We start from the raw sequence: 111,748 nt of genomic DNA on the forward strand, positions 1-111,748 counted from the left end.
GTCGGGCGACAAGGCCTTCGTGGTCGATGGCCACACTGCCGATTTGCTGATCGTCGCCGCGCGCACGGGCGGTAGCGCCGGTGACAAGAATGGGCTGACGCTGTTCCTGGTCGATCCCAGGGCGAAGGGGCTCGCGGTCGAGCGCACCGCGATGGTCGATTCGCACAATGCGGCGCGCATCGTGTTCGACAACGTCGAGGTTAACGCCGACGGTGTGCTCGGCGAGGTCGATCAGGGTTTTGCGCTGCTCGAGGGCGTGCTCAATATCGGCCGCGGCGCGGTTGCGTCCGAAATGGTCGGCCTTTCGGATGAAGTGTTCGGCCGCACCGTCACTTACCTGAAGGAGCGCAAGCAATTCGGCAAGGCGATCGGCGAATTCCAGGCGCTGCAGCACCGCGCCGCACAGCTCTACATCGATATCGAGATTACCCGCGCCGCGGTTTTGAAGGCGTTGCAGGCGCTCGATGCCGATCTCGGCAAGGCGGGCACCGCGGTCGCGGTGGCAAAAGCGCGCGCCGGCACCACGGCGACGCTGGCCGTGCAGGAGGGCGTGCAGATGCATGGCGGCATGGGCATGACCGACCAGTTCGATATCGGCTTCTTCATGAAGCGCGCCCGGGTCTGCCAGGAGCTGTTCGGCGACAGCAATTTCCACACCGACCAGCTGGCGAGCGGCAAGGGGTACTGAGGAGGGCGATGCAGCCGCGCTGTCGTCGCCACGCAACCAACTGTCATCGCCCGGCTCGACCGGGCGATCCAGTATTCCAGAGACGTCAGTGCTTGAGCCGAGATGCCGCGGCGTACTGGATCACCGCGGTCAAGCCGGGTGATGACAGTTGCGGATGGGGAAGCAGCGGCGGCCTCGCTACCCGCCGCTCAGCGGATCGGCGGCGCGTACTGCACGCCGCCGGCGTTCCAGAGCTGGTTCATGCCGCGCGGGATCTTCAGCTTGGAATCGGCGCCGACGTTGCGGTCGTAGACCTCGCCGTAATTGCCGACATGCTTGATGATGCGCACCGCCCAGTCCTTGGTCAGGCCGAGATCCTCGCCATAGGATCCCTCGGTGCCGACCAGCCGCATCACTTCGGGCTTCTTCGACTTCAGCGCCTCGTCGATGTTCTTCGAGGTGATGCCGAGCTCCTCGGCGTTGATCATGGCATAAAGCGTCCACTTCACGATCATCATCCAGTCGTCGTCGCGCTGCCGCACCACCGGGGCCAGCGGCTCCTTGGAGATGATGTCGGCCAGGATCATGTGGTCGCCCGGCTTGGAGAGGTTGAGCCGCAGCGCATAGAGCTGCGAGGCGTCGGAGGTCAGCGTGTCGCACTGCCCGGAATCATAGGCCTTCACGACATCGTCGAGCTTGTCGAACTTCATCTCCGTGTACTTCATGTTGTTGGCACGGAAATAGTCGGCGAGGTTGAGCTGCGTCGTGGTGTTGGCCTGCACGCAGACCTTGCTGCCGTTCAGATCGAGCGCGGAATCGATGTTGCGCGAGCGCGGGATCATGAAGCCTTGGCCGTCATAATAGGCGACCGCGGGGAAATAGAGATCGTAATTGACCTCGCGCGACATGCTCCAGGTGGAGTTGCGCGACAGGATATCGACCTTGCGGTTCTGCAGCTCCTTGAAGCGCTCGCTGGCGTCGAGCGGCACGAACTTCGCCTTGGTCGGGTCGTCGAAGATCGCCGAGGCCACCGCGCGGCAGAAGTCGACGTCGAATCCGGTCCAGTTGCCCTTGTCGTCCGGGATCGAGAAGCCCGGCAGGCCCTTGTTGACGCCGCACAGCACTTCGCCGCGGCGGACGGTGCGCTTCAGCGTGCGGGTGTCGTAGCGCTCATAGGTGATGGCGGCAGCCGCAACCAGCGCGGCGACCGCGAGCCCGATCGTCAGGCCGCCTCGAAATGTACGCATGGGTTCTCTCTCGCGAATGATCGGGGAAAATCAGGTCGGATATCGAAGGCGGGTAGGGAGCAGGGAGTGGAGATTATAGTTCGGGCTTCTGGCGGATGATCACCTTGGTGCCGACGGGGACGCGGTTGTAGAGATCGGCGACATCGGCATTGACCAGGCGGAAGCAGCCGGACGAGATCGCGGTGCCGATGGTGTCGGGCCGGTTGGTGCCGTGGATGCGATACTCCGTGGTGCCGAGATACATCGCGCGCGCGCCGAGCGGATTGCCCGGGCCGCCCGCCATGAACCGCGGCAGGTAGGGCTGGCGCGCGATCATTTCAGGCGGCGGGGTCCAGTCCGGCCACTCGGCCTTGCGCGTGATGGTGACCAGCCCCTGCCACTGGAAACCGTCGCGGCCGACGCCGATGCCGTAGCGCAGCGCGCGGCCATTGCCCTGCACGAGGTAGAGATGGCGTTCGGCGGTGGAGACGATGATGGTGCCCGGCGCCTCATTGGTCCGGTAATACACGACCTGCTTCTGCCATTCCGGGTCGAGCTCGTAATTGTCGTCGGCGATCAGGCCGGGCTCGTCGGCGTCCGGCCGGCTCTGGGCGAAGCCCTGCGACGTCGACAGCACGAGCGCGCCCGTGGCGATCGCCATCCAGACCAGGTGACGAAGTTTCGTCATTGCAAGCTCTCTCCTTGTTGGCGCGCAGCCAATGGTTGCTCCACCCAAATCACGCTCGGACGCATCAAATCTCAGCGGCAGCTTGATGGCAAGTTTAGGGCGAGCGTCACACTATATCACTGTAATGCTTCCGTTTTTTGTCATCGAAAGCCGAGGCGCGCCAAGCCTGACGCCTCATTTCGGCGCGATCCAGAGCCGCAGCATGAATGAGATCAAGGTCACCGTGCCGACGCCGCCGAGCCACAGCACGGCGAACCACAGCAGGCGCCGGCCGAGCGGCCGCTGACTAGGATGAGGCGGCATCAGTGGTACCCATGGCCGGGGCGGACCTTGCCGCGGAACACCCAATAGGCCCAGGCGGTGTAGCCGAGGATCAGCGGCACCAGGACCGCGACCCCGACCAGCATGAAGACCTGGCTGTTGGCCGGCGCCGCCGCCTGCCAGATCGTGATGCTCTGCGGTACGATGTAAGGATACATGCTGATGCCGAGCCCGGCATAGGACAGCGCGAACAGCGCCAGCGTCAGGAAGAACGGCTGATGGTCGTTCTTGTTGCCGAGCGCGCGCAGCAGCAGCGCGGTGACGGCGGCGACCGCGATCGGTACCGGCGCGGTGAGGATGATGTTGGGCCAGGCGAACCAGCGCTGGGTGTATTGCACGGCGAGGAACGGGGTTGCGATGCTGACGGCGCCGATCGCGCAGAGCATCGCGACCAGCAGGATCCAGCTCAGGTGATAGGCGCGGTCGCGCAGCCCGTCTTCGGTCTTCATCACCAGCCAGGTCGCGCCGAGCAGCGCATAGCCGATCACCAACGCAATGCCGGTCAGCACGCTGAACGGCGTCAGCCAGTCCCACCAGCCGCCGGCATAGTGACGGCCTTCCACATGGATGCCCTGCAGGATGGCGCCGAGCGCAATCCCCTGCGCCAGGGTCGCAACCAGCGAGCCGCCGGCAAAGGCGAGGTCCCATTTGTTGCGCGCCTTCTTGGTGCGCCAGCGGAATTCGAAGGCGACGCCGCGGAACACGAGGCCGAGCAGCATCGCGATCATCGGGGTGTAGAGCGCCGGCATCAGCACCGCATAGGCCAGCGGAAACGCCGCCATCATGCCGCCGCCGCCGAGCACCAGCCAGGTCTCGTTGCCGTCCCACACCGGCGCCACCGTGTTCATGATGATGTCGCGGTCGGCCTTTTGCGGAAACAGCGGAAACAGGATGCCGAGGCCGAGATCGAAGCCGTCCATCACGACATAGACGAACACGGCAAAGGCGATGATGAAGGCCCAAATCGTGGCGAGGTCGATTGCGATGCTCATCGCGCGCCCTCCGCGGCTGCGCCGGCCGCCGGCGTGATGCCGGCCGCGCGGGCCGGGATGTTCGTCGCCGGGCCCTGTTCGCCGGGGTGTGGCGGCTGCGCCATCAGCCGCAGGATGTAGATCACGCCCGCGGTGAACACGGCGAAATAGACGATGATGAAGGCGATCAGCGACGAGCCCACCGCCGGTGCCGCCAGCGGTGAGGCCGAATCGACCGTGCGCAGCAGCCCGTAGACGGTGAACGGTTGCCGTCCGGTCTCGGTGGTGATCCAGCCCGCCAGCACGGCGATGAAGCCGGCCGGGCCCATCGTCACCGCGAAGCGATGCAGCAGCGATGACTGGTACAGCATGCCGCGCCAGCGCATCAGCAGGCTGAACAGGCCGAGCCCCATGATCAGGAAGCCGAGTCCGACCATGATGCGGAACGCCCAGAAGGTGATCGGCACCGGCGGCCAGTTTTCACGCGGCACGGTGTCGAGGCCGGCGAGCGGCGCATTGAGCGAATGCTTCAGGATCAGCGACGACAGTTTCGGCACCTCGATCGCATACTTCACCTTCGCCTCACGCTGGTCGGGCCAGCCGAACAGGATCAGCGGTGCGCCGTCCTTGTGGCTCTGGAAGTGGCCTTCCATCGCCATCACCTTGGCCGGCTGGTGCTCCAGCGTGTTGAGGCCATGCTGGTCGCCGGCGAGGATTTGGATCGGCGCCACCAGGGTTGCCATCCACATCGCCATCGAGAACATCACGCGCGCCCCCGCCAGATGCTGGTCGCGCAGCAGGTGCCAGGCGCCGACCGCGCCGACCACCAGCGAGGTGGTGAGGTAGGCCGCCAGCACCATGTGCACCAGGCGGTAGGGGAACGACGGATTGAAGATCACCTTGAGCCAGTCGGCGGCGACGAACTGGCCGTCGGCATTGACGGCCTGGCCGGCCGGCGTCTGCATCCAGGAATTGGCCGACAGGATCCAGAACGCCGAGATCAGCGTGCCGATCGCGACCATCAACGTCGCCAGGAAGTGCAGCCTGGGACCGACGCGCTCGAGCCCGAACAGCATCACGCCGAGGAAGCCGGCCTCGAGGAAGAATGCGGTCAAGACCTCATAGGCCATCATCGGGCCGATCACCGGCCCGGTCTTGTCGGCAAATGACGACCAGTTGGTGCCGAACTGGTAGGACATCACGATGCCGGACACCACGCCCATGCCGAAAGCGACCGCGAAGATCTTCAGCCAGTAGTTGAACAGGTTGATGAAGACTTCGCGCCTGGTGATCAGCCACAGCGCCTCCAGCACCGCGAGATAGCTCGCAAGCCCGATCGAGAATGCGGGAAACACGATGTGGAACGACATCGTGAAAGCGAATTGCGCGCGGGCGAGTACGACCGCATCCCAGCCTTCGAACATGATCCACCACCTGTCGTCGACCTGACATGGAGCTTACCACGTCAGGTGTGACGACAAAGAGGGCGGATTGTCCGATCAGCTGTTGGCGCTGAGCAGCCGGGCGACGGTGCGGTCGATCTCCTCGTACTGGCCCTCGCCGGCGTGCTGGAATACGATCTTGCCGTTCTGGTCGATGATGTATTGCGCCGGCCAATACTGGTTGCCGTAGGCGTTCCAGGTCTGCGAATTGTTATCCTGCGCCACCGGATAGAGGATGCCGTGCCGCTTCAGCGCCGCCTGCACGTTGGTCGCCGAATGCTCGAACGGGAATTCCGGCGTGTGGACTCCGATCACGACGAGGCCGCGATCCCGGTACTTTGAATAAAGTTGGGTGACATGCGGCAGCGTGTTGACGCAGTTGACGCAGCCATAGGTCCAGAAATCCACCAGCACGACCTTGCCGCGCAGATCCGCGAGCTTCAGCGGCTTCGAATTGAACCAGGTGCTTATCCCGGTGAATTCGGGCGCGGTTTGGCTCTTTCCGGTGGTCATGGCGACGGCCCGCGGCACCGGCACGGCCGGCGCGTCGGACTCGGTGCAGAAACCTGGGATGACGGCGCCGCCGAGACCGAGGCCCGCGACCACAGCGGATACGGCAATCAAGCGCAGGGACATCGCATTCTCCTTTCAAGCTCACAGGCCGATCTGGCCGTTGGGATAGAATCGGGTCAGCCACGCCACGATCAGCGTGTCGTATTGCAGGTAGAACAAAGCGGCGAAGCCGATGATCACGACGCCGAAGCCTTGCTGCAGGCGCGGCGCGATCCGCGCCAGGCTGCGCACGCGTGTGGTGACCGCCTGCCCGCCATAGGCGATCGCCAGCATCGGGATCGCGGCGCCGATCGCGTAGGTGACGAGTTGCAGGCTCGCCCATGCGGTGTCCTTCGAGGTCGCGACGATGGTCAGGATCGAACCGAGCACCGGACCGGCGCAGGGCGTCCACACCAGGCCGAGCGTCGAGCCGAGCACGAAGCCGCCGAACAGGCTCGGCGACGGCGCGGCCTGGCCGAGATTGCCGGTGAGCCGGATCGCCAGCCATTCGAACGGCGCCGGCCAGATCATCAAGAGGCCGAAGCCCGCGAGCAGGATTGCTGCGCCGCTCCGCAGCAGGTTGGGATCGAAATCGAAGGCGCGCGTGATCGCGCTCAGCAGCAATGCCACCGCAGAGAATGACATCACGAAGCCGAGCGCGATCATCGCGGGCCGCGTCTTGCCGGTCTGGCCTATCGATGCCCCAAGCAGGATCGGCAGCATCGGCAGGGTGCAGGGCGCGGCGACGGTGGCGACACCGGCAAGCAGGGCCAAGGTAAGGGCAGGGGCAAGGCTGAGCATCGTCGTCCGTCCATCGGAAGTCCCGGCGCGCCGGAGGGCCGTGCCGGGGTCGTCTGATGATCTTCGCGAGGACGCTCGCGCCGTTACGGCGGGACGATTGTGGGCACCGTCACGTCTGTGTGAGACGAGGCGCGCTCGACCTCACAAACGCGCGCCAAAACAGAGCGACCCGGCTGGGGGGCATCCCGGCCGGGTCGTTGGAGGTTTACTTGGGAGGTTAGAACTAGGAAGCGTCGAAACTGGTCAGTGAATTGGGTTGGGGTTGCGTCGTTGGATATGGGTATAGAGATCGCGTTTTTCCGGGTGATGTCGTCGATTGTTTCAATTGTTTCGTCGCCGGACGTTTTCGGCTTCGTGGACAATTGCCCGGCCTCCGCCATCTCCTTTTAAGTAATTGATCTATTGTGGCTTTACGCCGCCACGCTGTCCACGCCGGCAACCCGGAGGAGATCGGCGAGCTGCTTGCGGGCATAGAACATGCGGGTCTTCACCGTGCTCTGCGGGATCCCGATGATCTGCCCGGCCTCCTCGACCGACTTCTCATGGTAGTAGACCAAGTTGATGATCTCGCGGTGCGCCGGCGACAGCTTGGCCACGCAGGCGCGCAGGATTTCGCTGGTGGTGGCGCGATCGAGCGAGGTTTCCGGCGTGTCGGCGCCATCCGGGATCTCCAGCACGTCGTCCTGGTCGATGTCCTCATGCTTGCGCTGGCGCAGCGCAGTCAGCGCCTTGAAGCGGGCGATCGACAGCAACCAGGTCGAGACCTGCGAGCGGCCCTCGAATTGCGCCGCGGTGCGCCAGACGTCCAGGAACACCTGGCTGACAAGGTCCTCGGCCATCGTGGTGTCGCGCACCATGCGGAGCACGAAGCGGTAAACCCGGACGTTGTGACGGGCGTAGAGCGTGTGCATCGAGGTGCGGTTATGCTTGGCGATACGCGCGAGCAGCATTTCATCCGAGGTCGCGCGGGCAGCTTCGATATGCTTCGTGGCTGCAGAGTTGATGGCGATGACGTTCGGCATGACAGGCTCCCAGTTCGCCGTTAGGCGGCGGTTCGTTGGGAGAAAGCTAGTTATCGCCCGTTTCCGGATGTCTGCGCGAAAAGCGGAAAATGGTTTCGTGACCCGGAGAATTGTTTCGTCGCTGTCCGGACGACGAAACATTCGGGACCGAAAGTCCAATCATTTCAACGGGTGGAAATTCCAGCAGGCCGGAATCGCACCTCTGGGAACGATTCCGGACCATGACTTTTGGCACTATTCGGCCGCTTGCAAAGCGGGCGCCGCCTTTTTTGGGGCAATCCAGAATGCGTTCGGCCGTTCGAACAGGAAATTGGCCCGAACCGCCAGCGCCAGCCGCCAGATCAGCAGCGAGCCGGCGACGCCGGCCGCGGTCACGATCAGCGAGATCAGGCCGATGTCGGGGATGACATCGAATCGAAGCAGCAGCGTGCGGGTCGCGGCCATCGGCAAGAAGAAGGCGAGATAGATCACGATCGAATGTTGGCCGCAGAAGCGCAGCAAGCCGAGCCAGTGTCCGCGCGCCAGCAGCGTGCCGGTGACGATGATCGCGCAGGCGCCGGCAAAGCCGAGCGCCAGCGAGACAACAGGCCATTCGCTGACATCGCATGCAACCAGGCCGCCATTGACGAGGGCCCACAGCCCGAGCCCGAGCAGGGCGAGCGCCGGCTGCGCCCGCGCGCGGTCCGACAGCGCGAACACGTAGTCTGCGAGGATATAGCCGGTGAAGAAATAGACGAAGCGGGCGCTGAATTCGTCGACCACAGTCGAGCCGGTTGCGACATGCGCCGACTCCAACGCTGCCGCGATCAGCCAGATCGCAAGCGGGTGGACGTTGCGGGTCAGCTTGGTGACGACGAAGAAGATCGGCAGCAGGTAGATGAACCACAGCGTGCCGAACGGCTGGATGAAGGCCTCGAGGTATTGCAGCCCAACCTGGGCCCAACCGATATCGGCGGCCAGCGGTGGCGCCTTGAAGCCGAACTGGATCGTTACCCACAGCACGTAGAAATAGGCAAAGTGCATCACCTTGCGGTCGAGATAGGTGCGCCAGTCGCGATCGATCACGACCGACAGGAACAGTCCCGAGATCAGGAAGAAGTCGGGCATCCGGAACGGTTTGGCGAACATCACGACATAATGCATGAAACCGGTCTGCTCGGCGGCCTTCTCGACCCCCAGCACCGAATGCATCATCACCACCATGATGATGCAGATGCCCTTGGCATAGTCGACCCAATCGACGCGCGCCCCCGCATTCCCGGCGGGGCGATCTGTCGCGACGATTGTGCCGTTTGTGGCCATCCTTGTCCCGTTTCGGCGTGATTGGGCCCATCATCGGCCCGATCGGTTGCTTTCTCCTTTATCAGTACAAGGGATGTGCCACCTTAAGCTCAGCCCTTTCCCCGGTTCCCTGGGCCAGGCGAATGGTCTAAGAGCCCGGAAATCTTGAGAAGAATCCGACGCCCGTTAACCACAGGACGCGGGGCGGCCGAACGCCGTGGCCTGCGATGAGACTCCTTGCCGCACCAATTCGATAGTCCGCTGCCGATCGACGCCGTGCTCGACGAGCTCGACCGCACGCTCGATCGCCACAACGCCGCCGTGCTGGTGGCGCCGCCGGGCGCCGGCAAGACCACGCGCGTGCCGCTGGCGCTGCTCGATGCGCCCTGGGCCAGGGGCAAGAGGATCATCGTGCTGGAGCCGCGCCGCATCGCCGCGCGCGCCAGCGCCGAGCGGATGGCGAAGACGCTTCGTGAGCGTCCCGGCGAGACCGTCGGCTATCGCGTCCGCTTCGGCTCGAAGGTGTCGCGCGCGACGCGGATCGAGGTCGTCACCGAAGGCATCTTCTCGCGGCAGATCCTCGACGATCCCGAGCTCAACGGCGTCGCCGCGGTGCTGTTCGACGAATTCCACGAGCGCTCGCTCGATGCCGATCTTGGCCTGGCGCTGGCGCGCGATGCGCAGACCGGCCTGCGCGAGGATCTGCGCATCCTGGTGATGTCGGCCACCCTCGACGGCGCGCGCGTCGCCAAACTGCTCGGCGATGCGCCGGTGGTCGAGAGCGAGGGCCGCGCCTTTCCGGTCGAGACCCGCTATGTCGGCCGCAAGGTCGAGGTGCCGGTGGAGCGGCAGATGGCCGAGACGATCGCGACTGCGCTGCGCGCCGATGCCGGCTCGGTGCTCGCGTTTCTGCCCGGCGCGGCCGAGATCCGCCGCACGCAAACCTTTCTCGCCGAGCGCGTGCACGACGCCTCGGTCGAGATCGTGCCGCTGTTCGGCGCGCTCGATGCCAGCGTGCAGGATCGTGCCATCGCGCCGGCGCCGAAAGGCATCCGCAAGGTGGTGCTGGCGACCTCGATTGCCGAGACCTCGCTGACCATCGAGGGCGTCCGCATCGTGGTCGATTGCGGCCTCGCGCGAGTGCCGCGCTACGAGCCGGACATGGCGCTGACGCGACTGGAGACCGTGCGGGCCTCGCGCGCCGCGGTCGATCAGCGCCGCGGCCGCGCCGGCCGTATTGAGCCTGGCGTCTGCTACCGGCTCTGGGACGAGCCGCAGACCGCGTCGCTGCCGGCCTATACCGCGCCCGAGATTCTTTCCGCCGATCTGTCGTCGCTGGTGCTCGACCTCGCGCAATGGGGCGTCAGCGATCCCGCAAGCCTTGCCTTCCTCGATCCGCCGCCGGGGCCGGCGCTGAAGGAAGCCAGATCGCTGCTGTCAGAACTCGGCGCGCTCGACGCTGACGGCCGCATCACCGAGGAAGGCCAGAGTCTGCGCGCGCTGGCGCTGCCGCCGCGGCTGGCGCGCATGATCGTGGATTCCGCCCGCTTCGGCATGGGCGAGGAGGCGGCCGAGATCGCCGCCGTGCTGACCGAGCGCGGGCTCGGCGGCGACAGTGTCGATCTCGACCACAGGCTCGACCAGTTCCGCCGCGACCGCTCACAGCGGGCCTCGAGCGCGCGCAGCACGGCCGCGCGCTGGGCCTCGCAGGTGGCGGCCAGCGAGGACGCTCTTACTTCTCCCTCCCCCCTTGCGGGGGAGGGTCGGGGAGAGGGAGCCACACGGGCAGTTTCTCCCGGGGCCGCTCCCTTCCCCAACCCCTCCCCGAAAGAGGGAGGGGAGCCCTACCGCTCTCGCGTTCCTAACGCAAACCTTTCGACCGGCGTCATGCTGGCATTCGCGTTCCCGGACCGGGTCGCGAAGAACCGCGGCAATGGCAGCTTCGTGCTGGCCAACGGCCGCGGCGCTGCCGTCGAGCAGACCGCGGCGCTGGCGCGGCTGCCCTATATTGCGGTCGCCGAACTGACCGGCACGGCCGCGAGCGGCCGCATCCTGCTGGCGGCGCCGATCACCCAGGAGGAGATCGAGCAGCGCTTCGCCGACCAGATCGAGACGATCGAGGAGGTGACGTTCGATCGCAGCGCGATGGCGCTGCGCGCGCGCCGCCGCCGTTCGCTGCACGCGATCACATTCTCGGAAGCGCCGATGCCGCTGACGCCATCGGCCGAGACCGCGCGCATCTTCGCCGACGGCCTGATCGCGGCGGGGCTCGACCGGTTGCCCTGGTCGAAGCAAGCGAAACAATGGCGCGACCGCGTCATGTTCCTGCGCAAGGCCGAGGACGACAGCTGGCCCGATCTGTCCGATGCCGCGCTTGCCGCGCGGGCCGACGACTGGCTGGTGGGGGCGCTCTACGACAAGACCGCGTTGAAGGATCTGTCGGCCGGCGACGTATCGGACGCGCTGATGACGTTGTTGCCATGGGAGCTACGCGCGCGGCTCGATCGCGAGGCGCCGACGCATTTCGAGGCGCCGACCGGAACGCAGCTTGCGATCGACTACGAGGCCGAGCAGGGCCCGACCATCGCGGTGCGGTTGCAGGAATTGTTCGGGCTCAACAGCCATCCGTCGATCGCCAAGGGCGCGGTGCCGCTGGTGCTGGAACTGCTGTCGCCGGCGCAGCGCCCGGTGCAGGTGACGCGGGACCTGCCGGGTTTCTGGCGCGGCAGTTACGCCGCGGTGCGTTCCGACCTGCGCGGCCGCTATCCGCGCCATCCCTGGCCGGAAGATCCCGCCAGCGCGATGCCGACCCGGCGCGTGAAGCCGCGCGGGACTTGACGGGTCGCGAATTTCATACATCGCCGTCATTGCGAGGAGCTCGCGGCAAAATTGCAAAGCAATTTTGCGCTGAAGCGACGAAGCAATCCGTCGATCCGGGCATGCCGCTCGATGGATTGCTTCGCGGAGCCTGTCATCCGGCGGCGCTTCGCGCCGACCGGGTGGCTCGCAATGACGGGCACAGATCCACACCGTCCGGGGGACGTAACGCTGGCAAGCACCGGCAAACGGTGATTAGATTTGTGCGTCGGGATCACGGGCTCGCACATTGGGGAGGCCGCCATGAACTTCCAGAACCTGGAGATCAAGAACGCATCGCCGTCGCTGTACAATGAAGACCTGGCGCCGGCCAAGGAACGCAACTGGGGCGCCTTCAGCATCTTCAATGTCTGGACCTCGGACGTGCACAGCCTGTGGGGCTATTACCTCGCCGCCAGCCTGTTCCTGCTCTGCGGCAGCTTCGTCAACTTCATCCTCGCGATCGGCGTCGGCTCGCTGGTGATCTTCGTGCTGATGAGCCTGATCGGCAATGCCGGGGTGCGGACCGGCGTGCCCTATCCGGTGCTGGCACGGGCCTCGTTCGGGGTCTGGGGCGCCAACATTCCGGCGCTGGTCCGCGCCATCGTCGCCTGCTTCTGGTACGGCGCGCAGACCGCGGCGGCTTCCGGCGCGATCGTCGCGCTGCTGACCCGCATGGACGGCTTCAAGGCGTTCCACCAGTCGAGCCACATGCTCGGCCATTCCACGCTCGAGGTGATCTGCTTCGTCGTGATCTGGGCGCTGCAACTCTTGATCATCCAGCGCGGCATGGAAACGGTGCGGCGCTTCCAGGACTGGGCGGGGCCCGCGGTGTGGCTGATGATGCTGATCCTCGCGATCTATCTCTGCATCGCGGCCGGCGGCATCTCGCTGACCGCGCCGATCCCGCAGGATGTGCTGCTGGAGAAGACCAAGGAGGCCGGCGTGCCCGGCGTGCCCGGCTCGTTCCCGGCGCTGTGCGCCGTCGCCGCGACCTGGATCACCTATTTCGCCGCGCTCTATCTCAACTTCTGCGACTTCTCACGCTATGCGCCTGACGTCAACGCGCTGCGCAAGGGCAATATCTGGGGCCTGCCGGTCAATCTGATCCTGTTCTCGCTGGTCGCCGGCGTCACCACCATCGCAGCCTTCAACGTCTATCACGAGGTGCTGCTGCATCCCGACCAGATCTCGGCCAAGTTCGACAGTTGGTTCCTGGCGCTGCTCGCCGCCGTCACCTTCGCTGTGGCGACGCTCGGCATCAACGTGGTCGCCAATTTCGTTTCGCCGGCGTTCGACTTCTCGAACGTGTTTCCGCGGCATATCGACTTCAAGAAGGGCGGCTACATCGCGGCACTGATCGCACTCGCGCTGTATCCCTTCGCGCCCTGGGAGGGCAGCGCCGCCTCGTTCGTCGGATTGATCGGCGCGACCATGGGGCCGATCTACGGGATCATGATGGTCGACTATTATCTGATCGCCAAAGGCCGAGTGAACGTGCCGGCGCTCTATCAGGAGGACGGCGAATATCGGTTCCAGAACGGCTGGAACGTCAGCGCGCTGATCGCCGCTGCCGTCGGTGCGCTGTTTTCGTCGGTGCTGCCGAACTTCACCTCGATCCTGCCGGCCTGGTGGGCGGTCTATGGCTGGTTCTTCGGGGTCGCGATCGCGGGCGCGGTCTATTACGCGCTGCGCGCTGCAATGCCGAGCCCGGTCGCCAGAACCGCCTGAGGACCGGCAAATTCCGGCTTTGGAGGGCGGCCGATCGCATTCGGCCGCCTCTCCGGGTTCGCATTAACTGTTCGCTCATCCTTTTCGCCAAAATGACAGGCTCGCGCTGCCGCGCTTGCTCGCGGCGCGGCGCGCGGCGTGGTGAAATTGCGTGTTCGGTTCTCCGAGTTGGTGTCATGCGTAACCTGATGATTTTCGCGGCCATCCTGATCGGGCTGGGCACCTTCATGGCCCAGATGGCCAGCAAGATGTCGCCCGCCGCCGCGACCACCACCAAGCAGACCATCTCCCCCGCCGTCACGGTGGCGCAGGCCAGCGCCCGCACGCTCAGCATCGCGCCCGATCCGCGCGGTCATTTCGCGACCGACGGCCGGATCGACGGCCAGCGCATCGATTTCATGGTCGACACCGGCGCCTCCGTGGTCGCCCTGAACGAGACCTCGGCCGCGCGCTTCGGCCTGCGTCCGGTGCCGGGCGACTACACCTCGCGCGTCACAACCGCCAACGGCACCATCAGGGCGGCGCGCACCCGCATCGCCATGGTCGAGATCGGCGGCATCACCGTGCGCGATGTCGACGCCCTGGTGCTGCCGGATGAGGCGCTGTCGGAAAACCTGCTCGGCCTGTCCTTCCTCTCGAAGCTGAAGCGCTTCGAATACGCCAACGGAAAATTGTTGCTGGAGCAGTAAGGCCGATTGGCTGAGGCGCTTTCGCAGAGTGTCGAGCCGGTCTCCCGGCGGACTCACTGTAAGTCCCTATTGTACTCCCTAATTTCGTGATCCTGATCGTCGACATTCGGATAGCGCTCTACCTGATAGCAGTAAATCCTGCCATCCAATTTGTATATCGAGCGTTTTACACGCTCGTCGTTGTCCGGCGATTTTCCAATAAGAGATATGCCCAGACCGCGATCGTCACCCTCCAGCGCCAGGCTATCCATCGCAAAAGAAAAACCGGATAGACACGCTGTCGGCACGTCAGTCCATTGCCCATCGTGTTCGATGCGCATCGAGCGTTCAAAGTTTGCTCCAAACCCTTCCTTTTCCGGGTTACGGTCGCAAACCGGTTTGAGGGAACGAAGCTCGATCCTTGCAAGATCTTGACCTTTGTAATCTTTGAAATTCAAGATCGCAACATCCGCCGCACACCAGTTACTAGAGTTCGCCTTACATAAGGTTGAACTGGCAAATAGAAGCAATAAAGCTCCAGCGAACGCGATCGCCTTCATCGACATGACTCAATATTTGTATCGATTCCAATCCGGCATCCGCCCCGCCGTTGGCTTGCCGTTATGCCAATACAATCTGCTCCCATATCGAGTTCCGACCCACGCTCTATAACCTGGAGTTTTCTGAGAATAAGCCTCCGCATTTCTTAGATCTCCATCACTTTCTCGCTGATCTTCCCAGTGCATATGCCCCCTTGCGACCGCGCCGGTATCGCCAAGCCCCACACCACCGCCAGCTCCGTCTTGGAATCCCCGCGCGATCTGATCGTAGTAATATAGTCCGCCGCGTTTATAGATTTCCACGCCCAGTTCCGGGATAAAGCCCCTGCTCTTGGTCTCTTCCGGGCCTTCCTTGCCTAGTGGCGCCCCTGCAAAAGCGCGGGCGTCTTGCGCCAGCGGGCAAGTATTCGCCGATGCCAAATCTGCCGTAATTATTGGCCACAAGCCGTCAATCTGCCTTCCGTTGCGGCGATGCATTCGCTAAAGCCAGCGGCACTGTTCCTCCGCATTTCCACGAGGCCGTTCCTGATGTTTCCCAAGCCGAAGCCCGCGCTGGTCCCGAACACCTATGCCTTCGAATCCGGGCCGATGGTGAAGCCGACCGGATTTCGCGAGTATGACGCGCGTTGGCTGTTCAACCAGGAAATCAACCTGATGGGCGTGCAGGCGCTGGGCATGGGGCTCGGCGCGCTGATCGCAGAGCTCGGCGTCCGCCAGGAGATCGTCACCGGGCACGACTTCCGCGGCTATTCCGCCTCGATCAAATACGCGCTGATCTCGGGCTTGATGGCGGCCGGCTGCAAGGTGCACGACATCGGGCTGGCGGTGACGCCGATGGCCTATTTCGCGCAGTTCGATCTCGACGTGCCCTGCGTCGCGATGGTCACCGCCTCGCACAACGACAATGGCTGGACCGGCGTCAAGATGGGCGCCAACCGCCCGCTCACCTTCGGCCCCGACGAGATGACGCGGCTGAAGCAGATCGTGCTCAACGCGGAGTTCAACAACAAGGCCGGCGGCTCCTACCAGTTTCACGAGAATTACCCGGCGCGCTATATCGCCGATCTCACCAACCGGCCGAAGCTGAAGCGCAAGCTGAAGGTGGTGGCGGCCTGCGGCAACGGCACCGCGGGCGCGTTCGCGCCGCAGGTGCTGGAGGCGATCGGCTGTGAGGTGATCCCGCTCGACACCGAGCTCGATCATACCTTCCCGAAATACAATCCCAATCCGGAAGACATGGAGATGCTGCACGCAATCCGCGATGCGGTGCTGGCGCACAAGGCCGATGTCGGCCTCGGCTTCGACGGCGACGGCGACCGCTGCGGCGTGGTCGACAACACCGGCGAGGAGATCTTCGCCGACAAGGTCGGCGTCATGCTGGCGCGCGACATGTCGGCGATCAACGCCAACGCGCAGTTCGTCGTCGATGTGAAGTCGACCGGGCTGTTCGTGACCGACCCCGTGTTGCAGAAGCAGGGTGCCAACACGATCTACTGGAAGACCGGCCATTCCTACATGAAGCGCCGCACCAATGAACTGGGCGCGCTCGCCGGCTTCGAGAAGTCAGGCCATTTCTTCTTCAACAAGCCGTTCGGCCGCGGCTATGACGACGGCCTTGTGTCGGCGATCGCGATCTGCGAGATGCTCGACCGCGCGCCGGGCAAGTCGATGGCCGATTTGAAGAACGCGCTGCCGAAGACATGGTCGTCGCCGACGATGTCGCCGCACTGCGCCGACGAGGCGAAATACGGCGTGGTCGATGCGGTCGTGAAGCACTTTGAGACGCTGCAGCAGAACGGCGAAAAGGTCGCGGGCCAGAACATCCGCGATCTCGTCACCGTCAACGGCGTGCGCGTCACCGTCGAGGACGGCAGCTGGGGCCTGGTGCGCGCCTCCTCCAACAAGCCGGAGCTCGTGGTCGTGGTCGAAAGCCCGGTCAGCGAGCAGCGCATGCGCGACATGTTCGAGGCGATGGATTCCGTGCTGCGCACCCATCCCGAGGTCGGCGAATACAATCAGAAGATTTGAGCCACGTGCTCTGCTGTCATCACCCGCGAAAGCGGGTGATCCAGTACGCCGCGGCCTCTCGATTGAAAATGACTGTCTCTGGAATACTGGATCGCCCGGTCAAGCCGGGCGACGACAGTGAGGTAGGTCAATCGAGTCGGGCGATGGCAGCTGGGAAGGTGGTGCTCACGCCGCCCGCAGCGAGGCCAGGAAGCGGTCGAGCTCGGTCTTCAGCCATTCCGATTGCGACGACAGGCCGTTGGCCGCATCGAGCAATTGTGCGGTCGCGCCGCCGGCCTGTTCGGAGGCACGGTTGACGTTGAGGATGCCCTTGTTGACGTCCCTTGTACGGTCGGCCGCCTGCTGCAGATTGCTGGAGATCTCGCGGGTCGCCGCGCCCTGCTGATCGACGGCGGCGGCGATCTCGCCGGAGACGTGATCGATTTCGGCGATGGTGGCGCCGATGGTCCCGATCGCGCTGACGGCCGCACCGGTCGCGTTCTGGATATCCTGGATCTGAACCGCAATCTCCTCGGTCGCCTTGGCGGTCTGGGTGGCCAGCGCCTTGACCTCGCTCGCGACCACCGCAAAGCCGCGGCCATGCTCGCCGGCGCGCGCCGCTTCGATGGTTGCGTTCAACGCGAGCAAATTGGTCTGGCTGGCGATGTTCTGGATCAGTGTCACCACCTCGCCGATCTTCTGCGTGCCCGCCGCAAGCCCTTGCACGACGCCGTTGGTGCGGCGCGCCTCGTCGGCGGCCTTGGCGGCGATCCGCGCCGAGCGCGTCACCTGCTCGGCGATGTTGTTGATCGACGCCGTCAGCTCCTCGGTCGCCGACGCCACGGTTTCCACGTTGCTCGACGCCAGCGTCGATGCGGAGGCCGCCGCATTGGCCTGGCGCATGGTTTCCGCGTTGCTGCCGTTCATCGTTGCCGACAGGCCCTGCATCGCATTCGCCGCCACCGCGACGGCCTCGACGACCTCGCCGATCTTGCGCTCGAAGCCCAGGGCCAGTTCGCGCCGCGCGGCATCGCGGTCGTGCTTGGCCCGTTCGGCCTCGATGCGCTCGGCATTGGCGCGCGCCTCGGCGGCACTGGCGACCTCGGCCTCGGCTGCCTTCTGCGCCGAGGTCTTGAACAGTTCGGCGAGCGTGTGCGCGAGCCAGATCAGCACGCCGGCCTCGATCAGCAGGATCACGGCGTGGAGCACGACGCGGCCGAGATCGGCGCCGCCGGGATAGATCGCGGCCGGCAGGATGAAATTCAGCGTCAGGTGATGCAGGGCAACCGCCACGGTGCCGGCGACGATCGGCCGGTAGTCGCAATAGGCGACCAGGCACGCCAGCGCAGCGAAGAAGTACATGTGCATGTCGACCTGCCAGCGGTGGCCGGCGAACTGGTAGACCAGCATCGATACGCCGGCCATCAGGGCGACTGCCACGATCAGCTGCGTTGAGACGCCGTTTCCGGAGGTGCGCCACGACACCGTCGCGGCCAGCGCCATCGCGACCATGAAGCCGGCCGGGATCAGCCAGTCGGTGTGCAGCGACAGGCCGACGACGATCGCGATCGGCACATGCAGCCAGAGCACCACGAGCAGGATCTTGCTGGCCGTCTCGCGCAGCGCGGCCATCTCATCGTCTTCGAAGGTCATTCCCAACCCCCAGATCGCCCAACCCCCGGATCGTCGTCCGCCTTGAAGCAGCCGGCGATCGCCTGCGGATCCATCGTCAGCAAGGCGCCGGCCTCGTACAGCCGGGTGAGCCCGCCATTGCGGTCAGGCCGCACCACCAGCAGGGCCGGGATCGCGGTCATCCGAACGATCGACGCATTGGCCGATGCGGCGGCCGTCAGCGCGCGCTCGGCGCGCCACCACGGCGGAAACGCCACGGCCACCACGTCGCTGCCCGCACGCACCTGCAACGACAGCATTGTGATCGCGATCCAGCTCGCAATCAGCAGTGCAGCCGCGCCTCGCCATGCGGGCCGTCGCCTCGCTGGGATGATTCCCCCCGGCACCATCGCAGCACAATGCCGCTGCCGGCGCTAACTTCAGGTAAATGCAGACCAGGCCGGCTACCTGGGGGCGTATCGAATCTGATGGGGTGTGTGCCGGCGCTTATGCCGCCGGCACCGGCAGCGCCGTCACCGACTTGATCTTCTCCATCGCGAAGCGCGAGGTGACGTTCTTCAGCGGCACGGCACTGATCAGCTTCTTGTAGAACACGTCATAGGCCTGCATGTCCGCGACCACGACGCGCAGCATGTAGTCGACGTCGCCGGCCATCCGGTAGAACTCCATCACCTCGGGCATGGCGCTGACGGCATCGGCGAATTTGCGCAGCCAGGCTTCCGAATGGTCGGCGCTCTCGACCGAGACGAACACCGAGATCCCGAGCCCGATCTTGTTCTGGTCGACCAGCGCCACGCGGCGCAGGATCACGCCGTCGGCCTCGAGCCGCTGGATCCGCTTCCAGCATGGCGTCGACGACAGCCCGACCCGGTCGCCGATCTCGGCGACGGAGAGCGAGGCATCCTCCTGCAACACGGTCAGGATCTTGCGATCGATGGCGTCGAGGCGGCGATTATTGTCATGCAGCTGAACGGCGAGTTCGGACATAGAAGAAAGTTCCATATGAAGGATCAATATCCCTCATATAGAGAAAAATCTTCTCGCGCAAGCGGTTCCTGACCGGTCAGGCCGGCGGGGCTTCGGCGTGCTCGCCCAAAAACGCTTCAACTTCAGCACGTTGCGGTGCGGCATAAGCACCCCCGAAGCGGGTGCATTTCAGCGCTGCGGCGGCGGAGGCGAAGCGCAGCGCCTGCCGCAGCTCCTGCTTCTCGGTGATCGCCAGCGCAAACGCCCCGTGGAAGACGTCGCCGGCGCCGAGCGTATCGACGGTATGAACCGGGAAGGCCGGGGTCTCCTCGAGCTCGCCCTGCTCATTGAGCCAGATCGTGCCCATCGGCCCGCGGGTGCCGGCCAGGAAGGAGGGGGTGAGCTTGGCGAGCTTGTGCAGCGCCTGGCCGTCGTCGGTGACGTCGGCGGTCTCCTGCAGCGGCTCGCTGGAGAACACCAGATGGGAGGAGGCGGTGAGCAGCCCTTCCCGCATCGACATTGCGCGGTCGACGTCGACCACCACGGGAATGCCGCGCTTGACGGCCTCGGCGCACAGCTCGGTGCAGAACGGCGCACAGCGGCTCTCGGTCAGGATCGCCGCGCAATCCTCCAGCAACAGGTCGGTCGGCGGCAGCTTGACCTTCCACAGCTCCGGGTCGCGGAAGGTGACGATGGTCCGTTCGCCGGTGTCGTCGATCATGATCGCCGAGATCGGCGTCACCAGATCGGGCATGTGGATGAGATGGTTGGTCTCGATGCCTTCCTGGCCGAGCTTGTCGAAGATGTAGCGGCTCGAGGTCTCCCGCGAATCGCCCATCGGCCCGCAGATCGAGGCGCGGCCGCCCAGCCGGACGATGCCGATTGCGGCGTTCAGCGCGTTGCCGCCGCAGATCTCGTCGAAATGCGTCGCATTCTCCTTGGAGCCGCGTGCCGGGACATTGACCCGGAAGGTCAGGTCGCGCACCGGCAGGCCGATGCAGAGGATGCGGGGCGGGATTTTCGGAGCGCCGTCTTGAAAATTCATGCAGAGGTCCGTCGCAATGGTTCCGTCAACTGGCACAATTGGTGTCCAGATTTAATCGGCAGAACGATGTCCGGTTCCCGCTACTGGTCGAGCGGGTTTCGGTGGTGCACCCAGCGGCCGAGCAAATGATGGGCAATCGCGAACGGATGCGGGCCGGCGAGGCCGTCGGGATGCTGGCGCTTGAGCATCAGCGTCGCCTCGGCATGGTCGAACCAGCGCGCATCTTCCAGTTCGGTGCGGTCGACCACGATGTCCTCGTTGGTCGCGCGCGCGGTGCAGCCGATCATCAGCGATGACGGGTAGGGCCAGGGCTGCGTCATGTAGTAATTGACGTCGGTGCAGCGGATCCCGGCTTCCTCGAAGATCTCGCGCCGGACCGCGTCCTCGATGGTCTCGGCGGCCTCGACGAAGCCGGCGAGGCAGGAATACATGCCGGGCATGAACTGCTTCTGGCGGCCGAGCAGCACCTTGTCGCCTGAGGTGACCAACATGATCACGACCGGATCGGTGCGCGGAAAGTGCTCGGCCTTGCAGCTCGGGCATTCGCGCTTCCAGCCGCCGTCCTTCATCGCGGTGCGGGTGCCGCAGTTTGGGCAGAAGCCGTGGCGCTGATGCCAGGTCACCATCGACTTCGCCATCGCGATCGCCGAGAGCTGTTCGGGCGGCACCACGCCCTGCATCGCCATGCCGCGCAATTCGGTGATCGCGACGTCGCTGCGGCCGACCAGCTTCTCGGCCGCCTGCGGCGCGATCCCCATGCCGAAGATCGGCGCGCTGTCGCGCAGGCCTAGGAAGATCGTGCCGGGATTGGCGCCGTAGCTGCGGGCCTCCTCCAGCGAGAGCAGCGCGCGGGCGCCGCCCTCCTCCTGCTTCACGACCAGCGAGTCGCGGTAGATCACATAGGCGCGCGCCTCGCGGTGGCCCTCCAGCGAAAACAGCTTCTCGTCATTGCTGCGCAGATGCGCGGCGCGGTCCAGCACATGGGTGACGAAGGCCGGCTGGCCGAGCGGAAATGAATCGGATGCGGACATTGAATTTCAACCCAACCAGATCTTGCGGCGAAGCGCGCTGATGAAATTCTGCACTTCCTCGGCATCATGCGCCAGCGGCGGCATCACGCCCCAAACGGGACGCGGCCATGCAGCGTCGCTAGTGCGGCGCGCAATGACATGGACGTGAAGCTGCGGAACGAGGTTGCCGAGCGCTGCGACGTTGAGCTTGTCGCATTTGGTGACCTCTTTGAGCGCCCGCGAGACGCGGGTGATCTCGGTCATCAGCTGCGCCTGCTCGACCTCGTCGAGGTCGATGATCTCGACCGCGCCGTCGCGCCGCGGCACCAGCAACAGCCAGGGATAATGCGCATCCTTGATGACGAGCACCTTGCACAGCGGCAGGTCGCCGATGTCGATGGTGTCCTTGTTGAGCTGCGAATGCAGCGACCAGTTGGAGGCGGGCATGAGGGCAAATAATGCCTTTCCGTGTTCCCAGACAAGCCCCGCAAAGCCAGCCTTACAAAGCCGGGTCAGGCCGCTTGCTTTCCAGCGGTTTTGGCCCCAAATAGGGACCGGGAGATTGGCGGTGGACGAGCCACTCGCCAACCGGGTCAGGTCCGGAAGGAAGCAGCCCTAACGAGGTCCGGATCGGGTCGCTCGTCAGTCTCCTACCTGTTTTTCCGAGCGAATCGCGCTGGAATGGCGGTCCCCGCGCCCGGCGCTTGATTTTGGCTCCCATCCGCACGCCGGCTGAAGAGACACCCAAGTTGCGGATCGACGCATGAACGACGACGCTGGCGCCCCCTCCCAACCGTCCGACGGCGCAGGCCAAAGCGGCTTTGATCTCGGCGGGGCGCCTGAGGCCGCCAACAAGCCGTACCGCGTCCTCGCCCGCAAATACCGTCCCTCCAGCTTCGAGGACCTGATCGGCCAGGACGCCATGGTTCGCACCGTCTCGAATGCGTTCGAGACCGGGCGGATTCCGCAGGCCTGGATCCTCACCGGCGTCCGCGGGGTCGGCAAGACCACCACCGCCCGCATCCTCGCCCGCGCCCTGAACTATGCCAAGCCGGACGGCTCGGTGCAGGGGCCGACCATCCACATGCCTGATCTTGGCGTGCACTGCCGGGCGATCATGGAAAGCCGGCACATGGACGTGCTGGAGATGGACGCCGCCTCCCACACCGGCGTCGACGATGTCCGCCAGATCAATGACAGCGTGCGCTATGCGCCGGCGAGCGCGCGCTACAAGGTCTACATCATCGACGAAGTCCACATGCTGTCGACGGCAGCGTTCAACGCCTTCCTGAAGACGCTGGAGGAGCCGCCGGAGCACGCCAAGTTCGTGTTCGCCACCACCGAGATCCGCAAGGTTCCGGTCACGGTGCTGTCGCGCTGCCAGCGCTTCGACCTGCGCCGCGTCGAGGCCGACGTCCTGATGAAGCACCTCGGCAACATCGCGGCCAAGGAAGGCGTCGAGGTCGAGCCCGAGGCGCTCGGCATCATCGCGCGCGCCGCCGAGGGTTCGGTGCGCGATTCGCTATCGCTGTTCGACCAGGCGATCGCGCATGCCGCAGGCCTCGTGAAGGCCGATGCGGTGAGACAAATGCTCGGCCTTGCCGACCGCACCCGGGTCATCGATCTCTTCGATTCACTGGCGCGCGGCGATCTCGCCTCTGCCTTCACCGAATTCCGCGCGCAGTATGATGTCGGCGCCGATCCGGTGGTGGTGCTGTCCGACCTCGCCGAGTTCGTCAATTTCGTCACCCGGGTGAAGGCCATCCCGGCAACCGCGGACAATGTCGCATTCGGCGAGACCGAGCGGGTGCGGGCGCGCGAATTCGCCGCCAAGCTGTCGATGCGGGTGCTGTCGCGGATGTGGCAGATGCTGCTCAAGGGCATTGCCGAGGTGCAGGCCGCGACACGCCCGGCGGCCGCCGCCGAGATGGTGCTGGTGCGCATCGCCTATGTCGCCGACCTGCCGACGCCGGACGAGGCGATCCGGATGATGGTCGAGCAGAACGGTGGCGGCGCGGCGCCGGCGACGTCTGGCTCCGCCGCATCGTCCCCGTCACGCGGCGCGCCTGGCTCGGCGATGTCTGCGATGCCATCAGCGCCGGCGCGTGCCCCGCAGGCTGCGCCGCGCGCCGATCTCGCTGCGCGTCCGCAGATGGCGGCACCGGCCGGCAATGCCGCGCCGGCACTGCGGATCTCGAGCTTCCCGCAGCTGATCGCGCTCGCCGGCGAGAAGCGCGACATCATGACCAAGAGCGCGCTGGAGGCCGATGTGCGGCTGGTGCGCATCGAGGACGGCCAGCTCGAGATCGCATTGGAGCCGAAGGCGCAGCGCGCGCTCATCACCGATCTGCCGCGCAAGCTCGAATTGTGGACCGGGCGGCGCTGGACCGTGATCATCTCCAACGAGGCCGGCCAGCCGACGGTGCGCTCGCAGAATGAGCAGGCCCGCAGCGAGCATCAGCGCGCCGCCGAAGCCGATCCGCGCGTCCAGGAGGTGCTGGCGCGCTTCCCCGGCACCAAGGTGGTCGAGGTCCGCCGCCTCGCCGCCGAGGTTCCGGTTGCGGATGTATCAGGCGAAGACCCGATTGAAACTTCCGACAGCGATGACGATTGATCTTTGGCGATAGGAACGCAGGCATGGCTGATTTTCTCGGCATGATGAAACAGGCGGCGCAGCTGCAATCCAAGATGCAGGAGATGCAGGAGCAACTCGGCAATGTCGAGGTTGAAGGCATTTCCGGCGGCGGCCTGGTCGCGGTGCGCATGACCGCGAAGATGGAAGTGAAGGGCATCAAGATCGATCCGTCGCTGATGAAGCCGGAGGAGCGCGAGGTGCTCGAGGATTTGCTGGTCACCGCGCATGGCGACGCCCGCCGCAAGGCCGAGACCGCGATGCAGGAGAAGATGATGGCGCTGACCGGCGGGCTAGGCCTGCCGCCGGGATTCGGTCCCACTTAAAATGGCCGCGAGCGTTGCCGGTCCCGAGATTGAACGCCTGATCCAGTTGTTGGCGCGGCTGCCGGGCTTAGGTCCCCGTTCGGCGCGGCGTGCGGCGCTGCATCTGATCAAGAAGCGCGAAGCGCTGATGACGCCGCTGACCGCCGCGTTGCAGGTCGCGATCGACAAGATCCAGGTCTGCAAGACCTGCGGAAACATCGATACACAAAACCCCTGCACGGTGTGCACCGATCCGCGCCGCGATCCCGCGATCATCGTCGTGGTCGCCGATGTCGCCGATCTCTGGGCGTTGGAACGCGCCAATGCGACCAATGGCCGCTATCACGTGCTTGGCGCGACGCTGTCGCCGCTCGACGGCGTCGGTCCGCAGGATCTCACCATCGATCAGCTGGTGGCGCGCGCGCATGCGCCTGAAGTCAGTGAGATCATTCTCGCTTTGAATGCCACCGTCGATGGCCAGACCACCGCGCATTACATCACCGATCTGTTGTCGGAGGCGAATGTGCGGGTGACGCGGCTGGCGCATGGCGTGCCTGTCGGCGGCGAGCTTGATTACCTCGATGAAGGTACGCTATCGGCTGCAATGCGGCAGCGGACGCTGTTCTAGCGCGCACTTGAGAGCAGGCCTCGGCGATATTTGCCGGCCGATCCGTCACAAGTCGAAAAGATCGCGCTCAGACAAAATGATAGGGTGGATGACGATTCGGGGATGGCCATCCACGCACAACAGCATGATCCGGAAAAGTGGAAACCGGTTTTCCGAAAAGATCATGCTCAAACAGATCTGACGAATCTACTACGGAACCACTGCAAATGACCACACACCGATTCGGCGTACGCTTGGGCTTTGCGTGTCTGGCGGCAACTCTCGCCGCGCCCTGCGCCATCGCGCAGCAGGGCGATGCCCCGCAGAAGCCCGGCAAGATCATTCATGCCGGCGACGTGCTGTCGGGGGAACTCGGCGTCATGAAGGTGCGCGACACCAAGAATCGCGGCAAGCGCGTCGCGACCTACCAGATCACCAGCGAGCCGCGCCGCCTGCCGCCGCCGAACGGCCTGTGCAACCTCGAGACCGGACCGGAAACCTTCCAGCTCGTTCCGACCAACGACGCCCAGGCCGCGCAGCTCAAGAGCCTCTCCGGCAAGGCGATCTCGGTGAAGGTCGACGAGGTCGCCTGCGCCAAGGACGCCGGCGAGATGAGCGAAGCCATCGTCACGAAGTGGAGCGTGGTGACGAAGTAGCTACCTCAGTTGCGGTGTCATCGCCCGGCTCGACCGGGCGATCCAGTACGCCGCGGCTTCTCCACAGAATCACGAACGTCTCTGGAATACTGGATCACCCGCTTTCGCGGGTGATGACAGCGGAGGCTCAAACCCGCACCGGCCCCAGCTCATCAAAATGCCCACGCCGTTGCAGCCAGGCGAGCAGGATCAGGCTCGGGATCGCGACCAGCACGCAGATCACGAAGAACACCTGCCAGCCGACCGTCTTGGCGACATAGCCCGCGCCCGACGACAGGTAGGTGCGGCCGACCGCCGCGAGCGCCGTCAGCAGCGCGTACTGGGTCGCGGTGTGCAGCGGATTGCGGCACAGCGCCGACAAATAGGCGACGAAGATCACGGTGCCGATCGCGCTGGTGAAGTTCTCCGCCGTGATCGCCAGCGCCAGCGCCCATTGATCGACCCCGACATGGGCGAGCCAGGAGAACGACAGGTTGGCGACCGCCTGCAGCACGCCGCCGATCCACAGGCTCGACGCCAGCGAATAGCGCCGCGCTACGAAGCCGCCGGCAAAGCCGCCGATCAGGGTCGCGGCAAGCCCGACGCCCTTCACGATCGCCGCGTAGTCGACCTTGGAAAAGCCGATGTCGATCACGAACGGCGCGGTCATGGTGCCTGAGAACGCGTCGGTGAATTTGAACAGCACCACGAAGGCGAGCGCCGCGAAGGCATCCTTGCGGCTGAGGAACTCGGAGAATGCGCCGAGCGCGGCGTGAAACACCCGTTCGGCGGCGTTCTGCGCATGCGTGGCCGCCTCGGCGCCTTTCGATTGCGCCGGCTCGGTCGCCGCAAGCGCGGTGACGATGCCGATCACCACCAGTGCGGCCATCACCACATAGCCCCACATCCACGCCGATGGCCGCGCGAGGCCTGCGGACTCGAAGCCGCTGACGATGAACAGCGCGCCGGCGGTCGAGACCAGCATGCCGACACGATAGGCCGCGACATAAGACGCCATGCCGGCGGCCTGCTCGCTTTCCGGCAGGCTTTCGACGCGGAAGGCGTCGACCACGATGTCCTGCGTCGACGACGCCGTTGCGACCAACAGCGCGGCAAACGCCGCGAACCACGGCGATCGCGCCGGATCGGCCAGCGCCAGCACCAGGATCGCCGCGATCAGCAACAGCTGCGACAGCAGCAGCCAGCCGCGGCGGCGTCCGAACACTTTCGTGAACAGTGGCACGTGCAGCGCGTCGACCAGCGGCGCCCAGAGGAATTTCAGCGTGTAGGGCGTGCCGATCAGCGCCAGCAGCCCGATGGTGCCGAGATCGACCCCGGCCTCCTTCATCCACACCTGCAGCGTCGAGCCCGACAATGCCAGCGGCAGCCCCGAGGAGAAGCCGAGCAGCAGCACGATCAGCACCCGCGGCTGCAGATACACCGCAAAACTGTCGCGCCAGGAGGTGGCGGCAGGTCTTGGCTCCGGTTTTGCCGACGCGTCCGACGTTGCTTCAGGGGCTGTCATGATCCGGTGTTACCAGATTCGGCCGCAAAAAGACTGTCACCGCCCGACCACCGCCTCTGGGATACTGGATCGCCCGGTCGAGCCGGGCGATGACACAGATTATGCCGCGAGATCTCTGATCAGCAACACTCACTCCCCCGCCTGCAGCTTGCGCGGGGCGGGGAACAGCTCGGGCGCGCCGGGCTTGACGAAACGCGGCACTTCGATCGGGGTCTCGGCCTTGCTGAAGTCGAGTTCCTCGATGCGGCCGGCGCGTTTCTCGATCTTGTCGGCGGAGATCAGGATCTGCCTGACGTCCTCGTTGACCTGGCCGAAGTGATTTTGCAGCTTGAGCACGCGCTCGCGCAGCCGGCCGAGATCATCAGCAAGGTGCATCACCTCGTTGCGGATCTGGTCGGCGGCGTCGCGGATGCGGGCGTCCTTCAGGATCTGCTGCATCACCTGGATCGCCAGCATCAACAGCGACGGCGACACCAGCACGACGCGGGCGCGATAGGCCTTCTGGACCACGTCGTCGAAGCCGTCATGGATCTCGGCATAGACCGATTCCGACGGCACGAACATCAGCGCGGTGTCCTGGGTCTCGCCCGGGATCAGGTATTTCTCCGCGATGTCGCTGACATGCTTGAGCACGTCGGCGCGCAGCCGCTGGCAGGCCGATTTGCGTTCCTCGTCGCTGCGCGCATCGTGCAGCGCGGTCATCGCCTCCAGCGGAAATTTGGCGTCGATGCAGAGCGGGCGCTGGTCGGGCAGGAACACCACGCAATCCGGCCGCTTGCCCGACGACAGCGTGTACTGGAACTCGAACGAGCCCTTCGGCATGCCGTCCTGGACGATCGCCTCCATCCGCGCCTGGCCGAACGCGCCGCGCGATTGCTTGCTGGCGAGCACGTCGCGCAAGGTCGTGACCTGGGTGGTGAGCTCGTTGAGGTTCTTGTGGGCGTGGTCGATGATGCCGAGCCGCTCATGCAGCACGCGCAGCGAATCCATGGTGTTGCGGGTCGATTGTTCCATCGACTGGCCGACCCGGTGGGTCACCGAATCCAGCCGCTCGTTGACGGCGCGGGCCATCTCGGCCTGGCGCCCGGCGAGCGCCTGCGCGAAGGCATCGACCTTGGCGTCGACCCGCCCGGAGGATTCGCTCTGGGCGCGCAGCATGTCGGCAAGCCGCTCCTCCAACTCGTCGGCGCGGATGGCCTGGGCCATCGCCAGTTCCGCGCCACGCCGGCTGGCGCGGGCGATCACCACGGCGATGGCGAACAGCAGGATCAGCGCCAGCGCGCTAAGCCCGATCAGCGCGTCGGAGACGCGGACCGGAAGGTCGCCAAGCATGAGCAGAATCTCGTTCATGCCGGCCGTTGTAGCCGATTCGCGGCCGGGTGCGAACGAAGAGGGAACGCTTATGGTAAATGCTTTCCTAATTTTCTTGGTTAATCAGGCGTGAAGAATCGTGGTTAAGGCTGTCTTAACGGGTTCCTGAACGCATTGACCGCATCAGGCCCGCGGCTTAAATCGCCGCCATGGCATTACGAGAAATCATCATCCTGCCGGACAAGCAGTTGCGGCTGGTGTCGAAACCGATCGAGAAGGTGACGCCGGAGATCCGCAAGCTCGCCGACGACATGCTCGAGACCATGTATGACGCGCCCGGCATCGGGCTCGCGGCGATCCAGGTCGCGCAGCCGTTGCGGCTGATCACCATGGACCTCGCCAAGCGCGACGAGAACGGCGAGACCACGCCGCTGCCGCGGGTGTTCATCAATCCGGAGATCATTTCGCATTCGGACGAGCTGTCGGTCTACGAAGAGGGCTGCCTGTCGATCCCCGAATATTACGAGGAGGTCGAGCGCCCGGCGCGGGTGCGGCTGCGCTTCACCGACCTCGACGGCAAGCTGCATGAGGAGGATGCCGAGGGGCTCTACGCCACCTGCATCCAGCACGAGATCGACCATCTCAACGGCGTGCTGTTCGTGGATTATCTGTCGAAGCTGAAGCGCGACCGCGTGTTCAAGAAATTCGAGAAGGCCGCCAAGCGCGCGGCGGAGTAGGCGCGCACTCCGCCGTCATGCCCGGGCTTGTCCCGGGCATCTACGTCTTCCTTTCTTCATGGCGCCAAGACGTGGATGGCCGGGACAAGCCCGGCCATGACGGATAATTTGGAGCCAGCGAGGGTAGTCTGATCCAATGCCGCTTCGCCTGATCTTCATGGGCACGCCCGATTTCGCGGTGCCGACGCTGCTGGAGCTCGTGGCCCATGGCCATGAGGTTGTGGCGGTCTACACCCGCGCGCCGAAGCCCGGTGGTCGCCGCGGCCTGCAATTGCAGCCGACGCCGGTCGAGCAGGAGGCGCGCCGGCTCGGCATATCGGTGCTGACGCCGAAGACGCTGAAGACCGACGAAGCGCTCGCGGAATTTCGCGCTCACGAGGCGGACGCCGCCGTCGTGGTCGCCTACGGCATGATCCTGCCGCAGGCGATCCTCGATGCGCCCAGGCTCGGCTGCTTCAATCTGCACGCTTCGCTGCTGCCGCGCTGGCGCGGCGCTGCGCCGATCAACCGCGCCGTCATGGCCGGCGATTCCGAGAGCGGCGTGATGGTGATGAAGATGGATGTCGGCCTCGACACCGGCGACATCGCGATGGCCGAACGGCTGCCGATCACGGACAGCATGACGGCGTCCGACCTGCACAACGCACTGGCGCCGCTCGGCGCCGACCTGATGGTGCGCGCGATGGGCGGGCTCGAGCGCGGCGGATTACAGTTGACCAGGCAAAGCGCGGACGGCGTCACCTACGCCGCCAAGATCGAGAAGGCCGAGGCGCGGATCGACTGGACCCGGCCGGCGCACGCGGTGCTGCGGCACATTCATGGGCTGTCGCCGTTCCCCGGCGCCTGGTGCGAGCTCTTGGGCGAAGGCGAGCCGGTGCGGCTGAAGATCCTGCGTTGCGAGCTGGCGAAAGGCTCGGGCCAGCCGGGCGATGTGCTCGACGACACTTTCGCGATCGCCTGCGGCGACGGCGCGATCCGGATTCTCGAATTGCAGCGCGCCGGCAAGACGCCGACGAAGGCTGCGGATTTCCTACGCGGTACGCCGCTGAAGCCGCCCGCGCGGCTCGCCTGATGCCCCGCTACAAGCTCACCATCGAATATGACGGCACGCCGTTCTCCGGCTGGCAGATCCAGGACACTGCGCCGACCGTGCAGGGCGCGCTGGAGACCGCGGTCAAGGCGATCTGCGGCGAGGACGTCCGCGTCCATGGCGCCGGGCGGACCGACGCCGGCGTGCACGCGCGCGGCCAGGTCGCGCATTGCGACATCGCCAAGCATTTTCCGCCTGGCCGCTTTCGCGACGGGCTGAACGCGCATCTGCGGCCCCATCCGATCGCCGTGCTCGCGGCCGATATCGTGCCGGACGATTTCGAGGCGCGGTTCTCGGCGACCAGGCGGCATTATCTCTATCGCATCACCAACACCCGCGCGAACCTCGCGCTCGACATCGGCCGGGTCTGGCGGGTGCCGCGCGCGCTCGATGCGGATGCGATGCACGCGGCCGCGCAACGCCTGCTCGGCAAGCATGATTTCACGACCTTCCGCGATACCGAGTGCCAGGCCAAATCGCCGGAGAAGACGCTCGACCAGCTCGACGTCGTCAGAGACGGCAGCGCCATCAACATCGTGACCTCGGCGCGCTCCTTCCTGCACAGCCAGGTGCGCTCGATGGTCGGCTCGCTGGTCTGGGTCGGCGAGGGCCGCTGGAGCGCGGACGATCTCGCCGCGGCGCTGGCCGCCCGCAACCGCGCCGCCTGCGGCCCGGTGGCGCCGCCGGAGGGACTATATCTGGTGCAGGTGGATTATTAGTGGCCACAATCCCTACTGTGCATGGGGTTGTTCTTCACTATTTTGTCCAGCCAACCGGCCGGATCACGCAAAATACCGCTCCAGCACGCCGCGATAGATCTTCGTCAGCTGCTCCAGATCGGCCACCGGCGTGCGCTCGTCGATCTGGTGCATGGTCTGGCCGACCAGGCCGAATTCGATCACCGGGCAATAGCTCGAGATGAAGCGCGCGTCGGAGGTGCCGCCCGAGGTGGACAGCTCCGGCTTGCGGCCGGTGACCTGTTCGATCGCGGCGACCGCGAGATCGGTGAACGGACCGGGCTGGGTGACGAACACGTTGGAGTTCGACGGCATCCAGTCGATATGGGCGCGGATGCGATTGCCGCAGGCTTTCGCCAGCCGCGCGTCGACCAGCTGCCGCAGGGTTTCCTGGGTGTGGTTGTCGTTGTAGCGGATGTTGAACTTCGCCCGCGCTTGGCCGGGAATCACGTTGGTTGCGGTGTTGCCGACATCGACCGTGGTGAATTCGAGGTTGCTGGCCTGGAATTGCGCGCTGCCGTGATCGAGCGGCTCGTCGCTCAGCGCCACGATCAGCCGCGAGATATCCGGCACCGGATTCGACGCGCGGTGCGGATAGGCGACATGGCCCTGCACGCCGTCGACAATGAGCGTGCCGGACTGCGAGCCGCGGCGGCCGATCTTGATCATGTCGCCGAGCACTTCGACATTCGAGGGCTCGCCGAGCACGCAATGGTCGAATTTTTCGCCGCGCTCGGCGCACCATTTCAACAGCTTGACGGTGCCGTTGATCGAGACGTCTTCCTCGTCGCCGGTGATCAGGAAGGAGATCGAGCCGCAGCCGTTTTCCTGTGCCTTGCCGCCATGGTCGCCGAGATATTGCAGCACGGCGGCGACGCTGCAGGCGATGCCGCCCTTCATGTCGACGGCGCCGCGGCCGTAGAGATAGCCGTCCTTCACCTCGCCCGAGAACGCACCGAGCGTCCACGCCGCTTCATCGCCGGGCGGCACCACGTCGGTGTGACCGGCAAAGGTGATGTGCGGCGCCGTGTTGCCGATGCGCGCATAGAGGTTGTCGACATCGGCGGTGCCGGGCTCGGAGAACGTCACGCGGTGAACCTCGAAGCCTGCGGTTTTCAGCAAATTTTCGAGGACGCCAAGCGCGCCGGCGTCGGCCGGGGTGACGGAGGGGCAGCGAACCAGATCGCGGGTAATCGAGACGGCATCAGTCATGCGCCTCGCTTAACACGTCACAGCGCGGGTGGACCAGCTTTGTGCGGCACGATATCGAGCTCGCTTTGTTGATCCCAGCCCTGCGTCGAGCGCGACCCGGTGCCGCGGCTGCCTCCCCGGCTCGCATGGATTTTGCCCAGTGGATTGGGACCGTAGCGATTGGGGTATGAGGTGCCGCGCAGAAAGGCGAGCTCGATGAAGCCCCAGACATAGAGCACGAACACGATCGCGCCCGCCGCCATCGCCAAATAGGACTGATCGGGAAGCCGGTCCGAGAATTGGCTCATGAGGCCGGGGATCGCGAAGAACGGGACCATCCACCAGCCGCTCCTGTCGCGGTCGTGCAGGCGCTTGATCGAGACGGCGATATAGACCCAGACGAACAATAGCGTGCCGCCGGCCTTGACCAGCAGCGTCGGCAATCCGGCCCATGTCAGTGATGTGTAGCTGTCGGGGTCGAACGCCCGGAAGATGTCGTCGACATTGAAGCCGAATGACCGGTCCTTGCCGCCGAGCCCGGCCAAGACCACCAGCGCGGCCAGGACCATCATCCAGCAGACGATGATCAGCACTGCGAGCCAGAATTTGGCCCGGTTGACGCGGCCCTTGAAGCCGAACAGGTAATTGGTCCAGCCCATAAAAAACTCCGGCGGCGGCAATGTTTCGCGGCCCGGAGTTTTGTCGGAGTCAAAGGGAAATTGGTTCGATCTTCCTGGACCGTCATCCCCGCGCAACGGCTTCGCCGTTGTCGCTGGAGGTGCGAGCGGAGCGAGCCTCGAAGGATGCACGGCCACCAGCCGGGCCGTCGACCCTTCGAGGGCCGCTGAAGAAGCGGCCACCTCAGGGTGACGGTGAGGGATGGGGAATCGCCGCGGCGTCGTTAGTCCCGCAGCAGCTCGTTGATGCTGGTCTTGGCGCGGGTGCGCTCGTCGACGCGCTTGACGATCACGGCGCAGGCAGTGGCCGGGCCCGGCTGGCCGTTCTTCAGCGGCTTGGCCGGCAGGGTGCCCGGCACCACGACGGCATATTCCGGGACCTCGCCGACGAAGATCTCGCCGGTCTCGCGGTCGACGATCTTGGTCGAGGCGCCGAGGAATACGCCCATCGATAGCACCGCGCCCTTGCGCACGATCACGCCCTCGGCGACCTCCGAGCGTGCGCCGATGAAGCAATCGTCCTCGACGATCACGGGCTCGGCTTGCAGCGGCTCGAGCACGCCGCCGATGCCGACGCCGCCGGAGATGTGCACGCGCTTGCCGATCTGGGCGCAGGAGCCGACCGTCGACCAGGTGTCGATCATGGTGGCCTCATCGACATAGGCGCCGAGATTGACGAAGGAGGGCATCAGCACGACGTTCCTGGCGATAAAGGCCGAGCGGCGCACGATCGCGCCGGGCACGGCGCGGAAGCCGGCGTCGCGGAAGCGGTTCTCGCCCCAGCCCTCGAACTTCGAGGGCACCTTGTCCCACCACGACGCCTTGCCCGGGCCGCCGGCGATCTGGCCCATGTCGTTGAGGCGGAACGAGAGCAGTACCGCCTTCTTCAGCCACTGATTGACCTTCCATTTGCCGCTGGCCTCGCGCTCGGCGACGCGGGCCTCACCCTTGTCGAGCAGCTCCAGCGCGTGATCGACGGCCTCGCGGACCTCGCCCTTGGTCGAGGTCGAAATGCCTTCGCGGGCGTCGAACGCGGTGTTGACGGTGGTTTCGAGGGCGGACAGCGACATCGGGACGATCCTTGGGCGTATCGGGGATATGACGGAAATTTTGCAGGGCTTTTTCGGAATTTGAAGCCGCGGAGTCAAGGCTGACGCGGGCATGTAGCCCGGATGGAGCGCAGCGTAATCCGGGATCCCGACGGGTGGCGACAGCGGTCCCGGATTGCGCTTCGCTTCATCCGGGCTACGGCTTCAGCCGCTGCAAGAACCCGGTGAGATCGTCCGTGACATGGTCGACGTAAGCGGCGTCGCGCCCCTCCAGCTCCCAGGTCTCGCGCACCACCTCTTGGCTGCCGTCGGGCACCACCAGCACGGTGGTCATGCCGAGCTCATGCGGCACCACGAGGTTGCGCGCGAGGTCCTCGAACATCGCAGCCTTCGCCGGATCGACGTCGTGCAGCCTGAGGAACTTCTGATAGGTCTGCGGCGCCGGTTTCGGCTCGAGGTCGGCGGCGATGATGTCGAACACGCCGTCGAAATGATGGCCAATGCCGAGCCGGCCGAGCACCGCATCGACATGGTCGACCGAGCCGTTGGTCAGGATCAGCTTGCGCCCAGGCAGTTTTGCGATCGCAGCGCCCATTTCCGGATTCGGTTGCAGCGGCGAGTGGTCGATCTTGTGCACATAGGCGAGATAGTCGTCCGCCTGCACGCCGTGTTCGGTCATCATGCCGCGCATCGTGGTGCCGTAGCGCAGGTAATAGTCCTTCTGCAGCCGCCGCGCTTCTTCGGGCGAGATCTTCAGCCAGTTGCCGACGAACTCGCCGATCCGCGCATCGACCTGCTGCCACAGATTGACGTGATGCGGGTACAGCGTGTTGTCGAGGTCGAACACCCAGGTCTCGACATGGCCGAAGCCGCGGGGAGCTTTCATGTTATCTTTCCGTCGTCGTCCTGGCGAAAGCCAGGACCAATACCGCGTGATCCATCAAATGCAGCGCGGAGCCAATACTGCACAACCGTCGACCACGACCAGTCTTCGCCAAATGATTGCCTGTGGTAATGGGCTTTCGCCAGGACGACGGAGATATATGCAGCGCCGTCATCTTCATCACGGCACCGCAAAGCGCAGCGTCTTGCCGCCGCTGGTCATGTCGACGGTGGTGAAGCCGAGTGCGGTGAGGCCGCGGGTGGTGCAATCGCCCTGCTCGTTGACCTCGAACTTGCTGTCGCGGGTGCAGAGCGGCACCGCACCGCCCCAGTTCAACGGCTTGTCCTTGATGCGGATGGTGCGGTTGTCGCCATCGACCGCTTCGGCAAAGGAATAGATCTGCTTCGGCGTGCCGGTGACGTCGGGATGCAGGCATTTGCCGGGGTCGATGCGATACCAGCCGCGGCTGGTCACCACCTTGCCATCGTCGGTCGCGACCGCCGCCATCACCTTGTACTGGGTGTCGTTGCACCAGGTCAGTCCTGACGCGGACGGTTTCTGCACGGCATCGACCATGGTGGCGAAGAAGTTCGGCGACTGCACGATGTCGCTGCCGAGCCCGCGGCTCCTGAGGAAGGCCGACAGCGCGCTCTGGGTCTTCGGCCCGTCGACGCCATCGATCGGCGCCGCGTCGTAGCCCGCGATCACCAGCAGCCGCTGGATGCCGGCGAGCCGCGCCTGCTCGTCGTCATATTCGCTGTCTTCTGCGAGATAGGCGACGAGATTGCCGTCATCGGTCTGCGTCGGCGTGATCTGGGTGAATTGCGCCGGGGTCTGGCCGGAGCGGCATTGCCGTGCGGCGGCGATCACGAAATTGTCCTGCGCGACGCACAGCGTATCGGTGCCGTTCTGCGGGATCGGCGAGGCGCCATAGACGCCGAGGGCGCGGGCGTTGAGCAGCACACGGTCGGCGGTCAGCGCGCCCTGCACCACGACCCGGCAGGTCGCCGGATCGATCCGGAACCAGCCGCGCGTCGCGGTTGCGGCCTTGTCGTCGATGCCGATCGCGGCCTCGATCACATAGCTCATGCGGTTGCAGAGCTTGAGGTCGGCATGCGCCGGCGCCGACGAGAACAGGAACGACACCAGCGCAGCCGGCAGCGCCATCGCGAGCCGCGCCGCCGGCGACCGGCGAGGTTGCCTCGCCGTGTGTCCCGCGTCTGCCATTACTTGTGGATCAGCGTGCCGGTGCCCTGGTTGGTGAAGAGCTCGAGCAGCACCGCGTGCTGGGTCTTGCCGTCGATGATCACGACGCCCTGCACGCCCTGTTCGAGCGCGTAGATGCAGGTCTCGACCTTCGGGATCATGCCGCCGGAGATCGTGCCGTCGGCGATCAGCTTGCGGGCTTCCTTGATCGACAGGTCCGGAATCAGCTTCTTGGACTTGTCGAGCACGCCGGGCACGTCGGTCAGCAGCAGCAGGCGCTTGGCCTTCAGCGCACCGGCGATCGCGCCGGCAAAGGTGTCGGCGTTGATGTTCAGCGTCTGACCGTCCTTCGACGTCGCCAGCGGCGCCAGCACCGGGATCAACTCATAGCCGATCAGCTGGTTGAGCAGCGTCAGATCGACCTTTTCGGGGTCGCCGACGAAGCCGAGATCGACCGCCTTCTCGATATGGGAGTCGGGATCGACCATGGTGCGCGTCGTCTTCGACGCCTTCACCATGTTGCCGTCCTTGCCGGAGAGGCCGACGGCCTTGCCGCCGGCTTCATTGATGTAGCCGACGATCTGCTTGTTGACCGAGCCCGCCAGCACCATCTCGACGATCTCGATGGTGGCGGCGTCGGTGATGCGCAGGCCGGCGGCGAATTCCGACTGGATGCCGAGGCGCTTCAGCATGGTCGCGATCTGCGGACCGCCGCCATGCACGACCACCGGGTTGATCGCGGTCTGCTCGAGCAGCACGATGTCGCGCGCGAACGCCTTGGCGGTGTCCTCGGCGCCCATGGCATGGCCGCCATATTTGATGACGATGGTTTCCTCGTCATATTCCTGCATGTGCGGCAGCGCCTCGGACAGGATGCGGGCCTGATCGAGCGGGCTGATGTGCTGGTCGGTCATGGGGCTGGTCTCATCGTCAGCGGAGGGACGGGCGCGGTTCTATCTGATTGCCGGGCAGGGCGCAAAGCGGGAGAGGTTGTATCCGTAGCCCGGAGAAGCCAACGGGTCGCGCGAACGCGCGCCCGATGACAGGCTCCGCGCAATCCGGGGTCGCCACCCGCGACGGGATTCCCGGATTTCGCTTGCGCTCCATCCGGGCTACGGATCAGCGCTTCGGCCACGCCGCCGAAACCGCCAGCACCAGCCAGCTCAGGATCAGCAGCGTTCCGCCTGATGGTGCCGCCATCGGAAACAATCCATGGCCGGCAAACTGGCGCAGCACCAGGTCGCCCGCGAACAATGACGCGGCGATGACGAAGCCTGCTGCCGCCACGATTCCGAGCCTGGCATGGATGACCGCGCGGTCCGCGACCGCAATCGCCGCGATCGCGGCGGAGGCGTGGAACAGCAGCATCGAGGATGCCGCTGCCAGCCGCGTGGCGTCAGGCAAATGGGCTGCGGCTGCGGCCAGCATCACGCCGCAGGCGCCCATGATCGCGGCAAGGGCGACCAGGAGGCGGGACACGCCGTTCATCAGCGCCGCTCCGCGATCAGGCGCACCATGGCGGCACGCAACTCCGGCATGCCGTCGCCGGTGCGTGACGAGGTCACCAGCACGTCGGGAAACGCCGCAGGATGCTTGGCGAGCTTGGCGATGGTCTCAGTGATGACGGTCTTCAGTTCGCCGGGCTTGACCTGGTCGGCCTTGGTCAGCACGACCTGGTAGCTCACCGCTGACTTGTCCAGCGTCTTCAGCACGTCGAGGTCGACGTCCTTGACGCCGTGGCGCGCGTCGATCAGCACATAGACCCGCGCCAGCGTCGCGCGTCCGAGCAGGAATTTGTGGATCAGCGCGGTCCATGACGCCACCTTGGTCTTCGGTGCCGAGGCGTAGCCATAGCCGGGCATGTCGACCAGGCGGAAGGCTGCCTGCTCAGGCCCCTCGAAGAAGATCAATTCCTGGGTACGGCCGGGCGTGTGCGAGGTGCGCGCGAGGTTGCTGCGGCCGGTCAGCGCGTTGATCAGGCTCGACTTGCCGACGTTGGAGCGGCCGGCGAAGGCGACCTCGAGGCCGGCCATCGGCGGCAGTGTCTCGATCGAGGGCGAGGCCCAGATGAAGCGCCAGTCGCCGGCGAACAGCTTTCGCCCTCGCTCGATCAGCTCCGCATCGGGTTCGGCGGTCATGTGCGGCGGCTCGCTCTGGTTCCGTCATTGCGAGGAGCGAAGCGACGAAGCAATCCATCTCTCCTCGTGCCGAGGCATGGATTGCTTCGCTTCGCTCGCAATGAAGGTGCTTCCTACGTCGGCTTCTTGGCGAACGTCGACTTCAGATTGTCGAACAGCTCCACCTTCACGCCGTTCTTGCGCATGATGAAGCTCTGCTGCAGCACCGAGAGCGTATTGTTCCAGGCCCAGTAGATCACGAGACCCGCCGGGAAGCCGGCCAGCATGAAGGTGAAGATCAGCGGCATCCAGTCGAAGATGATCTTCTGGGTCGGATCCGGCGGCGCCGGGTTGAGCTTCATCTGCACCCACATCGTGATGCCCATGATGATCGGCCAGATGCCCATCACCAGATAGGCGCCGAAATGCGGTCCGAGCAGCGCGATCGGATCGAACGGGATCAGGCCGAACAGCGTGAACAGGTTGGTCGGATCGGGCGCGGAGAGGTCCTTGATCCAGCCGAAGAACGGCGCGTGCCGCATCTCGATGGTGATGAACAGCACCTTGTAGAGCGAGAAGAACACCGGGATCTGCAAGGCGACGGGAAGACAACCGGCGATCGGGTTGATCTTCTCCTTCTTGTAGATCTCCATCATCTCCTGCTGCTGCTTCACGCGGTCGTCAGGATAGCGTTCCTTCAGCGCCTGCAGCTGCGGCTGCACCGACTTCATCTTCGCCATCGAGGCGTAGGACTTGTTGGCGAGCGGGAAGAACAACAGCTTCACGATCACGGTCACCAAGAGGATCGCGATGCCGAAATTGCCGACCAGGCGATAGAACCAGTCGAGCGCCAGGAACATCGGTTTGGTGATGAAGTAGAAGTGGCCCCAGTCGATCAAGAGATCGAAATGGTTGAGGCCGAGCTGCTTGTTGTAGCCGCCGAAGCCGACCAGCGGGAAGTTGAGGCCGACGGTTGCGGCCTCCTTGGCGCCGGCGAACAGCCGCGCATTGGCGACGCCGGTGCCGCCGATCGGAATGGTCTGCGCGCCGAGCATGTAGTCGGCCTGGTAGCGCTTGTCGCCGGTGGTGAAGCGGGCGCTGTCCAGCGTGGCATTGGTTTCCGGCAGCAGCGCGGTGGCCCAGTATTTGTCGGTGATGCCGAGCCAGCCGTCGGTGACCTTCGAGAACACGATGCCGCGCGAATTTCCGCCGGTCGGGGTCTTGGCTTCGTCGAGGTTCTTGTAGGTGTATTCCTGCAGGCCCTGCTCGCCGAGATAACCGATCGGGCCTTCGTGCAGGATCGCGTAGCCCGAGACCGGCGGCTTGCCGCCGCGCGAGATCAGGCCGAACGGATACAGCGTCACCGGCGCGCTGCCTTGGTTGACGACCTCATCCTTGATGCTGAAGAGGTAGCGATCGTCGATCGAGATGGTGCGGCGGAAGGTCAGGCCCTGGCCGTTCTCGTATTTCAGAACCACCGGCGTGCTCGGCGACAGGCTGTTCGATCCCTCCTGCTGCCAGACCGTTTCGGCATCCGGCGTCTTCACCGACGAACCGTTGGCGGTCAGCCACAGGAACTCGGCATAATAAGGCTCGGCCGTGCCGGACGGCGACAGCAGCACGACGGCCGGCGAGTTGGGGTCGACGGTCTCGCGGAACTGGACCAGCGCCAAATCATCGATCCGCGCGCCCTTCAGCGCGATGCTGCCGATCACGCGCGGGGTCTCGATCTTGATGCGCGGGCCGGCTGCAAGCACGGTCTCGCGGCTCGCCACCGGAGCATCAGCAGGCGTGCCCGGTGCCGGGGAGGGCGTCGCTGCGCTTCCGGGGGCGGCACCCGGGGTCGGCTGCGGCGACGGCTTCAGCAATTCGGCCTGCTTCTGCGCCTCGCGCTGCTTCTCCATCTGCGGCACGTTGTAGAAATATTGCCAGGCGATCAGGACGAGGCCGGACAGAATGACGGCAAGGATCGTGTTGCGGTTGTCGGACATCTCTTAGGGTCTCGTCATTCCATTCGGATTGGGCGCGCTTTTGTTACCCGCCTTATTGGTAGCCGTTTGGGGCGCAGGCCGGTCGAGGCGGCGCAGCGCCGACCGCAGGTCGTCAATCATGGTCGCAAAGTCGCGGGTCAGCGCGTCACGCCGGCCGACTAGCACATAATCATGGTGCGGCCGCATGAATACGGCATCGACCCGTCTCATCACTTCGCGAAGCCGGCGGCGGATGCGGTTGCGCTCGGTCGCGGTGCCATTCTTCTTGGTGACGGTATAGCCGACGCGGATCGGGCCCTGATCGTCACGGCGGCGGCCCTGCAGCACAAAAGCTGCGGTATTCGCCCGTGCGCCATTGGCAACGGCGAGGAAATCTGCCCGCTGCCTCAGCCGATCCATAATGGGTATCTCCGGAGAGGAGACGTCCTGGCTCAGGCGCTCAGGCGCTTGCGGCCGCGCGCACGACGCGCAGCGAGGACCTTGCGGCCGCCGGCCGTGGCGAGACGGGCGCGGAAGCCGTGACGGCGCTTGCGCACCAGTTTGCTGGGTTGATAAGTCCGCTTCACGGGTAATTCTCCGCTGACCGGGCAATTTGCCGTTGTATTGAGATGGAGTCCGGTGATGCTGGCGGGCTCGAACGAGCCGTTGTACGGCCCCAAAGAGCCGCCCCCGGTCAAGAACCGGGCCATCGCGGACAGTTGGCGCGGCTTATAAGGGAGCGCCCAGTTTTCGTCAATGTCGCAGGGCGTCGCAAAAAGGCTTCTTCGAAACGACGCAATCGCGGCGAATATATCTGATTTCGCGGGGTATTTGTCGGTAACGGGACGCTTTTGGGCGTTCGGGGAACCGGCGACATTAGCGATCCGTAATTTGACCGGCTTGGGGGCCGGGCCGCATCTTCCGCCCCCTAAGCCAAACAAGGCCTTATCTTGTGGCTCTAACTGACGATCAGGCGACCGTGCAGATGCCGCGGTCCAAGCCGTCCCTCCGGCTCGGGCTGTCGGGCAAGCTGTTGCTGCTGACGATCCCCCTGGTGATGATCGCCGGGCTCCTGATCTACGTGCCGGCGATCGCCAACTTCCGGATGAACCGGCTCAATGACCGCCTGGCCGCCGCCAACACCGCAGCGCTGGTGCTGGACGCCGCCCCCTCCGGCCTGGTGCCGGATTCGCTGGCGCGGCAGATCCTGACCAGCATCGGTGCCCGCGCGGTCGCCATCAAGCTCGGCCAGCAGCGCCGCCTGCTCGCCAGCGCCGATTTGCCGGCCTCGATCGACCATGACGTCGACATGCGGGCCATGACGGTGTGGTCGGCGATCGTCGATGCCTTCGAGATCATGCTGGAGCACGGCGACCAGACCATCCGTGTGGTCGGCCCGGCGCCGGGCCAGGCTCAGTTCATCGAGGTGGTGATCGACGAGAAGCCGCTCCGGCAGGCGATGTACCGGTTCTCGCGCAACGTGCTGGTCGTCGCGCTGTTGATTGCCGGCCTGACCGCCGGCCTGGTCTATCTGGCGCTGCATTATCTGTTCGTGCGGCCGATGCGGCGGCTGACTGCGAGCCTGATCGGCTTCCACGAGAATCCGGAGAGTTCGGCGCGAATCATCGTGCCGAGCCAGCGCGGCGATGAGATCGGCGTTGCCGAGCGTGAGCTGTCGGACATGCAGCGTGACTTGGTCTCGATGCTGCATCAGAAGAGCCGGCTCGCTGCGCTAGGCCTCGCCGTCTCCAAGATCAACCACGATCTGCGCAATCTCTTGGCGTCCTCGCAATTGCTGTCGGACCAGCTCGCCAGCGTGCCCGACCCGCGGGTGCAGCGCTTCGCGCCGAAATTGTTGCGCTCGCTGGAGCGCGCCATCGCGTTCTGCCAGTCGACATTGTCTTATGGCCGCGCGCAGGAGGCGGCACCCGACCGGCGTGTCATCATGGTCGAGCCCGCCGTTGCCGAGGTGCGGGAATCGGCCGGGCTTGCGACCGATGTCTCGATCACCTGGATCAGCGCGATCGAGCGCGGGCTGACCATCGACGCCGATCCGGACCAGCTATTCCGCGTGCTGCTCAATCTGGTACGCAACGCGGCGCAGGCGCTGGAGAGCCGGCCGGCCGACGATGGCGGGGCCCAGCAGATCCGCATCACCGGCCGCCGCGAGGGGACGGTTGCGATCATCGAGGTCTCCGATACCGGCCCCGGCGTACCGGCCAAAGCGCGCGAGCATCTATTCGAGGCGTTCCAGACTTCCGGCCGCCCCGGCGGCAGTGGGCTTGGCCTTGCGATCGCCGCCGAACTGATCCGCGCCCATGGCGGTCATATCCATCTGGTCGAGGGCACCATCGGCGCCACCTTCCGGATCTCGATCCCGGATCGCCCGGTGGAACTGCTGTCTGTCCGCAGCGAGCGGGCGCGGGCGTAAGGCCGCTCCGGCATCTCCGAGGCGGCTGAGCGTGCCGAAATTGGCGCTTCCAGAGCCTTGCCAATCGGACCGGGAGCCTGTAGCTAGAGCGCTCTTTCGCGACGTTCCGGGGCTCCCGGAGCCATCCGGGCCCAGGCCCAACCGCGAAAATGCGCCCGTAGCTCAGCTGGATAGAGCATCAGACTACGAATCTGAGGGTCGGACGTTCGAATCGTTCCGGGCGCGCCATTCGTCTTTGTTTTCATTGGATTTTTTGCGATCGCACCGGGGCGAAATTGCCTGCTGCGCTGCGGTCTGCGTTGCCGGATGGCCGCGGCCTTCAACTATTTGTGCGACGCGGCATCAGCTTTATTGCAATGCAACAAAAGAGGCCTACCTGTGCTTCTCGATTCCATTGAGGAGCCTGCAAGTGACCAAGATTTCCCTCTCCATCATCGCCGCCACCCTCGCGATCGCGAGTGCATCGGCCGCGGAGCTTCCAACCTTCGAAGCGGCGGGCCTGCCGATCTCGCCGGTGCAGGCCGGCGTGCTTGGCGCCGCCAATGCCCATGAGCAGGCGCCGGCCGCCGCGATGGCGGCGTCGCCGCATCAGCTCAACGTCCTGACGCCGCGAAACAAGATCACGACCGCGCGGGCTTCGGTCCGCACCGATCGTTCGCTGCACTGAGTGGCACAGCCGTCGTTCACGAAGGCCCGCGACGACGTCGCGGGCCTTTTATGTGCGCCCATGCAAGGTCTGCCTCCTGCTTGCCGATCCCTGCCGTTGCGCTCGGTGAATGGTTGGTCCCGCATAGGCAACCGGCCCCGAGACAATCAGCGCTGAAGGCGAGGGCCGTCCCGTAAAAGCCCCGCTTGCGCCGGCCGGAACGTTGAGAAAAAATAAGGCATTTCACCTTATAGGAAGCGGGAATGTTTTTATTCCTTTTGTGCTTCCTGTTGAACCGGCGAGTTCATTTTCATGTCGGACGAGATCGCCCACGCCGTTTTGTACGCGGCGATATTTCTGGGAGTCGTCTACACCAGCCGTATCCTGGAGAAGCGATGGCCCATTGCGGAGGTGTCCCGCGGCGAATTTCGCGATGATTGGCTCGCGGTGATCGTAAGTATCGGATTGGAGCATCTGCTCGCTCCGGTCGCAGCGATCAGCGCGGGTGCGATTGCGACCTATGCCGGGGTCGGTTGGATCAAGTTACCGACCGAAGGTTACTGGTGGTATGTCTCGCTCGCGATCGTGGTGGTCGCGCTCGATCTCTACAAATACACCTTCCATCGCCTGCAGCACGCGGTCCCGTTTCTTTGGGCGATGCACTCGTTCCATCACAGCGCGAACGGCATCACGTTCATTACCGGCGGTCGGCATTTTTGGCTCGAGAGAGTGCTCTCCGACGCATTCCTTCCAATCATGGCGATTCTGTTTCGTATTCCGCCGGACATGGCGGTCACCGTGGGATTCATCTTCTTCATCCCCGATGCGTGTGCGCATCTCAACGTCCGGATCCCGCTCGGCCGGTTCGTGACCTGGGTCAACAACCCGCAATGGCATCGGATCCATCACTCGGTCCATATCGAGCATCGGGACAAGAACTTCGCCGCTTTCTTTCCGCTCCTCGACATTCTGTTCGGTACGGCCTGGATACCGAAGCCGGACGAGTATCCCGCAACGGGTCTCGTGCCTGCCGAGCGAGTGGACATCATCAACAGCGTGATCTGGCCGATCCGGCATCTCCGGAATGTTCGGCAACGGGAGTCTCGGAATGAATTGGGTTAAAGGTCTGCTGGTGCTGTTCGTCCTGTTGCTGGGCTACGCCGACCTCGAGTCGACGAACGTAATCCTGAGCCTCGGGCTGGGCGAGCTGAACCCGTTCATGCATCTGGCCCAGGCCTGGTTCGGCGTGTGGTGGCTGGTGCCCAAGCTGGGCCTGACCTTCATCGTCACCTGGCTGCTTTGGCGCAGCAACAACGTCTACAACATCGCCCTCGTCGCCATGTTCTGCTCGACGCCCGTGCTGAACAACCTCGCCATCATCGCCGGCGCGAACTGATCGAGCCAACTTGATCAGTTAGCCGTGTCGGCAGGCTCGGCCGGATTGACGTCCGGCCGCTGATGGCCTTTCACTTGCCCATCCGCAGGCCCTTGGTGGTGAAGCGCTGAGCCCGGCCGCCGTCGCGCAGCGGGCGCCGCGTGCCGGCGGCCTTGCCGGTGCCGGGCGGCTGGTGTGCGGGCACCAGCTGATCGGGCCGCGAGCCGATCAGATCGGCGCGGGGCCCATCTGCTTCAGCGCCTCGCGCAGCAGCGGCCAGTTGTCCGGGTCGTGATAGCGCAGGAACGCCTTGTGCAGCCGGCGTTGCCGCAGCCCCTTGATCGCCTCGACCTTGTCGGTCGCCCCACGGCGCACGCCGCGCAGCGGGTTGACACCGGTGTGATACATCGCGGTGGCGGTCGCCATCGGCGAGGGCAGGAAGGTCTGCACCTGATCGGCGCGGTAGCGGTTCTTCTTGAGCCAGAGCGCGAGGTTCATCATGTCCTCGTCGGTCGTGCCCGGATGCGCAGCGATGAAATACGGGATCAGATAGTATTTCTTGCCGGCCTGCTCGGCCGCGGCATCGAACATTTTCTTGAAGCGATTGTAGGCGCCGATGCCCGGCTTCATCATCTTGTCGAGCGGGCCGCGCTCGGTGTGCTCGGGTGCGATCTTCAGGTAGCCGCCGACGTGATGGGTGACGAGCTCCTTGATGTATTCGGGGCTCTCCACCGCAAGGTCGTAACGCACGCCGGACGCCACCATCACCCGCTTGACGCCCTTCACCTCGCGCACCTTGCGATAGAGCCGAATTAGGTCGTCATGCGAGGTGTTGAGGTTCGGGCAGATCTCGGGGAAGACGCAGGACGGCCGCCGGCATGCCGCTTCGATCTTCGGATCCTTGCAGGCCATCCGGTACATGTTGGCGGTCGGCCCGCCGATGTCGGAGATCACGCCGGTGAATCCCGGCGTCTTGTCGCGGATGCGCTCGATCTCGCGCAGGATCGAGCCTTCGGAGCGGTTCTGGATGATGCGGCCTTCGTGCTCGGTGATCGAGCAGAAGGTGCAGCCGCCGAAGCAGCCGCGCATGATCGTCACCGAGAACCGGATCATCTCCCAGGCCGGGATCTTGGCGTCGTTGTAGGAGGGATGCGGCGCCCGCGCGTAGGGCAGGTCGTACACCGCATCCATCTCGGCCGTGCTCAACGGGATCGGCGGCGGATTGAGCCACAGGTCGCGGTCGCCGTGACGCTGCACCAGCGGCCGCGCATTGCCGGGATTGCTTTCTCGATGCAGCACGCGCGAGGCGCGGGCATAGGCGTCGCGGTCCTGCTCGACCTGCTCGCAGGCCGGCAGGCGGATCACGACGTTGCCCGGCTGGCGCGCTGCGCCCTCGTCGGCGGAGTCGAGATCATCGGCATGCAGCTCGGCGTAACCCTCGGGCACGCGGCGGAACAGCGCGACGCCCCTGATCGAGTCGAGATCGCGCGGCGCCTCGCCATTGGCGAGCCGGTGCGCCACCTCGACGACGGCACGTTCTGCGTTGCCGTAGAGCAGCAGGTCGGCCTTGGCGTCCGCCAGTATCGAGCGGCGCACCTTGTCGGACCAATAGTCGTAATGCGCGATGCGGCGCAGCGACGCCTCGATGCCGCCGAGCACGATCGGCACGTCCTTGAACGCTTCGCGGCAGCGCTGGGCATAGACGATGGTGCAGCGATCCGGCCGGCGGCCGCCTTCGCCGTTCGGCGTGTAGGCGTCATCGTGGCGCAGCCGCCGGTCCGCCGTGTAGCGGTTGACCATCGAATCCATGTTGCCGCCGGTGACACCAAAGAACACGCGCGGCTTTCCCAGCGCCTTGAACGGTTCTGCCGACTGCCAGTCGGGCTGCGCGATGATGCCGACCCTGAAGCCCTGGGCCTCCAGCAACCGGCCGATGATCGCCATGCCGAAGCTCGGATGGTCGACATAGGCATCGCCGGTCACCAGCACGATATCGCATTGGTCCCAGCCGAGCGCGGCCATCTCGGCGCGGTTCATCGGCAGGAATGGCGCGGGCTTGTCGGGGCGCGCCTGGTGGCGCGGCCATGACGTCAGGGACAGTTCGGCGGTGGCAAGGCTGTTCATGGCGACCACGCATAGGACTCCCGCGTCGTGAATTCAACCAATCAGCGTGCGGTCCGGTCCGATCGCGTGTTGCGCTTCCCGAAGGGTTCCGGATCCGCCCAGGGCGACCGGAATGGCGGCGATCAAATCATACCGATATCTCAATGGCATAAAAGGTGAATGCCGGACCATCTCCCTGAACCGTTCCGCCAGCCAATCGTGGCGCAGTTGCGGCGATGCCGTGGGACCGGGAACATGCGTAACCCCGCTCGGGGACACGGTAGCACGGTAACACATCGACGCATGGAATGGCTCGGGAGGCCGCTCAGCGAGCGGGTGCAGTGAGCATGCAATCGCGGTCGCATCGGTAGAACCTGCTCGGCATGTCCGACGACAAACAGCGGTGATCGCCATCGATGCGATCTGGGAGAGTGAATGATGTCGGACAGATCGATCCTCGCCTGCGTGGTCTGCACGGCCGTGATACTCGGTGCGCTCGGCGCATCCGTGCACGCGCAGACGCCGTCGAGTTGCAAGGAGCCGAAGACCGGCACCGATCGCGTCCCGATATTCTCGCCGCCGCTCGCCAATGTGGTGACGGGCAGCGGGCGGCTGCAATTCTACTCGGCGCCGAATCTGCACTGCCCGATCAAAGGCGTGTTCGTCATTCCGAACGACGAGCTCGTCGCCTATGCGCAAACCAATGATGGCTGGTCGTCGGTGATGTACTTCAATCCACGGGGCGGCGACGACGTCTCGGGCTGGGTGAGGTCTGCGAGATTGAAAGCGACGGGAACCGTCGGTCCGAAGCAGTAGCGCGCGAACCGGGATCGCGGATGGGCCGCCTGCGCCAACGCAGGCTTGCGCGATTTTCCAAAATGAATCGCGCCGGATCGCGCGGTCATGCGGACGTCACGGACCGGCAGCGGCTCGCGCGTTAACCTCCACAAGTTGAATTTCTTGACGGCTCGCGCTTGAAGTTGGAGGCTTGCCGCAGGACGAGCGCCTGATGGCGCTATCGGGATTAAGACTCCCGGTTTGCGTGAATGACAGTGATGACCGCGCGGGCGCACCACGTGGTGAGCCATCAGGGACAGGTTCATTGGCCTTTGAAGATCATTGATACTGGCGTCCGACGACGCCGCTGCGATTGGACACAGATTAAGTGGCTGACCATGCTGAACACAGCGTCGCACACCGCTTCCCAGGTCAGCCACCTGCATGACGCGCGCGCGCGTCCGCCAATCCAGGTGGGCTAGATGCAGGCATCCGAGCAGCAAGCGCCGGTTGATGCGCCGCCACCGCGCAAGGGGGCGGTTCGGCCGATGACCGCTGCGGATTTACCCGCGGTCGCCCGACTTTTCATGAAGATTTACAGAGGCTCAGATCGTCCGGCGGATTTGGACCTTCAGAACTATCTGAAGGTGATTACCCTGGAAGCTCCATCCTACAGCGAAGCCGCGGGCGCGCAAATCTACGAGCAGCAGGATGGGCGCATCCCGAGCGCGATGCTCGCGGTGCCGATGCGTTTTATCGCCTGCGGCACTGTCGTGCCTGGCCGGTTGGTCTGTACACTGATGACTGACAAGGAGGCCGCCGGTGCGGCGCAGCTCGTTCTGACCTTGCGGCCGAGGCGTTCCGACATTCAATTCAGCGACACGGCGTCGCCCACCACCTTTAATCACTGGCGGGCAATTGGTGCAAAGCCGATCCCCGTCCACAATCTGGAATGGACGCGCAGCTTTCGTCCTTTAGGTGCGCTGGCCGGCCGACTTGAAGACCGGTTCTTCCGCGGCAGGAGCCTTGGTCTTGCGACGTTCGCGCGACCCATCGACACGTTGCTACTGCGCCGCTTCAGCGAAAAGAACGCAGCGGAGCCCGGCGGGGCCAAGGTCACGAACATGTCCGTCAAGGCCTTTCTTGAGCAGGCGCCGGGCTTCATCGCCCACTATGCTGTTCGACCTCTGTGGTCGGAAGAGGAGCTCGGCTGGCTCGTGTCGCTCGCGGCGCAGAACACGACACGCGGCACGTTGACGATTCGCTCGGTCGAAGATCGCGCGGGCAAATTGATTGGTTGTTTCGTCTACTACGCGGCACCAGGTCGGACAGCGCAAGTTCTCAATGTGCTGTCGGAGCGCGGCCAGGAGATCGTCGTGCTGAATGCGATGTTCCATCATCTCGAAAGCTCCGGCCACGTCGAAGCCCGCGGTCGCGCGCACCCCGCTTTGATGGCGGGACTGTCGCTGCAACGCTGGCTCGTCTTCCGGCACAAGGCCTTCGCAGTGGTGCTGACACGACTGCCCGACGCAAACGATGCCGTTGCGCGTGGCGACATCTTCGTTGGTGGCCTCGCCAGCGAAGACTGGAGCCGGTTGATGTCCGATTTCCACTGAGGCGGGTGCAGAGATGTCGGTATCGGTTATCCTCAAGGCGCTCAACGAGGAGGCGCGGATCGGTCCGGCGATCGAGAGCGTGCTGGCTGCGCTCGAGGGGATCGGCGGCGAAGTCATCGTGGCCGACGGCGGTTCGCGCGACCGGACGCTCGCCGTCGCCGGCAGATACCCCGTTCGCGTCGTGCAGCTCGAACCTGAGATTGCGCCGAGCTGCGGCATAGGTGCGCAACTCGGCTTCCAGTACAGCCGCGAACCGTTCATCTGCCTGATGGACGGCGACATGCTGCTCGATTCCGGCTTCCTACGCGAAGCGCTCGCCTGGCTCGCCGACAATCCGGATGCCGCCGGCGTGACCGGTCATGTCGTGGAGATGAACGACACCAGCCTTGAATATGTCCGGCGCGGCCGCAGGATCTCGCCCGAGAACCGGATCGGGGACATCGATCGCATGAATGGCGGCGGCCTCTATCGGCGGGCGGCCATCGAGCAGGTCGGCTATTTGTCGGACCGCAATCTGCACGGCTATGAGGAGTTCGACCTCGGCGTGCGGCTGCGCGCGCGCGGCTGGACGCTGCACCGCCTCGACCGCAGCTTTGTCCGGCATTTCGGGCACGCGATCAACGCCTATGCGCTGCTGGTGCGACGCTGGAAGTCGGGTTATCTGCGCGGCATCGGGGAACTGCTGCGAGCGGCGTTCGGCAAGCCGCAGTGGAAGCAACTGGTTCAGGAATTGCCCGAACTGAAGCTCTGGGGCGCAGTTTATCTTTGGCTCGCCGTGATGGTGGCGCTGCCGTTCCTGATCTCACCGCCCGGATTGGGGCTTGCGATCGATGTGGCCGTGATTGCCGGCGTCGTCGGATCGATGAGCCTGCGCCAGCGCAGCCTGACGCTCGGCTTCTACGCGGTCGTCGCGTGGTTGTTCCACGCCGCGGCGTTACCGCTCGGCTTCTTCCACGGCCGCAAGGCTCCGGCGGACTGGATCGACAGCCGGGTCGTCCAGGATAGTCGCTGAGTGCGCAGCAATGCTGCCGGATCCGTCTGCGTCCAGGCGGCTCCGACGCGCGAGCCGCAGCAGAACCAGCCACGCCGAGACCACGAGAGATGCTTCGATCACGTAAAGCGCGACGAAGGTGCCGATCGGAGCGGCGAACCACGTCGCAACGGCGATGAGGCCGCTGCCCGCCAGATTGGTGCTGTTCATGATCAAGGCGCGCGTGCCCTGCCGTCCTGAAGCGCCCAGCAAGTCCATCGCGACCGCCCAGGCGCCGATCAGGACAACCGTGCCGGACAGGCAGCGCACGAAGAACGGAAGATCGTGATACGCGCGGCCGAACAGAAGCGGCAACTCCGGCGCCAGCACGAACAGGATGAGGAATGTCGCAACGCCAAGGCCGAGCGCCGCGATCAAGGCGCGTTTCGCCGCCGGCAGCGCCAGGTGCAGGCCGTCGCGGCTGGCGCGCGCAAAGCGCGGATAGACCAGGCGGTTGAAAGCGTCGATCGAGAGATAGCTGCTGTCCATGATGCGCCGGGCCACGCCATAGCTGCCGACGGTCTCGATCGGCGTGAACAGGCCGATCACGAACAGGTCGACGTTGGCGCGGATTGCCCGAACCACGAACTGGGAGCTGAACAGGGCGCCGGAGCGCAATTCCTCGCGCATGATCTTGAACCGCGGCTGACCGAGCGGCCGCAGCCACATCAGTCCGACCAGCGCATAGAGCAGGTGCCCGCAGAATTGCCACACGGCCCATTCCGCCAGGTTTGATGCGTGGAACACGATGCAGGCAAGCGCGGCCGTGGCAGTGCGCGCGATCGCAAATCCGACCACCGAGCGATTTGCCGAGCGAACCTGGCCGAGGCCAAGAAACACGGTCTCGACGAGAAGAATCACGCGGACCAGCACGACGTTCGCGAGGAACAGCAGGGCGATGCTCGAGACGGCGATCGACGGGCCGGAGCCCATGCGCGTCCAGGCCGCCATCGCCGCGACGCCGCCGAGCACGAGCACTGCGCCGGTTGTTCCAATCAGGAGAAAGTTGTGGCCGAGCAGGTCCGAATAGCTCGCGGGCTCGCGCGCCACCCTGCGCAGCAGGCAGTCGGAGGCGCCGAGGCCGCAGATCTGCGCGGCAATCGCGGTCACCGCCGTGATCTGCACGAACAGGCCGAACTCCGCCGGTCCGAGCGCGCGCGCCAGGATCGCAAACGTCACGAGCTGGGCAAGGCTCGCCGCCGCCAGCGATCCGCTCGACAGCAGATAGCTGAGAATCATCGGCGTGGCGGTCGAGAATGTCCGGCTAACGGCATTGATGTGCAGCAATGATCCACGGCCTCTGTTGGCGGTCGATCCCCACGATGCACTCTATCAGGCTCGCATACGCGGCGTATCGCGCGCGGCACGCTGTTCGCGAATTGACGTTAACGTCGGCGCGACGGTGCAATCGGCCGTCGTCATCGGCACGCTGATGATGCATCCTTTGTTCGTGAATGCGGTGACGTCCGCAGTGCATCGATGTCTGAAGCGCTTCGACTCCGAGCGCAGATGATTGAATGGTCGTTGCATGGACATGACGTCGACCGACGTGTTGCCGGCGTTATTTCTCGCACGCGCCGCTGGCATAAATCATACGGTCGCCGATTCAATTAAAGGTTGATATTGCCTCACCCATAAGTTCGACGTTCGGCATCAGCTTTTATGGGTCTATAACCACGCATGTATTTATCTGCAGAATCGATAGTAAGGTTAACGCTAACACCTAACTCTAAAAACTACTCAAGGTTGTCTGCTCTTTCGAGAGGAGGATAGTGGCCCCAGCCGAGCGAAATCACTGCTTGGGACAGGACATGGAGGTCGTCATGAACGACTTGGCCCCGATCGCCGCTCTGAACGCCAAGGGACTCATCGCCGTGCGGGTGTCGCGTCGCGACACGATCGACGGACCCGGCTCCGCACCGATCGCGCCGAACAACGGCAGCATGGCTTCTGAAGCCGAGGTCCCGTCCAGCAGCAACTAGGCCGAACTGATCCGGCCAGCATGCCCTCCCAGTGAAGTCGACTGACATGTACACAGCAACCGACAATTCAAGGTCACGGCGAAGCGACGCCGCCTATGTCACCGTGAGCGGAGCGGCATCTGCGCCTGCGGCCCTGATCAGCCCGATACAGATCGCGGTCTGGCTGCTGCAAGGCTGGCGGTGGATTCTGGTTGCCGCGCTCGTCGGCGCGATCGCCGCTGTCGGCGCGACACAACTCGTGGCGCCCCGCTTCACCGCGATCACCGATCTCACGATCTCGCCGTCCAACCTGGCGGTGACACCGAACGATCTCTACGTGACGAACATCCAGAGCGACAGCCAAATCCTGGATGTCGAGAGCAAAATGCGGACGATCACGTCAGGCAACGTCCTGCGCCGCGTCATCGACAAGCTCGGTCTCAGGAACGATCCGGAATTCTCCGACAAGTGGCGCCTGTTCGATCTTAGCTGGCTGTTCGATCGCCGGGCGCCCGACGCCGCCGAACGCAACGATCTGATGGCGGCGCTGGCCAAGCGCATCAACGTGACGCGACAGGAGCGCTCCTATGTCGTGACGATGTCGGTTTGGGCCAGTGAGCCGGCGCTGTCGGCGCGGCTTGCAAATTCAATTGCCCAGACGTTCCGCGAGGAGGTCGTTCGCGCCGACGCGGAGCGCGCCGGCCGCGCGGCGCAAGGGCTAACGGCAAGGCTGGGCGAGCTCAAGGCCGCGGCGACCGAGGCGGAAGACCGCACCGAGGCGTTCCGCCGTGCCAATGGCTTGCAGCAGGGGCCGTCCGGGCAGCCGCTGAGCTCGGAAGCGATGGAGCGCATGAACGGCAAGCTGACCGATGCCAAGGCGCGCCTCGCCGAGGCGGAGGCCCGCTACAACGAGCTGTCGCGCGCCGTGTCGCTCTATGGCGTGCAAGCCGGCGCGGTCCAGTCCCAGACCCTGTCGGGATTGCTGGCCGACGAGGCGGCGCTGCGCCGGCAGATCGCGACCCTCACGCAGACACTGGGTCCGCGCCATCCGGCGATGCTGAACGCGGTGGCCGAATCGGATGCCCTCACGAAGGCGATCAAGTCCGAGACCGAGCGGCTGCGCCGTGCCGCGCGTTTCGAGGTCGATCAGGCCAAGGTGGCGCTCGACACGCTGAACGAGGAAACGCGTACCCTGCGCGGCAATGTGTCGGTCGATGACCAGGCCCAGGTCAAGCTGCGCGATCTCGAGCGCGAGGCAAGCGCCAAGACCGCACTCTACCAGACCTTCCTGACGCGCTCCGGCGAGGCCGCCGAGCGCCAGCAGATTGACGCAACCGACGTGCGCGTGATCTCGCCGGCCGTCGCACCGTTCCGCCCGACCTGGCCGCCGCGTCCGATCATCGCCGCCGCTGCCGGAGCGGCGCTGGGCCTGCTGCTGTGCGCGGCCGCGCTCGCCGGCTTCGGCTATCTCGGTGCGCTTCGTCTCGCCAGGAGCAGGGCGACATGATGCGATCGGGCGAGACGCGCGAGGGCGGAACGATCGGCGTGCTCGGGCCGCCGCTGTTCGTGGCAACGCTGCTGTTCTATCTGATCACGCTGACGCCGTTCATCGACCTGTCGGCGGCCGATGCAGGCGATCCCGCCGCCGACAGGTCGAGCACGATCAACCAGATCGTCTTTCTCGGCCTGACCGCAAGCCTTTGGCTGATCGCCATCAGCTCGCCGGCGCGTCATCTCGCGGTGCGTCCGCGCGGCCTTCTGATCGCGACGCTGCTGTGGTTCGCGTTCGTCTCGGCGATGTCGGCGCATCCCGACCTCGCGGTGAAGCGCGTCGTACTGGCGACGCTCACGATCGTCAATGCCGGCATCTTCCTGCTGCTGCCGCGATCGGAGCGGCAGTTCGCCGGCATGCTGTCGATGTGCTGCATCGGCACGCTGGCGCTGGCCTATATCGGCGTCGCGTTGTGGCCGCAGCTAGCGATCCACCAGGCGAGCGAGGTGCGCGAACCGATGAATGCCGGGATGTGGCGAGGTCATTTCGCACACAAGAACGTCGCGGCGGCGGCGATGGTGATCATCAGCTTCGCCGGGCTCTATCTCTACGGCACCGGCCGGCGCATCGTCGGCGCGGCGATCACGCTGCTTGCGGTCGTGTTCCTCACCCAGACCGGCGGCAAGTCGTCGACTGCGGCGCTGCCCGGCATTCTCGTGATCGCTTGGGCCTTCGAGCGCTGGCGGGCGATCCGGATCCCCATGGTATTTCTTGGGATCGCGGCCTTCAACGTCATCACGATCGGTTGCTCGATCTCGCCCATGATGCGGGAGCTGGTCGCAAGCCTCGGGATCGATCCGACCTTCACCCACCGCATCGACATCTGGCGGCTTGGCGCCTCCGCGGTCGCGGAAGCGCCGCTCACCGGCTATGGCTTCCAGCTGTTCTGGCAGACCGACGAGATGGTCTACAAGGCCGGCGGCGGCGCCAGCTGGGCGGTCGCTGCCTTCAACGCGCACAACGCCTATCTCGATGCCGCGATCACGACCGGCATTCCCGGCCTGATCCTCACGGTCGCTTTGCTGGTCTGGCTGCCGCTGCGTGACGTGTCGCGCGCGGAGGCGCACGGCAACGATCCCGCGCTGACCCGTCTGTTCACCCGGATCTGGCTCTACGGCGTGTTCACCGCCTGCGTCGAAAGCATGTTCTTCCAATCCGGCAGTCTTGCCTGGTTCATGGTGATCGTCTCGATCTTCGGCCTTCGCCTGCAGGCGAGCGCTCATGAGATTCGCGAGGAGGACGCCGTGATGCATGTCGGGGAGACCGCCCATGCATAGTCCCGCCGTCGCACCCTGCGCGCCGGAGGCTGCATCCCGCCGGCCAGGGACGATCGACCGGCTCGCCGGACGTCTGACCAACGGCTTGATCCGGGCAACCCCGTGGCAGGTCATCCAGGTGCCGACGCGCAAGCCGATCGTCTCCTTCACGTTCGACGACGTGCCGGATTCCGCGCTCCGCGTCGGTGCTGCGATCCTGGAGGCGCGCGGCGTACGCGGCACCTTCTACATCTCCGGCGGCCTCGAGGGGCGCGTCGAGCCGGACCGCACCCTGATCGATGCGGCCGGTTGCAGGGAGCTCACCGCGCGCGGTCACGAGATCGGCTGCCACACCTACGGCCATCGGGACATCAGGCACGTCGATCGCGCTGAGTTCGTCGCGGACCTCGCGGACAACGCACGCTATCTCGACACGGTCGACCCGCGCCCGGGTCGGCGCAATTTCGCCTATCCCTACAACAGCGGCTGCCTCGGCAAGCGGCCGATCCTGGCGCATGCATACCGGAGCTGCCGCGCCGGCGGCGAAGCGATCAACCGCGGGCCGACCGACCCGACCTTTCTGAAGGCCGTCGAGATCCGCCAGCCCGAGACGCATGTGGCGGGATTGACGCGCTGGATCGACGCGCTGGTCGCCAAACCGGGCTGGCTGATCTTCTTCACGCACGACATCGCGCCGATGCCGACGCCCTATGGCTGTACGCCGGCGGGCTTCGAACGGCTGGTTGCGCATGCGATCGAGCGCGGCTGCTGCGTGCTCACCGTCGATGCTGCGCTCAACCGCATGGGGCTCCGGGAGGATGGGCGATGACGACCGAGCGGCGGCTGTTGGCGATCAACAATTACTTCTATCGGCGCGGCGGCGCCGAGAGCGTATTCCTCGACCAGATCGATCTGTTCGCCGCGGCCGGCTGGGAGGTCGTGCCCTTTGCGATGGAGCATCCCGACAATCTGCCGAGCCCGTGGTCCGACTATTTCGTCTCCGAGATCGAGTACGGCCGGATCAACGGACCGGTCACCAAAGCCAGGCAGGCGGCCAAGATCATCTTCTCGCTGGAGGCGCGCCGCAAGATCCGCGCTCTGATCGGCCGCGTGCGGCCGTCGGTGGCGCACGCCCATAATGTGTACCATCACATCTCACCCTCGATCTTCGACGTGCTCAAGGCCGAGGGCGTGCCTGTCGTGATGACGGCACACGACCTGAAGCTCGCCTGTCCCGCCTACAAGATGCTGAGCCAAGGCGAAGTCTGCGAGCGTTGCCGCGGCGGACGGATCCATAACCTGCTGCTGCGCCGCTGCGTCAAGGACTCGGCCGTGGTGAGCGGGCTGGTGTTCCTCGAGACGCTGGTTCATCGCAGCTTCGGCCTTTACCGCGACACGCTCGACTGCCTCGTCGCGCCGAGCCGCTTCTACCGCGACAAGCTGATCGAGTGGGGGTGGGATGCGAGCCGCATCGCATACATCCCGAATTTCGTCGACGCCGAGCAGTTCACGCCCTGGTGCCACGAGGGCAATTACTTCGTCTATGCGGGACGGCTCGCGCCGGAGAAGGGACTGGCCACGCTGGTGCGCGCCGCCGCACTCGCGCATCAGCGGCTGATCCTGGTCGGCAGCGGCCCCGAAGAACCGGCCTTGCGCCAGCTCGCGTTCGAGCTCGACTCCGACGTCGTGTTTGCCGGCCATATGGCCAAGTCGGAGTTGAAGCAGCTGATCGGAGAATCGCGTGCATTGGTGCTCGCCTCCGAATGGTACGAGAACGCGCCGATCAGCATCCTTGAAGCCTATGCGCTCGGACGCCCGGTGATCGGGACGCGGATCGGCGGCATTCCGGAGCTTATCGTTCACAACAAGACCGGCGCGCTGGTGGAGCCGGGCAATGTCGGCATGCTGGCCGAAGCGTTGGCCGCCATGGCGAAGCTGCCCCGAACCGCAAGGAACAGGCTGGGGGCCGCAGGTCGCGACTGGGTGCTGCGCGACTTCTCACCCGACAAGTACCGCGACCGCACGACGGAGCTCTATGGGACGGTGGTGCACTGATGTACACGTTGATACCAACCGGCGGAGCGCAGCGTCCGCCGAGAAAGGTGATCTTCCTCGGTCTGCGCGGCATTCCCGAGATTCAGGGCGGGGTCGAAACCCATGTCGCCGCGCTCGCCGTGCGCATCGCCCAGCGCGGCTGGCAGGTCGAAGTGCTCGGACGCAAGCCCTACCTTCCGTCGCCTGAGCCTTACGTCTGGAAGAACGTGACCGTGACGCCTGTCTGGGCGCCGCGTTCGAAGAATGTCGAGGCGCTGCTGCATACCACGCTCGGACTGTTCGCCGCAGCCCGGCGCAATCCGGACCTCGTTCATATCCATGCGATCGGGCCCGCGCTGCTGACGCCGCTTGCCCGCCTGCTCGGCCTTCGCATCGTGGTGACGCATCACGGCTTCGACTACGAACGGCAGAAATGGGGACGGATGGCGAAGGCGGCGCTGCGCAGCGGCGAATGGATGGGAATGAAGTTCTCGCATGCCCGGATCGGCGTGGCCAAAGGCATCGTCGATCAGGTCCGCGCCCGGTTCGCTGTCGGGGCGGCCTTCATCCCGAACGGCGTCGAGAGCAACCTGCCGAAGCTCGGGACCTCCTATCTCGACCATATCGAGGTGATCCCGAATCGCTACATCCTGTGCGTCGGCCGAATTGTCGAGGAGAAGCGGCAACTCGATCTGATCGACGCGTTCGCGCGCCTCGGCGATCCCGACAGGAAATTGATCATCGTCGGCACGGCCGATCACAACGGCAGCTATCTGCACGCGGTCGAGAAGGCGGCGGCTGCGACGCCGGGCGTGGTGATGACCGGCTTCCAGTCCGGCGAGAGCCTTGCGCAGCTCTATCGGCACGCCGCGCTGTTCGTGCTTCCGTCGAGCCATGAAGGCATGCCGATGGTGCTGCTCGAGGCGCTGAGCCACGGGGTGCCATGTCTGGCGAGCGACATCGATGCCAATCTCGCGCTCGAGCTCGGGCCGGACAGTTACTTTCCGCTCGGCAGGATCGAGGCGCTGACCGAAGCGATCCGGCTGAAGCTCGTTGCACCCGACAGCGCGCCGGAACGGGCTGCGCGCGCGGCGCGGGCGCTCGATCGCTTCGGCTGGGATCCGATCGTCGACCGGACCATCGAGGTCTACGAGAGCGCGTTGGTCGCCGTGACGCCGCGCAATGCACATCACGGCGGTGCCGATCTCAAGAACCACCTCGGATTTGGAGGCCGACAGTGACGCCTGCTCTTCGCAAGCTCGAAATGACGGTGCTGGGGCTCGGCTTCCTCGGCCTTGCCTGGAGCAAGGACAAGCTGCGCGGCTATGCCACGCCGAACACCGTGTCGAAATTCGACGTCGAGGGCCAGATCGCCTATCTGCTCGACATCTTCGGTTCGCTCCGCCGCTTCATGCCGCCGGATTTCGATCTGCGCGGGCGCGACGTGCTGGAGCTCAGCCCCGGCGCGTCGCGCGGCAACGGCGTGCTGTTCCTCGCTCTGGGCGCGCGATCCTATCACGCCATCGACGTGTTCAACCTTGCCGGCGACGAGGATCCCGTGTTCTACGAAGTGCTGCTTGATCGCTTCACGGAGGGCACCGCGGCGGATCGCCAGCGTGCACGCACCATCGCATCGACGACCGGCTCCCGCGATTTCGGCTATGCCGTGGGGCGGGACTTCGACATTCCGCGCCTCGCCGAGGGACGCAGCTTCGATTTGATCGTGAGCTGCGCGGCGTTCGAGCACTATGACAGCGTTCCGGATGCCGTTGCCGGGCTCACACAGGTGGCCCGGCCCGGCTGCGAGGCGATCCACATCATCGATCTCCAGACGCATTCGCGCTGGATTCGCGAGCACGACCCCAACAATATCTATCGCTATCCCGAGACGCTCTACCGGCTGTTCCGCTTTCCCGGGCAGCCGAACCGGCTGCGCCCCGCCGACTATATCGCCGCGTTCGGCGCCGAAGCCTGGAACGACGTCCGGTTCGTGCCGTCGCGGACCATCGATCCTGCGCTCCGCGATATCTCGCTCGACGGTCTTGCCGCGCCCTTTGCCGACCAGGAGGACATGATCGTGCTCGATGGCGCCTTGACGGCGCGCCATCCCGGCTGGTTTGGCGGTTGAGCGCGATCGGGAGAAGTGCCGTGGCCAGCCGCCGTTCCATTCTCCGCAGCATCGCCGGCGCAGCGATGCTCCTCCCGTTCGGAATGCGGCGGGCTGCGTCCGATCCCGTCAGCCACATCCCCACCTTTCGTCGCGGCATCGGCGTGTCGCATGCGTTCGGATGGGCCGACGTGCAGGCCGACGGCTCCTATGTGGACCCGCCGTTCACGGCGTCGCGGTTTCAGTTCGGCGCGGAGCAGCGGCAAGCGATCCGAGCTGCGGGGTTCGACTTCGTGCGTCTTGTCATCGATGTCGGTCCCTTCCTGGCGTCTGACGGCGCGAGGCGCGACCGGCTGGACAATCTTGTCATCGCGACGGTCCGTGACCTGCTCGCCGCCGATCTCGGCGTGATCGTCGATCTGCATCCGAGCGCGATGAGTCCGGCCTATCGGCCCGCCGAGCTGACGGCAGGCGTCAACACGCCGAAATTTCAGGCCGTGCTCGCATTGCTGACTCGCCTCGCCGGACGTCTGAGCGAGCTCATCTCGGAGCCGGGCAATGCTACTCCGCCGCGGATCGCGCTCGAGCTGATGAACGAGCCGGAGATTCCGGCGGCAGCATGGCAGCCGATGCTGGAGGCCGCTTACGCCGCCGCGCGCCGCGGCTCAGTGACGCTGCCGCTCGTGATCGGCGGCGGCTCGATGAACGCGCCCGGTGCGCTGGCGCAGATCGACATGCGCCGGTTCGCCGGCGATCGGCGCCTGATCTACACCTATCACGACTATTCGCCGTGGCAGTTCACCCATCAGGGTTTGCTCGGCAGTCCTGCCTATGCGCTGGATGCGATCGTCTATCCGGCCCCCGTATCGGCCGACGCGATGATCCGGGCGACCGATGCGCGGGTGATGGCGCTCGGCCTCAGCGGCCAACAACTGGACCTTGCGCGGCAAGCCAGGCGGACGCTCACGAGTTATGTCAATTCCGGCTTCAACCGATCGGCGCTGGAACGGACGTTTCAGCAGGTCACGGCCTGGCGCAAGGCGAATGATCTGCCGGCGCAGGCGATCCTGCTGGGCGAGTTCGGCGTGCGCAAGACGCCTTATCAACACACTGCCGCGGGCGCGGTCGCCCGCGCGAGCTGGCTGCGCGACATGCGTGAGCTCGCCGAGACATTTGGCTTTGCCTGGTCGTGCTGGACCTATCTGGCGGTCGGCGGCTTCGCGCTGGCCGAGCACGAGACCGGCCCTGGCTTCGACGCAGCGACCCGCGGCGCACTCGGGCTCCGACCTGCGGGAGCACCGGAATGAAACCGCAGCGCTATGCCAATATCGACGGCTTGCGTGCGATCGCAGCGCTCGGCGTCATGGTCGAGCACATGTTCGGCGATCTGCTCAGGTTGACGCCGCATGCCGCCGGGCCGATGAATGCGGCGGGCGATCTGCTGGTTCAGAATGTCAGCCTCGGCCGGTTCGGCGTGGCGCTGTTCTTCCTGATCAGCGGCTTCGTGGTGCCGTTCAGCATCGGCGGCGAACGGCCGCTGTTTCAGTTCGCCGTTTCGCGGGCGTTCCGGCTCTATCCCGCGCTGTGGCTTGCGCTCGCGGTGCTTGCGACCATGGCGTGGCTTGCCGGCGAGCCGCCGCGCGCGGTGACCGTGCTTGCCAACATGACGATGGCGCCGGCGTTGTTCGGCCAGCCCTGGCTGTCGCCGATCTACTGGACCCTGTTCATCGAGCTGGTGTTCTATATCTTGATCGCGCTGCTGTTCGCGGCCGGCACGCTGCGGCGTGTCGGGGTGCTGTCGCTCCTGAGCCTTGCACTCGTCGCCGCGACGGCACTGCCGGTTCAGTTGCGGACGCATGGCATGGCCAATCTGCCGGTGCAGTATCTCGGCATGCACCTCTCATTCCTGTTCCTCGGCCTGCTGTTGCGGCTCTGGCTGGTCGAGCGGGTGCCGGGCGCGCGGATTGCCGCGCTGGCGCTGGTCCTTGCGCAAATCGTCGCGGTGCCGTCGGTTGCAGCGTTCTCGCTGGCGCGCGGCGACAATTTCATCATGGAGGGCTTGAGGCCCGTCCTTGTCGCCTATGCGCTCGCCTTCGTGATGTTCCTTGCCGCCGCCAGGTTCGATCGGCCGCGCTCGCTGCTGCTGTCGCGGATCGGGCTGATCAGCTATTCGATGTATCTGTTCCACTGGCCGGTGAATGTCACGGTCTACCGGTTCCTGCCGTTGACCGGACAGATCGGCGACATCGCCACGATGCTGGTCTGCACCGGCCTCACTCTGCTGGTGTCCTGGATGGTCTACCGGCTGGTGGAGCGCCCGATGATCATGTTCGGGCGCGCGATCGTCTTGCGGCACGGCGTGGCGAGCCGGCCGTGACGCGTTGCGGCATCAGTGGATCGCCGCGTACATGATCTTCTCCTCGGTGGCTTCGAGCGCGGAGAATTCCTCGACCACCTTGCCCTGGCGCGAGACCAGGATGCGGTCCGACAGCGCCATGATCTCGGGCAGATAGGATGAGATCACCACCACTGCCTTGCCCTCGTCGGCGAGCTGGTTGATCAGCTCGTGGATCTCAACGATGGCGCCGACGTCGACGCCGCGGGTCGGCTCGTCGAAGATGATCAGCTCGGGCTCCTGCACCAGCGACTTGGCGATCACCACCTTCTGCTGGTTGCCGCCCGACAGCTCGACCACCTTGGCCTCGTCGCCGATGGCGCGGACCTTCAGCCGCTGGGTCCAGGTCTTGCCGACCGTGTTGGTCTCGCGTCGCGACAGCAGCATCCGGCCGCCCGGAAATTTCGAGAGCAGGCCGAGATAGATGTTGCGGGCGATCGAGGCGGTCTCGAAGAAGCCCTCGACCTTGCGATCCTCGGTGACATAGGCGATGCCGGCCTTGACCGCCGGCGCCGGCACCCGGTAGCGCACCGGCTTGTCATGCAGCAGGATCTCGCCGCCGTGGAAGAAGTCGCGCTTCAGGACGCCGGACACGATCTTGAAGGTCTCGGTACGGCCCGCGCCGACCAGGCCGAACACGCCGGTGATCTGCCCGGCGAACACCGACAGCGAATTGTTCTTCACCATCGGCGCCATCTTGAGATTCTGCACTGTCAGCACGCGCGCCCCGGCCGAGCGGACGCTGGTCTTCCGCGCGCCATACAGCGTGTTGGACAAATCGCGGCCGACCATCGCCTGCACGATCGCGGCGCGGTCGAATTTCGCCGCATCATCGGTGATGACGTGCTTGCCGTCGCGCAGCACGGTGATCCGGTCCGCCAGCAGCAAGGCCTCTTCCAGCGCATGCGAGATGAAGACGATCGAGACGCCGCGCTTCTTGAGGTCGCGGACCAAATCGAAGAAATACTTCTTCTCTTCCGGCGTCAGCGACGCGGTCGGTTCATCGAAGATGATGACCTTGGCCTTGTGCAGGACGGCGCGCGCGATCTCCACCATCTGCTTCTTGGCCGCGCCGAGCCCGCTCACGGTCGCGGTCGGCGTCACGTCGAAATTGAGCGATTGCAGGAATTGCTGGGCGGCGATGTAGATGCCGCGCAGCCGGTTGTAGAACTTCTCCTGCCCGAGAAACAGGTTCTGCGCCACGGTCATCGTCGGCACCAGGCTGTTCTCCTGAAACACCATGGCGATGCCGAGATTGCGCGCCTCGAGCGGCGTGCGCGGCGCGACCGCTGCGCCGTCGACCGTCATGTCGCCGGAGGTCAGCGTCACGACGCCGGCCATGACCTTGGTCAGCGTCGACTTGCCGGCGCCGTTCTCGCCGACCAGCGCGTGGATTTCGCCGCGGCGAAGGTCGAAATCGACGCCCTCAATGGCGGGGACGCCGGCATAGAGCTTGGTGGCCTTGCGCAGCGAAAGCACGGTGTCGCTCATGAGCCTGTCTCCTCGGCAAGCCCGGCGAGGGGCAGTTTCAGCACGCGGCCCGGTCCCTTGGCGATCAGCACGAGGTCGCCGCCCAGTTCGAGCGCGGCGACGACGCCGTGATTGACGCCGTCGACCCGGCTGTGCAGCGAATAGAGCGGCTTGCCGTCCTCGCCCAGCCGGATGACGAGGCCGTAGGATCGCGGCGGCGCCCATGGCTTGATGACGCCCATCGTCTTGATGTGCGCACCTTGCATCGGCTCCTTGAACGAAAAGCCCGATCGCAGCCGCGGCGCCACCCAGTAGGCCGGATCGATCTCGGCCATCATGCGGCGACGGTAGGCGGGCTCGCGCAGCACGAATTCGATCAGCTGGGTGCGTGCTGTGAACGCGGTGAGCCAGTAGCCGCCGCCCGCCGCCTTCGAGAGCCGCGATGGATAGACGGGCAGGTGGCCGAGCACGATCTGCGGCGCCTTGCCGTCCGCGACGAGCACGAGACGATGCCGCCAGCTCTCGCTGACCAGCACGCCATCGTCGCGGGCGCAGGCGCCGAAGGCGTAGCCGAGTTTTGAGGTCAGTGCTTTCACCGATCTCGTCTTGGGATCGAGCCGGAACACGCGGCCGCTGCGGTTGAGCTCCATCAGGTCGCGCGCCCAATCGTCGACGCCGCAGGTCGCCGAACCGTCGGTCGCGATCAACGTCCCGTCGCCCGCCGGCGCCAGCGCGTTGATCGCATGGAAGGCGGCGTCGCTGAACGTCACGCTCGGCTCGCTCCCCGAAGGATTGGCATAAAGGTGTACCTCGCGGCCGCCCAGCGCGACGGCGACGCCGCCATCAGCGAGCGCGCACAGCGCCGAGATCGGCAGCGCGAAGCTGCGCAACTCGGTCGCGGCGCTACCGTCGAGGCGCAGCAGACGCCGGCCGTCGGCAACGTAGAGGTTGCGGCCGTCGGTTGCGAGGTCTTCCGGCGCCTCGCATTCCAGCAACGTGGTCGCGGACTCCAGTTTCTGATTGGGCTTGAGTGCGCCGTCGAACGACGGCACGGTGATGGTGGCCTCGCCGCGGCCGAGAAACCGGTTAGCGAATTCCCTGACGGCCGCGATCACGACAGCCTCCCCCAGCGCTTGTCATACTGCACGAAGTTCGGATCGGCATTCTCGAGCTTGTAGCGGCCGATCCGGTTGTTCATGATGCCGCCGAGATAGAGGTAGCCGCGATGCTCGCGCATCGAGGTGATCATCGGATGGTTCTCGCCGCGCAGGTCCCAGAACGATTCGAGGATCTTGCCCTGCTCGTTGAACTTGACGACGCAGCCGGTGTTGATGTTCGGGAATAGCCATTCGTCGACCGGGACGCGCTTGGCCATGCGGCGGCGGAAGCCCGGCATCTTCCAGGCGAGGTCGAGCGAAGGGCTGCGCATGCCGACCAGCGCCAGCCAGTAATTGCCGTCGGAGGCGAGATTGATGTTGTCGGGATAGCCCGGCAGATTGTCCATCACCACTTCCACCCGGCCCTTTTTCGGTCCGGCGAACCACAGCCGCTTGATCGAGCAGCCGAAGGTTTCCGCGAACAGGATCGATTGGCCGTCGCTGGCGACGCAGATGCCGTTGGGGAATTTGAGGCCGCGCAGCGCGGTATGCGTGGCGCCGGTCTTGGTGTCGTAACAGATGATGCGGCCGTTGCCGCGGGCCTCGAGACCGTCGATCGGCCATTCGTCCATCTCGTAGCGCACGGTCGCTTCCGAGAAGAAGATCAGGCCGTCGTCGGTGATGTCGAGGTCGTCGGCGAGCCGCAGGCGGCTATCGTCGTTGACCGAATGCATGCTGCGGTTGGTCTCGTCGGTCGCCTTCTCCACGGCGCCGTCGGGCGTGATGCGGTAGAGGCCCATGCCGCCGATGCAGACATAGAGATTGTCCTGCCGGTCGAACGCCATACCGAGCGGCTGGCCGCCGATATGGGCGAACACCTCCATCCGTTGATAGTCGGGCGCGAAGAAGCGCATGATGTCGCCATGGCGCGAGCCGGCGTAGAGATTGTTGTTGCGATCGAGGATCACGTCCTCCGGCGCCTCGATACGGCCGAGCCCGATCAGTTCGACGTCGCGCAGCTTGTCGTTCTGCTCGAACGGTCCGCCCTGGCCGATCTCGGTGGCCGGTGGCGGCGGTAGCGCATGATAGGTCGGTGCGACATAGACCTTGCTGATGATGCGGGTGCGGTTCTTCTGCCAGCGGATGTCGACCATCGCGGCGACCAGCAGGATGCCGGCGAGCGCCATGCGGTTGATGCCGCCGCGCGCATTGAGCGTGGTCAGGCCGTTGGTGATCAGGAGCACGATCAGCACGCCGACCAGCGATTTGGCGACCGAGCCCTTGCCGCCGCCGAGCGTGATGCCGCCGAGCACGGTTGCCGTCAGCACGATCACCTCGAGACCGACGCCGATGTCGCCGCCGACGGTACCGAGCCGTGCGGCAAAGAACAGTGCGGCGATGCTGGTCAGCGCGCCGCTTGCGACGTAGCAGAGCGCGATGGTGCGGCGGACCGGAATGCCGGAATTGTAAGCCGAGCGGCGCGAGCCGCCGATCGCCGTGATGTGCCAGCCAGGCCGCAGCCGGGTCATGAAGATATGGCCGAAGATCGCGATCGCGATATAGACCAGCGCAACGCTCGGAATCCCGAACACGTCGCCGCCGCCGATGAAATTCCAAGACGGGATATCGGGAAAGGCCGCGGCGATCGCGTTGGAGTAGCGCTGGATCAGAAGATCGAATGCCGACCGGTAGATGATCAACGTGATCAGCGTGGTGATGAAGGCGCGCAGCCGCAAGTAGCCGATCAGGACGCCGTTGACGGCGCCGAGCAGCGCGCCGCAGGCCAGGGTCGCCACCACCACCGCGGGCACCGGCCAGTTCAGCACGTCGAGCAGATAGAGTGCGCAGAAATCCGTCAGCGCGAAGATCGAGCCGACCGACAGGTCGATGCCGCCGACGATGACCACCAGCGCCATGCCGAGCCCGATGAAGCCGATCTCGCCGGCTTGGCGGGCGGTGTCGGCAAGGCTTGCCGGCGACAGGAAGTGATCGATGGAGCGGCTCAGCGCGAAGCCGACGATCAACAGCAGGATCACCGGGATTGCGGTCTCGGTCCAACGCTTCGACAGGATCTCGCCGAGGAGATGGTCCGGCCAGTAGCGGTAACGCAGGCTCGTCAAGGTGTCGCGCATCGGCATTCCAGCAAGGCGTTGGATTTCGGGAGATCGACGTCCCGGGCAGGTCACGCCCGGGACGTCAAGCGGGAATGGTTGTGGCTATTTCTTCAGGTCACTGAGATTCCAGCACGCAGTCTGGCTGTCCGCGTTCTCCTTGGTGATCGGAATCAGGGTGGTGTATTCCGATCCCTTGATCGAGCCGGCCTTGGCGCCGGACGACAGCAGCCACTTGATGGTGCCGGCCATCTGCGCGGCCTGGGTCGGCACGTCGTAGCTCAGGTTGAGATCGAAGGCGCCGGACTTCACCAGCTCGCAGGCGCCCTTGCGCTCGCCGCCGCCGGAGGTCGCGACGAACACCTTGCCGGTCAGGCCGGCTTCCTTCACCGCGGCAGCGGTGCCGATGTCCATGCCGTCCCAGAAGCCGACGATGCCGCAGAGGTCGGGATTCTGCTTCAGCACCGTCTGGGTGATCGCCTTGGCCTTCGCCGCATCCCAGTCGGCCGCCTGGCTCGAGACCACCTTGATCTCCGGATGCTTGGCGAGCACGTTCTCCACTCCCTTGAGCGTGTAGGCGCTGGCCGCGGCCGAGAGCGCACCCTGCACGATGGCGATCTTGTTCGACTTGCCCTGGCAGGCCTTGACCACGGCGTCGGTGTCTTTCTCGCCGATCTCGATCCAGTTGGCGCCGACAAAGGCCGAAGAGCGATAGGCCGATCCCATGTTGATTTGGATGACGTAGATGCCTTCGTTCTCGGCACGCTGCAGCAGCTTGGCGTAGGTCTGCACGTCCGGATTGTGGATCACCATCACGGCCGGCTTCTCGGAGATCAGCGAGGTCACCGCCTGCGCGCCGGCATTGGTGTTCCAGTTGGGATCGCGGATCTCGAACTTGACGCCGTAGGGCTCGAGCTCCTTCTTCATGCCGGCGTACCAGCCTTCGGTGAGGTCGAAATTCATGGCGACCGGCACGTAGGCCACCGTCTTGCCGGCGAGCGACTCCTTGAACGGCTTCTGGAACGGCTCGTCGAGGCCCTGCTGGGCCAGAGCCGGGGCGGCAATGGCCGCGAGTCCGAGCGCTGCGGCGATCACTTTTGCAGTCCTGACAGCGTATTTCATTGCTTCCTCCTTGGTCGTGTTGATCTTCTGTGGCTGGTTCAGATGTCGCCCTGCTGTGCCGTTTCTTCGTTGCGCGGATTCAGGAACGAATCCGTGATGACGGCGAGCAGCAGGACGACACCCTTGACGAGGTTTTGTCCGGCGTAGGAGATGTCCATGATGGTCATGCCGTTCAGCATGGTGCCGATCAGCAGCGTGCCGATGATGACGTTGAGCACGCCGCCGCGGCCGCCCGACAGGCCGATGCCGCCGAGCACGACGACAAGGATGACGTCGTAGATCAGGGTCGAATTGAAGATGCGGGTCGGCATCGAGTTGACGGAAGCCGCCATCACCAGGCCCGCGAAGCAGCCGATCAGCGCCGCGACGACATATTGCAGCACGATGATCGGCCGCGACGGAATGCCGGTGACGCGGGCCGCATAGGGATTGTCGCCGATCGCGTAGATATAGGCGCCCCAGCGCGTCTGGCGCAGCAGGAACGCGACCACGATGCAGGCGATCGCGAACATCACGATCGAGGTTGGGATGCCGAGAATAGTGCCCTGTCCGAGCCGCTCAAAACCCTTCATGCCGTCGCTCCACTGCACGACGTCGAGCTGAAACAGCGCGGGCCTGGCCGAGGCCGGCGAGCAGCAGGCCGGTCGCCAGCGTCGCAAACAGTGACGGCACCTCGGCGTAGGCAATCAGCCAACCATTGACCAGGCCGAACGCGATCGTGAGCAGTACGGCGGTGAGCAGCGAGGCCGGCAGCGAATGGCCGTTCTGCACCATCTGCAGCACGAGTCCCGGAGGGACCGCGAGCGCCGCGATCAGCGAGATATCGATGCCGCGCCCGATCACGACGATCGCCATCGCAAGCCCGAGGATGCCGAGCACCGCGACGTTCTGCAGCAGCGTCAGCATGTTCTCCGGCGTCAGGAAGCCGCGCAGGAAGATCGAGAAGGCCAGGAACAGCACGGCAAAGACGGCGAAGACGATCTCCTGTTGATTGAATCGCAGCCGCTTCATTGCCTCGTCCCTCCTGCTTCTATGGGTGCGCCGTCTGCCTGGATTTCGCGCGGGAGCCGGTCGCGACGCGGCCGGGCCGCGTCCTGGCTGCGACCGCGGCGTCGACGAACGCACCGACGGCGTTGATGTAGGTCTCGATCGAGGTGCCGCGTCTGCGGTACTTGGCGCGCTTGACGTACCAGTCCTGCAGCAGTGGCTTGATCAGCGAGGCGGTCAGCGTGACCTGATCGATCGCGAACACCCCGCTGGCGACGCCCTGCTTGAGGACGTCGGCGATGATCTTCTCGGTCATCACCTCCATCTCGATGGCGCGCTGGCGCTCCGCGGGCGGAAACGACTTCGCCTCCATGAAGGAGAACACGAACCAGGGCTGCATCGCCTCGCTCATGCGGACATGGGTGGCGATGATCCAGTGCAGATGCTTGCGCGCATCCTGCTTCACGCTGGCGGGGGGCGCGGTGAGAACCTCGGCCGCCGTCTCGGCGACCTCGCCGAGGATCATCGCCAGCAGCGTCGGCTTGCTGTCGAAATACGTATAGAGCCCGCCCATGCTGAGGCCGGAGGCTTCGGCGAGCTGGCGCAGCGTGGTGGCATGAAAGCCGTGCTTGTTGGAAAGCGTCAGCGTCGCGCCGATGATGCGCGTGAGGTTCGGAACGGCGAGATGCGATTTCTGAACCCGGATGGAATCGCGATGTCGTTCGAGGATACGTGCGCAAAGCACGTCCATAGCGAACGCATTCGTCCCCGGCCGCTGGCGCGCGAGACCCAAATTGCCTCCCTAGCTATGTCCTGGACCGTTTCATTTTGTTGCCGGTCTGGGCTGGGCTTGACGCCCTTGCTCAATTCCTAGCGCACGGACCGGCATTCGGAAAAGGGGGATCGTGAAAATTTCTGAGAGAGCGCTCGCTCGTTTTTCGCGGACAAGCGTGCGGCTTGCCTTTTGCTGCGCGCGGCTCCGGCGGCCGTCGGGAACTTTTCATGCTGAAAGCTCAGCACAAATTCCCGGCGGCGCGTCGACGAACATCCCGGTTAGACGGCCGTCACATTCCAGATATAAAGAACGCAGGTTCGCTGGCCGGAAGGCTAACCCGCACTGCTGGCCGAATTTCACCCACGGTCAGTTTGGGCCGAAGCAAGGCATGACGGCAGTTGGATCATATGGTGCGCGCGGGAGCGCTGCGATTAGCGCCGGGCCGAGAGCGGGCGCAGGCGCGCGATATCTGTTCGGGATTTGTGCTGCGCTGCTGATCGGCGGCATCTGTGCCGTCGGCGCGCAGCAGCGCGAGACGGTTGCCGCACCCGCGCCGATCGAATTCAACATCCCCGCACAGCAGCTTGCCAGCGCGTTGCAGGCTTACGGCGAGCGCACCGGCGTTCAGGTGCTCTATGAGAGCAATTCCGCGACCGGCCGGAAGTCGACGTCGGTCGAGGGAAGCCTCACGCCCGGGGATGCCTTGAACCTGCTGCTGACCGGAACCGATCTGAAGGTCCAGTATATCCGCCCCGACGCCATTACCCTCGCATCGCGCAGCGCGCGCGCCGACCGCCCGCCGGCGAGCCCGCTTGCTTCAGCGGATCTGTCGCTGGGCACGCTGCAGGTGCGGGCGAGCAGCGACGGCAACGACGCCGGCGCGCTGCGCGACTACAGCGAAAGCCTGCAGCTCGACATCCAGAAGGCGTTGCAGAAGAATATCGGGTCGCGCGGCGGCAGCTATCAGCTGGTCGTCGATCTGTGGATCGACCCCTCCCGCACGATTCAGCGGACCCAGCTGATGCGGTCGACCGGCGACCAGCGCCGCGATGCGGCGGTGACCGCGGCGCTGCAAGGATTGACCGTCAGCCGAACGACGCCCGCCAATGCCTCGCAGCCGGTGCGGATCGCGATCCGGGTGAAATCGTTCCAATGAGCGCCAACGAAACCAGCGGACCCGATGGCATGCGCGGCGTGGGTCCGGGTCCGGCAAGCCTGCTGTTTCATCCCGAGGATCCGAGTGCCTGGACCTCGGGCGAGGTGCTGCGCCTGCTGCTGGCGCCGGCGATCGCCGCTTTGTTGTTTGTCGGGGGAATCTACTGGATCCGGCTGCAGCCGCAGGCTGGATCGTCAAGCCGTGAGCAGAACTCGATCGTGCAGGTTCGGCTGCTGCCGAGCCCATCGCCCGCGCCGATACCGGTCGCTCCGGTTTCGCAGCCGCAAACCGCGACCCTCGCCAGCCGGACCGAGGTATCGCCGGAAAACTCCGATCCGTCCCTCGACAATCTGACCGCGGCCCCGGCGCGGGAGCCGATGCCGGCGGAGTCCGCCGTGCCGAGCCTCCGTGCGACGCCGTCGCCCGCCGACACGCCGCCAGACAGTGTTGCCGTCAAGTTTCAGCAGACGCTGCTCCGCCATGTCGCGCGCTATCGGCGCTATCCCAGTGCGGCGCGGTCCGGCCGCTTGCATGGCTTGGTCGAGACGCTGTTTTCGATGCAGCGCGACGGCTCGGTGGTGGAGGTCTGGGTCAAGACCAGTTCCGGAGAGGCCGTTCTCGACAAGGCCGCGGTCGACGCGATCCGCCGCGCCCAACCGCTGCCGCCGATTCCGTGGGGATTGCCCGACCGGCTCAACATCCAGATCTGGCTTGAATTCGATCCGTCCTGATCCGCGCTTTCCGGTCCGCAAGCACAACCCGTTCAACTTTTGGATGTGACCCGCATGCACCAGCTCGTGTGTCGCCCGGTGTCGACTTGTTATCGTCATAAATGTGTTGTGCGCGGCCGTTACGAGATGGGCAGCTTCAAGAACAATTCAATCTGGATATCGGGCTGGTGTCTGGGAGGCCGCGGAACGTGGCTGAAATCAATCGAGTGCGGCTGCGGGGCCAGCTTGCAGTCAACTACGACGGCCTCGTCAAGAAATTGACCCGCCGTCTGGGATCGTCGGACTTCGCTTACGAGGCCCTGCACGAGACGTTCCTGCGGCTGGAGCGCGTCACTGACGCCGTGCCGATCCGCAGCCCCGCCGACTATATATTCCGCATCGCAATCAACATCGCGCGGGACCGTCAGAAGGCGCAGAATCTTCGGGTCAGTGCCGCCGAGATCGATTCACTGCTCGACCTGAGTGACGAGGGACCGAGCCCGGCGAGGATCGTCGAGGCGCGTTCCGATATTGACGCCTTCAAGCGGGCGCTGGCCGAATTGCCGGAGCGGCCGCGCGACGTACTCTATAGCATTACGATCGAGGGCCGGACGCCGCAGGATGTCGCGACCCGCCTCGGTGTCAGCGTGCGAACCGTGGAAAGCGATTTGAAGTCGGCCCTGAGCCATTGTGCTGATTGTCTCGACTATACGTTGATCCGCCGCCTCGGCGGTCCGCGCCCCCGTTCGTGATCGCATTCGCCGCGGCCGTAGCGCGCGCCGGTGAAATTCGTTGCAGAGGATTATTTGCAGCGGCCGCGGCCGCTTGATCCGAAATCGACACTGACAATCTGCAGGATTTCAACCTCAATTCTGCGGGATAGCGGGTTTTCTGTCGTCTATAGAGTAGAGAGCGATCTCATGGGGGCCGCTGGGGCGCCTGGGAAAGGTTCGCTGCACGTGTTGCACCGCTTGAACACAGCTTCAGACGTCATCGACCCGGCATGTGGTCGTCGTGCGGTCTCGCCGCGCGTGCCGCAGTTTCCGGATGTTTCTGCCGGCGTTGTGCGCAACGGCCGATTGCGGTGCCCTGCTGCCGTCGGAATCGTCTATATAGCGACCTTCGCTATGTGCTCGACGCGATCGGGAGGCTGAGGTTTGGCGCGCAGGGTGATGAGCAGTCCGTCGTGACCGAGCCGACCGGCACATCCGGGCCCGATCCGTTGCTGGATGAGGCGCTTGATTGGGTTGTTCGGCTGAAGGCCGGCGAACCGACACGCGCCGATGTCGCCGCGTTCCAGCGCTGGCGCGCGCAAAGCCCTGACCACGAGGAGGCGTTCAGATCGGCTGCCCGGCTGCTTCGCACCGCTACGGCTGCGGCAAAGGAGCTCGCCGAGGAAAAGGCCGCCACGGTGGTGACATTGCCGCCTCGGCCGCTACGCCCTTTGACACGTCGCATCATGCTGGGCGGCGCGATTGCCGCCGCCGGCCGGCTATGTGATGATCCATCCGCCGCTCGACCTGTGGCCGTCGATCGAGGAACTGTCGGCCGATTACCGGACCGGCAAGGGCGAACAGCGCAAGGTGATGCTGGCGCCGGACATCTCGGTCGAATTGAACACCCAGACCAGTCTCGCGCTGCGGCCGGCGCCGAACGAAACCCGGATTGAATTGATCTCGGGCGAGGCCTCGGTGGTTGCCCGAAGGTCGTCGTCGATGCCGCTGGTGATGCTGGCGCGCGACGGCCGCATCAGCGCGCTGCAGGCGGATTTCAACGCGCGCTGCATCGAGGGCGTGGTTTCGGTGACGTGCCTCGACGGCATCGTCACGGTCGAGCAGGACGGCCGCTCGGTGCAGCTTCGCAAGGCCGAGCAAGTGACCTATTCGCGCGCCGGGTTGCAGGCGTCGCTGCCGGTCGATGCCAGGCAGGTCGCGGCCTGGCAGACCGGATTGCTGATCTTCCGTGACCGGCCGCTGGCAAGCGTGGTGGACGAAGTGAACCGGTACCGCGCCGGAAAGATCATCATCACCAACGCAGAACTGAAGCGCAGGCTCGTCAACGGCACGTTCCACGTCGACAAGCTCGACAATTTCGTCGCCCAGGTCGAGCAACTGTTTGGCGCGCGGATCACATCGCTGCCGGGCGGTGTGGTGCTGATGAGCTGACCACGCGCGCTTCGCAAAGCGGATATCCGGTTCGCGTGAAGAAAAAGCGTCACAAAAAATCAGTCGGCCCGGCCTCGTTCCTGTTCGCTCGGAATGGATCACGCTCTGATCGAACGAATCGACCCTGCGCCGCTCGATTTCCTAACAAACCAAAAATTTCTTTCGCGGTGCCGCAGATTCTCTTGCGGGTTTGCACTCGCCCAGACGTCTTCTGAGTAAGGCGTCGTCATCGCGGCCTTCCCGCTGCGATGGCGCGCGCCTGCGCGAAGTAAGTGGGACGTCTGTGCGTAATCGAAGAGATCATTGGGTTTTCGGGTATCGGGCGCGATCCCGGATCGGGTTGCGCGGATCGGCTGCGGCGCTGTCCGTGATCGGCTGCGTGGTGACCATCGTTCCTGCGCACGCAGCGAAGGATACTGCCGCGCCGGCCGCAGCGCCGGCGGCGGGCAAGCAGCCCGCCCAGGCCAATGCGCCGGCGCAAAAGCCGGCGGCGCCGTTACAGCGTTTCGATATCGACGATTTCGAGGTGCAGGGCGCCGACACGCTGCCCCAGGTCGAGATCGAGGAGGCGATCTATCCCTTCCTCGGCCCGAACAAGACCTCGGAGGACGTCGAGAAGGCGCGCGCGGCGCTGGAGAAGGCTTATCACGACAAGGGCTTTCAGACCGTCAGCGTCGCGGTCCCGCAGCAGAACGTCACCGGCGGCGCGGTCACCCTCAAGGTGAGCGAGCTGAAGGTCGGGCGGCTGCGGGTCAAGAACTCGCGCTATTTCGATCTCGACCGGATCAAGGACAACGCGCCTTCGCTGAAGGAAGGCAGTGTTCCCAATTTCACCGATGTCACCAAGGACATCGTGTCGCTCAACCAATGGCCGGATCGTCGTGTGACCCCGGCGTTGCGCGCCGGCGTCGCGCCCGGCACGGTCGACGTCGATCTCAATGTCGAGGACAAGGCGCCGATCCACGCCAGCCTCGAGGTGAACAACCGGCAGTCGCCGTCCACCACGGCAAGCCGCGTCTCCGCCACCGTGCACTACGACGATCTGTGGCAGCTCGGCCATTCCCTGAGCTTCACCTATCAGGTCGCGCCGGAACGGCCGAGCGATGCCGAAGTGTTCTCCGGCTCCTACATGGCGCGGATCCCGAACGCCGACTGGCTCAACCTGCTGTTCTACAGCGTCAAGTCGAACAGCAACGTCGCGACCATCGGCGGCACCAACGTGGTCGGTCCGGGCCTGATCATCGGCGAGCGCGCCGTGATCACGCTGCCGACCCGCGAGGGCCTGTTCCACACGCTGTCGGTCGGCATGGACTACAAGCATTTCGACCAGACCGTGAACCTCGGCACCGACGGCTTCTCGTCGCCGGTCACTTATTATCCCGTCGTCGCGACCTATGGCGCGACGTTCCAGCAGGAGAAGTTCACGACCCAGTTCAACGCCGGCATCACCTACAACATCCGCACGCTGAGCAGCCCGTGGGACGAGTTCGACGCGAAGCGCTACAAGGCCTCGCCGAGCTTCACCCATTTCAACATGGACGTCTCGCATACCCAGGAGCTGCCGGAAGGCTTCCAGCTCTACGGCAAGGTGCAGGGGCAGATCGCCGACGGCCCGCTGGTCTCGAGCGAACAGTTCAGTCTCGGCGGTCTCGATACCGTCCGCGGCTATCTCGAATCCGAGGTGCTCGGCGACAATGGTGCAGTCGCCAATCTGGAGCTGCGCACGCCTAATGTCGGCAGCATGCTGCAGGGCGAACTCAAGAGCGAGACCGGCGACGGCAAGCCGCGCTTCATCACCTTCAACGATTGGCGCTTCTTCACGTTCTTCGATGCCGGCTACGCGTCGATCCAGCAGCCGCTGCCGGAGCAGCAGCCGTCCTTCGTCGCATGGAGCTACGGCGTCGGCACCCGATTCAAGACGTTCGAATATTTCAACGGCATGGTCGCGCTTTCGGTGCCCGGGGTCGCTCAACAATACACGCACGCAAACAGTCCGCGCGTGAACTTCCGAATCTGGGGTGAATTCTGATGGGGATGGGTCTTACTTTCGATCGACGCACGCGCCGGCCGGCGCTGCGCCGAGGCGTTGTGAACGCCGCGACGGCATTGTTGTTCGGGCTCGTCGCCCTGGTGACGTCGCTCGCGCCCGCGAGCGCCTGGTGGAACGACGAATGGTCGCTGCGCAAGAAGATCACGATCGATGCCAGCGCGTCGGGTGCCAGCGTCACCGATCCGATCGGGACGACGCCCATGCTGGTCCGCCTGCATGTCGGAAATTTCCGCTTCAGTTCGGCCAAGGACGACGGTAGCGATCTGCGCTTCGTCGCCGGCGACGACAAGACGCCGCTGAAGCACCACATCGAGAAGTTCGATTCTCTGCTTGGCGAAGGCCTGGTCTGGGTCGCGGTGCCTAATCTCGCGCCGGGCGCGCGGACCGACATCTGGCTCTATTACGGCAACAAGAAAGCGATCGCGACCAGCGATCCCAAGGGCACCTACGATCCGGATACCCTGACGGTCTATCACTTCAACGAGCGCGGCACGCCGGCGATCGATTCCTCGGTATGGGCCAACAACGCGCAGAGCGTCGGCCAGCCTGCGGACGGTTCGCTGATCGGGACCGGGCTGCGGCTCGACGGCCGCGCGCCGGTGACCATGCCGGCCTCGCCGTCGCTCGCCTGGGCGGATGGTGCGGCGCTGACCTGGTCGACCTGGATCAAGCCGGCGACGTTGCAGCCCAACACTGCGCTGTTCAGCCGGCGCGATGGCGCCAACGCGCTGGTGATCGGTGTCGACAATGGCAGCCCGTTCGTCGAGGTCACCAATGCGGGATCCGTGCAGCGCTCGACCGCGGGCGCGCCGGTCGCAGCCGGCAGTTGGCACCATGTCGCCCTCGTCGCGGCAAACGGCCAGGTCACGCTCTTTCTCGACGGCGTATCCTACGCCGCGCTCAGCGCGAGCCTGCCGGCTCTCAATACCGTTGGCCTGATCGGAGGAGACTCGTCGACCTCCAGCGCTTCTCCGATCGCGCCTGCGACGGCCCCGTCCGCAGCAACACCGTCAGTGCCCCCTGATGCGTCGGCTGCGGGCGGCGGCGCCGCGCCCGCGGCGACGCCGGATGCGGCGGCAACGCCGGCACCGGCACCCGCGGCTGCGATGGCCGGCTTCGTCGGCGACATCGACGAACTCGAGATCAGCAAGGTCGCGCGTCCCGCCGGACTGATCAAGGTGATGGCGATCGGGCAGGGCCCTGACCAGGGCAAGCTGATGTCCTTCAGCGTCGACGAGGAGACCGCGAGCTGGCTGTCCGGCTACTTCGCGGTGATCCTGAAGTCGGTGACGCTCGACGGCTGGGTGGTGATCGGCATTCTGCTGATCATGGCTGTGATCAGCTGGGTGGTGATGATCGACAAGGCCTCGTATCTCAACAAGCAGGCCAAGGCGAATGCCCAGTTCATGAAGGGCTTCCGCGAGATCGCCGCCGATCTCACCATGCTGGATCGCGGCGATGCCGACGATGTCTCGACGCTCGGCGGACGCCTCACTGAAGCCGACGCCAAGATGATGCGCTCGTCCTCGCTCTACCGCATCTATCACATCGGTGCGGCGGAAATCCGCCACCGCTTCGGCACCAACAATGCGCAGCGCGTGCCGGTGCTGTCGGCGGTATCGATCGCGGCGATCCGCGCGGCGCTCGATAGCGGCGTCGTCAAGGAGATGCAGCGGCTCAACCGTCTGATGGTGGTGCTGACGATCGCGATCTCCGGCGGTCCGTTCCTCGGCCTGCTCGGCACCGTGGTCGGCGTCATGATCACCTTCGCGGCGATCGCAGCGAGCGGCGACGTCAACGTCAATGCGATCGCGCCCGGCATCGCCGCCGCGCTGGTGGCGACCGTCGCCGGTCTCGGCGTCGCGATCCCGGCGCTGTTCGGCTACAACTATCTGATCTCGCGGATCAAGGACCTGACCAACGACATCCAGGTCTTCGTCGACGAGTTCGTGACCAAGATGGCGGAATTCTATTCCGCCGACCGGCCGGACCCGATCGAACACCGCATCGCCGCGGAGTAACGGCGATGCAGATCCAGGCCGATTCCAAACCCTATGACGACATCAACATCACGCCGATGTTGGACCTCGCCTACGTGCTGCTGGTGATTTTCATCATCATGACGACGGCGACCGTACAGGGACAGAAGGTCAACCTGCCGAAGGCGTCGGCGGCGCCGAGCCTTGCGACCCAGACCACCAAGGCGATCACCGTCGCCAATGACGGCAAGATCTTCCTCGACACGATCCCGGTCACGCTGGCCGAGCTCGAACAGCGGCTGATCCAGCAGAAGGCGCTGACGCCGGAATTCCCCGTGGTGCTTCGCGGCGATGCGCAGGCGCAGTACCAGAGCGTGATGGATGTGTTCGATCTGCTCAGCCGCATCGGCCTGAGCCAGGTCGGGCTCGCCACGAAGCCGCTCGTGAAGTGAGCTAGCCGGAAAGCGACGCCATGTTCACGCAGCCAGCACCCTTTCCACTGACCGAGCGGAAGACGCTGCGGTCGTGGCTCAGCGGCGTGATGCGATCATTCGATCCCGGCTGCGATGCCGCGGCGGGTGCGGAGCATCCTGTCCCGACTGTTGTCGCAGAGCTGCGCGAGGAACCGCGCGGCGAGGTGGTGGCATTTCCCCTCCATGGCGAGGCCTTGCTGGTGAAGCTGGCGGAACTGTTGCGACGGCAGGTTGCAGGCCGGCAACCCGCCGACAATCCGCTGCGGCTGACAATCTCGCGATGCCCGTGGGCCCGCCTCTCGATCGATGAGATGGCCTATGTGGACTATCTGAGCGAGATCGAGACGTTCCATGCGGCGATCGAAGCCGGCCCCGACACCAAGGTCATCCTGAAGACCACGGATTTCGGCGCGCTCGCCAGCTTCGTGACGCAATATGTCAATGAGAGGCTGACCGACCGTGCCGCGATGAGGGCCGCGCCATGAACGCGCCGCTTCGGGATCAGAACGCGCAGGCTGCGCGCGCCACGCCCTCTGCCGAAGATCAAGCCGCCGTCGCACCCGCAACGCCGCCCCGCAAGGCGGTCGCGCGGAAGAGCGAGCGCAGCGCGCTGCTGCGCTACGGCGCGGCGGTGGCCGTGGTCGCGCTGTTGATCTGCGGCATCGTCTATTTCTTCCTCGGCCATGACGACCTGCCGCCGCCGCGCCAGGTGCGCGATCTCACCATCGTCAATGTGACGCTGCCGCCGCCACCTCCGCCTCCGCCGCCACAGCCGCAGCCCGAGCAGAAGATGGTCGAGCAGCCCAAGATGGCGGAGCCCGAGTTCAAGGAAGAGAAGCCGGTCGACAAGCCGAAGGACGAGCCGGTCAAGAACGCCAAGAACGACGAGCCGCCCGGTCCGCTGTCGCTCGATGCCAAGCCGACGAGCCCCGGCGACCTGTTCAATCTCGGCGGCAAGCCCGGCGGCAATCCGTACGGCGGCGGCGGTGGCGGTGGTAGCCGCTGGGGCTGGTACGCCACGATCGTCACCTCGCAGATCGAGGCGGCGATCCGCGCCAACCCGAAGACGCGCAACATGGCGACGCAGATCCAGGTGCGGCTGTGGGTGGATGGCTCCGGCCATATCAGCCGCGTCGTCCTGGCGCCGTCGTCCGGCAATCCGGAGGTCGACGCGGCGCTGCGCAACGAGGTGATCGGCAGCCTGACGCTGCGCGAACCGCCACCCAAGGACATGCCGATGCCGGTGGTCACGCGCGTCACCGCGCGGCGGCCGAGCTGACCAGACCAACCAAACGACCAACCTTGAACTGAAATGTGCGAGTGAGAACTGGGGGACTGATGTTTAAGAAACGAGCTCACGCAGAATGGCGCGCGCTACCGCTTGCGGTGTCGCTGGGTGCGCTCGCCTGCGCAACGCCGGCCATGGGCCAGAGCGCGGACCAGGCTCCCGCCGCCGCAACCAAGCGGACCGATGACAAGAAGCCAAAAGTATCGAGCACGAAGCCGACATCGTCGAACGCCACCGTCAACCTCGTCAATCTGCTGGTGCAGCAGGGCGTGCTGAAGGAAGAGCAGGCCCAGGCGCTAATCAAGCAGGCCGAAGACGAAGCCTATATTTCGCGTCAGGCCTCCAAGGACGCCACCGCCAAGGCCGATGACGCCGCCAAGGCCGCAACCGCCGCCGCTGCAGCGGCGCAGCCGCCCGGCACCAAGCACGTCACCTATGTTCCCGAAGTCGTCAAACGGCAGTTACGGGAAGAGATTAAGCAGGAGGTGATGGCCAAGGCACAGAAGGAAAACTGGGCGTCGCCCGGAACCTATCCGGAATGGGCGCAACGCATCCGCTTCTACGGTGACGCGCGCGTGCGCTATCAGGGCAATTATTTCCCGACCGGCAACGACCAGGCCGGCGCCGCCAATTACAACACCATCAATACCGGCTCGCCGTATGACATTACGAGCACTGCGTTCGGGCCGACCTACGACGCCACGCAGGATCGCAACCAGTTCCGGCTCCGCGGCCGGCTCGGCATGGAAGCGGACCTGCTCTACGGGTTCACGGCCGGCTTGCGCATCGCAACCGGCGAGAACAGTTCGCCGGTGTCCACCAACCAGACCCTTGGCGGCGGTGCAGGCAACTTCTCGAAATACGGCGTCTGGCTCGATCGCGGCTACATCAACTGGCAGACCTGGGGCGACGATCTCCGGATCTCCGCCGGCCGCTTCGACAATCCGTTCTGGTCGCCGACCGATCTCGTCTGGTACAGGGAACTCGGTTTCGACGGCTTCGCCGTTCAGGCCAAGCACGAGGTGTGGGAAGGCTTCACGCCATTTGCGGTGGGCGGCGCGTTCCCGCTGTACAACACCGATTTCAACGGCGGAATCAATTACGCGGATCCGGTCACCGGCGCGCCGATCAAGTTCGTGAGTCATGACAAGTGGCTGTTCGGAAGCCAGGTCGGCTTCAACGCTCGCTTCAGCCCGGAATACTCATTCCGGTTCGGCGTCGCCTTCTACGACTTCGACAACGTCCAGGGCCAGTTCTCCAGCCCCTGCATCGTCAGATCGTCGTCCGATGTCTGCGATACCGACCTGACGCGGCCAGGCTTCGCGCAGAAGGGTAACACCTATTTCCCGCTGCGTAACATCATTGCCGATGCACCCGGGGTTACGAACGGCAACAATGGCGGCACGATCAATCAGTTCGAATATTTCGGATTGGTCAGCCAGTATCGCCCGGTGGTCGTGAGTGGGCAGCTCGATCTCGGACAATTCCATCCGACCCACATCGTGCTCGACGGCGAGTATGTCTACAACACCGCGTTCAGCCGCTCCTACATGAATGCGCAGGCTGCGATCTACGGCGTGCTGATGAACAACCGCGGACCGAGTCCGGACGGCGGCACCACGCCCGGTCCGTTCAACGGCGGCAATCAGGGTTGGCTCGGCCGCGTCACCGTCGGCGACCGGGAGATCAGGCATCTCTGGGATTGGAACGTCCATGCCGGCTACAAATACCTGGAGTCGGATGCAACTCTCGACGCGTTCGCAGACTCCGACTTCGGCCTCGGCGGCACCAACCTCAAGGGCTACTTCGTCGGCGGCAATATCGGTCTCGGCGAGAATGTCTGGGCGACGTTGCGCTGGATGAGCGCCAACAGCATCGCCGGCAGTCCCTATGCCGTCGACGTCCTGCAAGTCGACCTCAACGCGAAGTTCTGACCATGCGCATTGCACTGTTCGTCCTGATGATGGTGATCGGAGCCTTGAGCTCCGGCACTGCATTCGCCCAGTCCGAGACCGACCGTCTGCGCGACGCGTTGCGCAGCGCGACGGCACAGACCCGCGCGCTGGAAGACCAGCGCACGGCGCTGCAAGCGAAAATCGCCGACGCCGATCGCGAAAAGGCGGCGGCCAAGAAGGAGGTCGACGACCTCAAGGCGCAGCTGAAGAAGGCCGACAAGGAACATCGCGACGCGGTCGACGAGTTCAATCAGCGGCTCGCCGAACGCGATGAGACCCTGGAGAAATGGAAGTCGGCCTATGAGGAGGCGGCCACCGTCGCCCGCAGCAAGGACGCCGAGCGCGCCAAGTTCGAAGGCGAGGCCGCCGCCTACAAGGCCAGCACCAAGAGCTGCATCGCCAAGAACACCCAGCTGGTCAAGGCCGGCAAGGAGGCGGTGCAGCGCTACAAGGATCTGACGATCGGCGAGATCGTGGTCTCGCGCGAGCCGATGATCCAGCAGCGCCGGGTCGAGATCCAGAATCAGCTGCAGGAAAGCACCGACAAGTTCCTCGATCAGAAGGTGAACCCATGACGACCGCCACCATCGTGAAGTCGCTTCGGTCGATCAGCCTTGCCGCCGGAATGACCGTCGCTTTGGCGGCTTTCTTTGCGCCGATCGCGGTGCAGGCGCAGACCCAGGCTCCTGCGCCGCGGACGGTGCAGGCACCGGTCAGGAAGCCGCAGCCGCAGCCCGCCGCGCAGGCGCAAGCCGCCGCGACGCCCGCGCCGGCTCCAGTCGCGGCCGCGCCGAAGGCGACTGCGCCCGAGAACGTCATCGCGCGTGTCGGCGACACCAACATCTCGGCCGATGATCTCCGCAGCTATGTCGCAGCGCTTGCGCCGCGCGAGCAGGCGGCGCTCGCCAAGGATCCGGCGATGCTCAGCCAGGCCGTGCGGCTGCTGCTTGCCAACCGCCTTGTGCTGCAGGAGGCGGTGGCGAAGAAATGGGATCAGCAACCCGCTGTCGCCGCCCAGCTCGAGCGGGCGCGCGAAGGCGCGGTGGTCGAGCTCTATCTGCAATCGGTGTCGACGCCGCCGGCGAATTTCCCGAGCGAGGACGATCTGCAGAAGGTCTATGAGGCCAATCGCGCCGCGTTCCTGATGCCGCGCCAGTTCCAGCTGGCGCAGATCTTCATCGCCGCGCCGAAGGAAGGCGACAAGGCCGCCGAGGACAAGGCGAAGCAGGAGCTCGACGACGTGCAGCGCAAGCTGAAGGCGCCGGCAGCCGACTTCGCCGCGATCGCGCGCGGCGACAACAATGCCGCCAAGGACGCCGGCGACCTCGGATGGGTCGCGGAGACCCAGATTCGTCCGGAGATCCGCAGCCAGGTGATGGGCCTCGCCAAGAACAGCGTCTCCGAGCCGATCAAGCTCGACGACGGCTGGCACATCATCAAGCTGATCGACACCAAGGCGTCCTACACCCGCACCCTGCCGGAAGTGCGCGACCAGCTGGTGCTGCAGATCCGCTCCGAGCGGTCGAACATGATGCGGCGGGCCTATCTCGCCGAGCTCTTGAAGCAGCACCCGCCTGTCCTCAACGAACTTGCGCTGTCGAGCCTGCTCGACCCATCGAAGAAATAATACGGAGACCAGGATGTCCGAGATCATCACCAAGCTCACGCTCGAAGGACTGCGCGACAGCTTCCAGAACGGCGGCTATCGCGTCGAAACGCTGACCGATCCGGTCGCCAACACCACCTATCTGCGCTCGGCGACGGCAGGGCTTGGCTTCGAGATCCGGCCAGGAAACCAGCTGGTCGGCGGGGAACAGGGATTTGTCGACGCCACGCTGTTCACCACGCTTCAGGTGCAGGGTGAGCTGCCGCTCGACCTCGTCAATCGCTGGAACGCGACGCGGCGGTTCGGACGGCTGCAGTTCAGCCATCCGTTCCTGATGTTCTGCCTCGACGTCTCCGTTGCCGGCGGCGTCACGCCGAACTTCGTGCGGGCGCAGATCGAGGTCTGGGACCGGCTGGTTCAGGAGCTGATCGCCTATCTGCGCGAGGAGCTGCCGAAGCTTGCCGCCCGGAACAACGGCGCGGCGGCTGCCGCGCAACCCGCCGCGCCTGCCCAGCAGCCGGCGCATGAACACACCGCGGAAGCGGCCGCCGTTACCACCATCCAGTAAGTCGCGCGGGCCGCGCGACGATCAGGACCGCAAGCGATCATGAACGACGCTGCCTCCACGATGCAGGCGAGCTGCTTCGGCCGATGGTCGAAGCGGCCCGGTCCTGCGCGTCGCTGGGGCGGCTGCATCGCAGCCGGTGGTCTCGCGCTCACGCTTGGCCTGGCGCAGCCCGCGCACGCCGAGGGCGAAACGCCGGCATCGTCTTTCAGCACGCGCTTTGCCGCCGTCGAAACGGCAGAGCCGCCTCCCGCCGCGGCGAAGCCGCCGGCGGAGGCCGCGACCAATCCGGCCGCGCCCGTCAAAGATCCGAGCAAGGATGGCGCGAAGGATGCCGGCGGCAAAAACCTGCCGCCTCCGCCCGCGAGCCAGCCCGCGATTTCGGATGCACGCATGCGCTATCGCGCGCTGATCGAGAAGGAAGCGGCCGGGACCGGGCTCGCGCCCGAGATCGCCGAGGCCGTGATGGGCGTCGAAAGCGGCTACAATCCCGATGTAATCGGCGGCGTCGGCGAAATCGGGCTGATGCAGCTGTTGCCGTCGACCGCGCGCATTCTCGGCTTTTCCGGCTCGCTCGCCGAACTTGCGATTCCTGAAACCAACATTCACTTCGGTGTCATGTACCTTGCGGAAGCGTGGCGCCGTGCCGGCGGCGACCTCTGCACCGCGGTCATGAAGTACCGCGCCGGCCACGGCGAGACCCGCTTCTCCTATCTCTCGGTAAATTATTGCGTGGCGGTCCGCGCCCGGCTGTTTGCCCGCGGCTTTCGGGTGACCGGAACCGTGCCGGCCGCGACGTTCGGCGAGCCGGGGCGCGGCGGCGGGGGTGGCGGATGCGGCCGCAAATGCCTCGGCGGCGGCGGGCGCATCGGTCGTGTCGATCTCGTCGCGCTCAACACGCGGCTGAACGCGCTTGTGATCCAGGCCCGGGGAGGGAAGTAGCAAGGCCGAGCCGCTCTGATCGACCTTGCTGCCTTGATATCCTGCTTGAGCTTCCTATCGTTTGAAACAGTTCTGGTTCTGCAAGGAGCAGCACCGATGAAAGTCATCATATTGGCGATTGCCGTTGCCGGATTGTCGGCGATGCCCGCACCAGCACAGACGCCGACGCCGCAACACACGCCGCTGCCGGAGATCGTCGTCGGCATACCGCCGCCGGCGCTCAACCTGAACCGCGACACCAGCGGCGGCACCGGCCGCGCTGCGGCAAGAGGCAGCGGCAGCGCGCCCGCCGAGCGCTGCGGCGATGCGTCTTCGCTTGGCTGCATCAATGAGCGGCTGAGGAAGCAGGTCGATCAGGTCAATCCGCCGGTGACCAACACGACGCCGATCGACGCGAAGTCGCAGGATCTCAAGGTCGGCGTGGTCAACGTCCCGGCGGTGCAGCAGCAATATGGCCGCAACTTCGGGGTCTCGGCGTTTCCCTATCGCCCGGCAGCGCCGGTTTTCAGCCATCGATAACGACGCGCGCCTCGACGCTTGTTTCGCGGAGATCGTGACACCGTCACATTTCTGACCATGGGCGTGTGGAAAATAGACAGAGCAACGGCTTGCTGATTCGATGCGAAAATCTGACGTGACCTGCCCCCATTGCCAGGCCGGCTATCGCCGGATCGAGTTGACGTCGAAGGGCGGCGTCGCCGGCGAGTTTCGCTGCCTGGTGTGCCACCACACGATCGAGCTGATGGACGGCTCGACCGATGTTGCGTTTCGCCTCACCGTGCAGCCCGGCAAGCCGTCTTACGCGTATTAGAGCCGTCTCGGGCGAAACGGACGCCGGTTCGCGTGACGCATCGTCAACGCTGCTGCGGCAGGTTGACTTCGCTCCTTCGCGTCTTCTGGCTGCGAAGTTCGGCTTCGCGGCCGGATCGCGACAGCATGCCGAGCGCGACCAGTGCCGCGGCGAAGCCGGCGGCAGCGCCGACGCCGAGGGCCCAGCGCGGGCCGAGGTGATCGGCGACCCAGCCGACGATCGGTGCGCCGATCGGCGTACCGCCCAGTGCCACGCCGAGCCGCAGCGCCATCACGCGTCCGCGCATCGCCGGCTCGGTCGAGAGCTGCATCAGCGCATTCGAGGTATTGGTGACGGTCAGCGCGGCGACGCCGATCACGACGAGTGCTGCGGCAAACAACCAGTAGCTCGGCGCCAGTGCGGCCAGCGTGCAACCGAGGCCGAAGATCGCGGATCCCAGCATCAGCGAAGCGAACCGCGGCTGGTCGCGGCTCGCCGCAAGCAGCGCGCCCGACACCGTCCCGAGCGCCATCATCGACGACAGCAGGCCGAAGCCGCGCGCGTCGGTGTGAAACGCGCCGACCGCCATGGTGGAGATGAAGATCGGAAAGTTCAGTCCGAAGGTCCCGATCAGGAACAGCATGATCAGTGTCGCTCTGAGATCGGGCCTGGACCAGACATAGTGGAAGCCCTGCATGATGCTGCCCTTGGTCGGATGGGCCCGCGCATTCGGACGCAGCTCGGAGGTGCGCAGCAGGGTTAGCGACGTCAGCACGGCCAGGAAGGATGTGCCGTTGAACAGGAACGCCCAGCCGGTGCCGACGGACGCGATGATGAGGCCGGCGACCGCCGGGCCGATCATGCGCGCGGCGTTGAACGAGGTCGAGTTCAGTGCGATCGCATTCGACAGGTTGGTATCGCTGACCAGCTCGGCGACGAAGGTCTGCCGTACCGGCGCATCGAGCGCGGCGGCACAGCCGAACAGGAAGGCGAAAGTGTAGACGTGCCAGAGCTGCACCAGCCCGGTGACGGTAAGAATGCCGAGGCCGAGTGCGAGCGTGCCCATCGTCGCTTGCGTCGCCATCAGGAGCTTGCGCTGGTTGAAATGGTCGGCGGCAAAGCCGGTCCACGGCATCAGCAGCAGCTGCGGGCCGAATTGCAGCGCCATCACGATGCCGACGGCGGAGGCGCTGTGATTTGTCAGCTGCGTGAGGACCAGCCAATCCTGGGCGGCGCGCTGCATCCAGGTGCCGATGTTGGACACCAGCGCGCCGGCCGCCCAGACCCGGTAATTGAAGCTTGCGAGTGATCGAAAGACACGTCTCATGTTCGCTGCGGATCATTGCCGCCGTGAAACCGTCCGAAATGCCGCGCGAGGAAGAGACCGATCAGGACGCCGCCCAGACCGAGGGCTGCGACGTCGGCTGTGGTCCTCAAGCCGAAGTCACCGACGCGGCAGACCAGGAGATATCCGACCGCGAGGTTGAAGAAGCCCCACACGATGTTGACCGTCGACGACGACAGGCCTTCGCCTCGCGGCTTGGCGAACGGGCTCTGGAACGATTCGCCCATCGTGCCGGCGACGACGTGCGGAATCGCATTGGTGAGGAAGGCGCCGCCGAAGAAATAGGCGACGAGGTCAAGCCAGTTCATGCGCATGGGTCCTTTCAAGCAGATCGATGATCGCCTGCGTCGAGCCGGTTTCGCCGAGACGCGGAAACACGTGCTCGATGCTGTAGTCATGTGCGTGCGGCCGCGCGTCGGTCATGGCGTCGATCGCAAGCGTGACGTTGAAGCCGGCCTCATAGGCCTGCCTTGCGGTCGATTCGACGCCGGTGCCGGTCGCAACGCCGGCAATCACGACATGGGTGACGCCGCGGGTGCGCAGCTCCTGCTCGAGATCGGTGCTGGCGAAAGCGCCCCACGTCCGCTTGGTGACGACGATGTCGTTCGCTTGCGGGCCGAGCTCCGGGATCAGGTCGGTCCAGCCGTCGGGAAACGCCGTACCGAGGCGTGGCCGCTCGGTTCGTCCGGGCGCTGCGCCATCGACATTGACCAGCGCGACCGGCAGCCGGCGTCGTCGAAACGCGGTGAGCAGGACGCAGGTGCGTGCCACGATGTCGGCGAACGGATGGATGAAGGGCGCGCCGACGAGGCCTGCTTGCAGATCGACGACGATGAGGGCGGTGATCGGATCGAGCGTCGTCAGGGCCATGATCGTTTCCTTTCAATCGAGCCTGCTCGCAACCATCGCGGCGCAGCCGGTATCAATCCTCGACCAGCCGCTTCAGCAAGCCGACGGCGGCGGCGAGCTCGTCCTGCTCTCGCGCCGACAGCCGCACGGCGATGGTGCGCGACAGCCAGTCCTGCCGCGCGGCGCGGCCGGTGCGCAGCCGCTCGCGGCAGCTCTCGGTGAGAGACATGATGGTCTGCCGGCCGTCGTCCGGATCGGGCGCGCCACGCACCAGGCCCGCGGCCTCGAGCGCCGATATCGCCGAGCTCATCGACTGCGGACGCATTCCCTCCGACCGCGCCAGACTGGACACGGTCGCGGGGCCGTCCTTTTCGAGGCGAAGCAGCACCGCGACCTGGGACGGCGGCAGGTCGTCACGCTGGCCTTGCTCGCGCAGCCGACGCTTCAGCTTTCCAATCAGCAGGCGGAGGTCTTCGGCGAGCGCGGAGGTGCGCGCCGAGCCGATGCGGGTTGCCGGTGCATTGCTCATGCCGAGCTGGTAGCAAATATGAAGGTAAACTGTAAAGATTACCTTTGCAGATTGGCTTCATATTCCCGTGATCGTCAGCAGCGCGGCAGAGCATTGCCGGACGAGGCTTCAAGTCTGAACCGCGTCTGAACCCGGTTCTACTACGCATCACTTTCAATTTGGTTGTCTTCCTGCCTGCGATGGCGCGGCCAATCCGGCGCAGGCGACCACGGCGTTCCGGCGCAAGGCCGCGATGCTCGGCGCCACGGTGTGCGAGGGCATCGCCGCCGGCAACATCCGGCAGCATGATGGGCTGTGGCAGGTCGAGGTCGGCGCCGACAGCTACGCCGCGCCGGTGCTGGTCAATGCCGCCGGCGCCTGGGCCGGGCGGATCGCTGCCAGCCTTGGCGAGCCGGTCCCGGTCGAGACGGTGGCGCCGATGCTGATGATCACCTCGCGCGTGCCGCACTTCATCGATCCCGTCGTGATCCTGCGCGGCCGCAAGCTGTCGTTCAAGCAGTTCGCCAACGGCACCGTGCTGATCGGCGGCGGCCATCTGGCGACGCCGGATCAGGATCGCAACGAAACCGTGCTCGACTGGCACAGCCTTGCGGTGAGTGCGCGTACTGTGTTCGAGCTGTTTCCGGTGATGCGCGCCGCGACCATCGTGCGCGCCTGGGCCGGCATCGAGGCTCGCACCAAAGACGAGCTGCCGGTGCTCGGGCCGAGTGCCCGTCACAAGGGGCTCTATCACCAGTTCGGCTTTTCGCTCCACGGCTTTCAGCTCGGTCCCGCCGCCGGCGCTGTCATGGCGGAGCTGATCGCGAACGGCGGCACCCAGACCCGGATCGGCGGCCTCGGCGTCGAGCGATTCCACACCTCCCAACCGCAAAGATGAGGACATCATGACCATCACCCGCAGCATCCGCACGCCGATCATGCATCGCGCCGTCGAGGCCAACGGCTTCGTGTTTGTCGGCGGCACCATCGCCGACGACACCAGCGTCTCGATGGGCGAGCAGACCCCGCAACATCCTCGGCAAGATTTCGGGCTATCTGAAGCAGGCCGGCACGGACATCTCGCGCGTCGTCAGTGCCTCGATCTTCGTGACCGATTTGTCGAAGAAAAAGGAGATGGATGCCGTCTGGACCGAGGTCTTCGCCGACGACCTGCCGGCGCGGGCGACGGTCGGCGTGGCGGATCTCAGCGGCGGCGCGCTGATCGAGGTGGTGGTGACCGCGCTCAAGGGCTAGTTAGGGCCGTCCAGCCCTGCGGGCGCCGAGCTTCCGGCGTCAGGTCTCTTGCTCCGCCGCCGGCGCCGCGTAGATCTCCCGCGCGCGCCGGGTCACGGCCGCGTAGCGCGCCGTCGCGCTGAGGCTCATCAGCCCGGCGCGGACCAGGCCGAGAATGGCGCGCCGCGAGTGGAACGGTCCGGTCTTGCTCGCGGCATATCCGCGCGGGTAGAGCTGCAGGCGGCCGGCCAGCGCTTCCTGCAACGCCAGCTTCTGGGTCGCGCTCAGCCGCCGGCGCCGCGCGGGCTTCTCCGCTCCCGCCAACATGCGCAGCTCAATGCGCGACGATTTCCGTGGCGCAGCCTTCATTGTCAGCTCACGATCCGGTCGACTGGCGCGGCCTTCCGCGAAACCCGGCGCACGGCCGGCATCGTCATGGACGCCGGCATGTGGCACAACATCGCTCGCGTTGTTGCTCATCCCCGAACAGAACCGCATTTCGAGCGGCAGCGGCATCTGACGAAGGTCAGGATCAGTTGTGACGAAAGTCATATTCGTTTGCGGTCGCTGCCGGCTTACGCCAGAGTGGGCTGCTCGCTGAGCTGATGGGCAACGCATGATCGATCTGAGCAAGGATTTGCTTGCGGCCGCAGAAGCCGACGTCATCGGACTTGCCGTCATCGGTGCCGACCGGAGCATGCAGCGGAAAATCGGGCGGCTGGTCGAATGGCTTCCCGCAGTCGGCATCGATTGCTGCGAGTGCATGCTGCTGGTCGGCATGGAAGCCGAGCTGACGGCGCTCGCGAGCGGCCAGCGGAACATGATCGCCCTTGCCGGCGTGCGCGGCGCATCGCCTGACATCACCCAGCCGATGACGGCGGTCGTGCTGTGGAACGGCGCGCAGTCGCACTACTTCGTCATCGCCACGCCGGATTTCTCGGGCCGTCAGGTCGAAACCTTGCTCGGCAGCGAGCGCCGCGCCCGGCGCCTGATGGAGCAGCAGCTCGAGGCGGCCAGCGCCGAGGTGCGCTTTGCCTCGCTGGCGCGGACAAGGCTGCGGCTGGCCCGCGATCTGCACGACACGCTGGTGCATTCGATCGTGGCGCTGCTGACCCAGATCCGGCTGATCAGGCACTATCTGACCGCCGATCCCGCACGCGTGGCGGACAGTCTCGCAACGGCGGAGGAGGCAGCTGCAAGCGGCCTCAGCCGCGCCCGCGAGGCGATCGAGCGGCTGCGGATGCCCGACGAATGGAAGCTCGATCCCGACGTCGAGGGGCAGCTCAGCGACTTCGCCACGCGCAGCGGCGTCAGGGTGTCGATCCAGATCGATGACGCGGCGCGGGCCGGCTTGCGCGATTGCGGCTTGACCGTTCAGCGCATCCTCAGCGAGGCGCTGCGCAATGTTCAAACCCATGCGCAGGCGCGGCGCGTCTCGTTTCACGCCTTCGACGAACCGGCCGCGGTCGGCCGGAAGCTCATCGTCGAGATCCGCGACGACGGCCGCGGTTTCGATCCAGCGGTGCCGACGCCCGGACATTTCGGATTGATCGGAATGGCCGAATTTGCTGAACTCGTCGGCGGAAGCTGCGCGGTGGAGAGCGCGCCCGGACAGGGAACGCTGGTCCGGATATCGCTCCCCGTGGCGGTGCCGCCGGCAGCATCTGCCGGCGTGCTGGCCGATTGATGTGGTCGCCATGTTGAGGTGGTCGCCATGCAGACCTTCGAGAGGATGACGGAAGCCCGTGAGCAGGATTGAGAAGGTGCGGGTGCTGATCGCCGAGGATCAGACCCTGATCAGGGAAGGTATCGCCACACTGCTGGCCCAGCAGAACGACGATTTCGAGATCCTTCCCGGAGCTGCCGACGGCGAGCAGGCGATTGAGTTTGCGCGGCGCTATCGGCCTGATGTCATCCTGATGGATCTGCAGATGCCGCGCGTCGACGGCATCGCGGCAACCCAGCGGATCCTGCGCGAGCTGCCGCAGACCCATATCGTGGTGCTGACGACATTCGAGACCAACGATCTGATTTTCGAGGCGGTGAGCGCGGGCGCCAAGGCGTATCTGCTGAAGGATGCCAGGATGGAGGAGATCGCCTCGACGATCCGCGCCGTGATCAACGGCCAGTCCGGGCTGTCGCCCAGCGTTGCTGCGCGCATCCTCGACGAGTTCAAGCGGCTGCGCGGCCCGCGCGTCTCGGCGAAGTTGCCGGTGCGCGATGGGCTGACGGCGCGGGAAAATGAAATTCTCACGCTGATCGTCGAGGGCAAGAGCAACACCGAGATCGGCGAGCGGCTGCATTTGGCCGAGGGCACGGTGAAGAACTATGTCAGCACCATCCTGGAGAAATGCCAGGTCAAGAACCGTACGGAACTCGCAATAAAGGCAATCACTTACTAGAAATAATTGTCCATGTCCGTACAACCAGGCGGCTGATCTGGCTGAAATTGCTCGCCTTTCTCTGGGCCGCGCCCGTAAAATTGGCTATAGGGTTGTTTCGGATTTGCTTTTTGACATGGCAGGTCCGGATTGCGCAGCTTGAGTAAGCAGGAAAAGACCATGAAGGGTATCGAGCGCCAGACCAAGGATACCGATGGACTGGCAAACGCGGCGGCCGGCAATGGCGCGGATGCCGCGGCGCATGGCATGGCGGCGATCGATCAGGTCCGCGACCTGCTGTTCGGCGGGGCCCAACGCTCGCTTGAGACCAACCTCTCGGGCCTGCGCGAGGAAATGCAGGCCTCGCTGAAGCAGATGCAGGTGGACTTCACCAACGAGCTCACCGCGCTTTCTGCGCGGCTGTCCGACCTCGAGCGGGATACCGAGCAGAAGCGCCTCGACTCGCTGAAGGATGTCGGTGCAGCCATCACCCAGCTCGGTTCCGTCATCAGCGGATTGGGATCGGGCCGCACGGGCAAATAGCCATGGCAGCTGCTGCCGGCCAGAACCGCGAGATCGAGCAGCTCAAGACATTGCTGTTTCAGCCGGAGGCGACGCGTCTGACGTCGCTGGAGGCCGATCTTGACTCGCTGCAGCGCTATGTCGGCAATTCCGATCGCCTGGAGACCGCAACCGCCGGTATCCTGGTCGAGGCGCTGGAGCGCGCCGAGGTCAACCGGCCGCGCGAGCTCGCCAGTGCGATCGCGCCAGTCGTGGTCTCCGCGATCCGCAATGAGATCAAGAATTCGCGCGAGCAGATGATCGAGGCGCTGTATCCGATCGTCGGCCGGCTGGTCAGCGCGGCGGTCGCCAATGCGTTCCGGGAACTGGTTGCCTCGCTTGAGGAGCGCATCAATGCCCTGACCTCGGCGCAGCTGTGGGTCGGGCGGGTCAAGTCGCTGGTGACCGGACGTCCGATCAGCGAGTTCGTGCTCGCCGATGCCCCGCCGCAGATCAACCGCCTGCTGATCATCGAACGCGGCAACGGCCGCCTCATCGCCGACTGGAAGCGCGAGGCGACCGCCGACGAGCGCGCCGATCTGCTCAGTGCGATGGTCGCGGCGATCCTCGAATTCTCGGTGCAGGCGCTGGCCGGCGAAGGCAATCTGCAAACGCTCGATTTCGGCGGACGGCAGCTCGCGCTGCGCGCCTCGCCGCGCTACATCCTGGCCGCGGAGTGCCTCGGCCCGCTGCGTCCCGCCGACAATGCGAGGATCAACTCGCTGTTCTTCGATGCGATCGAACGCATCGATCGCGGCGCGGATTGCGATGGCCCGATGCTCGCTTCGCTCGCCGCTGCGATCGAGACCGACGACACGCCGCGGCGGATCGCGAGCCGGCGCGGCAAGGTGATCCTGTTTGCGGTGCTCGCGGCCCTGGCCGCGCTGTTGCTTTACCTTGCCGCGACCGCGGTGACGCGAAGCCTTTTGGAGCGGCGGACCCATGCCGCGCTGGAGCAACTCGCCGCCAAGCAGCCGTTGCTGGCCAGCTTCCCGCTGCGGCTCAACTTCGATCACGGTGGTCGAAGCGTGGCCGTCACGGGCCTCGAGCCGAGCCAATTGGAAACCGCGCCGTTGATCGAAGCGCTCGCTGCGGCCGCGGCGCCATACAAGGTGGTCGACCGCATCGGACTGGTGTCCGCGCCGGATCAGGTTGCGGCATCGCAGGCCGGCATCGCCGAGAGCCTCAAGCGCCTGCAGGCGAGTCTCGATCAGATGCGCGAGGCAATGAATACACAGGCCAAATCGGGCGACCAGAAACTTGCCGCGCTCGCCGAGCAGTACGACAAGCTCGGCGAACAGTCCGCCAAGCTGGGCGAGCAAGTTGCCAGGCTGCAATCCGTCGCCGACGGCCCGGCGGCGCGGCTCGACCGCTTCATCGCCACGACCGCGATCTTCTTCGTCAACAACGCCGACGAGTTCCTCGACAACGACCAGGCCGAGCAGCAGCTGCGCGAGCTCGCCGGACTGATGGTGAACAATGATCTCAGGCTGCGGATCGTCGGCTACGCCGATCAGAGCGGCACCGAAGGCACCAACAAGACGTTGGGGCGCAAGCGGGCGGAGCAGGTTCAGCGCAAGCTGACCGCGCTCGGGGTCGATCCGTCGCGGCTGATCCTGGTGTCGCGCGCCGCGACGATGCCGATCACCGACCGGCTCGATGCCACTGTCGGCGGCAACCGCCGCGTGGCGTTCGAGACGGTCTACCGAGGCGAAGTGGCGCGCTGATGCTCACCGCAAAAGTCATGCTGCTCGGCGATATGGGTGTCGGCAAGACGTCGATCCTCTATCGGCTGATCTACAACCGGTTCGAGGGCCAGTACAAATCGACGCTCGGCGTCGAGATCCTGAGCCATGACGTGACGCCGGCGGATGGCAGCGATCCGATGCGCCTCGTGCTGTGGGACACCGACGGCGATTTCGGTACCCAGATCTTCGACACGGTCTATGTCACCGGCGCCTCCGCGGCCATCATCGTGTCCGACGTGACGCGGCCGCACACGGTGACGCGCATGGTCGAGCTGGTCCGCGGTTTCGAGGAGCGCTTCCCGGGTCGGCCCTACCGGGCGCTGCTCAACAAGATCGATTTGCCGGAAGCCGCGGGAAGCGCCGGCCTGATCGCCGAGCTTGCGAAGTCGAGCGTGAAATCGGTCAGCGCCAAGACCGGCGTCGGCATTGCCGAGAGCTTTGTCGACCTCGCGCAGACGATCCGTCGTCGTCAGTTCTAGTCCAAAACGCGCAACGGACGTTGGTGTCAGCCGTCCCGACTTCTCGGGGCTGGCGAATCGGGCCGGGACGGCTGACTTCATCGCACGTGGGGCGTACGATGAAACGCGCGCGACGTGCGGCGCACGACCGCACGAATCTCCCCGACTGCACCACGCGGTCCCACACTCCGATAGTGACGATGGTCATCTTCCGCTCGGCCAATGGCCTGCCTATCGTCCGCCCCGTCACCGGAACCAGCCACGGGACCGACGCTGTCTCGGGCATATGGAGTGAGAGACATGAGCATTTTTGGAGGCATCATGGGTGCAATCTTCGGCCACGGCGCCCAGGCCAAAGCACCTGATGGCAAGACGCCTGATGGCAAGACACCTGAGACGACGACGGCTGCGCCCGGCGCCGCACCGGCAACAACGTCGACCGCCGCGTCCGCTGCGCCCGGCGCGCCCGCCGCACAGACCGTCGACGTCGCTGCGATCGTCGACAAGGCGGCGGCAGCCACCGGCGAGAAGCTCGACTGGCGCACGTCGATTGTCGACCTGATGAAGGCGCTCGGCCTCGACTCGAGCCTTACGGCGCGCAAGGAGCTCGCCAAGGAGCTGCACTACACCGGCGATACCAACAACACCGCCACCATGAATGTCTGGCTGCATCAGCAGGTGATGGTCAAGCTCGCCGCCAATGGCGGCAAGCTGCCGGCCGACATCAAGACCTGACGTTTCGTATCGGGCCGTGCGCGCGTTCTCGCCCGCACGGCTCCGAACCATGTGTATTGCGTGAGGAGCAGTGGCGATGACCTCATCTCATCTTGCCATCCTGAACAGGTGGCGCACTAGCGTCACCGCCGCATCGCTCGGCGCGGGGCTCGGGCTCGCAGCGCTGGCGCTGGGCATCACCATCGCCATCGCCCGCGCGGATAACTCCGGCGACGAGCAGCATCCGGCGAATGCAAATGTGCAGCGCGCCGCGCAGCTTCCGCCGCCGGCGCGGGTCATCTTGCCTGCACCATGGGAGCAGGCGACGCCCGCTCAGCCGGTCGCGGCGCCGGCGAAGTCGGAAGTTCGCAAATAATCTTCGCGTCTTTGCGGCGGCCGGCGATCCCGTCGTCGAGCCGGGCCATACCCTTCTTGAATCAGGAGATCACATGCTGAAGGAATTCAAGGAATTCGCCATGAAGGGCAACGTCGTCGATCTCGCCGTCGGCGTGATCATCGGCGCGGCGTTCGGGGCGATCGTGACGTCGATGGTGGCCGACATCATCATGCCGATCATCGGCGCGATCAGCGGCGGCGTCGACTTTTCCAACCATTTCACCGCGTTGTCGAAGTCGGTGACGGCAACCAATTTGGCAGATGCCAAGAAGCAGGGGGCGGTGCTGGCCTGGGGCAACTTCCTGACGCTGACGCTCAACTTCCTGATCGTCGCCGTTGTGCTGTTCATCGTTGTCCGTCTCATGAACCAGCTCAAGCGTGAAGCGCCCGCCGCGCCGGCCGAGCCGCCGAAGCCGACCCGGGACCAGGAGCTGCTCACCGAGATTCGCGATCTTCTCAAGTCGCGTGCGTAGCGGTCGCCACTTGTATCCCGCGTACTGCCCAGCTCTGGAGCCTCACGATGCCAGAACAGGTCAAGCTGCCCCGAAAGTTATCGCAAGAGCCCGGTGGTCCGTCCAGGCTGCGGCCGAGCCACCGGCGGGTGATCGAGGAACTCGACCGCTGGGCCAACAGCCCCGGCCTGCAGCCGCCGAGTGACGCAGACGAGCGGGACGACGACAAGCGCTAGGGGCATGATCCGGAAAAGTGCGAAGCCGTTTTCCGAAAAGATCATGACCAAACAAAGAGCTCACGTAGGTCAGGTGCCGTATCCGGTCAGTTGAACGGCACCCGCGCCCTGGCCGAGAACGTCCAGGTCTGCGCTGTGCCGCCGAGCCCGCCATACTCGGCGCCGAGACCGAGCATGACGCCACCCGCGACCCTGGCGTTCAGCCCGCCGGTGACGCGCGCCGACCAGCCCTCCAGCACCAGCGTCGGGTTGACCGGGATGCCGTTCACGGCCAGCGCCGGGGCGTCATCCCGGCTGAAGTAATAGTCGCTGTAGACGCCGAGATAGGGCGTGACCACCGCCGCGTCGGTCGTCGCCGGCGGCTCCCACAGCGTGTAGAGGCGCGCGGACGGCTCGATCAGCAAGCTGCTTATCCTATAGCTGCCGGTCAGCCCGGTCGCCCGTTCTCACCGCGCGCACGCAATGGGGCGATTGACAACGGTTATCGCCGGAGGGCGAGGTCAGAGCCGACGTGCGGTGGCGATCAGCGCGGTCGAGGGAATCGCAAAACTGTCGCCGACCCGTCCGCGCTCGATCTCGGCGCGGAAGGCGCGTGCGACGGTGGCGCTCTGGTCGGCATCGAGGCCGCTCCAATGCGGCATGAATTCGAACAGTTTGTCGACGTCACCGGGATTGCCGACATTGAATTTGAAGTCGTGGGTGATCTCGGCGATGGCGGGATCGGAGAAGCCGGCAGCGATGACCTCAGCCGCGAAGCGGCTGGGGTCGGCGAGCTCGGCGAGGCCCGTGCAGGGCATCGGTGTGACGTTGTCGGGATAGAGCCGCCGGATGATCTGTGCGAGCAGCAGATGCACGGCCGCACCATCGGCGCTTTTCCAGACCGCGATCGCAGCCGATCCACCTCGCCGCGTCACCCGCGCCATCTCGCGCAGTCCGGCGCGCCAATCCGGAAACAGCATCACGCCGAACACCGACACCGCCGCATCGAAGGAGGCATCCGGCAGATCGAGCGCCTGGCCGTCCATCTGCCGTGCTTCGATATTCGGTTGGCCATGCGCGCGGACCCGCGCCACCATGCCGGCGGAGAAATCGATCGCGGTGACCGCAGCGCCAATGCGGGCAGCGGCGAGCGCCGCGGCGCCCGTGCCGGTCGCGACGTCGATCACCCTGGATGACGGGCCAATCGGCAGTGTCGCGACCGCGGCGTCGGCGAACAGCGTCGTGAACGGCTGCGATTGCGCCTCATAGGCGGCGACCATCTTGTCCCAATGCGCGGGATCATTGTACGGCAGCGGCTTCGCCGGCTCACTTGACTGCATGAATCTGGTCCTCGAGGCTTTGCTTGTGCTTGGCGAGCCGGCGCTTGAAATCTCTCGCCAGCGCGTCGAGCGTCACCGCGCCGAGCCGCTTCAGGAACAGCGCTTCGACCTGGCGGAAGGTGTCGCCGAGCGCATCGTTGACGGCCTGCTCGACCAGGCAGCCGGGATTTTCCGAGCGGTGGCCCATCGCAACGATCGTGGGTTCGCCGACCGCGCGATAGATTGCCGCAAGCGTGATCTCGGTGGGATCGCGCGCCAGCGTCCAGCCGCCGCCACGGCCCTTCTCGGAGCGGACCAGGCCTTGCTCGCGCAGGCCCGCCATCACCCTGCGCACCACCACCGGGTTGGTGGCCATCGCTCTTGCAAGCTGCTCCGACGTCACCGCCTCGCCCGCTCCGATCATGTGGAGCAGGCCGTGCAGGACGCTGGACAAACGGCTATCGCGTATCATGTAACTTTATATGTTACATGATCGGGCGAACGTCAAGAGGGACCATGCGCCGTGAGAAACGATGCGCCGATTCGAACTTCGCGTGCCGGATTTGGCGGAGCCGTTCGTTTAATCCCCATCGGGGTCTTTGGGGGGCTGTATCGTGGGCAGTGTGGCGGTCGATCGGATGTTGCAGGATGCGGTGGCGCATTATGGCGCGGGCCGTACGACGGAGGCCGGCACCTTGTGCGGCGACATTCTCTCCGCCGATCCCGATCATATTCCGGCACTGCATCTGTCCGCCGTGATCGCCTTCGTGACCGATCGCGCCGCCGAAGGCGCGGTGCTGCTGAACCGGGTGTTCAGCCTCGATCCGCATCATGGACCGGCCTTCGCCACGCTCGGCGATGCGCTTGCGGTGAAAGGCGAGCATGAAGGCGCGGTGGCGGCGTTCCAGCGTGGCGTGGCGCTGCGGCCGCAGGATGCCGGCCTGCAGGTCAAGCTCGGCGTCGCGTTGTGCGATCTGTTGCGCTTCGACGAAGCCGAGACGGTGTTTCGCCGCGCGATCGCGCTCGATGGCGGCCTGACGCGCGCGCGCTTCAACCTCGCCGTTGCGCTGGGAGCGCAACAGCGGCCGGTCGAGGCCGAGCAGGCCTATCGCGAGGTGATCGCGCGCGATCCGGCCTATCGCGGCGTCTGGCTCAACCTCGGCAACGCGTTGACCGATCAGAAAAAGCTCGACGCCGCCGTCACGGCCTATCGCCGCGGGCTTGCCGCCGAGCCCGATCATCCGGGGCTGCATAGCGGCCTTGGCGCGGCGCTCTACCGCCAGGGCCGGCTGGAGGACGCAGTCGTGCATTATCGCCGCGCGATCGCGCTCGATCCCGACAATCTCGTGCCGCAGCGCCTGCTGGCCATGGTGCTGCACGAGCTCGGCGAGCGCGAGGAGGCCGTTCGGATCTACCGGCAGGTCTCGGCCCGCGACCCGTCCGACCACGTCATCCTCAACAATCTCGGCGCCGGCCTGTTCGAACTCGGACAGGTCGACGACGCCATCGCCTGCGCCGAGCTCGCGCTGGCGTTGAAGCCGGACTACGCCGCCGCGCACACCAATCTCGGGATCATCTTCGAGGCGCAGAATCTGGTCGAGGCGGCGGTCGCGGCGCATCGGCGCGCCATCGAGCTCGATCCGCTCTATGCCAAGGGCTACGCCAACCTTGCGGTCGCGCTGCGCAATGCCGGCGAGATCGATGCTGCGCTGGTGGCCTCGCGCCGCGCCATCACGCTCGATCCCACGCAGCCGCTCGCGCATTACAACCACGCCCATTTCCTCCTGATGAACGGCGAGTTCGAGGAGGGGTTCGAAGAGTATCAGTGGCGGCGCAAATCCAAGATGCTCAGCGACGGCGATCCGGTGTTCGACGAGCCGGAATGGCAGGGCGAGCCGCTGGCGGGACGCACGCTGCTGTTGTTTGCCGAATACGGCCTCGGCGATGCCATCAATTTCGTCCGCTATGTGCCGATGCTGGCCGGCACGGGCGACCGGATCATCCTGCAGGTGCAGCCGGCGCTGGTCGCGTTGCTGCGGCCGATGCTGCCCGATGTCGCGATATTCGCCCGCGGCGAGCCGCTGCCGCCGTTCGACCTGCAACTGCCGCTGCTGAGCCTGCCGCGGATCTTCCGCACCACCGTCGAGACCATTCCATCGGCGGTATCCTATCTGCGGGCCGATGCCACCAAGCTCGCGCGTTGGCGCGAGGCGCTCAGCAGCGTCTCCGCGCTGAAGGTCGGCATGGTCTGGGCCGGCAATGCCAGGCACAAGGGCGACCGCCAGCGCTCGCTGCCGGCCGATGCCGTGCTGCCGCGGCTAGTGACGCCTGGCGTGCAGCTCTACAGCCTGCAGAAGGAGCCGAGGCCCGACGATGCGCCGGTGCTGCGGCGTCTTGGTAATGACGTGGTCGACCTCGCGCCGACGCTCGGCGATTTTGCCGACACCGCGGCGGCGGTCTGCGCGCTCGACCTCGTGATCGCCGTCGACACCTCGGTGGCGCATCTCGCCGGCGCGCTCGGCCGCCCGGTCTGGATGTTGTGTCCCTATGCGCTCGACTGGCGCTGGCTGCGCGATCGGGCCGACACGCCCTGGTATCCGACCATGCGGCTGTTCCGTCAGGACAGGCCGCAGGCCTGGGAAAACGTACTGGCGCGGATGTCGGACGAGCTTGCCCGGCTCGCCGGCGGCGAGCGGGAGCTGCTGCTGCCGGCGTCTTTGACGCGCTGACCTGGTATCACCCCGCGCTCATTCCCTGCGCGCCGCCGAGCAGCTTGACGTTGAGCCGGCCGCCGTCGAACAACATCTCGTTCAGTGCACCGTCGATGTCTTCGGTGGTGACATCCTGGCCGCCGCCGCGGGCGATGCTGGCCTGGGCGATACGGCGCATCAGCTCCTTGATGAAGGCAGCGCTGACGCCTTCGGTACGTTGCACCGCTGCCTCGATGACGGGCGGCTCCAGCGGCAGGCCGCGGCCATAGAGCCGGATCAGCTTGCCGCGCCCCGGCTCGTCGGGCAACGGCACCTCGATCGCCTGATCGATGCGGCCGGGCCGGCCGGCGAGCGCGCCCTCCAGTTCTTCGGGCCGGTTGGTGGTCAGCACGAACAGGATATCGCAATCCTCCTTCAGGCCGTCCATCTCGTTGAGCAGCTTGTTGAGCAGGGATTCCTCGCACGGTCCGCCCATGTCCTCGCGGTCGCGCGCGATCAGATCGACGTCCTCGATCACGACCATGGTCGGCTGCAGCAGCCGCGCCAGGCTCATATAGGCGCCGAGCAGACCGACCTGCTCGGCGGTGATGATCAGCGTGGTGTGGTTTGGCAGGTTGGTGGCGAGATAGCGGATGGTGTGGGTCTTGCCGGTGCCGGGCGGCCCGTACAGCAGGATGCCCTTGCGGGTCGACTGCCCGAGCTTGCGCAGCCGGTCGCGGCTTTCGACGAAATCGAGCACGTTGCGGTCGAGCAGCCGCAGCGTCCGGTCCGGCAGGATCACGTCGTCGCGCGCGACCGTCGGCAGCCGATGCACGGTCAAGCCTTGCGAACGTCCGCGATAATTGGCGCCATCCTCCAGCGACAGGATCTTGCCGCGATAGGAGCGTGCCGCGTGCACGGCAGTTTCCAGCTCAGCGAACGTGCGCTGCACGAAAGCGTTGCCGGCCGCACCGGCGGGCAACGCAAGCTCGATCCGCAGCGACGGCTCGTGATTATATTCGCGATAGAATGTCAGCAGCACAGCGTAGCGCAGTTCACCGGTTCGACACAGCCATAGTCCATTGGCAAGGCACTTCACCGGCTCGGCCTCGCCGATATCGACGTCGCGATATTGTGGCGGCGCGATCGCTGGTGCATGCCGGCCGGCCTTCATCAGCGCCGCGAAGTCGAGCGTCTCGTAGCGATATTCTTCATGGATGCCGAAAAAGTGGATTGGATCGGTGAACAGCTTGTCGATTGCGACCTGAACGTCGGCGCGCATGTGGCCCGGAAACTGTCGCGCCCGTGTCACGATCAGGTTGCGCGGCACGCCGGCGAAATGCCAGTCGAGCGCGACGTAAGCGGATCGAAACGTCTCGCCCGGCAGTTCTTCCGAGCTGCGGCGTGCCGCGAGCAGGCAATCGCTGCACAGCGATGCGGTCGTCGTACCGGGGATCAAAATCTCCGTCACGGCCCTTGGCGCTTCGCAGAGATCGCAGGGGCGGCTGGCGTCGGCGGATTCGGTGCTGATCATCAACGGCTGGCCGTTGGAGCGGATCAGCCACTTCGCCGAGTTGAAGATGGCCCGTGCGACCGGCCCCGGATATGGCCCGCAGGGAACAGCGCCGTTGGCCTCGATCAAGGCAGCGCAGGCAACGGCTTCCTGCTCGGATTTCCCGAACACCGTACGCAATAAATCCTGCACGAATTCCAGCGGGGTCTCATCGTCGTCATGAATGAAGAGCCGGACCGGACCATCGTCGCTTAACACGTCGTGCATGATCACCTCGAAACGCAATCGGAACCAAAAGAACAAAATAAGAACATCATGGCCACCGGCCTTCGTCAAGCGAAAGATTCTCCCGCCTCATCTCTGACGTGTGGCGTGATCGGCCGGCTCGGCTCAGCGGGGAGCGCATTGCGTGCGTAAATGCCGCTCAACACCTGTGACGTTTGCGTTGCGGCAAATGCCAAAACATGGCCGCCACAGCGGCAAACTTCCGACACATCATCGGGGCGAAAAGGAGCATCCGACATGGCGCGAGCGCGTGAGCTGATTCCTTTCAGGATGAGCCGTCGCGCAATGACTTTTCATAAGAGGGCCCTCGTGTCGCACACATTTCGTTTTGCGATCCTTCTCGTCCTCGCTTTGTTCGTTTCTCCCGCGCTGGCTCAGCCGGGCGCCAAGCCGGCGCCGCCGCAACCCGGTACCAGTGACAATCTGACGCCGGAGCAGGCGAAGCGCGCGCTCGAGACGCTGCAGGACGACAAGAAGCGCGGCGAGATCATCAACACGCTGCGCGCCATCGCCAATGCCTCGCCGCAGGCTGCTGCCCAGCCGGCGGCCGCGGAGCCAGCGCCCGAGCAGCATTCGCCGATCCCGCTCACCGCTGACAGCCTCGGCGCACAGCTTTTGCTGATGGTGTCCGAGCAGGTCGGCGAGATGTCGCGCGAGGTCGCCGACGTCGCGCGCACGCTGACGCATTTTCCCGCGTTCTATTACTGGTTCGTGCGCACCGCGAACGATCCGGCGGCCTATGGCCTCCTGATCGACATCGCCTGGAAGTTGGCGCTGGTGTTCGGCTGCGCGCTCGTGGCCGAATGGGTGGTGTTCCGCCTGATCAAGCGGCCGGTCGCGTTCCTCGAGGCGCGGCTGCCGCAGACCGCGCGTATGCCGGTGCAGACGCTCGCGAGCGTCGACCCGCCGTCGTCGGTCGCCGACGTCACGCCGGAACCGGAGTTGCATCGGCGCCGGCTCAGCCTGGCACGGGCCTGGCAGTCGCTGGTCCGGCTGCCCTTCGTGCTCGGCCGCCTGCTGCTCGAATTATTGCCGGTGGTGGTATTCGGCGGCACCGCGACCGCGCTGCTCGGCACCGAGATCGGCGATCAGTCGACCACGCGGCTGGTGATCCTCGCCGTCGTCAACGCCTATGTGTTCTCGCGTGTCCTGATCTGCGCGGTGCGCGCGCTGGCAGGGCCGTTCGGCCTGTTCCGGGTCCGTGCCGAGACCGCGGCCTATATCGAGATCTGGGCAAGGCGCATCGTCGCCGTCGGCGTCTCCGGCATCGCCTTTGCCAACGTCGCGCTGCTGCTTGGCCTGCATCGCGCCGGTTATGCCGCGCTGATCCGGCTGGTGATGCTGGTGGTGCACCTCTTCATCGTCGTCATCATCCTGCAATGCCGCCGCCAGGTCGCCGATGTCATCCGCGCGCCGGCCGATCGCACCGGGCTTGCGGCGCGGACGCGCAACCGCCTCGCGGCGCTCTGGCATGTGCTGGCGATCGCGCTCGACCTCGCCCTGTGGGCGGTGTGGGCGCTCAATATCCGCAACGGCTATTCGCTGCTGCTGCAATATTTCGTCGGCACCATCGCGGTGCTGCTGGTCACCCGTCTCGTCACCATGGTGGTGCTGAGCCTGATCGATCGCGGCTTCCGCATCAGCCCCGAGTTGATCCAGCGCTTCCCGGGGCTGGAGATGCGCGCCAACCGCTATCTGCCGCTGCTGCGCAAGGTGGTCACGGCGGTGATCGCCCTGATCGGATTCGTCGCGCTGCTCGAAGTGTGGGGCGTCGATGCCATCGTCTGGTTCTACGGCGGGCAGATCGGCTCGCGTCTGATCTCGGCGCTGGTGACGATCGGCATCGCCGCGCTCGCGGCGGCCGTGATCTGGGAGGTCGCCAACGCACTGATGGACCGGCAGATCGACACGCTGTCGCGCGAGGGGCATTACGCCCGCGCCGCCCGCCTGCGCACCTTCCAGCCGATGCTGCGCACCGCGCTGTTCTGCATGATCGTCGCGGTGGTCGGGCTGACGGCGTTGAGCGAGATCGGCGTCAATGTCGCGCCGCTGCTCGCCGGCGCCGGCATCGTCGGCATCGCGATCGGCTTCGGCTCGCAGAAGCTGGTGCAGGACCTGATCACCGGGCTGTTCCTCCTGATCGAGAACACCGTGCAGGTCGGCGACACCGTCACGGTGTCGGGGCTGTCAGGCGTGGTCGAGAACGTCTCGATCCGCACCATGCGGCTGCGGGCCGGCGACGGCTCGGTGCATGTCGTGCCGTTCAGCGCGGTCACCACCATCACCAATGCCAGCCGCGGCGCCGGCAATGCCGCGGTCAGCGTCAACGTCTCCTACAAGGAGGACACCGACCGCGCCGGCGAGGTGCTGAAGGACATCGTCGCGCAGATGCGCCAGGAGACGGCGTATCGCGCGCTGATCCGCGGCGATCTCGAATTGTGGGGCGTCGACAAGGTCGACGGCTCCGTCGTCACCATCGTCGGCCAGATCCGTTGCACCGACGGCGGCCGCTGGTCGGTGCAGCGCGAGTTCAACCGCCGCATGAAGCGGCGCTTCCAGGAGGAAGGCATCGAGATCGCCTCGATGGGCCAGACCATCCTGATGCAGCTCCCGCCGCCGTCCGAGCCCGATAGCAACAACGCGATGCCGCGCCGCGCGGCGGGCTGATCTGACACGCTAGCTGCGCGTCTCATCGTTGCGACACGTCTCGCGACGGTGAGACGGTCGCAGCGCTACTGAGCCGGGCGTACGGCCGCAGCCGGCCGAAATCCGGCCGTTCCCGTCCATTCCCTGCGATTTCCTCTCTGGCACAGTGCTTGCTGATTGTCGCCTGAATGCGCGGCAAGACGCATTGCATGACTGAACCCAACGCGAAGGAAGGAACGCACATGGAGCTTGGCTACTTCACCATGCCCTCGCACCCGCCGGAGTGCGGATTGAAGGAGGGCCACGACTGGGACCTGCAAACGCTGCGCTGGCTCGACGAGCTCGGCTATCAGGAAGCCTGGATCGGCGAGCATCACACCGCGCCGTGGGAGCCGCACCCGTCGCCTGATCTCTTGGTGGCGCAGGCGCTGCTGCAGACCAAGAATCTGCGCATCGGGCCCGGCGGCTTCCTGCTGCCGTATCATCACCCGGCCGAACTCGCCAACCGCGTCGCGATGCTGGACCATCTTTCGAACGGGCGGCTCAATTTCGGCGTCGCGGCTTCGGGGCTGCCGAGCGACTGGGCGATGTTCAACGTCGACGGCATGTCCGGCCAGAACCGCGACATGACCCGCGAGGCGCTCGAGATCATCCTGAAGATGTGGTCGGAGCCGGGGCCGTGGACCCACAAGGGCAAGTTCTGGACGGTGTCGAAGCCGGACACGATGTTCGATTTCCTCAAACCCCACATCAAGCCGTTGCAGGGCCCGCATCCGCCGATCGGCGTTGCGGGGCTATCGAAGAACTCCGACACGCTCAAGCTCGCCGGGGAGCGCGGCTTCATCCCGATGAGCCTCAACCTCAACCCGGCCTATGTCGGCAGCCACTGGGAGTCGGTGGAAGCCGGCGCCGCCAAGACCGGCCGCAAGCCGAGCCGCAAGGACTGGCGGCTGGTGCGCGAGGTGTTCGTGGCCGATACCGATGAGGAGGCCTGGAAGCTCTCGACCGGCGACATGATGGGCCGGATGATGAGCGAGTACTTCCTGCCGCTGCTCGGTCATTTCGGCTTCAAGGATTATCTGAAACACGCGCCCGATGTGCCCGACAGTGACGTCACCGTCGAATATTGCGCGCGCCGGAATTGGATCGTCGGTTCGCCCGCGACGGTCACCGAGAAGATCGAGAAGATCTACCGGGAGGTCGGTGGCTTCGGCGTCCTCTGCGTATTCGGCTTCGACTACAAGCATAAGCCCGAGGCCTGGCACAACTCGTTGCGGCTGCTGAAGCAGGAGGTGATGCCGCGGCTCAAGCATCTCGGCGCCGAGTTCGAGAAGGCCGCATGACAGCTGCGCGGGGTGCGGGGCTTGCCTCGCCCCCCGCGTCGCATATGTTAAACCAAGTGTTTTTGACGAGGTTTGCGGCATGACGGTCGACGCACAGAGTTTCAAGCAGGCGATGCGCCATTGCGCCGGCGCGGTCGCGCTGGTGACGGTCGGTCGCGAGCCGGGGCAGCGGACAGGCCTCACCGTGACCTCGGCCTGCTCGCTGTCGGATAACCCGCCCTCGGTCCTGGTCTGCGTGAATCGTAATGCCAGCGCACATGAGCGCATCCGCGCCGAGCGGCATTTCGTCATCAACTTCCTGAACGAGGACCACGCGCTGCTGGCGCTGACCTTCTCCGGCCAGAAGGGCGTCAATGGCGATGATCGTTTTGCGTTCGGACGCTGGACCACCGGCGCGACCGGCGCTCCGGTGCTGGAGGATGCCGTCGCGGCGTTCGACTGCGTGCTGAGCCAGGAGCTCGAAACCAAGACCCATTCGATCTTCATCGGCGAGGTCCAGCATGTCCGCGCTGTGACCACGGTCGATCCGCTGATCTATCTCCGCTCGGGCTTCCAGAGCGTGCGCAACATCCACGATCCGATCACGCTCGGCGACGTCGATGCGCGCCGCGTCAGCTGGAACGAGTTTTCGTAGAGCCGCGACAGTCTCTACATCTATTTGAGCCACACCAGCAGCGGGACGGGCGCGCGGCCCTCGCAGGACAGCGTGCCCTCGTAGTTGCGTGTCTTGCGGGCGCTGTAGGTGCAGGGCGCGCCGTCCAGCACCAGCTCGGCCGTCACCTGCGCATCCGCCCCCGAGATTTGCAGCTTGATCTCGCCGGCGCGTTCCTCCGGCCCGTCCTGCGTGCAGATTCCGACATGCTTCATCTTCAGCGGTCCGGAGAATTGCTTGCGCGCGTCCGGTCCGCTTTCGGTGAGATGCCCGGTCAGCTCCCATTCGCCGAGCACGCCGGCCTGGCCGAGGATCTCCATCGCACCGAGCGGCGGCGCGTGGCAGAGGCACAGCGCAACAGCGCCGAGCAGCGCCGCGCCACCGTTGCGCCATGTCATCAGCAGCATCACAGCTTGCTTCCGGTTGTCTGCCGCAATTCGATCAGCTCCGGCCGCGATACATCGGAATCCGCGGTGAGCCGAGCGATCTGCACTGCGCAATCCTGGGTCTTGGCCTGATCGCCGGCCGCCTTGGCACTCTTCATCATCCCCATATAGGCCGCCAGCCGGTTGGGCTCCTTCTTGAGCACGGCCTCATAGGCGGCAAGCGCATCGGCGGCCTTGCCGCGTTCGAGCAGCATCGCGGCGTAGAGCTCGCGCGCCGGCGCCAGCGGTCCCGGGGTGACCGGATGCTTCTCGGTCTTGTCTTCAGCGTCCGCGGCGGCGTTCATCGCGCCGAGCGCCTCATCATATTTGGCTTCGGCGTACAGCATCCAGGCACTCGCGATCTGCTGCTGGATGTCGACGATGTTGGACCAGTAGGCATCCTTTGCGTCTTTCAGCTTGTCGCGCAGCTCGACGAGCCTGGCGATATCGGGCTTGGCGGACGCCGGATCACCGGAGCGCGCGGCGCCGACCGCACGGGCGAAGTAGGTGATGGCATCGGCATAGGCGTATTTGGTCGGATGCACGTCAAGCGCGGCAGCGCCCTTCCAGTCGCCGCGCTCGAACACGTAGCGGGCCTGGCTTGCCGCCACCGCGAAGGGGCCGGCGAACCGGTCCTGCTTGAACTGGAGCTGGCCGAGCTCATCGACCGCCGCCCGCGCCTCCTTGTCCTGCCCGAGCTGCAGATAGGCATAGACCAGGTAGTCCATCGCGTGCGCCTGGTCCTGCTGTTCGCCGTCTGCCTTGGCGATGCGCGCGGATTCCTTGTTGGAGGCGATCGATTCCTTCCAGTAGCCGACGCGCGTGAAGATGTGCGACGGCATGTGCTGGGCATGCGGCGCGTGTTCGGCGATCTTGGCATAGCGCATCGCCGCGGGGAGGCCCTTCTCCGCCAGCGCCGGATAATCGTAGAGATGGATCAGATAATGGGCGATGCCCGGGTGCTCCGGCTGGCGCTGGAAGATCGGTTCCAGCAACGCCGCGCCTTTCAGCTGATTGGCATAGCTCTTATCGGATGGCGACGCCGCGACGTTGAGCGTGATGGCATAGGCGATCTGCGCCTCGTCATCGTCGGCATAATGCGTCGCGACCTGCTCTTCGGCCGCGAGGAAGCGCTGCACCCGGATGCGGTGGTCGACCTTGTCATAGTCGACATACATCGCCGCGATCGCATCGATGTATTCACGTTCGCGCGGCGTGCCGGCATTCAACGCCTGGCCTTTCTTGGCGGCTTCGAGGCCGAGCGGAAGGTTCTCGGGCGGCGGCGGCCCGTGCGGATTGTAGAGATAGCTGAGCGCGATCCCCCAATAAGCGATGGCGCATTGCGGGTCGGCCTCGAGCACCTCCTCGAAGGTGCGGCGCGATGCGCTGTACCAGAACGAATGCTGATACAGCATGCCGCGATCGAACAACTCCTGTGCCTCAGGCTTGCAGGACGTCGCAAAATGGACTTTGCCCAATCGTTGTTCAGTCGAATCCGAGGCGGCAGGCTGCGAAATGGTCGCGGCAACCAGGCCAACGACCACAGCGAGGGGAAACCGTGTCATAGGACCCGCTCCGTGGCGTCGAAAGCGAAAGCCGCACGATATCACTTTTCCTGCACGGCCGAAACACGACAGACATTCTTACGGAGTACCCATGTTCGCGGCGCGGAACCGTTTCTCGACCGAAATATTTCGTCTAGCGGTCCAGCCCGATCTTCAACGCCTTGATCTTCCGGTACAAGGTCGCGCGGCTGAGCTTGAGGGCCTTTGCAGCGTCGTTCACCCGGCCGCCATTGGCACGCAACGCCTCGACGATCGCGGCGCGCTCGGCCGCAGTCTGATCGGCCGTCACGCTGTGCGCGGCGAACGGCGGCAGATCGAGATCGGCCTCGGTGATGAGGCCGCCCTCGGCGGTCGCGCCGGCGAGCCGCAGCACATGACGAAGCTGGCGCATGTTGCCGGGGAACGGGTAGGCCATCAGCTGCGCCCAGGCCTCGGTTGAGATGCGGCAATGCGGCGCTTCCTCGTCGGCGATCTGCGCGATGACATCCTTACGGTCGGCGCGTTCGCGCAGCGCCGGCAGGCGGATCTCCATGCCGCGCAGCCGGTAATACAGGTCGGAGCGGAAGCTGCCGTCCTCGGCCATCCGCGCCAGGTCGCGGTGCGTGGCGCTGATCAGGCGGATGTCGACCGGTACAGGCTTCAATGCGCCGAGTGGCCAGACCTCGCGATTTTCCAGCACGCGCAGCAGCCTTGTCTGCAACGAAAGCGGCATGTCGCCGATCTCGTCGAGGAACAGCGTGCCGCCGCTCGCCTGCACGATCAGGCCCTTCGATCCCTCGCGCCGGGCGCCGGTGAAGGCGCCGGCCTCGTAGCCGAACAGCTCGGCGTCGATCAGGCTTTCCGGCATCGCCGCGCAGTTCAGCGCGACATAGTTGCGGGCCGCGCGGTTGCTTGCGGCATGGATCGCACGCGCGAACACGTCCTTGCCGGCGCCGGTCTCGCCATGCAGCAGGATCGGCAGATCGAGATTGCCGACCGTCTTCAGCCGCTTCACGCCCTTGATCAGCACGGGATCGCGGCCCGCCAGCCGATGCAGGCCGGAAAACTGTCCAGGCGGTTGTTCGCGCGGCGGTGCCGGCAACGGACGCGCTGATCGCGCGCGCACCGGCGGCGCCAAATGGCCGCGGCCCCATGGCGTGCCGTCGGCCCGGCGCAGCGTGACCAGCTCGTCGGCGGCCCGCGTCGCGCGATCGTCGAGTTGAATGAGATGCGACAGGTCGATGCCGTCGTCGATCATCGCATCCGTCAGGCCGAACACGCCGCGCGCGGTGCGGCAGGCGCCGACCACGCGGCGATCGTCGTCATAGGCGAGCATGCCGTGTCCGTCACCGGGCAAGGTCGCGATCCAGGAGGCGCGGTAGCGGCGGCGGAAGAACGACTGCTCGATCCGCCGCGTCGCCTCCGTGGTGACGGCGAGCGCCAGTTCATGCGCGCTGCGGCCGAGATCGCTGCGGCAGGAGGAGATGTTGACGGCACCGGCCAGTCGCCCGGCATAGTCGAACAGCGGCGACACCGCGCAGGTGAACATGTGCCACTGCTCGCGGAAATGCTCGTCGCCATGCACGATGATCGGCCGCTGCTCGGCGAGCGCGGTGCCGAGCCCGTTGGTGCCCTCGAAAGTTTCGGCGAAGTTCGAGCCGGTGTAGATCTTCCACTCCAGGAACATCCGCTCGTAGTCGCCGCCGGGCAGCCGGCTCACCAGCATGGTGGCATTGGGATCGGCGAGGTTGACGCAGTAGCCGCTGTCGTGGAGCACGCGGGCAAGATCCTCGATCTCCGGGATCGCGACCTGAATCAGGTCTTCCATCGGCTCGGCGATGTGCCGGACCTCGGCCTCGGTCAGGGTCTGCGGCGGCCCACGGCGGGCCGGATCGAGGTTGTGATTGACCACGCAGCGCCGCCACGACGCGGCAATCCGCGCCTCGGTGTCGACGCCGGCCAGCTGATGGGCCGCCGATAAAACACGGGCGACGTGATTTGAGGCCGATAGATTGGCCATCCAGAGGTCTCCACCCTGTATTTTCGGCGAAGTCTGGCAGCCCATGGCCGAATGTCAATTGGCCCGCGGGGTCGCGGGGAGGGGACCTTTGGAGGGAGGCAGCTCCTTCCGTCATTCCGGGGCTCGCGGAGCGAGAGCCCGGAATCCATTCATCCTCAGAATCCGCGGCCCGATGGATTCCGGGCTCGTGCTTCGCACGTCCCGGAATGACGAGGCTAACGGTGTTCGGCCGGCCTACTTCGCCCCTACTTCACCTCACCGGCGGTGAGCAACACAAACGAACGCCCGCCCGCCTTGTAGGTGCTTTCGAACGCGAACTGCGCGCCTGGCCGCTCGTCCGGCGCGTTGGTGTCGAGCAGCAGCGACCAGTGCGGGCCGGCCGATGTCACCGGCAGCTTGAAGTCGACCTCGCCCTCATAGCTGTTGAGGATCACAAGCACGGTGTCGTCCTCGCCCTCGCGCGCGATCGCGGTCTTGCGGGCGCGGCCGTCGAGCACGACGCCGAAACATTTGATCCAGCCGGTGGTCCAATCGGACTGCGTCATCTCGACGCCCGAGGTCGAGATCCAGACCACGTCGCGGATCGATAGCTGCGGATCGCGATCGCCGGACAGGAAGCGGCTGCGGCGCAGGATCGGATAGTCGCGCCTGAGCTTGATCATGCGCTTGGTGAAGGCGAGCAACTTCTCGGCATCGTCGGACAGATTCCAGTCGAACCAGGAGATGTCGTTGTCCTGGCAATAGGCGTTGTTGTTGCCGCGCTGGGTGCGGCCGAACTCGTCGCCGCCGAGCAGCATCGGCGTGCCCTGCGAGGCGAGCAGCGTCGCCAGCATGTTGCGCTTCTGGCGTTCGCGTAAAACGCGGATCTCGGGATTGTCGGTCGGGCCCTCGGCACCGCAATTCCAGGAATGGTTATCCGACGAGCCGTCATTGTTGTTCTCGCCGTTGGCCTCGTTGTGCTTAAAATTGTAGCTCGCCCAGTCGTTCAGCGTGAAGCCGTCATGGGCGGTAATGAAGTTGACGCTGGCCCAGGTGCGGCGGCCCTCGCGGTTGAACACGTCGTGCGAGCCGAGCAGCCGCGGCGCCAGGCTGCCCGGCGCCGCCTCGCCGCGCCAGAAATCGCGCACCGTGTTGCGATACTTGTCGTTCCACTCCGCCCATCCCGGCGGAAAGCCGCCGACCTGGTAGCCGCCGGGGCCGCAATCCCAGGGCTCGGCGATCAGCTTGACGGTCGCGAGCAGCGGGTCCTGATTCATCGCCTTCAGGAAGCCGGACTGCTCGTCGAAGCCGTAGACTTCGCGCGCCAGGATGGTGCCGAGGTCGAAGCGGAAACCGTCGACATGCATGTGGCCGGCCCAGTAGCGCAGGCTGTCCATCACCAGCTGGATCACCCGCGGATGCGACAGGTTCACCGTGTTGCCGGTGCCGGTGTCGTTGATGTAGTAGCGGCGCTTGTCGGGCAGCAGGCGATAATAGCTCGCATTGTCGATGCCCTTGAACGACAGAGTCGGACCGCGTTCATTGCCTTCGGCGGTGTGGTTGTAGACGACATCGAGAATCACCTCGAGCCCTGCGCCATGCAGCCGCGCCACCATCTCCTTGAATTCGCGCAGGCTGTTGGCGACGTCGGCGGCATAGCGCGGATCCGGCGCGAAGAAGCCGATCGTGTTGTAGCCCCAGTAATTGGTGAGGTGCTTCTCCAGCAGATTGCTGTCGTTGACGAAGGAATGCACCGGCAACAGCTCGACCGAGGTGATGCCGAGCGCCTTCAGGTAGTCGATCGCCGCGTTCGAGCCGAAGCCCGCGTAA

General features: G+C 65.3%; 106 protein-coding genes, 1 tRNA gene, 1 other RNA gene and 5 pseudogenes (2 of these 113 running past the window's edge). 63 read left to right on the forward strand and 50 right to left on the reverse strand.

From position 1 onward, the window contains the following. Positions 1-688: the 3' portion of an acyl-CoA dehydrogenase family protein gene (locus ACVMB0_RS10170; protein ID WP_461346132.1), read on the forward strand. The gene continues 452 nt to the left of window position 1, outside the view; 688 of the gene's 1,140 nt are visible here — the last part of the coding sequence; the start codon falls outside the window, past its left edge; its stop codon occupies positions 686-688. Between the two features lie 188 nt (positions 689-876). Here the strand turns inward: ACVMB0_RS10170 and ACVMB0_RS10175 are convergent, their stop codons facing one another. From ACVMB0_RS10175 to ACVMB0_RS10215, 9 genes are all read right to left on the reverse strand, one after another. After that, positions 877-1,914 (reverse strand): amino acid ABC transporter substrate-binding protein, encoded by a 1,038-nt coding sequence (locus ACVMB0_RS10175; RefSeq protein ID WP_456750930.1) that lies wholly within the window; start codon positions 1,912-1,914, stop codon positions 877-879. A 73-nt stretch (positions 1,915-1,987) separates the two neighbouring features. After that, positions 1,988-2,581, reverse strand: a complete 594-nt coding sequence (locus ACVMB0_RS10180) for a L,D-transpeptidase (RefSeq protein WP_461346133.1) — start codon at positions 2,579-2,581, stop codon at positions 1,988-1,990. A gap of 174 nt (positions 2,582-2,755) precedes the next feature. Then, positions 2,756-2,884, reverse strand: coding sequence for a DUF2474 domain-containing protein (locus ACVMB0_RS10185; RefSeq protein ID WP_456750928.1), 129 nt, complete (start codon positions 2,882-2,884; stop codon positions 2,756-2,758). Further along, on the reverse strand, positions 2,884-3,894 hold the full coding sequence (gene cydB / locus ACVMB0_RS10190) for a cytochrome d ubiquinol oxidase subunit II (protein ID WP_461346134.1): 1,011 nt from the start codon (positions 3,892-3,894) through the stop codon (positions 2,884-2,886). The genes ACVMB0_RS10185 and cydB overlap by 1 nt, the downstream gene beginning before the upstream one ends. Next, complete coding sequence (locus ACVMB0_RS10195; RefSeq protein ID WP_461346135.1) at positions 3,891-5,297, reverse strand: cytochrome ubiquinol oxidase subunit I; 1,407 nt, start codon at positions 5,295-5,297, stop codon at positions 3,891-3,893. The genes cydB and ACVMB0_RS10195 overlap by 4 nt, the downstream gene beginning before the upstream one ends. A 75-nt stretch (positions 5,298-5,372) precedes the next feature. Next, the gene (locus ACVMB0_RS10200) at positions 5,373-5,951 is read right to left on the reverse strand and encodes a thioredoxin family protein (RefSeq protein ID WP_461346136.1); all 579 of its coding nucleotides are present in this window, start codon (positions 5,949-5,951) and stop codon (positions 5,373-5,375) included. A gap of 18 nt (positions 5,952-5,969) precedes the next feature. Next, complete coding sequence (locus ACVMB0_RS10205; RefSeq protein ID WP_461346137.1) at positions 5,970-6,668, reverse strand: cytochrome c biogenesis CcdA family protein; 699 nt, start codon at positions 6,666-6,668, stop codon at positions 5,970-5,972. 410 nt (positions 6,669-7,078) lie between these two features. After that, positions 7,079-7,690 (reverse strand): sigma-70 family RNA polymerase sigma factor, encoded by a 612-nt coding sequence (locus ACVMB0_RS10210; protein WP_461346138.1) that lies wholly within the window; start codon positions 7,688-7,690, stop codon positions 7,079-7,081. 234 nt (positions 7,691-7,924) lie between these two features. Then, positions 7,925-8,992: an acyltransferase family protein gene (locus ACVMB0_RS10215; protein ID WP_461346139.1), complete on the reverse strand. Its 1,068-nt coding sequence runs from the start codon at positions 8,990-8,992 to the stop codon at positions 7,925-7,927. 216 nt (positions 8,993-9,208) lie between these two features. On the opposite strand from ACVMB0_RS10215, the gene hrpB reads away from it, so the two are divergent. The 3 genes from hrpB to ACVMB0_RS10230 all read left to right on the forward strand — a co-directional run bounded on the left by hrpB (position 9,209) and on the right by ACVMB0_RS10230 (position 14,247). Further along, positions 9,209-11,809 carry an ATP-dependent helicase HrpB gene (hrpB, locus tag ACVMB0_RS10220; RefSeq protein WP_461346140.1) on the forward strand — a complete coding sequence of 867 codons (2,601 nt, stop codon included), beginning with the start codon at positions 9,209-9,211 and terminating at the stop codon, positions 11,807-11,809. Positions 11,810-12,091: 282 nt separating this feature from the next. Continuing rightward, positions 12,092-13,558, forward strand: a complete 1,467-nt coding sequence (locus tag ACVMB0_RS10225; RefSeq protein ID WP_461346141.1) for an NCS1 family nucleobase:cation symporter-1 — start codon at positions 12,092-12,094, stop codon at positions 13,556-13,558. 176 nt (positions 13,559-13,734) lie between these two features. Further along, entirely contained in the window at positions 13,735-14,247 is a 513-nt protein-coding gene (locus ACVMB0_RS10230) for a TIGR02281 family clan AA aspartic protease (protein WP_456750919.1), read from the forward strand. A gap of 53 nt (positions 14,248-14,300) precedes the next feature. On the opposite strand, the gene ACVMB0_RS10235 is transcribed toward ACVMB0_RS10230, so the two are convergent. Then, positions 14,301-14,786 carry a hypothetical protein gene (locus ACVMB0_RS10235; RefSeq protein WP_456750918.1) on the reverse strand — a complete coding sequence of 162 codons (486 nt, stop codon included), beginning with the start codon at positions 14,784-14,786 and terminating at the stop codon, positions 14,301-14,303. Between the two features lie 528 nt (positions 14,787-15,314). On the opposite strand from ACVMB0_RS10235, the gene ACVMB0_RS10240 reads away from it, so the two are divergent. Then, positions 15,315-16,814 carry a phosphomannomutase/phosphoglucomutase gene (locus ACVMB0_RS10240; RefSeq protein WP_461346142.1) on the forward strand — a complete coding sequence of 500 codons (1,500 nt, stop codon included), beginning with the start codon at positions 15,315-15,317 and terminating at the stop codon, positions 16,812-16,814. Positions 16,815-16,979: 165 nt separating this feature from the next. Here ACVMB0_RS10240 and ACVMB0_RS10245 read toward each other — a convergent pair whose 3' ends face one another. From ACVMB0_RS10245 to ACVMB0_RS10270, 6 genes are all read right to left on the reverse strand, one after another. Continuing rightward, entirely contained in the window at positions 16,980-18,446 is a 1,467-nt protein-coding gene (locus ACVMB0_RS10245; RefSeq protein WP_461346143.1) for a methyl-accepting chemotaxis protein, read from the reverse strand. Next, complete coding sequence (locus ACVMB0_RS10250) at positions 18,443-18,724, reverse strand: hypothetical protein (RefSeq protein WP_461346144.1); 282 nt, start codon at positions 18,722-18,724, stop codon at positions 18,443-18,445. The genes ACVMB0_RS10245 and ACVMB0_RS10250 overlap by 4 nt, the downstream gene beginning before the upstream one ends. A gap of 187 nt (positions 18,725-18,911) precedes the next feature. Continuing rightward, complete coding sequence (locus ACVMB0_RS10255; protein WP_212021204.1) at positions 18,912-19,412, reverse strand: Lrp/AsnC family transcriptional regulator; 501 nt, start codon at positions 19,410-19,412, stop codon at positions 18,912-18,914. Between the two features lie 76 nt (positions 19,413-19,488). Further along, entirely contained in the window at positions 19,489-20,436 is a 948-nt protein-coding gene (locus tag ACVMB0_RS10260) for a sugar kinase (RefSeq protein ID WP_456750914.1), read from the reverse strand. 80 nt (positions 20,437-20,516) lie between these two features. After that, complete coding sequence (nudC, locus tag ACVMB0_RS10265) at positions 20,517-21,467, reverse strand: NAD(+) diphosphatase (RefSeq protein WP_461346145.1); 951 nt, start codon at positions 21,465-21,467, stop codon at positions 20,517-20,519. A 6-nt stretch (positions 21,468-21,473) separates the two neighbouring features. Continuing rightward, a complete protein-coding gene (locus tag ACVMB0_RS10270) occupies positions 21,474-21,893 on the reverse strand; it encodes an HIT domain-containing protein (RefSeq protein WP_212021210.1) in 420 nt (139 codons plus the stop codon). Between the two features lie 110 nt (positions 21,894-22,003). On the opposite strand from ACVMB0_RS10270, the gene ffs reads away from it, so the two are divergent. The 5 genes from ffs to ACVMB0_RS10295 all read left to right on the forward strand — a co-directional run bounded on the left by ffs (position 22,004) and on the right by ACVMB0_RS10295 (position 25,646). Further along, an RNA gene (gene ffs, locus ACVMB0_RS10275) (signal recognition particle sRNA small type) lies at positions 22,004-22,100 on the forward strand. A gap of 109 nt (positions 22,101-22,209) precedes the next feature. Continuing rightward, positions 22,210-24,060: a DNA polymerase III subunit gamma/tau gene (locus ACVMB0_RS10280; protein ID WP_461346146.1), complete on the forward strand. Its 1,851-nt coding sequence runs from the start codon at positions 22,210-22,212 to the stop codon at positions 24,058-24,060. Positions 24,061-24,083: 23 nt separating this feature from the next. Then, the gene (locus tag ACVMB0_RS10285) at positions 24,084-24,404 is read left to right on the forward strand and encodes a YbaB/EbfC family nucleoid-associated protein (protein WP_018269493.1); all 321 of its coding nucleotides are present in this window, start codon (positions 24,084-24,086) and stop codon (positions 24,402-24,404) included. Position 24,405: 1 nt separating this feature from the next. Further along, positions 24,406-25,011, forward strand: a complete 606-nt coding sequence (gene recR / locus ACVMB0_RS10290) for a recombination mediator RecR (RefSeq protein WP_163160808.1) — start codon at positions 24,406-24,408, stop codon at positions 25,009-25,011. A gap of 206 nt (positions 25,012-25,217) precedes the next feature. Continuing rightward, entirely contained in the window at positions 25,218-25,646 is a 429-nt protein-coding gene (locus ACVMB0_RS10295; protein ID WP_461346147.1) for a hypothetical protein, read from the forward strand. A gap of 127 nt (positions 25,647-25,773) precedes the next feature. Here the strand turns inward: ACVMB0_RS10295 and ACVMB0_RS10300 are convergent, their stop codons facing one another. After that, complete coding sequence (locus ACVMB0_RS10300; protein WP_461346148.1) at positions 25,774-27,150, reverse strand: AmpG family muropeptide MFS transporter; 1,377 nt, start codon at positions 27,148-27,150, stop codon at positions 25,774-25,776. Positions 27,151-27,279: 129 nt separating this feature from the next. Beyond that, positions 27,280-28,500, reverse strand: coding sequence for a DNA recombination protein RmuC (locus ACVMB0_RS10305; RefSeq protein WP_461346149.1), 1,221 nt, complete (start codon positions 28,498-28,500; stop codon positions 27,280-27,282). A gap of 170 nt (positions 28,501-28,670) precedes the next feature. On the opposite strand from ACVMB0_RS10305, the gene def reads away from it, so the two are divergent. From def to truA, 3 genes are all read left to right on the forward strand, one after another. Next, positions 28,671-29,198, forward strand: a complete 528-nt coding sequence (def, locus tag ACVMB0_RS10310) for a peptide deformylase (protein WP_461346150.1) — start codon at positions 28,671-28,673, stop codon at positions 29,196-29,198. Positions 29,199-29,334: 136 nt separating this feature from the next. Beyond that, positions 29,335-30,270, forward strand: a complete 936-nt coding sequence (gene fmt / locus ACVMB0_RS10315; protein ID WP_461346151.1) for a methionyl-tRNA formyltransferase — start codon at positions 29,335-29,337, stop codon at positions 30,268-30,270. Beyond that, positions 30,270-31,007 carry a tRNA pseudouridine(38-40) synthase TruA gene (gene truA / locus ACVMB0_RS10320; RefSeq protein ID WP_461346152.1) on the forward strand — a complete coding sequence of 246 codons (738 nt, stop codon included), beginning with the start codon at positions 30,270-30,272 and terminating at the stop codon, positions 31,005-31,007. Before fmt ends, truA begins: the two co-directional genes overlap by 1 nt. A 63-nt stretch (positions 31,008-31,070) precedes the next feature. On the opposite strand, the gene dapE is transcribed toward truA, so the two are convergent. The 11 genes from dapE to rpmH form a co-directional block, all read right to left on the reverse strand. Next, the gene (gene dapE, locus ACVMB0_RS10325) at positions 31,071-32,237 is read right to left on the reverse strand and encodes a succinyl-diaminopimelate desuccinylase (protein WP_461346153.1); all 1,167 of its coding nucleotides are present in this window, start codon (positions 32,235-32,237) and stop codon (positions 31,071-31,073) included. Between the two features lie 17 nt (positions 32,238-32,254). Continuing rightward, positions 32,255-32,875, reverse strand: coding sequence for a DUF805 domain-containing protein (locus tag ACVMB0_RS10330; protein ID WP_461346154.1), 621 nt, complete (start codon positions 32,873-32,875; stop codon positions 32,255-32,257). 242 nt (positions 32,876-33,117) lie between these two features. Beyond that, complete coding sequence (gene dapD, locus ACVMB0_RS10335) at positions 33,118-33,963, reverse strand: 2,3,4,5-tetrahydropyridine-2,6-dicarboxylate N-succinyltransferase (protein ID WP_021079579.1); 846 nt, start codon at positions 33,961-33,963, stop codon at positions 33,118-33,120. A gap of 175 nt (positions 33,964-34,138) precedes the next feature. Then, positions 34,139-34,828 carry a pyrimidine 5'-nucleotidase gene (locus tag ACVMB0_RS10340; RefSeq protein ID WP_461346155.1) on the reverse strand — a complete coding sequence of 230 codons (690 nt, stop codon included), beginning with the start codon at positions 34,826-34,828 and terminating at the stop codon, positions 34,139-34,141. A 177-nt stretch (positions 34,829-35,005) separates the two neighbouring features. Beyond that, complete coding sequence (locus tag ACVMB0_RS10345; protein WP_456756344.1) at positions 35,006-35,992, reverse strand: DUF1036 domain-containing protein; 987 nt, start codon at positions 35,990-35,992, stop codon at positions 35,006-35,008. A 59-nt stretch (positions 35,993-36,051) separates the two neighbouring features. After that, entirely contained in the window at positions 36,052-36,945 is an 894-nt protein-coding gene (argB, locus tag ACVMB0_RS10350; RefSeq protein WP_456750903.1) for an acetylglutamate kinase, read from the reverse strand. Positions 36,946-37,150: 205 nt separating this feature from the next. After that, positions 37,151-37,519 carry a DUF423 domain-containing protein gene (locus ACVMB0_RS10355; protein WP_461346156.1) on the reverse strand — a complete coding sequence of 123 codons (369 nt, stop codon included), beginning with the start codon at positions 37,517-37,519 and terminating at the stop codon, positions 37,151-37,153. Next, the gene (gene yihA / locus ACVMB0_RS10360; RefSeq protein WP_461346157.1) at positions 37,519-38,169 is read right to left on the reverse strand and encodes a ribosome biogenesis GTP-binding protein YihA/YsxC; all 651 of its coding nucleotides are present in this window, start codon (positions 38,167-38,169) and stop codon (positions 37,519-37,521) included. Before yihA ends, ACVMB0_RS10355 begins: the two co-directional genes overlap by 1 nt. 113 nt (positions 38,170-38,282) lie before the next feature. Beyond that, positions 38,283-40,139 carry a membrane protein insertase YidC gene (gene yidC / locus ACVMB0_RS10365; RefSeq protein WP_461346158.1) on the reverse strand — a complete coding sequence of 619 codons (1,857 nt, stop codon included), beginning with the start codon at positions 40,137-40,139 and terminating at the stop codon, positions 38,283-38,285. A 3-nt stretch (positions 40,140-40,142) separates the two neighbouring features. Continuing rightward, complete coding sequence (gene rnpA, locus ACVMB0_RS10370; protein WP_456750899.1) at positions 40,143-40,538, reverse strand: ribonuclease P protein component; 396 nt, start codon at positions 40,536-40,538, stop codon at positions 40,143-40,145. 32 nt (positions 40,539-40,570) lie between these two features. Then, positions 40,571-40,705 (reverse strand): 50S ribosomal protein L34, encoded by a 135-nt coding sequence (gene rpmH / locus ACVMB0_RS10375; RefSeq protein WP_008542748.1) that lies wholly within the window; start codon positions 40,703-40,705, stop codon positions 40,571-40,573. 398 nt (positions 40,706-41,103) lie between these two features. On the opposite strand from rpmH, the gene ACVMB0_RS10380 reads away from it, so the two are divergent. The 5 genes from ACVMB0_RS10380 to ACVMB0_RS10400 all read left to right on the forward strand — a co-directional run bounded on the left by ACVMB0_RS10380 (position 41,104) and on the right by ACVMB0_RS10400 (position 44,591). Continuing rightward, complete coding sequence (locus ACVMB0_RS10380; protein WP_456750898.1) at positions 41,104-42,549, forward strand: sensor histidine kinase; 1,446 nt, start codon at positions 41,104-41,106, stop codon at positions 42,547-42,549. A gap of 151 nt (positions 42,550-42,700) precedes the next feature. Further along, positions 42,701-42,777 (forward strand) — tRNA-Arg (locus tag ACVMB0_RS10385). Positions 42,778-42,958: 181 nt separating this feature from the next. Next, positions 42,959-43,216 (forward strand): hypothetical protein, encoded by a 258-nt coding sequence (locus ACVMB0_RS10390; protein ID WP_456750897.1) that lies wholly within the window; start codon positions 42,959-42,961, stop codon positions 43,214-43,216. 291 nt (positions 43,217-43,507) lie between these two features. Further along, complete coding sequence (locus tag ACVMB0_RS10395) at positions 43,508-44,317, forward strand: sterol desaturase family protein (protein WP_456750896.1); 810 nt, start codon at positions 43,508-43,510, stop codon at positions 44,315-44,317. Beyond that, positions 44,304-44,591: a DUF5658 family protein gene (locus ACVMB0_RS10400; RefSeq protein WP_461346159.1), complete on the forward strand. Its 288-nt coding sequence runs from the start codon at positions 44,304-44,306 to the stop codon at positions 44,589-44,591. Before ACVMB0_RS10395 ends, ACVMB0_RS10400 begins: the two co-directional genes overlap by 14 nt. Positions 44,592-44,661: 70 nt before the next feature. Here the strand turns inward: ACVMB0_RS10400 and ACVMB0_RS10405 are convergent. Next, positions 44,662-46,694: pseudogene (locus ACVMB0_RS10405) on the reverse strand (YgiQ family radical SAM protein). 417 nt (positions 46,695-47,111) lie between these two features. Here ACVMB0_RS10405 and ACVMB0_RS10410 point away from each other — a divergent pair. From ACVMB0_RS10410 to ACVMB0_RS10420, 3 genes are all read left to right on the forward strand, one after another. Beyond that, positions 47,112-47,489: a hypothetical protein gene (locus ACVMB0_RS10410; protein WP_461346160.1), complete on the forward strand. Its 378-nt coding sequence runs from the start codon at positions 47,112-47,114 to the stop codon at positions 47,487-47,489. 443 nt (positions 47,490-47,932) lie between these two features. After that, positions 47,933-49,066 (forward strand): GNAT family N-acetyltransferase, encoded by a 1,134-nt coding sequence (locus ACVMB0_RS10415; protein WP_461346161.1) that lies wholly within the window; start codon positions 47,933-47,935, stop codon positions 49,064-49,066. 13 nt (positions 49,067-49,079) lie between these two features. Further along, positions 49,080-50,078: a glycosyltransferase family 2 protein gene (locus tag ACVMB0_RS10420; protein WP_461346162.1), complete on the forward strand. Its 999-nt coding sequence runs from the start codon at positions 49,080-49,082 to the stop codon at positions 50,076-50,078. Here ACVMB0_RS10420 and ACVMB0_RS10425 read toward each other — a convergent pair. Further along, the gene (locus ACVMB0_RS10425; protein WP_461346163.1) at positions 50,001-51,335 is read right to left on the reverse strand and encodes a lipopolysaccharide biosynthesis protein; all 1,335 of its coding nucleotides are present in this window, start codon (positions 51,333-51,335) and stop codon (positions 50,001-50,003) included. The genes ACVMB0_RS10420 and ACVMB0_RS10425 overlap by 78 nt on opposite strands. A 4-nt stretch (positions 51,336-51,339) precedes the next feature. On the opposite strand from ACVMB0_RS10425, the gene ACVMB0_RS10430 reads away from it, so the two are divergent. From ACVMB0_RS10430 to ACVMB0_RS10475, 10 genes are all read left to right on the forward strand, one after another. After that, a complete protein-coding gene (locus tag ACVMB0_RS10430) occupies positions 51,340-51,609 on the forward strand; it encodes a hypothetical protein (protein ID WP_456750890.1) in 270 nt (89 codons plus the stop codon). Positions 51,610-51,919: 310 nt separating this feature from the next. Beyond that, complete coding sequence (locus ACVMB0_RS10435) at positions 51,920-52,078, forward strand: hypothetical protein (protein WP_461346164.1); 159 nt, start codon at positions 51,920-51,922, stop codon at positions 52,076-52,078. 46 nt (positions 52,079-52,124) lie between these two features. Continuing rightward, the gene (locus ACVMB0_RS10440; protein ID WP_461346165.1) at positions 52,125-53,564 is read left to right on the forward strand and encodes a GumC family protein; all 1,440 of its coding nucleotides are present in this window, start codon (positions 52,125-52,127) and stop codon (positions 53,562-53,564) included. After that, the gene (locus tag ACVMB0_RS10445) at positions 53,561-54,886 is read left to right on the forward strand and encodes an O-antigen ligase family protein (RefSeq protein ID WP_461346166.1); all 1,326 of its coding nucleotides are present in this window, start codon (positions 53,561-53,563) and stop codon (positions 54,884-54,886) included. Before ACVMB0_RS10440 ends, ACVMB0_RS10445 begins: the two co-directional genes overlap by 4 nt. Next, positions 54,879-55,694: a polysaccharide deacetylase family protein gene (locus ACVMB0_RS10450; RefSeq protein WP_461346167.1), complete on the forward strand. Its 816-nt coding sequence runs from the start codon at positions 54,879-54,881 to the stop codon at positions 55,692-55,694. The genes ACVMB0_RS10445 and ACVMB0_RS10450 overlap by 8 nt, the downstream gene beginning before the upstream one ends. Continuing rightward, positions 55,691-56,920: a glycosyltransferase family 4 protein gene (locus ACVMB0_RS10455; protein ID WP_461346168.1), complete on the forward strand. Its 1,230-nt coding sequence runs from the start codon at positions 55,691-55,693 to the stop codon at positions 56,918-56,920. Before ACVMB0_RS10450 ends, ACVMB0_RS10455 begins: the two co-directional genes overlap by 4 nt. After that, a complete protein-coding gene (locus ACVMB0_RS10460) occupies positions 56,920-58,140 on the forward strand; it encodes a glycosyltransferase family 4 protein (protein WP_461346169.1) in 1,221 nt (406 codons plus the stop codon). The genes ACVMB0_RS10455 and ACVMB0_RS10460 overlap by 1 nt, the downstream gene beginning before the upstream one ends. Further along, entirely contained in the window at positions 58,137-59,027 is an 891-nt protein-coding gene (locus ACVMB0_RS10465; protein ID WP_461346170.1) for a hypothetical protein, read from the forward strand. The genes ACVMB0_RS10460 and ACVMB0_RS10465 overlap by 4 nt, the downstream gene beginning before the upstream one ends. A gap of 20 nt (positions 59,028-59,047) precedes the next feature. Next, a complete protein-coding gene (locus ACVMB0_RS10470; RefSeq protein WP_461346171.1) occupies positions 59,048-60,313 on the forward strand; it encodes a glycoside hydrolase family 5 protein in 1,266 nt (421 codons plus the stop codon). Continuing rightward, positions 60,310-61,383, forward strand: a complete 1,074-nt coding sequence (locus ACVMB0_RS10475; RefSeq protein WP_456750881.1) for an acyltransferase family protein — start codon at positions 60,310-60,312, stop codon at positions 61,381-61,383. Before ACVMB0_RS10470 ends, ACVMB0_RS10475 begins: the two co-directional genes overlap by 4 nt. A gap of 12 nt (positions 61,384-61,395) precedes the next feature. Here ACVMB0_RS10475 and ACVMB0_RS10480 read toward each other — a convergent pair whose 3' ends face one another. The 6 genes and pseudogenes from ACVMB0_RS10480 to ACVMB0_RS10505 all read right to left on the reverse strand — a co-directional run bounded on the left by ACVMB0_RS10480 (position 61,396) and on the right by ACVMB0_RS10505 (position 68,939). Then, the gene (locus tag ACVMB0_RS10480; protein ID WP_456750880.1) at positions 61,396-62,892 is read right to left on the reverse strand and encodes a sugar ABC transporter ATP-binding protein; all 1,497 of its coding nucleotides are present in this window, start codon (positions 62,890-62,892) and stop codon (positions 61,396-61,398) included. After that, on the reverse strand, positions 62,889-63,986 hold the full coding sequence (locus tag ACVMB0_RS10485; protein ID WP_461346172.1) for an SMP-30/gluconolactonase/LRE family protein: 1,098 nt from the start codon (positions 63,984-63,986) through the stop codon (positions 62,889-62,891). Before ACVMB0_RS10485 ends, ACVMB0_RS10480 begins: the two co-directional genes overlap by 4 nt. After that, positions 63,983-66,106, reverse strand: a complete 2,124-nt coding sequence (locus ACVMB0_RS10490; protein WP_456750878.1) for an ABC transporter permease — start codon at positions 66,104-66,106, stop codon at positions 63,983-63,985. Before ACVMB0_RS10490 ends, ACVMB0_RS10485 begins: the two co-directional genes overlap by 4 nt. A 78-nt stretch (positions 66,107-66,184) precedes the next feature. Then, positions 66,185-67,201 (reverse strand): sugar ABC transporter substrate-binding protein, encoded by a 1,017-nt coding sequence (locus ACVMB0_RS10495; RefSeq protein ID WP_456750877.1) that lies wholly within the window; start codon positions 67,199-67,201, stop codon positions 66,185-66,187. A 38-nt stretch (positions 67,202-67,239) separates the two neighbouring features. Then, positions 67,240-68,212, reverse strand: a pseudogene (locus ACVMB0_RS10500) (ABC transporter permease). Positions 68,213-68,231: 19 nt separating this feature from the next. Continuing rightward, positions 68,232-68,939: a TetR/AcrR family transcriptional regulator gene (locus ACVMB0_RS10505; protein WP_456750875.1), complete on the reverse strand. Its 708-nt coding sequence runs from the start codon at positions 68,937-68,939 to the stop codon at positions 68,232-68,234. Positions 68,940-69,351: 412 nt separating this feature from the next. On the opposite strand from ACVMB0_RS10505, the gene ACVMB0_RS10510 reads away from it, so the two are divergent. The 17 genes and pseudogenes from ACVMB0_RS10510 (at position 69,352) to ACVMB0_RS10590 (ending at position 84,663) form a co-directional block, all read left to right on the forward strand. Further along, positions 69,352-70,119 carry an STN domain-containing protein gene (locus ACVMB0_RS10510; protein ID WP_456796807.1) on the forward strand — a complete coding sequence of 256 codons (768 nt, stop codon included), beginning with the start codon at positions 69,352-69,354 and terminating at the stop codon, positions 70,117-70,119. Then, a complete protein-coding gene (locus ACVMB0_RS10515; protein ID WP_456750873.1) occupies positions 70,116-70,850 on the forward strand; it encodes an energy transducer TonB in 735 nt (244 codons plus the stop codon). Before ACVMB0_RS10510 ends, ACVMB0_RS10515 begins: the two co-directional genes overlap by 4 nt. 188 nt (positions 70,851-71,038) lie before the next feature. Beyond that, positions 71,039-71,581: an RNA polymerase sigma factor gene (locus ACVMB0_RS10520; RefSeq protein ID WP_456750872.1), complete on the forward strand. Its 543-nt coding sequence runs from the start codon at positions 71,039-71,041 to the stop codon at positions 71,579-71,581. Between the two features lie 251 nt (positions 71,582-71,832). Further along, positions 71,833-72,126: pseudogene (locus ACVMB0_RS10525) on the forward strand (FecR/PupR family sigma factor regulator); the annotation flags it as partial. 178 nt (positions 72,127-72,304) lie between these two features. Then, positions 72,305-72,994: a FecR family protein gene (locus tag ACVMB0_RS10530; RefSeq protein ID WP_461346173.1), complete on the forward strand. Its 690-nt coding sequence runs from the start codon at positions 72,305-72,307 to the stop codon at positions 72,992-72,994. Positions 72,995-73,334: 340 nt separating this feature from the next. Then, the gene (locus tag ACVMB0_RS10535) at positions 73,335-75,023 is read left to right on the forward strand and encodes a ShlB/FhaC/HecB family hemolysin secretion/activation protein (protein ID WP_456750870.1); all 1,689 of its coding nucleotides are present in this window, start codon (positions 73,335-73,337) and stop codon (positions 75,021-75,023) included. After that, the gene (locus ACVMB0_RS10540) at positions 75,023-77,065 is read left to right on the forward strand and encodes a DUF2341 domain-containing protein (RefSeq protein WP_456796806.1); all 2,043 of its coding nucleotides are present in this window, start codon (positions 75,023-75,025) and stop codon (positions 77,063-77,065) included. The genes ACVMB0_RS10535 and ACVMB0_RS10540 overlap by 1 nt, the downstream gene beginning before the upstream one ends. 5 nt (positions 77,066-77,070) lie before the next feature. Continuing rightward, the gene (locus ACVMB0_RS10545; protein WP_092122695.1) at positions 77,071-77,475 is read left to right on the forward strand and encodes an ExbD/TolR family protein; all 405 of its coding nucleotides are present in this window, start codon (positions 77,071-77,073) and stop codon (positions 77,473-77,475) included. Between the two features lie 20 nt (positions 77,476-77,495). After that, entirely contained in the window at positions 77,496-77,981 is a 486-nt protein-coding gene (locus ACVMB0_RS10550) for a hypothetical protein (protein WP_456750868.1), read from the forward strand. Next, on the forward strand, positions 77,978-78,775 hold the full coding sequence (locus tag ACVMB0_RS10555; RefSeq protein WP_456796805.1) for a TonB C-terminal domain-containing protein: 798 nt from the start codon (positions 77,978-77,980) through the stop codon (positions 78,773-78,775). The genes ACVMB0_RS10550 and ACVMB0_RS10555 overlap by 4 nt, the downstream gene beginning before the upstream one ends. 59 nt (positions 78,776-78,834) lie before the next feature. After that, positions 78,835-80,718 carry a putative porin gene (locus ACVMB0_RS10560; protein ID WP_461346174.1) on the forward strand — a complete coding sequence of 628 codons (1,884 nt, stop codon included), beginning with the start codon at positions 78,835-78,837 and terminating at the stop codon, positions 80,716-80,718. Positions 80,719-80,720: 2 nt separating this feature from the next. Continuing rightward, entirely contained in the window at positions 80,721-81,314 is a 594-nt protein-coding gene (locus ACVMB0_RS10565) for a hypothetical protein (protein ID WP_461346175.1), read from the forward strand. After that, positions 81,311-82,366 (forward strand): peptidylprolyl isomerase, encoded by a 1,056-nt coding sequence (locus ACVMB0_RS10570; protein WP_461346176.1) that lies wholly within the window; start codon positions 81,311-81,313, stop codon positions 82,364-82,366. Before ACVMB0_RS10565 ends, ACVMB0_RS10570 begins: the two co-directional genes overlap by 4 nt. Positions 82,367-82,379: 13 nt before the next feature. Further along, the gene (locus ACVMB0_RS10575) at positions 82,380-82,913 is read left to right on the forward strand and encodes a YbjN domain-containing protein (protein WP_461346177.1); all 534 of its coding nucleotides are present in this window, start codon (positions 82,380-82,382) and stop codon (positions 82,911-82,913) included. A 39-nt stretch (positions 82,914-82,952) separates the two neighbouring features. After that, a complete protein-coding gene (locus ACVMB0_RS10580) occupies positions 82,953-83,852 on the forward strand; it encodes a lytic transglycosylase domain-containing protein (RefSeq protein WP_461346178.1) in 900 nt (299 codons plus the stop codon). Between the two features lie 96 nt (positions 83,853-83,948). Beyond that, the gene (locus ACVMB0_RS10585; protein WP_461346179.1) at positions 83,949-84,371 is read left to right on the forward strand and encodes a hypothetical protein; all 423 of its coding nucleotides are present in this window, start codon (positions 83,949-83,951) and stop codon (positions 84,369-84,371) included. A 115-nt stretch (positions 84,372-84,486) separates the two neighbouring features. Further along, entirely contained in the window at positions 84,487-84,663 is a 177-nt protein-coding gene (locus ACVMB0_RS10590) for an MJ0042-type zinc finger domain-containing protein (RefSeq protein ID WP_456750860.1), read from the forward strand. A gap of 43 nt (positions 84,664-84,706) precedes the next feature. Here the strand turns inward: ACVMB0_RS10590 and ACVMB0_RS10595 are convergent, their stop codons facing one another. The 4 genes from ACVMB0_RS10595 to ACVMB0_RS10610 are packed head-to-tail and all read right to left on the reverse strand — an operon-like array spanning position 84,707 to position 87,365. Beyond that, positions 84,707-85,969 carry an MFS transporter gene (locus ACVMB0_RS10595; RefSeq protein ID WP_461346180.1) on the reverse strand — a complete coding sequence of 421 codons (1,263 nt, stop codon included), beginning with the start codon at positions 85,967-85,969 and terminating at the stop codon, positions 84,707-84,709. Next, positions 85,966-86,295 (reverse strand): hypothetical protein, encoded by a 330-nt coding sequence (locus ACVMB0_RS10600; protein ID WP_461346181.1) that lies wholly within the window; start codon positions 86,293-86,295, stop codon positions 85,966-85,968. Before ACVMB0_RS10600 ends, ACVMB0_RS10595 begins: the two co-directional genes overlap by 4 nt. Further along, positions 86,282-86,857, reverse strand: coding sequence for an isochorismatase family protein (locus tag ACVMB0_RS10605; RefSeq protein WP_461346182.1), 576 nt, complete (start codon positions 86,855-86,857; stop codon positions 86,282-86,284). The genes ACVMB0_RS10600 and ACVMB0_RS10605 overlap by 14 nt, the downstream gene beginning before the upstream one ends. 52 nt (positions 86,858-86,909) lie before the next feature. Then, entirely contained in the window at positions 86,910-87,365 is a 456-nt protein-coding gene (locus tag ACVMB0_RS10610; RefSeq protein WP_456750857.1) for a MarR family winged helix-turn-helix transcriptional regulator, read from the reverse strand. Between the two features lie 160 nt (positions 87,366-87,525). On the opposite strand from ACVMB0_RS10610, the pseudogene ACVMB0_RS10615 reads away from it, so the two are divergent. Then, a pseudogene (locus ACVMB0_RS10615) lies at positions 87,526-88,242 on the forward strand (NAD(P)/FAD-dependent oxidoreductase); the annotation flags it as partial. Between the two features lie 7 nt (positions 88,243-88,249). Next, positions 88,250-88,598, forward strand: a pseudogene (locus ACVMB0_RS10620) (RidA family protein). Positions 88,599-88,637: 39 nt separating this feature from the next. Here the strand turns inward: ACVMB0_RS10620 and ACVMB0_RS10625 are convergent. After that, a complete protein-coding gene (locus ACVMB0_RS10625; RefSeq protein ID WP_461346183.1) occupies positions 88,638-89,093 on the reverse strand; it encodes a hypothetical protein in 456 nt (151 codons plus the stop codon). A gap of 100 nt (positions 89,094-89,193) precedes the next feature. On the opposite strand from ACVMB0_RS10625, the gene ACVMB0_RS10630 reads away from it, so the two are divergent. From ACVMB0_RS10630 to ACVMB0_RS10670, 9 genes are all read left to right on the forward strand, one after another. Then, positions 89,194-90,264, forward strand: coding sequence for a sensor histidine kinase (locus ACVMB0_RS10630; RefSeq protein WP_461346184.1), 1,071 nt, complete (start codon positions 89,194-89,196; stop codon positions 90,262-90,264). A 58-nt stretch (positions 90,265-90,322) separates the two neighbouring features. Next, positions 90,323-90,979, forward strand: a complete 657-nt coding sequence (locus tag ACVMB0_RS10635) for a response regulator transcription factor (protein WP_212021280.1) — start codon at positions 90,323-90,325, stop codon at positions 90,977-90,979. Positions 90,980-91,117: 138 nt separating this feature from the next. Then, positions 91,118-91,501, forward strand: coding sequence for a hypothetical protein (locus tag ACVMB0_RS10640; RefSeq protein WP_461346185.1), 384 nt, complete (start codon positions 91,118-91,120; stop codon positions 91,499-91,501). Between the two features lie 2 nt (positions 91,502-91,503). After that, positions 91,504-93,246 carry an OmpA family protein gene (locus tag ACVMB0_RS10645; RefSeq protein ID WP_461346186.1) on the forward strand — a complete coding sequence of 581 codons (1,743 nt, stop codon included), beginning with the start codon at positions 91,504-91,506 and terminating at the stop codon, positions 93,244-93,246. Beyond that, positions 93,246-93,746: a Rab family GTPase gene (locus ACVMB0_RS10650; RefSeq protein ID WP_456750852.1), complete on the forward strand. Its 501-nt coding sequence runs from the start codon at positions 93,246-93,248 to the stop codon at positions 93,744-93,746. Before ACVMB0_RS10645 ends, ACVMB0_RS10650 begins: the two co-directional genes overlap by 1 nt. A 279-nt stretch (positions 93,747-94,025) precedes the next feature. After that, complete coding sequence (locus ACVMB0_RS10655) at positions 94,026-94,460, forward strand: DUF3597 domain-containing protein (protein ID WP_461346187.1); 435 nt, start codon at positions 94,026-94,028, stop codon at positions 94,458-94,460. A 76-nt stretch (positions 94,461-94,536) separates the two neighbouring features. Then, positions 94,537-94,815 (forward strand): hypothetical protein, encoded by a 279-nt coding sequence (locus ACVMB0_RS10660; RefSeq protein WP_461346188.1) that lies wholly within the window; start codon positions 94,537-94,539, stop codon positions 94,813-94,815. A 73-nt stretch (positions 94,816-94,888) separates the two neighbouring features. After that, entirely contained in the window at positions 94,889-95,308 is a 420-nt protein-coding gene (mscL, locus tag ACVMB0_RS10665) for a large conductance mechanosensitive channel protein MscL (protein WP_456750849.1), read from the forward strand. A 47-nt stretch (positions 95,309-95,355) separates the two neighbouring features. Then, positions 95,356-95,523, forward strand: coding sequence for a hypothetical protein (locus ACVMB0_RS10670; protein ID WP_461346189.1), 168 nt, complete (start codon positions 95,356-95,358; stop codon positions 95,521-95,523). Between the two features lie 86 nt (positions 95,524-95,609). Here ACVMB0_RS10670 and ACVMB0_RS10675 read toward each other — a convergent pair whose 3' ends face one another. The 3 genes from ACVMB0_RS10675 to ACVMB0_RS10685 form a co-directional block, all read right to left on the reverse strand. Continuing rightward, on the reverse strand, positions 95,610-95,927 hold the full coding sequence (locus tag ACVMB0_RS10675) for a hypothetical protein (protein WP_461346190.1): 318 nt from the start codon (positions 95,925-95,927) through the stop codon (positions 95,610-95,612). A gap of 96 nt (positions 95,928-96,023) precedes the next feature. Further along, positions 96,024-96,842, reverse strand: a complete 819-nt coding sequence (locus ACVMB0_RS10680) for a class I SAM-dependent methyltransferase (protein WP_461346191.1) — start codon at positions 96,840-96,842, stop codon at positions 96,024-96,026. Continuing rightward, positions 96,829-97,293, reverse strand: a complete 465-nt coding sequence (locus ACVMB0_RS10685) for an Rrf2 family transcriptional regulator (RefSeq protein WP_461346192.1) — start codon at positions 97,291-97,293, stop codon at positions 96,829-96,831. The genes ACVMB0_RS10680 and ACVMB0_RS10685 overlap by 14 nt, the downstream gene beginning before the upstream one ends. A 166-nt stretch (positions 97,294-97,459) precedes the next feature. Here ACVMB0_RS10685 and ACVMB0_RS10690 point away from each other — a divergent pair, with 166 nt between their 5' ends. Next, positions 97,460-99,550, forward strand: a complete 2,091-nt coding sequence (locus ACVMB0_RS10690; RefSeq protein ID WP_461349628.1) for a tetratricopeptide repeat protein — start codon at positions 97,460-97,462, stop codon at positions 99,548-99,550. Between the two features lie 7 nt (positions 99,551-99,557). On the opposite strand, the gene ACVMB0_RS10695 is transcribed toward ACVMB0_RS10690, so the two are convergent. Further along, positions 99,558-101,291, reverse strand: a complete 1,734-nt coding sequence (locus tag ACVMB0_RS10695) for an ATP-dependent Clp protease adaptor ClpS (protein WP_461346193.1) — start codon at positions 101,289-101,291, stop codon at positions 99,558-99,560. A 327-nt stretch (positions 101,292-101,618) separates the two neighbouring features. On the opposite strand from ACVMB0_RS10695, the gene ACVMB0_RS10700 reads away from it, so the two are divergent. The 3 genes from ACVMB0_RS10700 (at position 101,619) to ACVMB0_RS10710 (ending at position 105,932) form a co-directional block, all read left to right on the forward strand. Then, entirely contained in the window at positions 101,619-103,976 is a 2,358-nt protein-coding gene (locus ACVMB0_RS10700; RefSeq protein ID WP_461346194.1) for a mechanosensitive ion channel family protein, read from the forward strand. Between the two features lie 221 nt (positions 103,977-104,197). Then, the gene (locus ACVMB0_RS10705) at positions 104,198-105,298 is read left to right on the forward strand and encodes an LLM class flavin-dependent oxidoreductase (RefSeq protein WP_461349629.1); all 1,101 of its coding nucleotides are present in this window, start codon (positions 104,198-104,200) and stop codon (positions 105,296-105,298) included. A 79-nt stretch (positions 105,299-105,377) separates the two neighbouring features. Continuing rightward, positions 105,378-105,932 carry a flavin reductase family protein gene (locus ACVMB0_RS10710; RefSeq protein ID WP_461346195.1) on the forward strand — a complete coding sequence of 185 codons (555 nt, stop codon included), beginning with the start codon at positions 105,378-105,380 and terminating at the stop codon, positions 105,930-105,932. 20 nt (positions 105,933-105,952) lie between these two features. Here the strand turns inward: ACVMB0_RS10710 and ACVMB0_RS10715 are convergent, their stop codons facing one another. From ACVMB0_RS10715 to glgX, 4 genes are all read right to left on the reverse strand, one after another. Then, positions 105,953-106,357, reverse strand: a complete 405-nt coding sequence (locus tag ACVMB0_RS10715) for a hypothetical protein (protein ID WP_461346196.1) — start codon at positions 106,355-106,357, stop codon at positions 105,953-105,955. After that, entirely contained in the window at positions 106,357-107,940 is a 1,584-nt protein-coding gene (locus tag ACVMB0_RS10720) for a hypothetical protein (protein ID WP_461346197.1), read from the reverse strand. Before ACVMB0_RS10720 ends, ACVMB0_RS10715 begins: the two co-directional genes overlap by 1 nt. Before the next feature lie 133 nt (positions 107,941-108,073). Beyond that, positions 108,074-109,939 carry a sigma-54-dependent Fis family transcriptional regulator gene (locus ACVMB0_RS10725; protein WP_461346198.1) on the reverse strand — a complete coding sequence of 622 codons (1,866 nt, stop codon included), beginning with the start codon at positions 109,937-109,939 and terminating at the stop codon, positions 108,074-108,076. A 245-nt stretch (positions 109,940-110,184) separates the two neighbouring features. Beyond that, positions 110,185-111,748, reverse strand: the 3' portion of a protein-coding gene (glgX, locus tag ACVMB0_RS10730; protein ID WP_461346199.1) for a glycogen debranching protein GlgX. It continues 551 nt past the right edge of the window; 1,564 of the gene's 2,115 nt are visible here — the last part of the coding sequence; the start codon falls outside the window, past its right edge; its stop codon occupies positions 110,185-110,187.

Source organism: Bradyrhizobium sp. USDA 4451, from assembly GCF_054822585.1.

Excerpts from the sequence above, each read along its gene's own strand:
- ACVMB0_RS10175 (WP_456750930.1), bottom strand. The coding sequence starts at position 1,914 with ATGCGTACATTTCGAGGCGGCCTGACGATCGGGCTCGCGGTCGCCGCG.
- ACVMB0_RS10180 (WP_461346133.1), bottom strand. The coding sequence starts at position 2,581 with ATGACGAAACTTCGTCACCTGGTCTGGATGGCGATCGCCACGGGCGCG.
- ACVMB0_RS10185 (WP_456750928.1), bottom strand. The coding sequence starts at position 2,884 with ATGCCGCCTCATCCTAGTCAGCGGCCGCTCGGCCGGCGCCTGCTGTGG.
- cydB (WP_461346134.1), bottom strand. The coding sequence starts at position 3,894 with ATGAGCATCGCAATCGACCTCGCCACGATTTGGGCCTTCATCATCGCC.
- ACVMB0_RS10195 (WP_461346135.1), bottom strand. The coding sequence starts at position 5,297 with ATGTTCGAAGGCTGGGATGCGGTCGTACTCGCCCGCGCGCAATTCGCT.
- ACVMB0_RS10200 (WP_461346136.1), bottom strand. The coding sequence starts at position 5,951 with ATGTCCCTGCGCTTGATTGCCGTATCCGCTGTGGTCGCGGGCCTCGGT.
- ACVMB0_RS10205 (WP_461346137.1), bottom strand. The coding sequence starts at position 6,668 with ATGCTCAGCCTTGCCCCTGCCCTTACCTTGGCCCTGCTTGCCGGTGTC.
- ACVMB0_RS10210 (WP_461346138.1), bottom strand. The coding sequence starts at position 7,690 with ATGCCGAACGTCATCGCCATCAACTCTGCAGCCACGAAGCATATCGAA.
- ACVMB0_RS10215 (WP_461346139.1), bottom strand. The coding sequence starts at position 8,992 with ATGGCCACAAACGGCACAATCGTCGCGACAGATCGCCCCGCCGGGAAT.
- ACVMB0_RS10225 (WP_461346141.1), top strand. The coding sequence starts at position 12,092 with ATGAACTTCCAGAACCTGGAGATCAAGAACGCATCGCCGTCGCTGTAC.
- ACVMB0_RS10230 (WP_456750919.1), top strand. The coding sequence starts at position 13,735 with ATGCGTAACCTGATGATTTTCGCGGCCATCCTGATCGGGCTGGGCACC.
- ACVMB0_RS10235 (WP_456750918.1), bottom strand. The coding sequence starts at position 14,786 with ATGAAGGCGATCGCGTTCGCTGGAGCTTTATTGCTTCTATTTGCCAGT.
- ACVMB0_RS10240 (WP_461346142.1), top strand. The coding sequence starts at position 15,315 with ATGTTTCCCAAGCCGAAGCCCGCGCTGGTCCCGAACACCTATGCCTTC.
- ACVMB0_RS10245 (WP_461346143.1), bottom strand. The coding sequence starts at position 18,446 with ATGACCTTCGAAGACGATGAGATGGCCGCGCTGCGCGAGACGGCCAGC.
- ACVMB0_RS10250 (WP_461346144.1), bottom strand. The coding sequence starts at position 18,724 with ATGCTGTCGTTGCAGGTGCGTGCGGGCAGCGACGTGGTGGCCGTGGCG.
- ACVMB0_RS10255 (WP_212021204.1), bottom strand. The coding sequence starts at position 19,412 with ATGTCCGAACTCGCCGTTCAGCTGCATGACAATAATCGCCGCCTCGAC.
- ACVMB0_RS10260 (WP_456750914.1), bottom strand. The coding sequence starts at position 20,436 with ATGAATTTTCAAGACGGCGCTCCGAAAATCCCGCCCCGCATCCTCTGC.
- nudC (WP_461346145.1), bottom strand. The coding sequence starts at position 21,467 with ATGTCCGCATCCGATTCATTTCCGCTCGGCCAGCCGGCCTTCGTCACC.
- ACVMB0_RS10270 (WP_212021210.1), bottom strand. The coding sequence starts at position 21,893 with ATGCCCGCCTCCAACTGGTCGCTGCATTCGCAGCTCAACAAGGACACC.
- ACVMB0_RS10280 (WP_461346146.1), top strand. The coding sequence starts at position 22,210 with ATGAACGACGACGCTGGCGCCCCCTCCCAACCGTCCGACGGCGCAGGC.
- ACVMB0_RS10285 (WP_018269493.1), top strand. The coding sequence starts at position 24,084 with ATGGCTGATTTTCTCGGCATGATGAAACAGGCGGCGCAGCTGCAATCC.
- recR (WP_163160808.1), top strand. The coding sequence starts at position 24,406 with ATGGCCGCGAGCGTTGCCGGTCCCGAGATTGAACGCCTGATCCAGTTG.
- ACVMB0_RS10295 (WP_461346147.1), top strand. The coding sequence starts at position 25,218 with ATGACCACACACCGATTCGGCGTACGCTTGGGCTTTGCGTGTCTGGCG.
- ACVMB0_RS10300 (WP_461346148.1), bottom strand. The coding sequence starts at position 27,150 with ATGACAGCCCCTGAAGCAACGTCGGACGCGTCGGCAAAACCGGAGCCA.
- ACVMB0_RS10305 (WP_461346149.1), bottom strand. The coding sequence starts at position 28,500 with ATGAACGAGATTCTGCTCATGCTTGGCGACCTTCCGGTCCGCGTCTCC.
- def (WP_461346150.1), top strand. The coding sequence starts at position 28,671 with ATGGCATTACGAGAAATCATCATCCTGCCGGACAAGCAGTTGCGGCTG.
- fmt (WP_461346151.1), top strand. The coding sequence starts at position 29,335 with ATGCCGCTTCGCCTGATCTTCATGGGCACGCCCGATTTCGCGGTGCCG.
- truA (WP_461346152.1), top strand. The coding sequence starts at position 30,270 with ATGCCCCGCTACAAGCTCACCATCGAATATGACGGCACGCCGTTCTCC.
- dapE (WP_461346153.1), bottom strand. The coding sequence starts at position 32,237 with ATGACTGATGCCGTCTCGATTACCCGCGATCTGGTTCGCTGCCCCTCC.
- ACVMB0_RS10330 (WP_461346154.1), bottom strand. The coding sequence starts at position 32,875 with ATGGGCTGGACCAATTACCTGTTCGGCTTCAAGGGCCGCGTCAACCGG.
- dapD (WP_021079579.1), bottom strand. The coding sequence starts at position 33,963 with ATGTCGCTGTCCGCCCTCGAAACCACCGTCAACACCGCGTTCGACGCC.
- ACVMB0_RS10340 (WP_461346155.1), bottom strand. The coding sequence starts at position 34,828 with ATGAAAGCTCCCCGCGGCTTCGGCCATGTCGAGACCTGGGTGTTCGAC.
- ACVMB0_RS10345 (WP_456756344.1), bottom strand. The coding sequence starts at position 35,992 with ATGGCGCTGCCGGCTGCGCTGGTGTCGTTCCTGTTCTCGTCGGCGCCG.
- argB (WP_456750903.1), bottom strand. The coding sequence starts at position 36,945 with ATGACCGACCAGCACATCAGCCCGCTCGATCAGGCCCGCATCCTGTCC.
- ACVMB0_RS10355 (WP_461346156.1), bottom strand. The coding sequence starts at position 37,519 with ATGAACGGCGTGTCCCGCCTCCTGGTCGCCCTTGCCGCGATCATGGGC.
- yihA (WP_461346157.1), bottom strand. The coding sequence starts at position 38,169 with ATGACCGCCGAACCCGATGCGGAGCTGATCGAGCGAGGGCGAAAGCTG.
- yidC (WP_461346158.1), bottom strand. The coding sequence starts at position 40,139 with ATGTCCGACAACCGCAACACGATCCTTGCCGTCATTCTGTCCGGCCTC.
- rnpA (WP_456750899.1), bottom strand. The coding sequence starts at position 40,538 with ATGGATCGGCTGAGGCAGCGGGCAGATTTCCTCGCCGTTGCCAATGGC.
- ACVMB0_RS10380 (WP_456750898.1), top strand. The coding sequence starts at position 41,104 with ATGCCGCGGTCCAAGCCGTCCCTCCGGCTCGGGCTGTCGGGCAAGCTG.
- ACVMB0_RS10395 (WP_456750896.1), top strand. The coding sequence starts at position 43,508 with ATGTCGGACGAGATCGCCCACGCCGTTTTGTACGCGGCGATATTTCTG.
- ACVMB0_RS10400 (WP_461346159.1), top strand. The coding sequence starts at position 44,304 with ATGAATTGGGTTAAAGGTCTGCTGGTGCTGTTCGTCCTGTTGCTGGGC.
- ACVMB0_RS10410 (WP_461346160.1), top strand. The coding sequence starts at position 47,112 with ATGTCGGACAGATCGATCCTCGCCTGCGTGGTCTGCACGGCCGTGATA.
- ACVMB0_RS10415 (WP_461346161.1), top strand. The coding sequence starts at position 47,933 with ATGCAGGCATCCGAGCAGCAAGCGCCGGTTGATGCGCCGCCACCGCGC.
- ACVMB0_RS10420 (WP_461346162.1), top strand. The coding sequence starts at position 49,080 with ATGTCGGTATCGGTTATCCTCAAGGCGCTCAACGAGGAGGCGCGGATC.
- ACVMB0_RS10425 (WP_461346163.1), bottom strand. The coding sequence starts at position 51,335 with ATGATTCTCAGCTATCTGCTGTCGAGCGGATCGCTGGCGGCGGCGAGC.
- ACVMB0_RS10435 (WP_461346164.1), top strand. The coding sequence starts at position 51,920 with ATGAACGACTTGGCCCCGATCGCCGCTCTGAACGCCAAGGGACTCATC.
- ACVMB0_RS10440 (WP_461346165.1), top strand. The coding sequence starts at position 52,125 with ATGTACACAGCAACCGACAATTCAAGGTCACGGCGAAGCGACGCCGCC.
- ACVMB0_RS10445 (WP_461346166.1), top strand. The coding sequence starts at position 53,561 with ATGATGCGATCGGGCGAGACGCGCGAGGGCGGAACGATCGGCGTGCTC.
- ACVMB0_RS10450 (WP_461346167.1), top strand. The coding sequence starts at position 54,879 with ATGCATAGTCCCGCCGTCGCACCCTGCGCGCCGGAGGCTGCATCCCGC.
- ACVMB0_RS10455 (WP_461346168.1), top strand. The coding sequence starts at position 55,691 with ATGACGACCGAGCGGCGGCTGTTGGCGATCAACAATTACTTCTATCGG.
- ACVMB0_RS10460 (WP_461346169.1), top strand. The coding sequence starts at position 56,920 with ATGTACACGTTGATACCAACCGGCGGAGCGCAGCGTCCGCCGAGAAAG.
- ACVMB0_RS10475 (WP_456750881.1), top strand. The coding sequence starts at position 60,310 with ATGAAACCGCAGCGCTATGCCAATATCGACGGCTTGCGTGCGATCGCA.
- ACVMB0_RS10480 (WP_456750880.1), bottom strand. The coding sequence starts at position 62,892 with ATGAGCGACACCGTGCTTTCGCTGCGCAAGGCCACCAAGCTCTATGCC.
- ACVMB0_RS10490 (WP_456750878.1), bottom strand. The coding sequence starts at position 66,106 with ATGCCGATGCGCGACACCTTGACGAGCCTGCGTTACCGCTACTGGCCG.
- ACVMB0_RS10495 (WP_456750877.1), bottom strand. The coding sequence starts at position 67,201 with ATGAAATACGCTGTCAGGACTGCAAAAGTGATCGCCGCAGCGCTCGGA.
- ACVMB0_RS10505 (WP_456750875.1), bottom strand. The coding sequence starts at position 68,939 with ATGGACGTGCTTTGCGCACGTATCCTCGAACGACATCGCGATTCCATC.
- ACVMB0_RS10510 (WP_456796807.1), top strand. The coding sequence starts at position 69,352 with ATGACGGCAGTTGGATCATATGGTGCGCGCGGGAGCGCTGCGATTAGC.
- ACVMB0_RS10515 (WP_456750873.1), top strand. The coding sequence starts at position 70,116 with ATGAGCGCCAACGAAACCAGCGGACCCGATGGCATGCGCGGCGTGGGT.
- ACVMB0_RS10540 (WP_456796806.1), top strand. The coding sequence starts at position 75,023 with ATGGGGATGGGTCTTACTTTCGATCGACGCACGCGCCGGCCGGCGCTG.
- ACVMB0_RS10545 (WP_092122695.1), top strand. The coding sequence starts at position 77,071 with ATGCAGATCCAGGCCGATTCCAAACCCTATGACGACATCAACATCACG.
- ACVMB0_RS10550 (WP_456750868.1), top strand. The coding sequence starts at position 77,496 with ATGTTCACGCAGCCAGCACCCTTTCCACTGACCGAGCGGAAGACGCTG.
- ACVMB0_RS10555 (WP_456796805.1), top strand. The coding sequence starts at position 77,978 with ATGAACGCGCCGCTTCGGGATCAGAACGCGCAGGCTGCGCGCGCCACG.
- ACVMB0_RS10560 (WP_461346174.1), top strand. The coding sequence starts at position 78,835 with ATGTTTAAGAAACGAGCTCACGCAGAATGGCGCGCGCTACCGCTTGCG.
- ACVMB0_RS10565 (WP_461346175.1), top strand. The coding sequence starts at position 80,721 with ATGCGCATTGCACTGTTCGTCCTGATGATGGTGATCGGAGCCTTGAGC.
- ACVMB0_RS10570 (WP_461346176.1), top strand. The coding sequence starts at position 81,311 with ATGACGACCGCCACCATCGTGAAGTCGCTTCGGTCGATCAGCCTTGCC.
- ACVMB0_RS10575 (WP_461346177.1), top strand. The coding sequence starts at position 82,380 with ATGTCCGAGATCATCACCAAGCTCACGCTCGAAGGACTGCGCGACAGC.
- ACVMB0_RS10580 (WP_461346178.1), top strand. The coding sequence starts at position 82,953 with ATGAACGACGCTGCCTCCACGATGCAGGCGAGCTGCTTCGGCCGATGG.
- ACVMB0_RS10585 (WP_461346179.1), top strand. The coding sequence starts at position 83,949 with ATGAAAGTCATCATATTGGCGATTGCCGTTGCCGGATTGTCGGCGATG.
- ACVMB0_RS10595 (WP_461346180.1), bottom strand. The coding sequence starts at position 85,969 with ATGAGACGTGTCTTTCGATCACTCGCAAGCTTCAATTACCGGGTCTGG.
- ACVMB0_RS10600 (WP_461346181.1), bottom strand. The coding sequence starts at position 86,295 with ATGAACTGGCTTGACCTCGTCGCCTATTTCTTCGGCGGCGCCTTCCTC.
- ACVMB0_RS10605 (WP_461346182.1), bottom strand. The coding sequence starts at position 86,857 with ATGGCCCTGACGACGCTCGATCCGATCACCGCCCTCATCGTCGTCGAT.
- ACVMB0_RS10610 (WP_456750857.1), bottom strand. The coding sequence starts at position 87,365 with ATGAGCAATGCACCGGCAACCCGCATCGGCTCGGCGCGCACCTCCGCG.
- ACVMB0_RS10625 (WP_461346183.1), bottom strand. The coding sequence starts at position 89,093 with ATGCCGCTGCCGCTCGAAATGCGGTTCTGTTCGGGGATGAGCAACAAC.
- ACVMB0_RS10630 (WP_461346184.1), top strand. The coding sequence starts at position 89,194 with ATGATCGATCTGAGCAAGGATTTGCTTGCGGCCGCAGAAGCCGACGTC.
- ACVMB0_RS10645 (WP_461346186.1), top strand. The coding sequence starts at position 91,504 with ATGGCAGCTGCTGCCGGCCAGAACCGCGAGATCGAGCAGCTCAAGACA.
- ACVMB0_RS10650 (WP_456750852.1), top strand. The coding sequence starts at position 93,246 with ATGCTCACCGCAAAAGTCATGCTGCTCGGCGATATGGGTGTCGGCAAG.
- ACVMB0_RS10655 (WP_461346187.1), top strand. The coding sequence starts at position 94,026 with ATGAGCATTTTTGGAGGCATCATGGGTGCAATCTTCGGCCACGGCGCC.
- ACVMB0_RS10660 (WP_461346188.1), top strand. The coding sequence starts at position 94,537 with ATGACCTCATCTCATCTTGCCATCCTGAACAGGTGGCGCACTAGCGTC.
- mscL (WP_456750849.1), top strand. The coding sequence starts at position 94,889 with ATGCTGAAGGAATTCAAGGAATTCGCCATGAAGGGCAACGTCGTCGAT.
- ACVMB0_RS10670 (WP_461346189.1), top strand. The coding sequence starts at position 95,356 with ATGCCAGAACAGGTCAAGCTGCCCCGAAAGTTATCGCAAGAGCCCGGT.
- ACVMB0_RS10680 (WP_461346191.1), bottom strand. The coding sequence starts at position 96,842 with ATGCAGTCAAGTGAGCCGGCGAAGCCGCTGCCGTACAATGATCCCGCG.
- ACVMB0_RS10685 (WP_461346192.1), bottom strand. The coding sequence starts at position 97,293 with ATGATACGCGATAGCCGTTTGTCCAGCGTCCTGCACGGCCTGCTCCAC.
- ACVMB0_RS10690 (WP_461349628.1), top strand. The coding sequence starts at position 97,460 with ATGTTGCAGGATGCGGTGGCGCATTATGGCGCGGGCCGTACGACGGAG.
- ACVMB0_RS10695 (WP_461346193.1), bottom strand. The coding sequence starts at position 101,291 with ATGCACGACGTGTTAAGCGACGATGGTCCGGTCCGGCTCTTCATTCAT.
- ACVMB0_RS10705 (WP_461349629.1), top strand. The coding sequence starts at position 104,198 with ATGGAGCTTGGCTACTTCACCATGCCCTCGCACCCGCCGGAGTGCGGA.
- ACVMB0_RS10710 (WP_461346195.1), top strand. The coding sequence starts at position 105,378 with ATGACGGTCGACGCACAGAGTTTCAAGCAGGCGATGCGCCATTGCGCC.
- ACVMB0_RS10715 (WP_461346196.1), bottom strand. The coding sequence starts at position 106,357 with ATGCTGCTGATGACATGGCGCAACGGTGGCGCGGCGCTGCTCGGCGCT.
- ACVMB0_RS10720 (WP_461346197.1), bottom strand. The coding sequence starts at position 107,940 with ATGACACGGTTTCCCCTCGCTGTGGTCGTTGGCCTGGTTGCCGCGACC.
- ACVMB0_RS10725 (WP_461346198.1), bottom strand. The coding sequence starts at position 109,939 with ATGGCCAATCTATCGGCCTCAAATCACGTCGCCCGTGTTTTATCGGCG.